105 protein-coding genes and 1 pseudogene (2 of these 106 only partly in view) are annotated in these 115,343 nt (G+C 29.8%); 100 read left to right on the forward strand and 6 right to left on the reverse strand.

Annotated elements, in window-relative coordinates; translation table 11 throughout:
• The 16 genes from DR024_RS10325 to DR024_RS10395 all read left to right on the forward strand — a co-directional run.
• Positions 1–1,293: the 3' portion of a beta-glucoside-specific PTS transporter subunit IIABC gene (locus tag DR024_RS10325; RefSeq protein WP_027098036.1), read on the forward strand. It extends 606 nt beyond the left edge of the window; the window shows 1,293 of its 1,899 coding nt (coding positions 607–1,899); its start codon lies beyond the left edge, outside the window; its stop codon occupies positions 1,291–1,293.
• A 60-nt stretch (positions 1,294–1,353) separates the two neighbouring features.
• Entirely contained in the window at positions 1,354–2,769 is a 1,416-nt protein-coding gene (locus tag DR024_RS10330; RefSeq protein ID WP_027098035.1) for a 6-phospho-beta-glucosidase, read from the forward strand.
• 402 nt (positions 2,770–3,171) lie between these two features.
• Positions 3,172–3,603, forward strand: a complete 432-nt coding sequence (locus tag DR024_RS10335) for a hypothetical protein (protein ID WP_027098034.1) — start codon at positions 3,172–3,174, stop codon at positions 3,601–3,603.
• Between the two features lie 397 nt (positions 3,604–4,000).
• A complete protein-coding gene (locus DR024_RS10340; RefSeq protein ID WP_027098033.1) occupies positions 4,001–5,161 on the forward strand; it encodes a hypothetical protein in 1,161 nt (386 codons plus the stop codon).
• A gap of 154 nt (positions 5,162–5,315) precedes the next feature.
• Positions 5,316–5,759, forward strand: coding sequence for a MarR family winged helix-turn-helix transcriptional regulator (locus tag DR024_RS10345; protein ID WP_027098032.1), 444 nt, complete (start codon positions 5,316–5,318; stop codon positions 5,757–5,759).
• A gap of 198 nt (positions 5,760–5,957) precedes the next feature.
• Complete coding sequence (locus DR024_RS10350) at positions 5,958–6,734, forward strand: pirin family protein (RefSeq protein WP_278335681.1); 777 nt, start codon at positions 5,958–5,960, stop codon at positions 6,732–6,734.
• 43 nt (positions 6,735–6,777) lie between these two features.
• Positions 6,778–7,374, forward strand: coding sequence for an FMN-dependent NADH-azoreductase (locus tag DR024_RS10355; RefSeq protein ID WP_055183741.1), 597 nt, complete (start codon positions 6,778–6,780; stop codon positions 7,372–7,374).
• A 589-nt stretch (positions 7,375–7,963) separates the two neighbouring features.
• Complete coding sequence (locus DR024_RS17740) at positions 7,964–8,131, forward strand: hypothetical protein (RefSeq protein ID WP_155849293.1); 168 nt, start codon at positions 7,964–7,966, stop codon at positions 8,129–8,131.
• Positions 8,132–8,246: 115 nt separating this feature from the next.
• Positions 8,247–8,567 carry a (2Fe-2S)-binding protein gene (locus DR024_RS10360; protein ID WP_055183742.1) on the forward strand — a complete coding sequence of 107 codons (321 nt, stop codon included), beginning with the start codon at positions 8,247–8,249 and terminating at the stop codon, positions 8,565–8,567.
• Between the two features lie 292 nt (positions 8,568–8,859).
• On the forward strand, positions 8,860–9,774 hold the full coding sequence (locus DR024_RS10365) for a hypothetical protein (RefSeq protein WP_055183743.1): 915 nt from the start codon (positions 8,860–8,862) through the stop codon (positions 9,772–9,774).
• A 130-nt stretch (positions 9,775–9,904) separates the two neighbouring features.
• The gene (locus tag DR024_RS10370; RefSeq protein ID WP_055183744.1) at positions 9,905–10,483 is read left to right on the forward strand and encodes a helix-turn-helix transcriptional regulator; all 579 of its coding nucleotides are present in this window, start codon (positions 9,905–9,907) and stop codon (positions 10,481–10,483) included.
• Between the two features lie 244 nt (positions 10,484–10,727).
• Positions 10,728–10,934, forward strand: coding sequence for a helix-turn-helix transcriptional regulator (locus tag DR024_RS10375; RefSeq protein WP_027098027.1), 207 nt, complete (start codon positions 10,728–10,730; stop codon positions 10,932–10,934).
• Position 10,935: 1 nt separating this feature from the next.
• Complete coding sequence (locus DR024_RS10380; protein ID WP_055183745.1) at positions 10,936–11,382, forward strand: hypothetical protein; 447 nt, start codon at positions 10,936–10,938, stop codon at positions 11,380–11,382.
• A gap of 15 nt (positions 11,383–11,397) precedes the next feature.
• Positions 11,398–11,604: a hypothetical protein gene (locus tag DR024_RS10385; RefSeq protein ID WP_055183746.1), complete on the forward strand. Its 207-nt coding sequence runs from the start codon at positions 11,398–11,400 to the stop codon at positions 11,602–11,604.
• Between the two features lie 150 nt (positions 11,605–11,754).
• A complete protein-coding gene (locus DR024_RS10390) occupies positions 11,755–12,162 on the forward strand; it encodes an arsenate reductase ArsC (protein WP_055183747.1) in 408 nt (135 codons plus the stop codon).
• Between the two features lie 320 nt (positions 12,163–12,482).
• Positions 12,483–13,010 carry a GNAT family N-acetyltransferase gene (locus DR024_RS10395; RefSeq protein ID WP_055183748.1) on the forward strand — a complete coding sequence of 176 codons (528 nt, stop codon included), beginning with the start codon at positions 12,483–12,485 and terminating at the stop codon, positions 13,008–13,010.
• Here DR024_RS10395 and DR024_RS10400 read toward each other — a convergent pair.
• On the reverse strand, positions 13,007–13,324 hold the full coding sequence (locus tag DR024_RS10400; protein WP_055183749.1) for a hypothetical protein: 318 nt from the start codon (positions 13,322–13,324) through the stop codon (positions 13,007–13,009). The two genes, DR024_RS10395 and DR024_RS10400, sit on opposite strands and share 4 nt — an antisense overlap.
• Before the next feature lie 634 nt (positions 13,325–13,958).
• Here DR024_RS10400 and DR024_RS10405 point away from each other — a divergent pair.
• The 6 genes from DR024_RS10405 (at position 13,959) to DR024_RS10430 (ending at position 20,227) form a co-directional block, all read left to right on the forward strand.
• Positions 13,959–14,849 carry an ROK family protein gene (locus DR024_RS10405; RefSeq protein WP_055183750.1) on the forward strand — a complete coding sequence of 297 codons (891 nt, stop codon included), beginning with the start codon at positions 13,959–13,961 and terminating at the stop codon, positions 14,847–14,849.
• 136 nt (positions 14,850–14,985) lie between these two features.
• Complete coding sequence (locus DR024_RS10410; protein ID WP_111918692.1) at positions 14,986–16,287, forward strand: PTS sugar transporter subunit IIC; 1,302 nt, start codon at positions 14,986–14,988, stop codon at positions 16,285–16,287.
• A gap of 1 nt (position 16,288) precedes the next feature.
• Positions 16,289–17,023: an alpha/beta hydrolase gene (locus DR024_RS10415; protein WP_111918694.1), complete on the forward strand. Its 735-nt coding sequence runs from the start codon at positions 16,289–16,291 to the stop codon at positions 17,021–17,023.
• 12 nt (positions 17,024–17,035) lie between these two features.
• Positions 17,036–18,502: a glycoside hydrolase family 1 protein gene (locus DR024_RS10420; RefSeq protein WP_111918696.1), complete on the forward strand. Its 1,467-nt coding sequence runs from the start codon at positions 17,036–17,038 to the stop codon at positions 18,500–18,502.
• 29 nt (positions 18,503–18,531) lie between these two features.
• Complete coding sequence (locus tag DR024_RS10425; RefSeq protein WP_099329842.1) at positions 18,532–19,380, forward strand: AraC family transcriptional regulator; 849 nt, start codon at positions 18,532–18,534, stop codon at positions 19,378–19,380.
• Between the two features lie 91 nt (positions 19,381–19,471).
• Positions 19,472–20,227, forward strand: a complete 756-nt coding sequence (locus tag DR024_RS10430) for a ChbG/HpnK family deacetylase (protein WP_111918698.1) — start codon at positions 19,472–19,474, stop codon at positions 20,225–20,227.
• Positions 20,228–20,342: 115 nt separating this feature from the next.
• On the opposite strand, the gene DR024_RS10435 is transcribed toward DR024_RS10430, so the two are convergent.
• Complete coding sequence (locus DR024_RS10435) at positions 20,343–20,990, reverse strand: sigma-70 family RNA polymerase sigma factor (RefSeq protein ID WP_111918700.1); 648 nt, start codon at positions 20,988–20,990, stop codon at positions 20,343–20,345.
• Between the two features lie 114 nt (positions 20,991–21,104).
• Between DR024_RS10435 and DR024_RS10440 the strand changes: the two genes are divergently transcribed.
• The 27 genes and pseudogenes from DR024_RS10440 to DR024_RS10580 all read left to right on the forward strand — a co-directional run bounded on the left by DR024_RS10440 (position 21,105) and on the right by DR024_RS10580 (position 59,526).
• Positions 21,105–21,632, forward strand: coding sequence for a dihydrofolate reductase family protein (locus tag DR024_RS10440; RefSeq protein WP_111918702.1), 528 nt, complete (start codon positions 21,105–21,107; stop codon positions 21,630–21,632).
• 189 nt (positions 21,633–21,821) lie between these two features.
• Positions 21,822–23,039, forward strand: a complete 1,218-nt coding sequence (locus tag DR024_RS10445; RefSeq protein ID WP_049180091.1) for an AfsR/SARP family transcriptional regulator — start codon at positions 21,822–21,824, stop codon at positions 23,037–23,039.
• Between the two features lie 306 nt (positions 23,040–23,345).
• Positions 23,346–26,024 (forward strand): collagen-binding domain-containing protein, encoded by a 2,679-nt coding sequence (locus DR024_RS10450; RefSeq protein WP_172458938.1) that lies wholly within the window; start codon positions 23,346–23,348, stop codon positions 26,022–26,024.
• 22 nt (positions 26,025–26,046) lie between these two features.
• Positions 26,047–27,582 carry a SpaH/EbpB family LPXTG-anchored major pilin gene (locus DR024_RS10455; protein ID WP_111918706.1) on the forward strand — a complete coding sequence of 512 codons (1,536 nt, stop codon included), beginning with the start codon at positions 26,047–26,049 and terminating at the stop codon, positions 27,580–27,582.
• Positions 27,583–27,659: 77 nt separating this feature from the next.
• A complete protein-coding gene (locus DR024_RS10460; protein WP_049179766.1) occupies positions 27,660–28,511 on the forward strand; it encodes a class C sortase in 852 nt (283 codons plus the stop codon).
• Positions 28,512–28,515: 4 nt separating this feature from the next.
• On the forward strand, positions 28,516–29,442 hold the full coding sequence (locus DR024_RS10465; protein WP_111918708.1) for a Cna B-type domain-containing protein: 927 nt from the start codon (positions 28,516–28,518) through the stop codon (positions 29,440–29,442).
• A 646-nt stretch (positions 29,443–30,088) separates the two neighbouring features.
• Positions 30,089–30,874: a DeoR/GlpR family DNA-binding transcription regulator gene (locus DR024_RS10470; protein WP_049179770.1), complete on the forward strand. Its 786-nt coding sequence runs from the start codon at positions 30,089–30,091 to the stop codon at positions 30,872–30,874.
• 281 nt (positions 30,875–31,155) lie between these two features.
• Positions 31,156–32,364, forward strand: coding sequence for an S-methyl-5-thioribose kinase (gene mtnK / locus DR024_RS10475; RefSeq protein WP_111918710.1), 1,209 nt, complete (start codon positions 31,156–31,158; stop codon positions 32,362–32,364).
• A gap of 16 nt (positions 32,365–32,380) precedes the next feature.
• Positions 32,381–33,436: an S-methyl-5-thioribose-1-phosphate isomerase gene (gene mtnA / locus DR024_RS10480; protein ID WP_111918712.1), complete on the forward strand. Its 1,056-nt coding sequence runs from the start codon at positions 32,381–32,383 to the stop codon at positions 33,434–33,436.
• Positions 33,437–33,535: 99 nt separating this feature from the next.
• Positions 33,536–34,894, forward strand: coding sequence for a PTS galactitol transporter subunit IIC (locus DR024_RS10485; RefSeq protein ID WP_111918714.1), 1,359 nt, complete (start codon positions 33,536–33,538; stop codon positions 34,892–34,894).
• A gap of 63 nt (positions 34,895–34,957) precedes the next feature.
• On the forward strand, positions 34,958–35,635 hold the full coding sequence (locus DR024_RS10490; protein ID WP_049179779.1) for a class II aldolase/adducin family protein: 678 nt from the start codon (positions 34,958–34,960) through the stop codon (positions 35,633–35,635).
• An 85-nt stretch (positions 35,636–35,720) separates the two neighbouring features.
• Positions 35,721–35,973, forward strand: a pseudogene (locus DR024_RS10495) (aldo/keto reductase); the annotation flags it as partial.
• 951 nt (positions 35,974–36,924) lie between these two features.
• Positions 36,925–38,091 carry an HNH endonuclease domain-containing protein gene (locus tag DR024_RS10510; RefSeq protein WP_111918720.1) on the forward strand — a complete coding sequence of 389 codons (1,167 nt, stop codon included), beginning with the start codon at positions 36,925–36,927 and terminating at the stop codon, positions 38,089–38,091.
• A 17-nt stretch (positions 38,092–38,108) separates the two neighbouring features.
• Positions 38,109–39,257 (forward strand): PD-(D/E)XK nuclease family protein, encoded by a 1,149-nt coding sequence (locus DR024_RS10515; RefSeq protein WP_111918722.1) that lies wholly within the window; start codon positions 38,109–38,111, stop codon positions 39,255–39,257.
• Positions 39,258–39,309: 52 nt separating this feature from the next.
• Positions 39,310–39,618, forward strand: a complete 309-nt coding sequence (locus tag DR024_RS10520; RefSeq protein WP_111918724.1) for a nucleoside triphosphate pyrophosphohydrolase — start codon at positions 39,310–39,312, stop codon at positions 39,616–39,618.
• A 25-nt stretch (positions 39,619–39,643) separates the two neighbouring features.
• On the forward strand, positions 39,644–40,618 hold the full coding sequence (locus tag DR024_RS10525) for an AlbA family DNA-binding domain-containing protein (protein WP_111918726.1): 975 nt from the start codon (positions 39,644–39,646) through the stop codon (positions 40,616–40,618).
• A gap of 196 nt (positions 40,619–40,814) precedes the next feature.
• Complete coding sequence (locus tag DR024_RS10530; protein WP_111918728.1) at positions 40,815–44,072, forward strand: helicase-related protein; 3,258 nt, start codon at positions 40,815–40,817, stop codon at positions 44,070–44,072.
• Between the two features lie 12 nt (positions 44,073–44,084).
• Positions 44,085–44,843 (forward strand): DUF4391 domain-containing protein, encoded by a 759-nt coding sequence (locus DR024_RS10535; protein WP_111918730.1) that lies wholly within the window; start codon positions 44,085–44,087, stop codon positions 44,841–44,843.
• Between the two features lie 11 nt (positions 44,844–44,854).
• Positions 44,855–46,801 carry a site-specific DNA-methyltransferase gene (locus DR024_RS10540; RefSeq protein ID WP_111918732.1) on the forward strand — a complete coding sequence of 649 codons (1,947 nt, stop codon included), beginning with the start codon at positions 44,855–44,857 and terminating at the stop codon, positions 46,799–46,801.
• 11 nt (positions 46,802–46,812) lie between these two features.
• Complete coding sequence (locus DR024_RS10545) at positions 46,813–49,797, forward strand: type III restriction-modification system endonuclease (protein ID WP_111918734.1); 2,985 nt, start codon at positions 46,813–46,815, stop codon at positions 49,795–49,797.
• Between the two features lie 15 nt (positions 49,798–49,812).
• Positions 49,813–50,034 carry a YdbC family protein gene (locus DR024_RS10550; protein WP_111918736.1) on the forward strand — a complete coding sequence of 74 codons (222 nt, stop codon included), beginning with the start codon at positions 49,813–49,815 and terminating at the stop codon, positions 50,032–50,034.
• 35 nt (positions 50,035–50,069) lie between these two features.
• Positions 50,070–50,804, forward strand: coding sequence for a hypothetical protein (locus tag DR024_RS10555; RefSeq protein WP_111918738.1), 735 nt, complete (start codon positions 50,070–50,072; stop codon positions 50,802–50,804).
• Positions 50,805–51,077: 273 nt separating this feature from the next.
• On the forward strand, positions 51,078–54,239 hold the full coding sequence (locus DR024_RS10560) for a DUF3427 domain-containing protein (protein WP_111918740.1): 3,162 nt from the start codon (positions 51,078–51,080) through the stop codon (positions 54,237–54,239).
• 61 nt (positions 54,240–54,300) lie between these two features.
• The gene (locus DR024_RS10565) at positions 54,301–55,317 is read left to right on the forward strand and encodes a DUF2971 domain-containing protein (RefSeq protein ID WP_111918742.1); all 1,017 of its coding nucleotides are present in this window, start codon (positions 54,301–54,303) and stop codon (positions 55,315–55,317) included.
• 570 nt (positions 55,318–55,887) lie between these two features.
• Positions 55,888–56,733, forward strand: coding sequence for a hypothetical protein (locus tag DR024_RS10570; protein WP_111918744.1), 846 nt, complete (start codon positions 55,888–55,890; stop codon positions 56,731–56,733).
• A gap of 3 nt (positions 56,734–56,736) precedes the next feature.
• On the forward strand, positions 56,737–58,239 hold the full coding sequence (locus DR024_RS10575; RefSeq protein ID WP_111918746.1) for a hypothetical protein: 1,503 nt from the start codon (positions 56,737–56,739) through the stop codon (positions 58,237–58,239).
• A 168-nt stretch (positions 58,240–58,407) separates the two neighbouring features.
• Positions 58,408–59,526, forward strand: coding sequence for an NERD domain-containing protein (locus tag DR024_RS10580; protein WP_111918748.1), 1,119 nt, complete (start codon positions 58,408–58,410; stop codon positions 59,524–59,526).
• 312 nt (positions 59,527–59,838) lie between these two features.
• Here the strand turns inward: DR024_RS10580 and asrC are convergent, their stop codons facing one another.
• The 3 genes from asrC to asrA are packed head-to-tail and all read right to left on the reverse strand — an operon-like array spanning position 59,839 to position 62,728.
• Entirely contained in the window at positions 59,839–60,888 is a 1,050-nt protein-coding gene (gene asrC / locus DR024_RS10585) for a sulfite reductase subunit C (protein WP_111918750.1), read from the reverse strand.
• A gap of 12 nt (positions 60,889–60,900) precedes the next feature.
• Complete coding sequence (gene asrB / locus DR024_RS10590) at positions 60,901–61,695, reverse strand: anaerobic sulfite reductase subunit AsrB (protein ID WP_111918752.1); 795 nt, start codon at positions 61,693–61,695, stop codon at positions 60,901–60,903.
• Position 61,696: 1 nt separating this feature from the next.
• Positions 61,697–62,728, reverse strand: a complete 1,032-nt coding sequence (gene asrA, locus DR024_RS10595; RefSeq protein ID WP_111918754.1) for an anaerobic sulfite reductase subunit AsrA — start codon at positions 62,726–62,728, stop codon at positions 61,697–61,699.
• Between the two features lie 225 nt (positions 62,729–62,953).
• Here asrA and DR024_RS10600 point away from each other — a divergent pair, with 225 nt between their 5' ends.
• The 22 genes from DR024_RS10600 (at position 62,954) to DR024_RS10710 (ending at position 86,712) form a co-directional block, all read left to right on the forward strand.
• Positions 62,954–65,671 (forward strand): AAA domain-containing protein, encoded by a 2,718-nt coding sequence (locus tag DR024_RS10600; protein ID WP_111918756.1) that lies wholly within the window; start codon positions 62,954–62,956, stop codon positions 65,669–65,671.
• Between the two features lie 17 nt (positions 65,672–65,688).
• On the forward strand, positions 65,689–66,402 hold the full coding sequence (locus DR024_RS10605; RefSeq protein ID WP_055254298.1) for a DUF5131 family protein: 714 nt from the start codon (positions 65,689–65,691) through the stop codon (positions 66,400–66,402).
• Between the two features lie 198 nt (positions 66,403–66,600).
• Complete coding sequence (locus tag DR024_RS10610; protein ID WP_055254296.1) at positions 66,601–67,056, forward strand: LytTR family DNA-binding domain-containing protein; 456 nt, start codon at positions 66,601–66,603, stop codon at positions 67,054–67,056.
• A 1-nt stretch (position 67,057) separates the two neighbouring features.
• Entirely contained in the window at positions 67,058–67,747 is a 690-nt protein-coding gene (locus tag DR024_RS10615) for a LiaF transmembrane domain-containing protein (RefSeq protein ID WP_027097988.1), read from the forward strand.
• A 231-nt stretch (positions 67,748–67,978) separates the two neighbouring features.
• Entirely contained in the window at positions 67,979–68,389 is a 411-nt protein-coding gene (locus DR024_RS10620; protein WP_111918758.1) for a universal stress protein, read from the forward strand.
• Positions 68,390–68,642: 253 nt separating this feature from the next.
• Positions 68,643–69,971, forward strand: a complete 1,329-nt coding sequence (locus DR024_RS10625) for a family 4 glycosyl hydrolase (RefSeq protein WP_111918760.1) — start codon at positions 68,643–68,645, stop codon at positions 69,969–69,971.
• A gap of 25 nt (positions 69,972–69,996) precedes the next feature.
• Positions 69,997–71,556 (forward strand): PTS transporter subunit EIIC, encoded by a 1,560-nt coding sequence (locus DR024_RS10630; RefSeq protein ID WP_027097985.1) that lies wholly within the window; start codon positions 69,997–69,999, stop codon positions 71,554–71,556.
• Positions 71,557–71,647: 91 nt separating this feature from the next.
• Positions 71,648–72,454, forward strand: coding sequence for a MurR/RpiR family transcriptional regulator (locus tag DR024_RS10635; RefSeq protein WP_055254294.1), 807 nt, complete (start codon positions 71,648–71,650; stop codon positions 72,452–72,454).
• A gap of 357 nt (positions 72,455–72,811) precedes the next feature.
• Positions 72,812–73,276 (forward strand): hypothetical protein, encoded by a 465-nt coding sequence (locus DR024_RS10645; protein WP_055183776.1) that lies wholly within the window; start codon positions 72,812–72,814, stop codon positions 73,274–73,276.
• A 487-nt stretch (positions 73,277–73,763) separates the two neighbouring features.
• The gene (locus DR024_RS10650) at positions 73,764–74,834 is read left to right on the forward strand and encodes an ABC transporter ATP-binding protein (RefSeq protein WP_027097982.1); all 1,071 of its coding nucleotides are present in this window, start codon (positions 73,764–73,766) and stop codon (positions 74,832–74,834) included.
• A 1-nt stretch (position 74,835) separates the two neighbouring features.
• Positions 74,836–75,717 (forward strand): carbohydrate ABC transporter permease, encoded by an 882-nt coding sequence (locus DR024_RS10655; protein WP_027097981.1) that lies wholly within the window; start codon positions 74,836–74,838, stop codon positions 75,715–75,717.
• A gap of 8 nt (positions 75,718–75,725) precedes the next feature.
• Positions 75,726–76,544, forward strand: a complete 819-nt coding sequence (locus tag DR024_RS10660) for a carbohydrate ABC transporter permease (protein ID WP_027097980.1) — start codon at positions 75,726–75,728, stop codon at positions 76,542–76,544.
• Complete coding sequence (locus DR024_RS10665; RefSeq protein ID WP_065254667.1) at positions 76,528–77,823, forward strand: MBL fold metallo-hydrolase; 1,296 nt, start codon at positions 76,528–76,530, stop codon at positions 77,821–77,823. The genes DR024_RS10660 and DR024_RS10665 overlap by 17 nt, the downstream gene beginning before the upstream one ends.
• 18 nt (positions 77,824–77,841) lie before the next feature.
• Positions 77,842–79,107, forward strand: a complete 1,266-nt coding sequence (locus DR024_RS10670; protein WP_027097978.1) for an ABC transporter substrate-binding protein — start codon at positions 77,842–77,844, stop codon at positions 79,105–79,107.
• Positions 79,108–79,163: 56 nt separating this feature from the next.
• Complete coding sequence (locus DR024_RS10675) at positions 79,164–80,675, forward strand: bifunctional metallophosphatase/5'-nucleotidase (protein ID WP_055183778.1); 1,512 nt, start codon at positions 79,164–79,166, stop codon at positions 80,673–80,675.
• Positions 80,676–80,809: 134 nt separating this feature from the next.
• Positions 80,810–81,007 carry a sulfur carrier protein ThiS gene (gene thiS, locus DR024_RS10680; protein ID WP_027097976.1) on the forward strand — a complete coding sequence of 66 codons (198 nt, stop codon included), beginning with the start codon at positions 80,810–80,812 and terminating at the stop codon, positions 81,005–81,007.
• A 2-nt stretch (positions 81,008–81,009) separates the two neighbouring features.
• Positions 81,010–81,819, forward strand: coding sequence for a thiamine biosynthesis protein ThiF (thiF, locus tag DR024_RS10685; RefSeq protein WP_111918762.1), 810 nt, complete (start codon positions 81,010–81,012; stop codon positions 81,817–81,819).
• Positions 81,820–81,824: 5 nt separating this feature from the next.
• Positions 81,825–82,601 carry a thiazole synthase gene (locus tag DR024_RS10690; protein ID WP_099314210.1) on the forward strand — a complete coding sequence of 259 codons (777 nt, stop codon included), beginning with the start codon at positions 81,825–81,827 and terminating at the stop codon, positions 82,599–82,601.
• Between the two features lie 12 nt (positions 82,602–82,613).
• Entirely contained in the window at positions 82,614–83,765 is a 1,152-nt protein-coding gene (gene thiH, locus DR024_RS10695; protein WP_065254664.1) for a 2-iminoacetate synthase ThiH, read from the forward strand.
• Complete coding sequence (locus DR024_RS10700; protein WP_172458939.1) at positions 83,758–84,348, forward strand: thiamine phosphate synthase; 591 nt, start codon at positions 83,758–83,760, stop codon at positions 84,346–84,348. The genes thiH and DR024_RS10700 overlap by 8 nt, the downstream gene beginning before the upstream one ends.
• Before the next feature lie 192 nt (positions 84,349–84,540).
• Positions 84,541–85,782 carry a glycoside hydrolase family 3 protein gene (locus DR024_RS10705; protein ID WP_055183783.1) on the forward strand — a complete coding sequence of 414 codons (1,242 nt, stop codon included), beginning with the start codon at positions 84,541–84,543 and terminating at the stop codon, positions 85,780–85,782.
• Between the two features lie 120 nt (positions 85,783–85,902).
• Positions 85,903–86,712, forward strand: a complete 810-nt coding sequence (locus tag DR024_RS10710) for a PGN_0703 family putative restriction endonuclease (RefSeq protein WP_055183784.1) — start codon at positions 85,903–85,905, stop codon at positions 86,710–86,712.
• A 117-nt stretch (positions 86,713–86,829) separates the two neighbouring features.
• On the opposite strand, the gene DR024_RS17560 is transcribed toward DR024_RS10710, so the two are convergent.
• Positions 86,830–87,135, reverse strand: a complete 306-nt coding sequence (locus tag DR024_RS17560) for a hypothetical protein (protein ID WP_146742886.1) — start codon at positions 87,133–87,135, stop codon at positions 86,830–86,832.
• Positions 87,136–88,121: 986 nt separating this feature from the next.
• Here DR024_RS17560 and DR024_RS10720 point away from each other — a divergent pair.
• From DR024_RS10720 to DR024_RS10855, 29 genes are all read left to right on the forward strand, one after another.
• Positions 88,122–88,880, forward strand: a complete 759-nt coding sequence (locus tag DR024_RS10720) for a MurR/RpiR family transcriptional regulator (RefSeq protein WP_111918766.1) — start codon at positions 88,122–88,124, stop codon at positions 88,878–88,880.
• 136 nt (positions 88,881–89,016) lie between these two features.
• Positions 89,017–90,924 (forward strand): PTS 2-O-a-mannosyl-D-glycerate transporter subunit IIABC, encoded by a 1,908-nt coding sequence (gene mngA, locus DR024_RS10725; RefSeq protein ID WP_111918768.1) that lies wholly within the window; start codon positions 89,017–89,019, stop codon positions 90,922–90,924.
• A gap of 80 nt (positions 90,925–91,004) precedes the next feature.
• Complete coding sequence (gene mngB, locus DR024_RS10730) at positions 91,005–93,608, forward strand: mannosylglycerate hydrolase (RefSeq protein WP_111918770.1); 2,604 nt, start codon at positions 91,005–91,007, stop codon at positions 93,606–93,608.
• A gap of 65 nt (positions 93,609–93,673) precedes the next feature.
• On the forward strand, positions 93,674–94,810 hold the full coding sequence (locus DR024_RS10735) for a glycerate kinase (protein WP_111918772.1): 1,137 nt from the start codon (positions 93,674–93,676) through the stop codon (positions 94,808–94,810).
• Between the two features lie 256 nt (positions 94,811–95,066).
• Positions 95,067–96,206, forward strand: coding sequence for a 1-propanol dehydrogenase PduQ (locus DR024_RS10740; protein ID WP_065254654.1), 1,140 nt, complete (start codon positions 95,067–95,069; stop codon positions 96,204–96,206).
• A gap of 111 nt (positions 96,207–96,317) precedes the next feature.
• Entirely contained in the window at positions 96,318–97,142 is an 825-nt protein-coding gene (locus DR024_RS10745; protein ID WP_027097963.1) for a MerR family transcriptional regulator, read from the forward strand.
• Between the two features lie 592 nt (positions 97,143–97,734).
• Positions 97,735–98,862 (forward strand): membrane protein, encoded by a 1,128-nt coding sequence (locus DR024_RS10750; protein WP_049179076.1) that lies wholly within the window; start codon positions 97,735–97,737, stop codon positions 98,860–98,862.
• A complete protein-coding gene (locus tag DR024_RS10755; RefSeq protein ID WP_027097961.1) occupies positions 98,849–99,115 on the forward strand; it encodes a hypothetical protein in 267 nt (88 codons plus the stop codon). The genes DR024_RS10750 and DR024_RS10755 overlap by 14 nt, the downstream gene beginning before the upstream one ends.
• A 271-nt stretch (positions 99,116–99,386) precedes the next feature.
• Positions 99,387–99,683 (forward strand): BMC domain-containing protein, encoded by a 297-nt coding sequence (locus tag DR024_RS10760; RefSeq protein WP_027097960.1) that lies wholly within the window; start codon positions 99,387–99,389, stop codon positions 99,681–99,683.
• A 21-nt stretch (positions 99,684–99,704) separates the two neighbouring features.
• On the forward strand, positions 99,705–100,019 hold the full coding sequence (locus DR024_RS10765) for a BMC domain-containing protein (RefSeq protein ID WP_027097959.1): 315 nt from the start codon (positions 99,705–99,707) through the stop codon (positions 100,017–100,019).
• Positions 100,020–100,050: 31 nt separating this feature from the next.
• Entirely contained in the window at positions 100,051–101,538 is a 1,488-nt protein-coding gene (locus DR024_RS10770; RefSeq protein ID WP_051195931.1) for an aldehyde dehydrogenase family protein, read from the forward strand.
• Between the two features lie 36 nt (positions 101,539–101,574).
• Entirely contained in the window at positions 101,575–104,115 is a 2,541-nt protein-coding gene (gene cutC / locus DR024_RS10775) for a choline trimethylamine-lyase (protein ID WP_027097958.1), read from the forward strand.
• Between the two features lie 86 nt (positions 104,116–104,201).
• Complete coding sequence (gene cutD / locus DR024_RS10780) at positions 104,202–105,155, forward strand: choline TMA-lyase-activating enzyme (protein ID WP_111918774.1); 954 nt, start codon at positions 104,202–104,204, stop codon at positions 105,153–105,155.
• Positions 105,156–105,193: 38 nt separating this feature from the next.
• Positions 105,194–105,547 carry a BMC domain-containing protein gene (locus DR024_RS10785; RefSeq protein ID WP_027097956.1) on the forward strand — a complete coding sequence of 118 codons (354 nt, stop codon included), beginning with the start codon at positions 105,194–105,196 and terminating at the stop codon, positions 105,545–105,547.
• Positions 105,544–105,990 (forward strand): EutP/PduV family microcompartment system protein, encoded by a 447-nt coding sequence (locus DR024_RS10790; protein WP_027097955.1) that lies wholly within the window; start codon positions 105,544–105,546, stop codon positions 105,988–105,990. Before DR024_RS10785 ends, DR024_RS10790 begins: the two co-directional genes overlap by 4 nt.
• A 7-nt stretch (positions 105,991–105,997) precedes the next feature.
• Complete coding sequence (locus DR024_RS10795; protein ID WP_027097954.1) at positions 105,998–106,672, forward strand: ATP--cob(I)alamin adenosyltransferase; 675 nt, start codon at positions 105,998–106,000, stop codon at positions 106,670–106,672.
• The gene (eutJ, locus tag DR024_RS10800) at positions 106,654–107,499 is read left to right on the forward strand and encodes an ethanolamine utilization protein EutJ (protein ID WP_111918776.1); all 846 of its coding nucleotides are present in this window, start codon (positions 106,654–106,656) and stop codon (positions 107,497–107,499) included. The genes DR024_RS10795 and eutJ overlap by 19 nt, the downstream gene beginning before the upstream one ends.
• A 15-nt stretch (positions 107,500–107,514) precedes the next feature.
• Positions 107,515–107,817: a BMC domain-containing protein gene (locus DR024_RS10805; RefSeq protein WP_027097952.1), complete on the forward strand. Its 303-nt coding sequence runs from the start codon at positions 107,515–107,517 to the stop codon at positions 107,815–107,817.
• On the forward strand, positions 107,814–108,077 hold the full coding sequence (locus DR024_RS10810) for a EutN/CcmL family microcompartment protein (protein ID WP_027097951.1): 264 nt from the start codon (positions 107,814–107,816) through the stop codon (positions 108,075–108,077). Before DR024_RS10805 ends, DR024_RS10810 begins: the two co-directional genes overlap by 4 nt.
• Positions 108,078–108,109: 32 nt before the next feature.
• Positions 108,110–108,769 (forward strand): cupin domain-containing protein, encoded by a 660-nt coding sequence (locus tag DR024_RS10815; RefSeq protein WP_055183788.1) that lies wholly within the window; start codon positions 108,110–108,112, stop codon positions 108,767–108,769.
• Between the two features lie 24 nt (positions 108,770–108,793).
• A complete protein-coding gene (locus DR024_RS10820) occupies positions 108,794–109,435 on the forward strand; it encodes a BMC domain-containing protein (RefSeq protein WP_027097949.1) in 642 nt (213 codons plus the stop codon).
• 30 nt (positions 109,436–109,465) lie between these two features.
• Entirely contained in the window at positions 109,466–111,052 is a 1,587-nt protein-coding gene (locus tag DR024_RS10825) for an acetaldehyde dehydrogenase (acetylating) (protein ID WP_027097948.1), read from the forward strand.
• Positions 111,053–111,706 (forward strand): phosphate propanoyltransferase, encoded by a 654-nt coding sequence (locus tag DR024_RS10830; RefSeq protein WP_027097947.1) that lies wholly within the window; start codon positions 111,053–111,055, stop codon positions 111,704–111,706. It abuts the gene before it with no gap.
• A 60-nt stretch (positions 111,707–111,766) separates the two neighbouring features.
• Positions 111,767–112,054 carry an ethanolamine utilization microcompartment protein EutM gene (gene eutM / locus DR024_RS10835; protein ID WP_027097946.1) on the forward strand — a complete coding sequence of 96 codons (288 nt, stop codon included), beginning with the start codon at positions 111,767–111,769 and terminating at the stop codon, positions 112,052–112,054.
• Between the two features lie 525 nt (positions 112,055–112,579).
• Positions 112,580–113,710: a DUF116 domain-containing protein gene (locus DR024_RS10840; protein WP_111918778.1), complete on the forward strand. Its 1,131-nt coding sequence runs from the start codon at positions 112,580–112,582 to the stop codon at positions 113,708–113,710.
• A 45-nt stretch (positions 113,711–113,755) separates the two neighbouring features.
• Positions 113,756–113,896 (forward strand): hypothetical protein, encoded by a 141-nt coding sequence (locus tag DR024_RS17745; RefSeq protein ID WP_155849292.1) that lies wholly within the window; start codon positions 113,756–113,758, stop codon positions 113,894–113,896.
• A 142-nt stretch (positions 113,897–114,038) separates the two neighbouring features.
• A complete protein-coding gene (locus DR024_RS10845; RefSeq protein WP_027097944.1) occupies positions 114,039–114,419 on the forward strand; it encodes a desulfoferrodoxin family protein in 381 nt (126 codons plus the stop codon).
• A gap of 21 nt (positions 114,420–114,440) precedes the next feature.
• Positions 114,441–114,980, forward strand: a complete 540-nt coding sequence (gene rbr / locus DR024_RS10850) for a rubrerythrin (RefSeq protein ID WP_027097943.1) — start codon at positions 114,441–114,443, stop codon at positions 114,978–114,980.
• Between the two features lie 287 nt (positions 114,981–115,267).
• A protein-coding gene (locus DR024_RS10855; RefSeq protein ID WP_111918780.1) for a DUF2207 family protein crosses the window boundary here: on the forward strand, positions 115,268–115,343 show its 5' portion. The gene runs 2,312 nt beyond the window's last position; 76 of the gene's 2,388 nt are visible here — the first part of the coding sequence; its start codon is at positions 115,268–115,270; its stop codon lies beyond the right edge, outside the window.

Here is a 115,343-nt window from a genome sequence, read left to right on the forward strand (position 1 = left end):
CAAGGTACAGTAATTGAATCACCAGTTGCTATTACATTCTTAGGAATTCCAGTTATTATGATGAACTATACATCAAGTGTTATTCCAGTAATTGTAGCTACTTATTTTGGTGGTAAAATAGAAAAATTATTTAAGAAGATAATTCCAGATGTGGTTAAAGCATTCTTAGTACCTTTATTCACTTTAGTAACAATAGTTCCTTTAACTTTCTTAGTTATAGGACCAATAACAACATGGGCAAGCCAATTATTAGGAGCAGCAACATTAGGACTATATAATGTGTCGCCAATTATAGCAGGAATAGCTATAGGGGGATTATGGCAAGTATTAGTTATATTTGGTTTACATTGGGGAATTATCCCAATTGGCATATTAAATCTTACTACTTTAGGAGCAGACCCAATTTTAGCACTATCTTTTGCAGCATCATTTGCACAAACAGCAGTTATAATGGCAATGTTCTTAAAAACAAAAGATAAAAAACTTAAGGTATTAACAATTCCATCAATAATTTCAGGATTCTTTGGAGTTACTGAACCAGCAATATATGGTGTTACTTTACCAAGGGTTAAAATGTTTGTAATTAGTTGTATAGGTGGAGCAGTTGGGGGAGCTATAATAGGAGCTACTGCAGTTAAAGGCTATATAATGGGGGGACTTGGAGTATTTGGATTCTTTAACTTTATAAATCCACAGAACGGAAGCACAAGTGGAGTAATCAGTAGTATTATAGCAGTTGCTATAGCTATGGTAGTAAGCTTTGTTTTAGCATTCATTATGTATAAGGATGAAGAGAAGGAAACAGATAAAAAAGGAAATGAGCCATTATTATCAAAAGAGGCTATAGGAAGTCCAATAACAGGTGAAGTTATTAAGTTAACAGAGGTTAAAGATGATGCTTTTGCACAAGGAGCATTAGGAAAGGGTGTTGCTATAATTCCAACGGAAGGAAAAGTAGTTTCACCAGTAGATGGAGTTGTTACAACTTTCTTTCCAACTGGCCATGCTTTAGGAGTTACTTCTAATGGGGGAGCAGAAATATTAATTCATATAGGAATGGATACAGTTCAACTTGAAGGTAAATATTTTAAGCCTATGGTTAAACAAGGAGCAGAAGTTAAGAAAGGACAGCCTTTATTAGAATTTGATTTAGATGCAATAAAAGCAGAAGGTTTTGATATTGTAACACCAGTTATTATTACAAATGTAGATAACTATTTAGATATAGTTGAAACTAATTCAAAGGATATAGCTTTTGGAGAAGAGTTAATAAACGTGATTATTAGAAGTTAATAGGTAAGAATTAAGATTTGTTCTTGTCTCTTACTTAATTAATGAAAGTGAGGAATATTTATGTTTAATGAAGGTTTTTTATGGGGAGGAGCTATTGCTGCTAACCAATGTGAGGGAGCATATAAGGAAGATGGAAAGGGATTATCTTTAGTTGATATTATTCCTGCAGGGAAGGATAGATTTGAAGCTATGTTTAATCCTAAAAAGGCATTAGAAACTGATTATGGATTTTATCCAAGTCACTTTTCAATAGATTTTTATCATACTTATAAAGAAGATATAAAACTTTTAGCTGAAATGGGATTTAAGAGTTTTAGAATGTCAATATCTTGGCCAAGAATATTTCCACAAGGAGATGAAAAAGAGCCAAATGAAAAAGGATTAAAGTTTTATGATGATGTATTTGATGAATTGTTAAAGTATGGTATTGAGCCAATTGTTACAATATCTCATTTTGATACTCCTTTATACTTAGCTACTAATTATGGTGGCTGGAGAAATAGAAAGTGTATAGATTTCTTTGTAAACTATGCAACAGTTCTATTTAAAAGATATAAAGGAAAGGTTAAATATTGGATTACTTTTAATGAAATTAATATGATTCAACACATACCATTTTTGGGTGGCGGATTGATTATTGAAGAAGGAGAGAATAAGGAAGAAATTATATATCAAGCTTCTCATAATCTTTTTGTTGCAAGTAGTTTAGCTACTAAGATTGGACATGAAGTTGATTCAGAAAATAAGATAGGATGTATGATTGCATCAGGTAGCGTTTACCCTTATTCTTGTAATCCAGATGATGTTTTAAAGGCTAATGATGATAATAGACATACTTATTTCTACGGAGATGTTCATGTTAGAGGAAAATACCCTCATTATATTAAATCTTACTTCAAGAAGAACAATATAAATATAGTAATGGAAGAGGGAGATGAAGAAATATTAGCTAAATACCCAGTAGATTATTATGCATTTTCATATTATTCTTCAAGATGTACAAGTGCAGATCCAGAAGTTTTAGGAAATTGCAAGGCGAATATATTTGATTCCCTAAAGAATCCATATTTAAAGGCTAGTGAGTGGGGATGGCAAATAGATGCAAAGGGATTACGTATTACAATGCGTGAACTTTATGATAGATATGAGATTCCACTAATGATAGTAGAAAATGGGTTAGGTGCAGTAGATAAAGTAGAAGATGATGGCTGTATAAATGATGATTACAGAATAGACTACTTAAGAGAGCATATTAAGGAAATGAAAATTGCAGTAGAGGAAGGTATTGAGCTATTAGGATATACTCCATGGGGATGTATTGATTTAGTAAGTGCAAGTACTGGAGAAATGAAGAAAAGATATGGATTTATCTATGTTGATAAAGATAATGAAGGAAACGGAACATTAAAGCGTAGTAAGAAAAAGTCCTTTAATTGGTATAAGGAAGTAATTAAGAGTAATGGAGAGAAGCTTTAAAGAGCATTCAAACAAGACTGTAAATAATGAAAATACTATACAAATTCATTTACAAAAGAATATTACCTATTAAAAGGTAGTGTTGCACAAATAATACATGAATATAAGCAGGTAGCTAAATTATGATTTAGCTACCTATTATAATGCCTTCTTTTAAAAGCATTTGAAGGATACGCTATGCAACAAAAACTAATGGCCAATCCCATTAGTATTATACCTGGGGCATCGTTGTTATGTATAGCCAGATTAAAAATGGATATTGAAAAAAAGAATTTACTAAATTTTAAATTATGAAAACTAACCTGTATAGAAAGTAGTTAATAATTCCGATAATAATATATAATTATTAGTAAAATAAAATATTGTTAAATCTAATAAAATGTGCAAAGGAGGAATTTTATTATGGGTATACAACACTCTGAAGTAAATTATGATAATTTAATAAATAATTTAGGGAACTGCTGTTTAACAGAAGAAAGGTGTGGAACTTGCAAGCAAAGTAATTGTTTAATAGGTTATTCGAAAAAATGTGTTATAAGCTGTTTAAAAAGTAGTGTTACATATGTTATAGATGGACAAGCTAATATTCCAACTATAGATGGAAAAGTATATGATAAACATAATTTAATAGATGCAACTGCAGATGTATTAAAACAATGTAAGAACTGCAATAAGGATCACTTTGATAATTGCTTAATAAATGTTTTAAGAAATTGCTATGAAGTATTGTTATTTGGAGAAAAACAAGATTATAAAGGAAGTAATCTTTTATATTTAAATGATATAAAAAGCTTAGATGAAGAAATTGCAGAAGAATTATTAAAAAGATTATAGAAAAGGTGTGGATTAGTTAATTTTATATATTTAGAATTATTTAGCTAAGAAACATCATTACATGAAAGATTAAATCTTAAATGGATAATATAGAGGGTCATTATAACAATTGTTATAGTGACTTTTTTCTTTAAAGGAAATTGAATGTGTAAATAAAGAGTTGTATTGTGGCTTGTGTTGAAATTATGATAAAATAGAAAAATATTTAATTGTAGTAATCTAATCTTATCTTTTAAAAATAGAAGAGAAACTTTATATTTAAAATTACTATGGCTATAATAATACCAGTAGTTATATATTAATAGGTTTATTTACAATAAATGAATATACAGCAAGTACTATAATTTTAATAGCTTTTAAAGTAATAGTATAACTAAATTATTAGAAGGAGATAAGAATGAATAGGAAGTTTGGGAAATTCGCTAAGATAATTGTAGTATTTATAGCTGTAGTTATTATTAGTGCAATAATATTTAATAAGTTAATTAATACAAAGTATGAGTCATTAAATGATATGGATAGAAAAATATTAAATCAACTTTCAGAAGTTTATAAAATATATAATAATAATTCAAAGGAGATATGGAAAGAAGATTATAATGTAAATGATATCCCCATTGTGTTGACACCTGCAAAGAAAGAAAATGGTATGTTTCATTTATATTCATATGTAATAGGAGTAGATAAATTTAAAAGTTCAATATTTTCTAAAGAGATTGAAGTGCCAGAAGAAATGAACTTACCTCCAATATACAAGGTATCATTTCTTTCTCCAACGTTACTTAAACAATGGTTACCTATAAATTTTATATTTTCAGATATAGATGATGAACATGTGGCATTCTTTAAGTATAATCCAGTAAACACTGAATCTGAAGACACTGAGGAAGCTTTTAAATATTTTTTCATGCATGAAGTTTTTCATGAATATAGGCAAGTTCCAATTTGGAAAGATATTAATAGTTTAATTTCAAGTATATATACAGCAGAAAGAAATAAAGAACAATATCAACTTTTAATAACTGAGTTAGCAATTTTAGATAAAGCAGAAAAAGCAGGTACAAAAGATGAATTAAGAAATATTTTAAATAATTTTGTTACTATAAGAGATTTTAGATATGATAAGTTTACTTATATGGAACAAGAGAAAAAGGTTGAAACTTTAGAAGGAACAGCACAGTACATAGAATATAAATACTCAAGCTTGGTACAAGATAAGGTTAAGCCACCTATTACAGTTAATGGAAATAAGTATAACTTTTTAGATGTATTTAATGAGAAAACATTAAATGCCTTTGTGAACTTAAATGGTTTTATAGATAAAGATTTATATTATTATACAGGAGCTATACAAGAAACATATTTAGATAAATTGGAAGTTGATTGGAAAAATAGGGTTGAAAATAATGAGTTAATATATGATATTTTAAAAGAGGAAGTTAAAAAGAATTGGGTTAATAGTGAAAAAAGTGTAGATGATATAAAAAATGAATATGGATATAATAATTTTGAAGGTGAAGCAGAAATAATAGTAAATATATTAAAGGAAAATAGTTAATAAGTTTTGATAAAAACTCTTACTTAAATTTAAAGTAGGAGTTTTTATGTTGTAGAGAAATAAAAGAGGAATTTTAACAAAAAGGTATTATGTTTGACAATATCACTAATTAGTGATATATTGAATCCATAAAAGATACAAAGGGATGAAAGTAATGAAAGAAATTAAAGATATAATTAATGAGAATAAATTAGCATTATCTACATTAATCACATTTACAAGAGCAGAACATACTATCCATAAAAAGGAGTTAGAAACTATAAAAGAAAGTGGATTAACTACTGCTCAGTTTGGAGTATTAGAAGCATTATATAATAAAGGTGATTTAAGAATATGTGAGATTATAGAAAAAATATTGACCACATCTGGGAATATAACTGTTGTTATAAAAAATTTAGAGAAGGATGGATTAGTGAAAAAGAACTTAGATCCTAAGGATAAAAGATCTACTATAATATCAATAACAGATAGTGGGAAAAAAATTATTGAAGATATTTTACCAAAACATATTGAAAATATTAATGAAATTTTTAGTGTTTTAACTAAAGAAGAGCAAATTACTTTAAAAAACATATTAAAAAAGTTTAAAAATATCTAAAAACAAAAAAATTTATCTATATATCACTAATTAGTGATATCTTAAGATTAATATAATGAAATTTCAAATAAAATAGATAGGAGCTAAAAAATTATGAATAAGTTTAGAACAATAGAGAATATATTTAGAGGACCAGAACCTCATATGGTAGGGGATGGATTTAGAGTATAACAATATTTACCAGTAGGAGTAGGGGATATAAAACGCTTATCTCCATTTATATTATTAGATTATCATGCCCCACATTATTATGAACCGTCATCAATTAGGAGAGGTGTTGGAGCACATCCTCATCGTGGCTTTGAAACTGTAACAATTTCTTATGAGGGAAGTGTTGAACATCATGATAATAAGGGGAATCATGGAATTATAGGCCCTGGTGATGTTCAATGGATGACTGCTGCATCAGGAATTTTGCATAAAGAATACCATGAAAAAGAATTTAGTGAAAGTGGTGGAATATTGCATATGATTCAACTTTGGGTTAATCTTCCTAAGAGTGAGAAAATGTCAGAGCCTAAATATCAAACTTTATTAAAAGAGAACATGGGAGCTTTTAAGCTTGATAATAATCAAGGAAAAGTGAGCATTATTGCTGGAGAGTTTAATGGAATAAAAGGGCCAGCAAGCACTTTTACTAATATAAATATTTATAATATAAATCTAAAGAATTATGGAAAAACTATATTAAAAGAACCTGGTAATTTTAATACGGGAATATTAGTATTAAAGGGCGAAGTTAAAATAAATGAAAATCATACATGTAAAGAAACAGATTTTATTATATTTGACAACATTGATGGTGACATTTCAGTCCAATCAGTTACTGAAGAATCTTTATTTGTTGTACTAAGTGGGGAACCTATAGATGAACCAATTGTTTCACATGGTCCATTTGTAATGAATACAGTGGATGAAATATATCAAGCATATGAAGATTTTAGAAATAATAAATTTGGAGTAGAAAACTTTTAAAATAAATATAAATCAAAAATAAAGTTAAAAAGGAGTAGAAAAAATGAGTAAAGTACTATATATTAAGGCAAACATTAAAAATGAAGGAGAGTCAAGGACTTTTAAAGTATCTGATAGCTTTGTAGAAGAATATATGAAAAATAATCCACAAGATGAGGTGATTGTCTTAGATTTATATAAGGAGAAAATAGATTTTCTAAGACCTGAGGATTTGGGAGTAGTATTTGGACCTAAAAATGAGGACAGCAAGAAGCATCCAGTATTAAAATATGCATATCAATTTGCAGAGGCAGATAAATATATAATTGCAGCACCTATGTGGAATTTAAGTATGCCAGCAATATTAAAAGCTTATATTGATTATGTAAGTGTTACAGGAATAACATTTAAATATACAGAAAAAGGTCCAGTAGGACTTTTAAATGATAAAAAAGCTGTGCATATAGTATCTAGAGGTGGAGAATATGGGGATGCTCCATATGAAATGGGAGATAGATATTTAAGAACTATACTTGGATTCTTTGGTATCCACGATATAGAAACTATAGCAATAGAAAATTTAGATGTTGCAGGTGTAGATGTTCAAGGTAAAATTGAAGAAGGAATAGAAAAATCCAAGTTAATTGCACAAAAATTTTAAAGATATATTAAAAGAAAGATAAAATGGAACAAAAGCTTTTAAAGTGGACCATAAGTCAAGGACACAATAAAAAAGTTAAGAAGCTAATAAAAGATGATTTCTAAATTATTTAGGAGTCATCTTTTTTAAGTTTCATTATGCAAATTGTTTTTATGTTTTGATATTAATTTATCAATTGTAGTTGCTATGATATCAAGAGTTCTTGAATTTGAGATATGAGGCGATACGGATTAGCATTTCTTATAGGACATTTAATATCATATTTTCTCATAATAGGTTGTAAGCTCTAATCCATCTAGCTGCTGCTTGTTCGTAGCGTCTAACACCAATAATATTCAAGTCAAATTCTGCTTCCTTAAAAATAATCCTAGGAAGCTTGCCTTTGAGATATTCTTCATCAAATATACAAAAGGATTTTATAAAAGTATTGAAGAAACTGTGATATTAAGTTAATATATACATAAAATTACAGTTTAAAAATAAAATTGTACAGGGAAAGATTAGGTGAAACCAATATTGGTTACTTTGCAATGGCAATAATTTTTAGTGTTATGATTAATTGATAAAAGATGGTATTAGGGGTGGTTTAGTGAATAATAATATATCAAAAATTTGGTTCTTTGCAGCAACTTGTTTTATTATAATTGGAATAGTACGTAAACATGCTACGTATATAGTATTAGGTTGTGCATATATTTGTTTTGGTTTTTCTAAACAAAATGAGAAAATAAATAGTAAGGATGATAAAAACAAATAACTACAAATACAGAATGTATTATAGATTAGAAAATATATTGAAAAGAAATAAAATTTACCTTATAATGATAAAAAACTTATTAGATAACTATAAAGAAATATACTGGAGGATAAAGATGGCTGGAAATAAAATAGTATGTCATTGTAAGAACGTAAGCTATATAGATATTAGAAAGGCAATGATTGCAGGTGCACGTACTGTAGAAGAAATAAAAGAGATGACAGGAGCAGGTACTGCTTGTGGTGGTTGCGTTAAAGAAATAGAAAAGATTTTAGCATCTGTTTGTGGATGTAAAGGAACTTCATTAGAATCAGTAGTAGAAGCAGTGAAAAATGGTGCTGATACAGTTGAAAAGGTTGGAGAAGTTACAGGGGCAGGTACTCAATGTGGAAGATGTAAGGCCTTAGTACAAAACATAATTGAATTAAAAAGATAGAATAATCTGTATATATAACTAGAATACCCATAAATAATATTATTTATGGGTATTCATTTTTATTCTTTAGGAAATTATATCTATTATTAAATTGTGGATAACTTCAACTATTTAGCGATATATTAGTTTATTTCTTCCTAAAGAATAAAAAATTGTATAAGGTAATAAAAGTGATGTAGTAGGAATAACAAGACCATTTATAATAGTTAGTATTAAAGAATATGGTATAATTGAAAGTATAAAACTAACAGTTAGGTAGGTATTTAACTACTAATTTAATTGGGGGAAAGCCATGGATTATTATACAGCTTCAAAAAAGTTTATATTAAAGAATTCAAGACCGCTTGATATGGCCAGATGGAACTATTTATTTGAAAATGGAAGTAAGGAAGAGGTCATTACTGCTTTAAAGGCATACCAAAATGATGATGGTGGATTTGCCAATGAACTGGAACCTGATTGTTGGAATATTAATTCAATACCCTTGCAAACATGGGTAGCAACTCAAATAATTAAAGAAATTAATTTAGATGATAAAAACCATCCAATAATAAAAGGAATTTTAGATTATTTATCTTCTAAGGATGAATTTGATGGACATAGGTGGCATGGCTTAAATACAGTAGTAACAAATGACAATTATCCTCATGCACCTTGGTGGTCTTATAGACAAAAACAAGAATCAACATATAATCCTACGGCGAGTCTAATAGGTTTTATATTGAAATATGCAGAAAAAGATACTGATATATATAAATCAGCATGTGAGTTATCAAAAGAAGCTTATGATTATTTTAAAGATAATTTTCCTTTAGAATCTATGCATGAAAGTGCTTGCTTTGTAGAGTTATACGATTATATTAAAGAGTGCTCTATTTTAAACTTATTGGATATGAAAGAATTTAAAAGATTATTACAAAAACAAATTAAGCAAGTTATAACTTACGATACTAAAATATGGAACACTGATTATATATGTAAACCATCATTGTTCATAAATAGTAAATCAAGTGATTTTTATTTAGAAAACAAGGAGATATGTGATTTTGAATACCAATTTATTTTAAAGACTCAAAATGAGGATGGTTCTTGGGGAGTTACATGGGAGTGGAATGATTATCCTGAAGAATGGGCTATAAGTAAAAACTGGTGGAAGTCAGATATTATTATAAAAAATATTAAGTACATTAGAGAATTTAAATTATAAATTATGCTATATAAATGAGTGTTTTTAGGATGTCAAATACTTTTGACATGAGTAAAATAGCCACTATCAAAGACTTTTGATAGTAGAAATTCATTTCAGGTTATAGACTGATAGTGCAGGAGGACATTTTATGAAGATTGGAAAACAAATAAGAAAATATAGAACAGAGATGGAGCTTTCACAGGATGAACTAGCTGAAAAGATTTTTGTATGTCGTCAAACTATTTCAAATTGGGAAAACAATAAGAACTACCCTGATGTGAAAAGCTTATTATTGCTAAGCTCTCTTTTTAGTGTATCTCTTGACATATTAGTTAAAGGAGACCTTGAAGAAATGAAGGAAAAAATTAAATCAGAAGACATTAAGGAATTTAACCATCTAAGTAGCATCTTTGCTGTGTTATTATTAGCAACTATTTTATTACCTGTTCCACTTGTACACTTTTTTGGGAAGATTGGAATGGGAATTTGGGGAGTAATTGCAATAGTTGCATTTTGCTATTCCTTGAAGGTTGAAAAATACAAAAAGAAGTTTGATATCCAAACATATAAAGAAATTCTTGCTTTTATGGATGGAAAGAATATGGACGAGCCTCAAAAAAATCAAGAGTATGGAAAACGACCATATCAGAAAATTTTCTTAGCAGTAGGCGCTGGGACATTGGCAGTTGTAGTAGCCGTAATTATGGCTATTATTATAAAACTTTAAAATATATAAGCTCTAATTAATATACCCTATTATTCAAAAGAGAATATGGGGTATTTTTTTATTCCTTACCTTAAGTAAGAAGGGAATAGATATTTATTTTTCTGTGACTTGGAGCTTGCGACGGAACAAGCAAAATAAATATCCACCCCACCTATAAATTAAAATGCAAAGTACACTATACAACTATGGTAAAATTTGCTATAATCATATTGCAAAGCTTACTTTGCAATATGGAGGTGTTACTTTGAAAACAAGAATTGCTGAATTGCGAAAGAAACATAAAATTTCGCAAGAAGAACTTGCTTTAGCTGTGGGAGTTACAAGGCAAACTATAACCTCTTTAGAGGTTGAAAAGTATACTGCATCCTTGGTTTTAGCTTATAAGATTGCCAAATACTTTGGCACTACCATAGAGGATATATTTGATTTTTCAGAGGTGGAGGAAATATAAAATGGATAAGTTTAAAAAAGACTTGCAAACAAGAATAAGAATGCTAGTTTGTTACAACAGTATACTAATAATAATGGTGTCTTTTGGCCTTTTTCACCCTACTGCTGGACAAAGTGAATTTACATTAGGATTTATGTCTGGCGTTAATGTGGGGCTATATGTAGCTGTTCAAGCCTTACTAATTTATTTAGTGTTTAAATATCAAGGAGCCCTTAGAAAAGAAGATAAATTGAGGGAACTATATATTTATGAAAATGATGAACGTTGTAAATATATACGTGCTCAAATAGGTGGAGTTGGTATAAATATCATTTTAGGGGGCTTGGCAATAGGAACGATCATATCAGGATTTTATAATGAAATAGTATTTTTTGTTTTACTTTCAACTTTGATGTTCAGTGCATTAGTGAAAGGAATATTGAAGGTGTACTTTAATAGAAAGGTATAAGGAGATGTGTGTCCTATGAAAAGAAAATTACTGGCTTTATCATCACCAGTGGGAATAATAATATTTTTAATCTATGCTATTGGTAAGCGTTTTATTGGTGAGTATCCAGACATTGTAGCTTATCCTATGATGGTTGTTAGTGTTGTTCTAATGATGATTGGAATAGCTTATAATGGGTATTGTTTTGGAAAGAAAAAAAGTCCATATGACTTTAAATCCTAATTAAAAAATGGGAAGGATAAGCTCCAAGGAGGGGCTTATCCTTTTTGTTAACACTAACAATATATATGCTATAATAGATTAATAAAAAGTTATAGGAGTACTGATGGGGAAATATTCACAAAATAAACTAGAGAAAAGAGGGGAGAAAACATGAAGAAAAAAGTAGCATTTATATGTGTCCACAATTCTTGTAGATCACAAATGGCAGAGGCCTTAGGTAAAAAGTTTGCAGGAGATGTGTTTTACTCATATTCAGCAGGTACAGAAAAGAAGCCTCAGATTAATGAAGATGCAGTTAGAATAATTAAAGATTTATATGATATAGATATGAATGAAACTCAAAAATCTAAATTATTATCAGATATACCAAGCGTAGATATAGTTATAAAGATGGGCTGTAATGTTGTATGTCCTTATTTACCTGCAAATCATATTGAAGATTGGGGATTGGAAGATCCAACTGGCAAATCAGATGAAGAGTTTATTAAGGTAGCAAGAGTAATTGAAGAAAAGGTTAAGAACCTTGCACTTAGAATTCAAAATGGAGAAGTTAAATAAAAAAGGTGTGGCGGATATTTATTTCCCTTCTTACTTAAGGTAAGGAAATTATAAAATTACTATCCTTTATTTTATATTTTTTAATATGAAAATGTAATAATACCTTTGATTTATAGCTAATTGAAATTTTATAATTTACTAGACAGTAAAAAAAGAAAAGATAAGTACCAGGGGGGAACTTATCTTTCTCACAAACAACCAATAATGATTCGGCACAAATCACTATTTAATGTAATTATAATCTATGAAGGTTACCAAAAAAAGGTACAAAATTTAATAAAAAGGTGTTATTATTTAAAAAAATAAATTAGAGGTGAACTATGAAGTTTATTAGATTATTATCTAAAGATGATGAAATGTTTAGTGAGGCTATGAATTTATATGGAAAAAGCTTTCCTTCTCATGAACAAAGAGAAATTGAATCTCAAAAAGAAATATTAAAGGATGAGGAATATCATTTTGATTTAATTTATGATAATGATAGCTTTGTAGGTATTATTCTTTATTGGGAAACATTAAATTACATATATATTGAGCATTTTTGCATAGAGCCTAATATGCGTAATAAAAAGTATGGGGAAAATGCACTTGAATTACTTAAGGAAAAGAAAAAGACAGTAATCTTAGAAATTGACCCACCTATAGATGAGATATCTATTAGAAGAAAGTCATTTTATACAAGGGTTGGATATAAAGAAAACAAATTCAATCATATCCATCCCCCATATAGCAAATTAAATAAAGGTCATTCACTATCAGTTATGTCATATCCTAATCTTTTGACTGAAATTGAATATGATAATTTTAATTCCTATTTAAAGGATAGAGTTATGAACATTGCTTATTAAGAAGATATAAATACATCACCTTTACCTACTATTACGATTCTATAATCTGGCTTCAAAGGTAGTAGATTATATTTATCAGAATTCTGGGAAAGATGAATTGATTGTAACAAATTTTGGTTTTCATCAAAAACCTGAATAAAAGAAGTATTCACTTTTGAAACATTTTGAACTATATATTTATTATCAGATGAAAAGTTAAAGTCAGTTGCTTTATAAACACCTTCTTCAAATATGTTTACAGCGGATACTAACTGAGGAGAGACACAAAATAACAGGGATAAAGAAATTAAGGATATACTTATAAATTTTTTCATAAAAACAAAACCACCTTTCGGTATTATTTTATCTAAGTATATATTTAAATATACAAAGAAGAAGATGAGTAAAGCTAATGGAAAAATAAATTCTAAAAGCTCTAGTAATGCATCTTCATTTAGAGTTTCAATTCTTTATATAGGAGCATGTTCAATGCTGCATTTACTCTCCAATTAGTCTATAAACATTTATATATTGTTTTAAATATATAAAGAAATAAACATATATTCATATAAAGATATAAACATATATTTATATAAATACATAAATATATGTTTATATAAATATGAACTTAAAGTTTTGCCTCACAAGGAATTTATAAAATGAATTTCAAAATAAATTCTCATAAGGACAATTCTAAGTCTGTAGAAATATCACCAGAGAGGAAGCCCTCATGTTCATCCCTTTGAATAGATTTCCTAATTATATAAAAGAACTAAAAAATAAATATCCACCAACTTTTTTGTGAAATAATCCTTTATGTTCTATTTTTATTTTTCATAAATTTAGTTTCATCTAGATATTTATGAAATGTCAAATATTTAAATTTAATAGTGTTTATATTAATTATTCAATATGGAAACATAATTTTTCTTGATAACATAAAGGTATTATAAAAAAGGAGGAAGATATATGGATAATACTGTATTGACTATGGATATAGGAGGAAGTTCTATTAAGTATGGAATATGTAATTTACAAGGAGAATTCTTAAATAAGGGTTCAGTTAAAACACCATTAAGGTCATTAGAGGATTTAGTTAAGGTTATTAAAGAGATTCACAAAAACTATGAAGATGTTATTGGAATTGCTATATCAATGCCTGGAGTTATTGATGTTATAAAAGGAATTGCAATTACTGGTGGAGCTTTAACCTATATTGATAACACACCACTAGCTGAAATAATAAGCAAAGAGATTAAGAAGAAGGTTGTTATAGCCAATGATGGTAAGTGTGCAGCGTTAGCAGAATTAGGATTTGGAAATTTGAAAGGTATTAAAAATGGAGTTGCAATGATTCTAGGAACAGGAGTAGGAGGGGGGATAGTAATAAATGGAGAACTTTTAAATGGAAGTAATTTCTCAGCAGGAGAATTTTCTTATGTAAATACAAATATAGAACAAGTTTCTAATATAGATTATTCAATGGCTTGTCAACTTGGAATTAGAGGAGTTTCAAAAGCAGTTGAGGAAACTTCTAATTTAAAGGATTTAAGTGGAATTGATATATTTAAGTTAATAAAAGAAGGTAATAAAGATGTAGAGAGGGGATTCAAAAATTACTGCCGTAAATTAGCAAGCAATATTTATAATATAATGTATATATTGGATCCAGAGCGATTTGTAATTGGGGGAGGTATATCAGCAGAGCCTTTGCTATTTACTTATTTACAAGAAGCGTTAGATGATTTGTATAATGAATTCTCTATAAAGTTAAGAAAGCCTGAGATTATGCCTTGCAAGCATAGAAATGATGCTAATTTAATAGGTGCTTTATATAATTTTCTTAATATTAAGATATAGACATAGAAATATTAAAAATTAATTACCCTCTCATGTAAAGGTTTGCTATGATGAAATTGTAAATTAATTCAGTAATAATTATTCTAAATAGTGAGTAGCGCGCATCATGATTTAGACATACAACAGGAGGAATAATATGAAATTTTTTAATAGTTTTCAAAATGGACTTGAGAAAATAGTTGGTCCCTTTGCGGAAAAGGTTGCAAATAATAAGTTTATTAAAGCTTTAACAGAAGGCTTTATGTGTACTATGCCTATTACTTTAGGGGTTGCTGTAATTGCAGTTTTAGGGAATTTACCAATAGAACCATGGACTAATTTCTTAAACAACTCTGGATTGTATAGTGTTGCACAAGAGGTTATAGCATTAACCTTATCCCTTCTAGCAGTATATGTTGTTGCTGCTATTGCTTATTGTTATACAAAGAATGAAGGGGAGAATGGAATAGTAGGAGCAGTAATTGCTTTAGCTTCATTTTTATTATTGATGCCAGTACAAAGTGTTATGTTACCTGATAGTGCAATGCCTTCTTCAATGTTGTTAACAAGTCAAATGGGTAGTGATGGTATTTTCGTGGCTATTATTGTAGGTTTATTTATTCCATGGCTATACTGTTTTCTTATGAAGAAAAATTTAAAACTAAAATTACCTAATTCTGTACCACCAATGGTTGCTCAATCTTTATCACCAACATTTGTTTCAATGATAATATTTACATTAATGTTTGCAATTAAGTATGCTTGTGCTCAATCTTCTTTTGGAGATATTTTCTCTTTAATAACTACAGTAATTGGACAACCAATTGCTAAGTTTGGAGCATCACCTATATCTTTAATTTTAGTATTTACGCTAATGAACTTAATTTGGTTCTTTGGAATTCACCCAAATACAATTTTAAGTTGTTATATGCCAATATTAATGATGGTAAGTGTAGCAAATACAGAAGCATTTACTAATGGACAACCTTTACCATTTTTATTATTTGCTATTTTAGGAGGATGTATACAAATAGGTGGAGCAGGTAATACATTAGGTTTATGTATTGCAACTATATTTGCAAAATCTGAAAAATATAAAACTATGAGAAAGCTAGTAATTCCAGCAAATATATTTAATATAAATGAACCAATTATATTTGGTTTTCCAATAATGTTAAATCCATTATATTTTATGCCTATGGTATTGAGTCCTATAGCATCTGGATTAGCAGTTATAGGATTATATAAGATACTTCCAATTACAATTAATCCTGCAATATCTATGCCTTGGGTAACACCAGGATTTGTAACAACGTTTTTCCAAGGAGGAGTAAGCTTATTATTACTATGGCTTATATCATTATTTATCCACTTTATCTTATACCTACCATTCTTCTTGATAGATGATAAGAATGCATATGAACAAGAGAAAAAGCAAGAAATGGAAGTGAACAATTAAAATGGCGAAAATTAAATGTAATGTTATATCTTACACATTAATGAGAACAGTTGAAATAGAAGTAATTCTTCCAACAGTAACAATTCCAGAAAGTTTAATGAAGGCTGGGGATATTCACCATGAATATCCCGCAAAATTCCCTGTAGTATATTTATTACATGGATTTGGAAATAACCAAAGTCAATGGACAGGATATACTAATGTAGAGCTTTATGCAGAAGAAAGACAAATAGCAATAGTAATGATATCTGGAGAAAATAAAAATTACATTGATATGGGAAAGGATTTGTTTGAAAAATTCATAGAGGATGAGTTACCAGAATTTATATGCAATACTTTTCCAATATCTAATAAGAAGGAAGATAGCTTTATAGCAGGATTATCTATGGGAGGCTTTGGTGCATTATATCATGGAATATTAAACTCAAATAAATATAATGCAATAGGAGCATTTTCTCCTGCAGTTAGAATGCAGAATAATCCAATAAATATATTTGAAGTATTAGAAAAGGCTAAAGAAGCACCTAAAATGTTCATTGCTTGTGGAGAAGAGGACTTTGTTTATGAAGATGTTAAGGACTTTGTAAATAAAATTAAAGAAAAAGGGTTTGATCTTACATGGATAAGTGCAGATGGATATGAACATGAATGGAGATTTTGGAATATATGCATAGAAAAGTTCTTAGATTGGATTGAAAGAACTGATTATTATAGTAATAAAATAAGAAAAATCTAAGGAGGAATAGAAATGGGTTTTCCTAAAGAATTTTTATGGGGTGGAGCAACAGCTGCAAATCAATATGAAGGCGGGTATTTAGATGGAGGTAAAGGATTAGCTTGTGCTGATACTATTACTGATGGGGATATGAAGACACCTAGAAAGATAATGATTGAACTAGAAAATGGGGAAAGAAAGTTTATTAATAGGTTTGAGGATGTACCAGCTAATGCTAAAGCAGTAATAGATGAAAACACTTATTACCCAAGTCATGTAGCAACAGATTTTTATCATCATTATAAAGAGGATATTAATTTACTTGGTGAAATGGGGGTTAATTCTTTTAGAATGTCTATAAACTGGTCAAGAATATTTCCAAATGGGGATGATGAAACACCAAATGAAGAGGGATTATTATTTTATGATAAGGTATTTGATGAATGTCATAAAAATGGAATTGAGCCAATAGTTACAATAAATCATTTTGATCTACCTCTTAATTTAGCTATTAAATATGAAGGATGGTTAGATAGGAGGACTATAGGCTTTTTCACAAAATATTGCGACACAATATTTAACAGATATAAGGATAAGGTTAAGTATTGGATGACATTTAATGAAATAAACTTCCTAAGGGATTATTCAACTTTAGGTATAACAGAAGCTTCAAGGTATGATAAGCAACAACAAGCAATTTATCACCTTTTACTTGGAAGTGCTAAGGCTGTAACTATAGGGCATAGTATAAATCCAGATTTTAAAATAGGATTAATGATTGCTAATATATTATTTTACCCTGAAACTTGTAATCCTAATGACTCTATGAAGGAATTATTAATGGGAAGAGACTTTAAGGACTTTTACTATGATGTTCAATGTCGTGGTTATTATCCATCATATAAGCTTAAAGAAATGGAGAGAAATAACTTTACTCTTTTAAAAGAAGAGGGGGATGATGAACTTTTAAGAGATGGAGTAGTTGATTATATTGGTTTTAGTTATTACAACTCAACAGTTATAACAACTAGAGAGGATTCAGATAAAAGTAGAGGAAATCAATTTGCTGCTGCAACTAATCCTTATTTAGAAGAATCGGAATGGGGATGGCCAATAGATCCAGTAGGGTTAAGAATTGTATTAAATAGATTATATGATAAATACCAATTACCTTTAATGATTGTTGAAAATGGACTAGGTGCCTTTGACAAGATTGAGGAAGATGGTTCAATAAATGATGATTATAGAATTGATTATTTAAGAAAACATATAGTTGAGATGAAGAAGGCCATAGAATATGATGGTGTTGATTTATTAGGCTATACTCCATGGGGATGTATAGATCTTGTTTCAGCAGGAACAGGAGAAATGAAAAAAAGATATGGATTTGTTTATGTAGATTTGGATGATAAGGGACAAGGAACTTTTAAAAGATATAAAAAGAAGTCTTTTGAATGGTATAAGAAGGTTATTTCTTCAAATGGTGAAGATTTAAATTAATATATGATAGAATATATTTGGGTGATTTTATGAAATTTAGTATAGATAGTGAATATGAAAATTTAGTTCCAAATGATATTAGAGTAACTGATGTAAATAGATATTGTCTTCTAACAGAATCCTATGGAGTTAATGAGAGTACAAATACTATAGATGCTCATTGGCATGAATGGTTAGAAGTAATATATATATTAGAAGGAGAAATGACCATTGAATATGAAGGCGGTTTATTTAATGTAAAGAAGGGAGAGGTATGTGTAATTGGCTCTCAGGCTTTACACAAAATCGTAGGAGCAAAAGGAGTATATAGATTTCAATGCTTGCATATAAATAATGGATTTATTATTAAAAATATAAATAGTGTAGTATTTTCAAATAAGATTTTTAAGATAAATGAAAAAGAAGTATTTTTAAAGTATTTTAATAATATAGTATCTCTTATAAATGAAAAGAATGCAGTAGCTATTATGAAATATAAGGCTAACCTTTTACTATTACTTTCTCATTGTATTGAAGAGAAAAAGTTAGATAAAAATGAAAATGGCAATTCACCATATAGTGATTCTTTTACAAGAATTTTATTTTATATTAATATACACTTTAAGGAACAATTATCATTAAATGATTTATCTAGAGAATATAATTATACACCACAATATATATCTTCATTGTTTAAGAAATATTTAAATGTAACTTTTCATACCTATTTAACTAAGGTAAGATTAGATAGAGCTAAATTTATGTTATTTAGTTCTAATAATAAAATAATAGATATTGCGTATGAATGTGGTTTTCCTAGTGAACAATCTTTTATTGCGCAGTTTAAAAAAGTTTATGGTTTAACACCAGCTAGTTATAGAAAGAAAGACGGTTCTTAATTTTTTAAGAGCCGTTTTTATATTAGTGAATAACGCTTAGGAAAAATACTAAAAATCAGATATTATAATTAAAGTAGATAAGAGGGGAAATATGAAGATAATTATAAGAGCAGATGACTTAGGAATTAGTGAAGGAGTAAATTATGGAATTTTAAAGTCTATAAAAGATGGAATAGTTACTTCAACTGGAATAATGCCAAATATGAAATATGCAGAACATGGTTATAATTTAGTAAAAGATACAGGTGTTTGCATAGGACAGCATACTAATATCTCTTTAGGTAGACCACTTATGGAGCCAGACTTAATTCCATCATTAGTAAATGAAAGAGGGTACTTTTATTCTAGTAAAGAAATAAATGAAAGAACAGTTGACAGTATTAGCATTTCAGAATGTGAATTAGAGATAGAAGCACAATTAAATAGATTTATAGAAATAACAGGTAAAAAACCAGATTATTTCGAAGGACATGCTGTATTCTCCCAGAATTATTTTAAGGCATTAGAAAATGTGTCAAAAAGACATGGATTATTTTATGATATTCCAGGATTTAATAAAGAATGGGAAAAGGAATATGGAATTACTTCATTAGGCTTTGTAAAATTAAATGAAGAAGGCTTATATGATGCATATAAGTATTTTGAAGATAATCTTGAGACAATGAAGAAGGAAGAGTGTACAATTGCAATTTTTCATCCAGGATACTTAGACCAATTTATATTAGATAATTCATCATACACTAAAATAAGACCAATGGAATGTGAGTTTTTATGTAGCCAATGGGTAAAGGAGTTCTTATATGAAAATAACATTAAATTAGTGGATTTTAGAAATTATAGGGACTAGATATGCAATTTATATAAAAATAAGAGGCTTGTTTGCGCAAGCCTCTTATCTATTTTAATATATATGAAAGTTTAAAATTTGAAATAAAAAATAAGACATGGAATAGTTCCAGGTTTTAAACATTATAAGTATTATTTATAAATTCATTAAAAGGAATTTTCATTTTATCTAATGCTGATTTCTTTTTCTTTACAGCAGTAGAGTAGTTAAGATTTTTAAATGCAGCATATTCTCTAACTGTATGTTCCTCAAAGACAACAAGATTAACTAATTCAAGTTCATCTTTGTTTAGCTCCTTAAAAACATGTTTAATAAGCTGAGCATCTATAATGTCTGACTCCTTTTTCTCATAAGCACACTCCTCAGGTTTAAGAAGAGATTCTAAGTCTGTAGAAATATCACCAGAGAGCAATCCCTCGTGGTCATCCCTTTGAGTAGATTTCCTAAGTATATATTTAAAGTTATTTTTTATAGCATTAATAGAATAAGCAACAAATCTATGTTTGCTTGTATCATATTTAGCTATGCAGTTAAAAAGGATTCTATAGGATTCACTAATAAGATCCTCCCTTTCATATCCAGGAGCAAATACCTTTTTAGTAAGCCCATATATTATTGGTTTGAATTCTTCAACAAGAATTTCTTGTGCTTCAATATCTTTTTCCTTTGCAAGCTTCACTAAAGTTTCAATATACTTATAATCCATAAACATCACCTCTTTTATTATATATGCAATTGTTGCATATATCACATTTTTGGGCATTTTTAACCTCTAGGAAAGTATAAAATTTTAAATTGCTATAAATTAAAGGCATTAATATCTATATATTTTATATCAAGGAGATGATATAGTTAAAATGAAAGTGAGGGTTAATATATGAATGGAAAAATAATATTAAATTTAGCAATTAGTTTAGATGGATACATAGCAGATGAAGATGGTGGATTTGATTGGATAGTTGGAGATGGTAGCCCTACATTAAATACAGAAAACAAAATTGACTTTCCTAAGTTTCTAGAAGGTATTGATGTTGTAGTTATGGGTAGAAATTGTTATGATCAAAATTTTCATAAAGACTATAAGGATAAAGATGTATATATAGCAACCTCAGATGATATGGATGATTATGAAAATTATCATTTTATAAAAGGGGATATCTGCAAACAAATAAGTGAGTTAAAGGCAGAAGGAAAGAATATATTTTTATTTGGCGGAGGCAAAATGATTGATCCCTTTATTAAAGATGATATTGTAGATGAATATATTATAGGAATAATACCTACTATTTTAGGAGAAGGAAGAAAGCTATTCCTTGGAAATGGCATTAAAATAGATCTGAAACTTCAGGAGTATTCAGTTGAGGATGGGATTGTAGTAATGAGGTATTCAAAGAGAAATAATTAAGTGATAACAAAGATTTTAGATTAGGAAGTTAGAAAACTAACTTCCTTTTTACTTTGTATGAAATAATTTGTAAAATAATTTGGGATTTAATAGGGTATTTGGGAGGAATATGAAGGTTAATATAGAATTTTAATAATATGAATAAGGTATAAAAAGGCAAGTATTAGCTTATGGGGAGAGTAGGCCATTATGAAAAAGAAAGAGCGTAAATTATATCTTAAACTGAATGTAAGAATGTTTGGGGAGTTTCGAATATCAAATGAAGATGGCATGTTAAATACAGAGAGTATTCGTTCAGAGATGCTGACAAGATTACTCACTTATATGTTATGTCATAGAAACAAAAGATTAACAGCTCAGGAACTTATAGACGTGCTATGGTCAGAAAATGAAAGTGAAAATCCAATTGGAGCCTTAAAAAATTTAATGTATAGACTTAGAAATTGCTTAAAAAAAGTATGGGGTGATTATGAGTTTATATTAACAGGAAAGGGTACATATAAGTGGAACCCAGAAATTGTTTTGAATGTTGATACAGAAAAATTTGAATATTGTTGTAAGAATATGATTAATGCTGAAAGTGTGGAAGAACAACTGTGGATGGGAAAAAAAGCAATTGAATTATACCAGGGGGTATTTCTTCCTAAATTGTCAGAGGAATATTGGGTAATATCCATGTCTACATACTATCATTCTATGTATTTGGATATAGTGAAAAAACTAGTAAGACTTATGGAAAAAGAAAAGAGATATTCAGAAGTAGAAGAGGTATGTCAAAAAGCTTTTAAGACAGAGCCATTAGATGAAGAAATTCATTGTTTTATGCTGAGAGCATTGATTGCAAATAATAAACAGAAACTGGCTTTAGAACACTATAAACAGACGGAAAGATATTTATATGATGTAATAGGAGTACGGCCGTCAAAAGAAATGCAGGAGATTTATGAAAAACTGCAACAAATACAGCATGACCATGAGAGTAATATAGATGTTATTCAAGAAGAATTGAAAGAACAAAAACTTCCCTCTGGAGCTTTTTTGTGTGAATATGGAGTGTTTAGGAAAATATATATATTGGAATCACGTAGTGGTAAAAGGATGGGGATTTCTGTTCATTTGGTATTGATTAGTTTACAGCCTAATTTTCAAATATCAAAAGAAGATGGGAGCTATCTTAATGTTATAAGAGAAGAGATGGAGGTTTTGAAAACAACTCTGCTTAATTGTATGAGGTCTAGTGATGTTATTTGCAAATATAGTGTGAATCAGTTTTTAGTAATGCTTCCAGCTTGTAAATATGAAGATGCAAAGATGGTTATTGAACGGTTAAAGGATCAGTTTTACAAAATGGAAAAAACAGATAAAGTGATATTACAATATAGTATTTGTGAAATTGATGATATATAAACTAATAATATTATTATTTAGAACTGGAAATATGCCAGTTCTTTTTTTGATGTATAAAAAATATAAAATCAAGGATAGTAATTTTATAATTTCCTTACCTTTAGTAAGAAGGGAATAGATATTTATTTTTCTGTGACTTGGAGCTTGCGACGGAACAAGCAAAATAAATATCCACGCCACCTTTTTTGTGACCGTTATGTGACTTTTAGTTAATATATTATAACTATAAAAGTTAAAAATGTAATTGTTTGTTATAATCTGATGAATAATGAGTAAATTAAAAAAATGATTGGAGGAAGAAGAGCCATGAAAAGTAATAAGATGAAGAGAATATTAGTAGCCATACTTTGCATGGTAGTGGTGTTATCCAGTAATATTTCGGTGTTAGTAGAAGGAAAAAGTATTTCAACAGTTGAAATAAGTGCTGGTGAAAATGGGGATAACAACCCTCACAATCAGTTAGGCAATGATTTGAAAGAAACAACAAACAAAGTAGTAGAAAAAGCTTATAACTATGATGGAGAAGAACCAGATTTATCATTAGGTGTTTATCCAGAGCGTTATAAAATTTGGAGAGATGAGACTGACAGAGAACACTCAAATGAGGGGGAGCAAAATAGATATACCTTTGGTGATTTTGGAGAAAGCTACGATATATTTAATATCTTAGCTAGGTACAATGCTTTTACCTTTGATTCATATGAAGGTACACACATTGTTGGACCAGTTGCAGCTGAGGGGAATGTTAAGGTTTCTATAGGTGGCACTACAACAAATGTAGAGTATCCACATACAGTTCCTTCTTATATTGGCGGAAATGCTGAGAATAGTAATACAATCATTACAACTTCTAACATGCCAATATTCATTAATGGAAATATAGAAGCAAACAAGAGATATTGGACAATGCAAGAATCTAACACTTCACTTTATTACAATTATTATTATACAAATGATAATTACAAATACATTGATATGGAAGTGGCAAAAGAAAAAATTATTCAGCAAATGCAAGACTTAAAAGATTTTCAAGGAATTGATGTAACAGGGCATTATATGAAGAAAATTACAATCACTGATAAAGATATAGAAGAAATGAAAAACTTACCTCCAGGTGAAATTATTGAAAAAGAAGGATATACCTTAGAAAATTGTGGATCAGGAAGTTATAATTACGGAATTCGATTGAAACTTGGATATAACTTTGAAATTTCTTCAGTTAAAGATATTGATTATATTATTTATGATTATGAAAGCTTACATGAAGTAGGTAATATGACAACATTTATAAATATCTTAGATTCTGGAGAATTTAATATGCCAGCTATATTTAAATCAGTTTCTGATAAATTAGGAGATAAATTAGCTATTATTGGATCTGGAAATATAAAAGATGCTTATCAATTTGCTTCTATTGAGGTTGAAGAGGCCTTTAATATTGTTGGGTTTTTCCCTAATGCAACTAAAATTACAGTAGGGGGAAGTATGAACAAATATGTTGGACATCTAGTAGCACCAAAAGCTTATGTTGAAATAAATAGTGGTGACTATAATGGTACTATGATTGCCAATAGTATTAAATCAAGTGCAGAAGGACATATGTGGCCATTTAATGTTAGGTCTTTATTTGAATTTAGAAAAACAGTAAATGGATCAATACCAAATGAGAATGAAGTGTTTAAATTTAAAATAGAAAATATTTCAAAGCCTGAAACTGCAGAGAATATTCCAATTCAGTATGCTGAAAATAGTCCAAATGGTTTAGTTACATTTGATCTTTCAGGTTTAACAAAGCGAGGGGAGTATATTTTCAAGATTTCAGAAGAATATACCAACACTCAGTACATTAAAAATGATAATGTGTATTATGCTAAATTTAATGTTTTACCATCAACAAGTACAGCAGGTGGTGTTAATATGTCAGCAAAGCTTGAAGGTTTTTATGAAGATGAGAAATGTACAATAAAGCATGATATGAATGGTAGTAATGTATTGTATAACAACTTTAGAGATCTTAAGGTTCAAAAGAAGTGGACTGACACAGAAGGAAATGAGTTGGACAAGCAATATTGGAAGCCAGTATCAGTTGAAATTCATAGAAAAGCAGTTAAAGATGAAGCTTTTCAGCCAACTGAAGGTACTGTTGTAGATAATGTGGACATTAATGAACTAAAAAATAATACATTGGTAGAAAAAGTTACATTAAGTGAGGATAATGACTGGAAGCAAACCTTAATAGGAAATCAATATTTCTCATCAAAAATCCTAGAAGAAGATGGAAAGATAGTAAAATATGATTTTAGCTATTATGCAAAAGAGGTAGATGTACCAAGTAATGCTACTGTAAGCTATGAAAATAATGATGGAATTATTATTGGATGCATTATAGTTAAAAATCAAGTGGATTCAGTAGATTTGACTATACAGAAAAAGAGTAGCACAGGTAATAATGATTATCTATCTGGTGCAGAATTTAAACTCTATAAATCAAGTGATTTAAATGCACCATTAAAATTTACATTAAATAATGGTTATTATGTATTTAATGTAAATGGAGATAAGGAAACATTATTAACAGATGGTTCAGAAACAGGTAAAGACATTGTTGGATTGTTAAAATTAAAAGATTTACCTTTTGGTGATTATGTTATACAAGAAACAAAACATCCTGAGGGGTTTGTAATTAATAGTCAATTTATCTTTATTCATGTTGATAGTAAGGGAAGCTATTATCAATTAATGGGTGATGAAAAAGTTCCTAATGAGACCATGGAGAAAGTAAACATTAATCATACATCCACTGATTTTAGTATTAAATTAGAATTTGCCGTTGAAAATACACCAAACATTGAGGTTCCAGAAACAGGTGGTACACCTAATGATATATATAAGAAGATTGGGTTATTGCTTACTTGTTTGGGAGCTATAATGCTTACAGTATATGAGGTAAAGTTCAATAAAAATAGAAAAAAGATAGGGTTCTAAGTAAGAAAGGGAGGAAAATAAAATGAAATTATTAAAAAAGGTAAGTGTACTAGTAGTAGCTGTGGCTATGATGTTAAACATAGTTTCACCAACATTAACATTTGCAGGTACAGTTGAACAGGGCTCTTTACAGATTAATAGAGAAGGAGCTACTTATAATCTATACAAAGTTTTAGCTTCTGAAACAGAAGTAATAGGAGATAAAGAGATTCCTATTTTTTCAGTAAATTCTAGCTTTACAAGTTTCTTTAATGGAGATAGTGAATATACCTTTGAAAGTGATAAGGGTATTTTAAAAAATGGAGTATTAGTTGTATCTTCTGACAAATTGCTTGGAACTGATAGCACAGAGGATTATAAACAGAGTCCAGAAATGCAAGATCTTACAAAAGCACTTGCTAACTTTATTTTAACAAATAATGTATCTCCTACAGTGTTAAAAGGTAATGTTAAATCAGTATTAAATCAGGGATATTACTTGGTGTTAGAAGATCATACAACAATTACTTCTAATGGAAATTCAGGTCGTGTGCCTTCACAGGCAATGCTAATTAATATCACTAAAGGTGAAGATGTAAGTATCTTCCCTAAGGACTCTGAATTTACAATTGATAAGGTAGTTGAAGAAGGAAATGATAATGTAGCACAAATTGGTACTGAAAAGAACTATAAAATAACATCTACTATACCTACTTATCCATCTAATTATACAAATATCATTTATACCATAACTGATAAAATGTCAAAAGGTTTAACATTAAATGAAGCTTCAATTAATGTTATGATTGGAAATGAGATTGTTATAGAAAATGGTGTTCTTAAAGAACAATTTAAGTCGTATTTTAAGAGTTTTGATATTATAAAGAATTCAGATGGTACTACTACAACTATATTTGATTTTAATTATGAGGCATTAAAAGCAGCTGCATTAGTTGGACAACCTGTTACAATTACTTATACAGCTAAAATTAATGAAAATGCTTTAGTTCATGATCCAAATACTAATGAAGCTGAGTTGGAATACTCTACATCTCCAGATGGAAACACCACAGGTGGTATTATTACAGATGAAACAGAAACTTATACTTATGGCCTTGATTTACTTAAGCTAGATGGTAGTAATAAAACAACTACATTAGCTGGTGCTAAATTTGAAATAAGAGATAATGCAGGTAATGTAGTTGGAACTGTAACAACTGGTGAAGATGGTAAGGCATCATTTGTAGGTTTATCAGAAGGTACTTACACAATTACTGAGATAGAAGCACCTAACAGTGAATATGCCTTATTAGATGGGGAAATTACTATTAAAATTACTGCTGACCCAAACAACAAAGCAAATTGTACAGTAGAGCTTAAAGATGGTAAGGTTGAAATAATTGATAATGTAACAGTAGAAAATGGAACAATTTCATTTGATGTATATAACTACAAAGGTATTAACTTACCAGAAACTGGTGGAATGGGTACAACAATCTTTATGGTTGGAGGAGCTTCACTAATTCTATTGGCAGGTGTAATGTTAATAGTTTACTCAAAGAAAAGTAAAAAAGCATAGAATAAAATTGTAAATATGTATAAGAGCCGATGAGGAATCATCGGCTTATATGGTAGTTTTTATGGGAGTGTGCTAGTATGAAAAGACGTTTAATCATGGGATTTATTATTTTGATTATGGTTCTTGGGATAGGCTTAATGGCTTATCCGAGCTTGGCCAATTTTATTAACAATCAATTTTCTATATCTACAATAGGTGATTATAACACCAAGGTAGAAAAATATAATAAAGAGGAAATTGATAAAATAATGAAAAATGCTTATGATTATAACAATTCATTACCTGGTGCATTCCCTGCAGACCCCTTTAGTGGAAAAAATATTTCTAGAAAATCCATGAGTGATTTCAAAGATTTCTTCATGGTACAAGAAGGGGCAATGATTGGATATATTGAGATTCCTAGTGTGGATATTTACCTTCCAATTTACTATGGAACAAGTGATGCAGTGTTAAAGAAAGGTGTTGGATTGATTAAAAATTCATCCTTGCCTGTTGCAGGTGAAAGCTCACATGCTTTGCTTTCTGCTCACACTGGATTACCTTCCCAAGAATTGTTTACTGGAATAGAAGAGCTAAAAGATGGAGATGTTTTCTTTATTCATACTATGGATCAGGTTTTTGCCTATAGAATAAATCAAAGGAAGGTAGTTTTGCCAGAAGAAACTAGTGATTTAATGATTGAAGAGGGAAAAACATATATAACATTGATAACATGTACGCCATATGGCATTAATACTCATAGATTACTTGTCCGTGGAGAATATGATCCTAATTTTGATTTTTCATCTGAGGAATATACATTTACATCTCAAAAACATAAAAATGACTGGTTATGGATGATCCTTGTCAGTGGATTTGTTGTTGTTGGCATTGCTGGATTCATCATCTTAAAGAAGAAGAAAAAAGAAAGCAAAAAGGAGGAAAACTAATAAAATGAAGAAACAAAATAGTATATATATAAAGTTAATAGTTGCTGCATTCATGTTCCTTACTATATTTGTATTGCCAGTTCAAGCTGCCAAGAATGGTTCAATTACAATTATTGATAAGACTTATGAAGGAAAGCTATTAGAAAATATTAATGTTCAGCTTTATAAAGTTGCAGATTTTACTGATAATTCAAGAAGGAAAATTGTCATGAAAGATGCATTTAAAGATTTTGAATTAGACATTGATAAATTAGTTTCCTCTGATGCTTTAGAAGAGAGTGCTCGTCTTTGTGAGAGCTTTGTTAGAGAGCATTCTATTAAGCCTTTAGCTACCACTATAACAGATGAGAATGGAAAAGCTGTATTTTCAAATATAAGTGATGGTATTTATTTAGTTATGCAAAGCCAAGTGAATTCTGATGAATATACAGTAACTTCTGTACCATTTTATGTGCAGGTTCCCTTTGTAGATAAAGATGGAAATGTAAATTATCAAGTTACAACATATCCTAAAAATGAAGTTTTATATCCTGAGGAAATGGATGAACTATCTGTTGTGAAGATATGGAAAGATAATAATAACAAAGACAAAATGCGTCCAGATTATATTGAAGTGGGCTTATATGGAGACGGAGAGTTAAAGGAAACAGTTGAGTTAAGTAATCTTAATAACTGGTCATATACTTGGAATGATTTATCAAAGGATGTAGTTTGGAATGTAGAGGAGATTAAGGTTCCAGATAATTATCGTATGACAAGTGAAAGAAATGGAAATCACATTACAATTACTAATGAGTTGGATAGTGATGGTGATAGTTATGAAATTGCAGATACAGGGGATAAAATGAGGATAGGATTTTATGTTATGTTATTTGCATTTTCTGGGGTGTTACTTCTGATTTACGTAAAGTGTTGTAGAAAAAGGGATTAAAAATAAGGGGTAAATAAATATATTTTAGATTAGGAAGTTAGGAAACTAACTTCCTTTTTTAAGGTCTAGGGAATTATAAAATTTCTGGAAAATCATAAGATATTTAGGAGGAATATGTAACTGTATGTAGAGTTTTAAAGATATGAATGAAATGTTAACAAACAACTTTTAAGAGACAGAAGAGTGGGAGATGAGATTTATGATTGAGGCTATGGAACAGCAGATGGTTAATTAAGATACTGGAAGTGAGTAGATGAAAAACAAAAGTTTTACTGCAGTATGCATAATAGAAATCAATTAAAGGAGCCCCATTATATCTATAATTTAAGTATTTAACATATTCTTATTTTGTAGTTGGAGCATCTTTTGATGAAGTATTGATATAAGATGCTGTGTTATCATCACCACAGCCAACAAGATCTAACATTAATACAGATAATGCGATTAGCAGAATTGATTTTAGTTTTTTCTCATTTGCTTTGCCTCTTTAATAAAATTTATATTTATAGTTTGCTTAGAATAAAGTTTTATATTCTAATTTGAATCTTATTTGTAATATACAATAGACTTTTTATGTGAATTCGTGATAAACTATAGATATTATTTCACAGCAAGTTGTGAATTTTAAAAGAAAGGGAGAAATATGATGGGGCATAATGAAAGAAGAGAATGGATAAAGAAAAAGATAGAAATAGATAAAAAGATAGAGATAGCAGCTCTTAGTAAAGAGCTTAATGTTTCTGAAATGACCATAAGAAGAGATGTTGAGTATTTAGAAAAGGAAGGTATACTTACAAAGGTTTCAAAAGGGGCTATATTAAATTCTGTAAGAAATAAGGATGATATAGATGACACTTTGAATTCTAGAAATCTTCAAAATGTAGAGGAAAAGAAGGTTATAGCAAGGTATGTAAGTGGACTTATAGAAGATGGGGATGTAATATTTATGGATGCTTCTACAACAGTATATGAATTATGTCCATATATAATAGATAAAAAATTGACCATTATAACAAATTCTATAAGAGTAGCACAGCATTTCAACATGTCTAAAAATATAACACTAATACTTGCTGGAGGAATTTTAAGATATGCTACACTTTCATTAATAGGTGCTGATGTAGAGCAGCTTATTTCAAAATATAATACAAATAAGATTTTTATATCAGCCAAGGCTTTATGTCATGATAATGGACTTACAGACATAAATATGTTTGAAATAGATACTAAAAAAGCAGCCATGAAAAATACTCATGAAGTAATAGTCCTTTTAGACCATACGAAAATCAATAAGACATCTCTTACAAAGGTATGTGATATTAAAGATATCTCTAAGATTATTATAGATGAAGAAAGCAATCTTTCAGATGAGCAGAGAAAAGATTTGAAGTTAATTAAAGAAGAAAATATAGAAATTATATTTGCGAAATAGAGAATCTATTAAAAGTAGTTGATACTTTTAATAGATTTTTTTCACATGTTTGTGTAAAAAAATAACATAAAAGTAAAAATGAAGAAAGATAGAGCGTTTTATTAAAAACACGAGGAATATAGGGATAAATTTCTTTAAAACATAAATGAAAATGTTTGCAAAAATAACGTGTGGATTATATTATATAAACAAGGGTGTTGATAAAAAACATTTTTGTGTTAATAAAAAACATATGTGTTGTTAATTAACACAATAGAAGATTGTAAATTGGAGGGGTTTTTATGAATGGATACAAAGAAATGACAAATGAAACAATTGCTGAGTACATTAAGAAATTAAAAATATTTCCAGAAGGTCATAAACTTTCAAGTAAGGAAATAGGAGATGGAAATTTAAATTACGTTTTTAGAGTTAAGGATGAAACAGATGATAAAACAGTAATTGTTAAACAAGCTTTACCTTATTTAAGAGTGGCAGGAGATGGATGGAAATTAACTCTAGATAGAAATAGAATTGAAGCAGAAGCTATGAAATGTCAAAATCAAGTGCACCCTAACTCAGTTCCTAAGGTTTATCATCATGATGATGTTTTTGCATTAACAGTTATGGAAGACCTAGGAGATATGAGTGTTCTTAGAAAAGGTCTAATGGAGATGAAGAAATATCCGAATTTCCCAAAACAAATAGGAAAATTTATGGCTAGAAACTTATTCTTAACATCTGACTTTGGAATGGGACCAATGGAAAAAAAGGCTAATGCATCTAAGTTTATAAGTCCAGAACTTTGCGATATAACAGAAAGATTGGTTTTAACAAATCCATACATGGATGCTGAAGATAATGATATAAATGAATATATAAAAGATTTTGTAGAAAAAGAAATTTGGTTATCAAATGATATTAAGCTTGAAACAGCAAAACTTAAGACAATATTTATGACTAAAGGTGAATCTCTTCTTCATGGAGATCTTCATACAGGATCTATTTTTATAGATGATACTAAATCAATTGTATTTGATACAGAGTTTGCTTTCTATGGACCTTACGGATATGATGTAGGATTATTATTTGCTAATATAGTTTTGAATTATATTTCATGGGAAGGAAGAAAAGATAAGACTCAAGAGGAAATAAGAGAATATAGAAAATACTTATTACAGCTTTGCCAGGAAATATGGGATGAATTCTATAAGAATTTAGATTACCTATGGAATAATGAATCTAAAGATGTAATAACAAAGGCTGAAGGATACGAAGCATATTATGTAAGAGAGCTTTTACATGAAACTGTAGGTTTCTGTTGCTGTGAAGTTATGAGAAGAATAATAGGTATGGCCCATGTTCCAGATTTAGATGCTATAGAGGACCTTAAAGATAGAGCAAAGGCTCAAATCTTTGGATTAAAGCTTTCTAAGAAGCTTATCGTAGAAAGAAACAATATGAGTTCATTTAAAGAATTTGTAGAAATAATAGATGGTGAAACAAAATAGTTAAGGGGTTGAGAGTATGTCAGAAGAATTATTAGCAATACAGTGGAATGAAGAAAAGGACGAGCTTATTTTATTAGATCAGACAAAGCTACCTAATGAAATTGAATATATAAACTATAGTACAGTTGAAGGTGTATATGATTCTATAAAAACTATGATAGTAAGAGGGGCTCCTGCTATAGGGGTAACTGCTGGTTATGGAATGTACTTTGCAGTAAAGAATGCGCCTGAAACATCATTTGAAGAGTTCTATGCTCAAATAAAGAAGGATGGGGAATATTTAAATTCTAGCAGACCAACAGCTGTAAATCTTTCATGGGCAGTTAAGAGAATGCTTAAAAAAGCTGAAGAAGTTAAAAATCTTTCTATTAAGGAAATAAAAAAAGTTTTAAGAGATGAAGCAAAATTAATCCATGAGCAAGATATTGAAATATGCAAAACTATAGGGGAAAATCTTCTTACATTATTAAAAGATGAAATGGGAATATTGACTCACTGTAATGCTGGTCAGCTTGCAACTTCAAAATATGGTACTGCAACAGCACCGATGTATCTTGCAAAAGAAAAGGGCTGGCACTTAAAAATATATTCTGATGAAACAAGACCTAGACTTCAAGGATCAACACTTACAGCATTAGAATTATATATGGCTGGTATAGATGTTACTACTATTACTGACAACATGGCTGCAATGGTTATGTCACAGGGTAAGATAAGTGCAGTAATAGTTGGTTGTGATAGAATTGCAGCAAATGGAGATACAGCCAACAAGATAGGAACTTTTGGAGTTTCAATTTTGGCAAAATATTTTAACATACCAATGTATATAGCAGCTCCAACTCCAAGTATAGATCTTAACACTTTAACAGGAGAGGGTATTCCTATAGAGGAAAGAAATCCAGAAGAAGTTACTTGCAGATTTGGAGTGTGGACAGCACCAAAGGGAGTAAAAGTGTACAATCCATCTTTTGATGTAACACCACATGAAAATATAACAGCAATAGTCACAGAAAAGGGAATAGTATATCCACCTTTCAAAGAAAATTTAGAGAAGCTACTAAAAGAAGACTAAACTATACAAATTAGGAAGATGCATTTGGGAATCCTGCGTCTTCCTAAAAAATAGAGTACAGCTTTAGAATAAAACTAGATTTAAAAGGAGAGAAAAAATATGGGGGACATAATACAATATATTTTAGACCTAGGTGCTGCTGTGTTTTTGCCATTAATTATGATAATAATAGGCTTAGCAGTAAAGATGAAACCTAAAAAAGCAATAATATGTGGCTTGACATTGGGAATTGCTTTTACAGCAATAAATGTTGTGCTTACTTTTATGTTTGACACAATAAGTCCTGCAGCTAGTGCATTTGTAACTAACACAGGAATTAATCTTAAAACCGTAGATGTGGGCTGGTCTCCAGTTGCATCAGTATCATGGGCTTGGCCATATGCACTTATGGTTTTCCCAATTCAAATAGGAATAAACCTTCTTATGCTAGCATTTGGATGGACAAATTGTCTAAATGTAGATATGTGGAATGTATGGGGAAAGATATTTACAGCAATTCTTGTTGTATCCTTAACTGGTAGTGTGCCATTAGCACTTATTGCAGCTGCAATACAAGTTATATTTGAGCTTAAGAATGCCGATGTTGTAGAAAAATCAGTTTCTGATTTATCAAAGATACCTAATGTTACTTGTGCCCACGTAATGAATTTACAATGTGTAATACTAGCGCCTATAAATAAATTATTAGATCATATACCAGGCATTAATAATATAAATCTTGATGCAAATAAGTTAAAAGAGAAGATTGGTGTCTTTGGAGAAAATAGTGTAATGGGATTCCTTGTGGGAGTATTTATAGCAGCACTTGGAAAATGCAGCTTAAAAGTAATACTTCAAACAGGAGTAGGAACAGCAGCAGCTTTGGTTCTATTTCCAATAGCAGCAAACTTTTTTATAGATGCGCTTGGACCAATAGCGGAAGCAGCAGGTAATTTCATGAAGAGCAAATACAAAGGAAGAGATTTTTACGTTGGAGTTGACTGGTCAGTACTTGGTGGAAGAACAGAATTATGGGTTGTATCAATACTTTTAGTACCAGTAGAACTGCTATTTGCTATACTTCTTGCAAAAGTAGGGGTAAACAGCGTGCTTCCATTGGCCGCAATTATTAATGTAGCGGCTACAGTTCCAGCATTAATTGTTACAAAAGGAAATATACTTAGAATGTTTATAATGGGAGTAGTGACAACGCCTATATACTTAATGGTTTCATCACAATTTGCGCCTATGATAACTAAGCTGGCTATTGCACAAAATACATTAGATGTTCCTGCTGGACAGCTATTAACATATTACGGTGCAGAAGGACCAGAGTTTAGATGGGCTTTAATTCAAGCTTTTTCTGGTAACAATAAGTTATTAGCAATATTGCCTTTCGTTGCTTTTGTAGCTCTTTTCTTATGGTACAAGAGTTATATGAAGAAAAAAGATGCAGAGATGATTTGCGGAAAACATTAAAGGATGGCGTTAAAATAGAAGAGAATGCATAAAGATATAATAAGCAGCAAAGGGAGAAAAAATATGTTAGAGGGATTAAAAGTTAAACTCACTGAAATTGCGAAAAGAGCAGATGCTGATGGATTATGCAAGCATAAATCAGGAAATTTCAGTATAAGAGATGAAGCTACAGGATATATATTAGTTACACCATCAGGAGTATCTAGAGAAGAACTTACAGCAAACCATATCTGTGTTGTAGATATGGATATGAATTTGATAGAAGTTAATAAGGACGTCCGTCCTACTAGTGAACTTCTTATGCACATAGAAGCATACAGATGCAGACCTGATGTAAAAGCTATAGTACACACACATTCAAAATTTGCTACAGCTTTCTCAGTGCTTAATAAGGAGATACCACCTATAGTTTATGAGATAGTGAATATTGTTGGAGGAGAAGGTATAATAAGAGTTGCACCATACGAAAGACCGGGAACAGAGGCTCTGGCAAAGAGCATAGTAAAACCTATTGAAATTGCAGATGCATGTTTAATGGCTAATCACGGAGTTTTAGCTGTGTCTAAAGAAGATATAGAAGATGCTTTTTTAAAGGCTGCTTATGTGGAAGAGGTTGCAGAAGTTTATTATAGAGCTCTTCTTATAAATGGAGGAAAAGAACCAAACACAATACCACAAAGTGAACTTGGAAAATGGTCATATCCAGAGCAGATAAAATTAAATAACAAAACTAAAAAGTAGTTTCAAAAAGGTATTTCTCAATTAAAATGGGGGAGTACCTTTTTTATATGTTGTTATAAAAATTTTTAGGGAAGATATTACTGGTTTTTCTAAGGAACATATAGTTTCCTCTGTAGAAGAGAGTTTGAAGAAGCTAAAAAACTGACTATGTAGATGTACTTTTATTACATCGTCCAGATACATTGATGGAACCAGAAGAGGTAGCTGAGGCTTTTTCAAAACTTCATAAGGAGGGAAAGGTTAAACATTTTGATGTAAGCAATCATAATCCTATGCAGATAGAGCTTTTAAATAAGTATTTAGACAATAAGCTTGTAATAAACCAGCTTCAATTCAATTAATCCATTTGTATTTTCATTAGTTCCTCTTTGCCACGATCTACCGTAAGAGTTTTAAGGAATCTTGAATCAAATTCATTTAGAGCTATCTTTCCTATTATGCATTACTCTAATTTTAGTTAATGGTGTCTTCCTTTCAATAAAAGTTGAAAGACAAGCTTTAGACTTATCTCTACTAGAAACAACAGTATCTAATTCTCAATGACCTACGGTTATTCTTTTTTAACCTCTTTAGGGCATTGTTTAATTGTCTTTCCTATATTAAACTTACCTCGTGTTTATTTAGGCTTTAAGGATTTTCCTTTCCTGCGTAGCAGCTCAGCGGAGCATTTATTTAATACGTCATTATATAGCCAATTATAGATATTGATAAATGCAATTTTTTTATCAGGTCTATCAATTATAATACGACTAGAAATTTGATCTGGAGACCAATGCTTATTTAACTTATATTGAATATAATTTACTAATGAATCATCAGTTTTCTTCCCATATGGTTTGAACTTCATTCATCTAACTTCATAATTATCTTAGGCAATATTAGCATTATATTTACCATTGATTATATTTTTCTGAATTTCCATTGAAATGGTAGATTTGTTTCTATTAAGCTCCTTAGCTAATTTAGATACATTCCATCCTCTACTATGCAGCAACGTTCATTTATAGTAATATGTTTATAGCTCATTCAGTCACGTTCTTTAAAGTGGTTTTCTATCAATTATTACTTTAACATGAACGTGCCCGAATGGGCTATTTTTTATACTTAATTAGTGTTGCGCTTGATATTGTAATTTATCGTAAATAAATATATTTTAGGGGTAGGAAGTTAGGAAGCTGACTTCCTTTTTTATATAAAATATTTGGAAAATGATAAGAAATTTAGGAGGAATATGGGGCTGTATATAGAATTTTAATAATATGAATAAAGTGTTAAAGGTTAAGTGAGATATGGATAAAGAATTTATTAGGAATATAGCAGAAAAAGAGATAGCCATAGGGGTAGATGTTCCCTATAGCAGAGAAGTAGATTACATAACTTTTTCTAGAGTTTTAAAGGATAATATAATGGTTGCCAGTTATAAAATGTATTGGTTACTAGCAATATTAGATGAAGTTCAAGAAGGAAATATTGAAATAGAATTTAGAAAATTAATAACTAGAATGATTGCCTATGCATGGTATCCTATATCAAAATTCAGATTATACTTTGGAGCATGGGATAACCTAGGAAAGGTTGTTAATTATATTTCAGATACCTATAATTTAAAATCAAACATTAATAAAAGTGAATTAATAGATTTTATTTATAATTCCGATGATAAAAAATTAAACAAAATGATAAAAAACTTAACATATAATGTTCCACACAAGTTTTTGTCACCATTTTATGATGGTATAGCTAAGGAGCCTCCTTTAAAGACTGTAATGATACTTTCTAAGGAGCATAAGAGATGGATATATGAAATCTATAGAAATAGTGATGAAGAAAACTGTATCAGAATTAGAGAAGGTTGGGATGATTATTTAAAGTATAACTACAAGATGATTCAAGGATGGGTTTATTATAAGTTGGTTTGTTTCTTGCAGAAAAGGAATCCTAATGTTCCTGGAATTGCAATGAAGCTTGAAGCACCAGTTAATAGGAAGCTTACCACTCAAACAAAGATTTGGACTAGCATTATTGAAAGAAAAAATATCATTGATTCATATACAGGACTACCATTTACAAAGGAAAACTATAAAGAGCATGGTAACTTAAGCATGGACCACTTTATACCTTGGAGCTTTGTACTTCATGATCAAATGTGGAATTTGGTGCCTACCTTTAAGAATATAAATAGTCAAAAAAGTGATAATTTATTTAATTATGAAGATTATATAGAAGGTTTAGCTAAATTGCAGTATGATGCTTTTTGCTTTGTGGTAGATGAGAAAAGGGAGAATGAAATTGAGGAATATAGGGGCATTTTAAGAGTTCCAGATGCAGTAGCTTTTAAAGCTGAAGGAAGCTATGAAGAGTTCTTTAAAAGGTATAAAGAGGGGACATGCCCTATTTATAATATTGCTGCTAACCAAGGATTTAAGGTGGTTACTGGAATTTATATAAAGAGATAAGTAGGAGAGAAAGTAAAATGAGTGAATCAATATTTACAAAGTTAAAATCATATACACCAAGATTTGGAAGAGATGCAAAGGAAGATTATCTAACAGAGTTATTCTCATATATGCTAGATAATATAGAAGGATTAAAAGAAGAATATGTTAATTTTCTATACTCTAAATTAGAAGGATATGATAACAATGGAGTTAATAATAGGATAGAAGAAATAAGCATAGAAACACAAGTTTCAATAAGAAATGGAAGAATTGATTTATTGATACAAAGTGGTACAGAAGAATTTATATGTGAACATAAGGTATATAGTGGACTAAGTGAGAGACAGATTGATAAATATTCAGATGGAATAGAGGAATATGATTGTACTAAAAAGTATTATACGGTACTAATTACTGTATCAGCAATGCAACATAGTCAAAAAACAGACATAGCTTTGGTTTGGGGAGACATATATGAGTTTCTAATTTCTTTTAAAGAGAATAATAATTTAGAAGTTATAGATGATTTTTTAATAACTCAACTTATTTCGTATCTAAAAGAGCAAGGTTTAGGGAGGTATGAAGGTATAAGTTATGATGAAATAATTTCAAACTTTAGGGCAATAGATTTGAGAGAAGGATTACAAGAAATTTTTGCATCTTTATCTAATATAGGTTGGGGGAAGGAAGTACCAAAGCTAAATGAATTTAAGCAAAAGTTAGAACCTGCCAGTAATAAATTTAGGTGGGGAAGAGTTGGAATTGACTTTTTTCAAGAATGGAAGCCAGGAATATTTGCAGGAGTATTATTAGATACAAGAGATCATAGAATAGAGGCAACGGATAAAAACTTGGGGCCGGATTTTGTTATTATTGTTGAAGCTAGTTTACATAAAAAAGATAGTGAATTTTTAAAGGTTAGAAATAGTATATTGAAATCACCAGAATTAAACGAATTAAGGGAAAATTTAAAGATAAATAGTCAAGGTTTTCAGGTAATAGATCAGCCAAAGAATAAATGGAGAGTTTTGGTGCTTAAAAAGCCCCTTATTAATATTTTAAAAGGAAAATATAAACGTGAAGATCAAGAGAAAGCTTTAAAGGATGAGATTGTGAAAGGTCTTCAATTATTATGTCAAGATGATTTGCTAAATACAAGTTTTTATAATAAGTGGTTTGACTAGAGTCATTTTATATGAATAGATTTTGACACTGTTATTTTGATGAGGTGAGGTAGTGAAGAAGTATAACAAGCTAGTAAGAGATAAGATTCCTGAAATTATAAGAGCTGATGGCAAGGAATGTGAGGTTAAAATAGCTGAAGGTAAGGAGAAGTATGAGTTCCTTGAGAAGAAACTTATGGAAGAGGTTAATGAATTTTTAGAAGATAAGAATTTAGAGGAACTTGCGGATGTTATGGAGGTTCTTTTTGGACTTGCTAATGAACTTGGGTGTAGTGAAGAGGATTTGATTAGGAAAAGGGAAGAGAAGAAGGGGGAACGTGGTGGATTTAAAGATGGGGTTGTTTTAAAAGGTGTAAGGTAGTTTAAAGGAAGACTGGTGAATTGATATGGAAGAGGTTATTAAATTAATAGAAGATGGAATAGAAAATGATCATGTTGATTTTAAAGCAAAAGATTATAACAAAAATAACAAGGTTGATTTTATTAAAGATATCAATGCAATGGCAAATTCAAATTATGATGGAGATAAGTACATTATTGTGGGAATTAAAGATCATAAAGAAAAAGAACGTGAAATTATTGGAATAGAGCTAAATAAAGAGTCGGCTGAATTTGAGCAATTAATTCACGAGAATATAGAGCCAACAATAAAGGTTGAATATAGAACTTTTATATACGATGATAAATTAATTGGGTATTACAAAATTTTAAAAGAAAATAAAGATAAGCCGTATATGGTGAAAAAGAGCTATAGTAATAGCGGGAAAACAATAAAAGCAGGAGAATGTTATGTTAGGAAAAATTCTATTAATACAATAGCCTTAAGATATGACTTTGACATGTTTTATAAATCGAGAAATGAAGTGAAATTAAGTATTAGAGGAAAATTTATTTGTATAAATACAATTGAGAGTAATTATGAGCTTGCTCCACCAGTTTTTGCTCCATTAGAAATAGAGATATTTAATAAGTCGGTATATAAAGTGATTTTTAAAGGCGGTTACTTAAAAGTTAAAAACAGTTCTAATGAAGAATTATGTTTAGTTGGTGTAGTTGGATACGATAAAAAGTATCAAGGAGCTGATTTTAAATTAGAATTAAATGCTAGAGATAGGTATTATGGTGACATATTATTAGGATTTGGCTCAAATGATTGTGTAGCTTTAGGTTTAGATGGATACGGTGAAAGTACAGAAAAATATAAATTTGAATTAATGCTTTTTGATACAGAAGGAAATGAATATATAGCGTATAGTAATGAGTGTTTTATTATAGCTAAAGGAAATATTCTCCATAAGGTAAGACTCTTAAGTGGATATAAAGAAGAGGGATTTATAGATAGAATATTAAAAAGAAAGTGATTTCAGTAAAAATAGTGTATTTATTTTACTATGGCTTTAAAGTTAAAAAATTCTTAAGCAAGGTACTTTCTATATTATGATATAAGAGAATCTATTTAAAGTAAGATTAGTTGAGAATATTGATACAGCTTTGCAAATAATAAGCTAAAAAATAAAAATTAAATATAAGTATGTTTAATTGATTATATAAGAGAGGGTGAGCGTTATTAAAACTTTAGATAATAAGATAAACAAGATAGGAGATGAACTAAAGGATAATATAGAAAAAGGAAGTAAGATATCGATAATTGCGTCATATTTTTCTATATATGCTTTTAAAGAGTTAAAGAAAGAACTAAATAAAATAGATGAACTAAGATTTATTTTTACAGAGCCAATGTTTAAAGAAGAAAATATTGATGAAAGAAGAAGCTATTCATTAAAGCAAATTAGTAGTGAAGAACTATTTCCGGGAAATAAATATGAGTTGAGATTGAGAAATGAACTTACACAAGCTAGTATAGCTAAGGAGTGTGCGGAGTGGATTAAGGAAAAGGTTCAATTTAAAGCTTCTAAGTTTCAAGGAGTTGTTGGCAGTAAGTTTATACATATAAAAAATAGTAGAAAAGAAGATTTACTTATTAACAATACAAATGATTTTTCAGCTAGTGGCTTAGGTTATACAAAGTCAGATCAAATGATATTTGCAAATTCCATAAATGATAAAACCATGACAAGCCAAATGCTTCAAATGTTTGATATGTTCTGGTCAAATGAAGCGATGCTAGAAGATATCAAAAGCAGAGTTCTTGATAGTATAGAGAAAATATATAAAGAAAATACACCTGAGTATTTGTATTTTGTGACTTTATATAATATATTTAGAGATTATTTAAATGAGCTAACAGAGGATAATATAGTTAAATCTAAAACTGGTTTTAAAGATACAGTAATATGGAATAAACTATATAAGTTCCAAAAAGATGGTGTATTAGGTGCTATAGATAAAATAGAAAAATATAATGGGTGTATTATTGCAGATAGTGTTGGGCTTGGTAAAACTTTTTCAGCTTTAGCAGTTATTAAGTATTATGAATTAAGAAATGATAGAGTATTGCTGCTTTGCCCTAAAAAATTAAGAGATAATTGGCTTGTTTATACGCAAAATGATAAGAGAAATATATTAGTTGATGATAGATTTAATTATGATGTTTTAAATCATACCGATTTAAATAGAGATAGTGGAATGTCTGGTGATATTGATTTATCAACTATTAATTGGAGTAATTATGACTTAGTTGTAATTGATGAATCACATAACTTTAGGAATAATTCAGCAAGAAATAACACAGAAACAAGATATTCTAGATTGATGCAAGAAGTTATAAAAAAGGGAGTAAAAACAAAAGTTTTAATGCTTTCAGCAACTCCTGTTAATAATAGAATGAATGATATAAAAAATCAAATTGCATTTATGACAGAGGGAAGAGATAATGCATTTGAAGAAGCAGGTATAAGAAGTATAGAGCTTACTTTAAGAAAGGCTCAGACTATTTTCAATAGATGGAGCAATTCTGAAGAAGAAGATAGAACTTTAGATAATTTCTTAGAGCAAATGAATGCAGATTATTTTAAACTTCTAGATCTTGTTACAATAGCACGTTCAAGAAAACATATAGAAAAATATTACAATGTAAAAGAAATAGGTAAGTTCCCTGAAAGAATGGAACCATTAAACATTAAATCAGATATAGATTTAGCTGGAGAGTTTCCAAAACTTGAGGAAATAAATAAAGAAATAATGAGACTTAAATTAGCTGCGTATTCACCATTGTCATATGTATTACCAAGTAAAAAAGCTGAATACAGTAAAAAGTATGATATAGAGGTTAAAGGAGGAGTGTCTGTTTTTAAACAGACTGATAGAGAAAACAGTATAATTCATTTAATGAGAGCTAGCATATTGAAGAGAATGGAAAGCTCTATTCATTCATTTGGATTAACAATAGCTAAAGTGTTAAAACAAGTAGATTCATTAATAGAAAAAATAGAAAAAGATAATGAAAATTATGATCCAACTATTAATATTAATGATATAAATATAGAGGATAATGATTTAGATAATTTATTGATAGGAAATAAAGTTAAAGTTCTTATACAAGATGTAGACAAAATTAAATGGAAGCAAGATTTAGAATATGATAGAGAAAAGTTACAACACTTACTATTTGAAGCAGCTAAAGTTACTAAAAGAAATGATGATGCAAAGCTTAGTGACTTAAAAAAAGTATTAGATGATAAAATTTCTAATCCTATAAATGAAGGAAATAGGAAGGTTATAATATTTACAGCTTTTGCAGATACTGCAGAATATTTATATGAACAGATAATGCCATGGGTAAGAGAAAAATATGGTTTATATACAGCTCTTGTTGTAGGAGCTGGAGCTAATAAAACTAATCTTAAAGGAATAAAAACAGATTTAAATGGAATATTAACTAATTTTTCACCTAAATCGAAAGAGCGAAATAAAATTAATCTTGACTTTAGTGAAGAGTTAGATATTTTAATAGCTACGGACTGCATATCAGAGGGGCAAAATCTTCAGGATTGTGATTTCTTAATTAATTATGATATTCATTGGAATCCAGTTAGAATAATTCAAAGGTTTGGAAGAATAGATAGAATCGGCTCTACAAATAAGAAAATTAGATTGGTAAACTTTTGGCCTAATATGGAGCTAGATGAATATATAAATCTTGAGGCTAGAGTAAGTGGTAGAATGGTACTTTTAGATATATCAGCAACAGGTGAAGAAAATATAATAAGTACAGATGAAAAGAAAAAGATGAATGATTTGGAATATAGAAAGAAACAACTTAAGAAGCTTCAAGAAGAAGTTGTAGATTTAGAAGATATATCAGGAGGAATTTCAATAACTGATTTAACTATGAATGATTTTAAGATGGATTTGATGGAGTATTTAAATGATCATAGAGAAAAATTAGAAAAAGCACCTAAAGGTATGTATGCTATAGTTGATATTCCGGAATCATTAGAAGGGCAGGTTAAGCCAGGAGTTATATTTTGCTTAAAGCAAGTTAACAGTAAAGAAAAAGTTAAAGAGTTTAATAATTCTCTTCATCCTAATTATTTAGTATATGTAAAAAATGATGGAGATGTTATGTACAATCATATGCATAATAAAAAGATATTAGATTTTTATAAAAAGTTATGTAGTGGTAAGGATAATGTATTAGATGAGTTAGTGAATATTTTTAATAATGAAACTAATAATGGTACAGAAATGACTAAATATACAATGCTTTTAGAAAATGGAATAAGTGATGTTATAGGTAAAAAAGAAGAGCAAGGTATGATGAGTTTATTTAGTTCAGGAGGTACTAATTTAATGGGTACAAGCCTAAAAGCAATGGAGGATTTTGAATTAGTATCATTTTTAATAATAAAATAGGGGGAACAGGTATTGGAGAATATAAATGAGTTTTTTGGATTACCTAGAAGTTGCTTAATAGCTAATAGAATGCCTAAAAAGGCTTTCACAGATAATCCAGAGTTTGAATTAAAAAAAGAAGAAAAAGCTATATTAAAAGAAGATATAGATAGTATTTATTTTGAGTATAGCTTAAAATCTATAGTTTTAAATATACCAAAGTATGAAGATGATAATGTAAGATATGAAGAAATAGAAATATTTAAGGTACAGATAAATAATAAAAATAAGTATAGTAAGGTATGTGAGTTACTACAAAAATATATTCAATATCCAATGATTATTATAGTAGAGCATAATAATTGTATAAGAATTAATGCTGCAATAAAGAAGATTAATAAAGTTGATAATAGTAAGTTAATAATAGATGAAATGATATATACAGATTGGATTAATAAAAATGAGTTATCAGAGAAAGAGATGTCATTTCTTAAAAGTTTATCTATTAGTAATTTCAATACTAATAATTTATTCTGTGTGTATGAAGGATATATAAGTTGTATAAAGAATTTTATAGCTGCAAAATTTAAGAATGAATTTAAAATTAAATCTATTAGTAAAGTTTTAAATGATATTGAGGTATTAGAAAAAATAAGCAATTTAGAAAATGAAGTTATAAATTTAAGAAATAATATAAAAAAAGAAACTAATATAGGCGTAAAAGTAGAATTAAATGTTAAAATAAAGAGGATTGAAAAAGAAATTGAAAGTTTAAAATATACTTTAAGTTAGGAGACATAATTATGGAGAGAATGAGTGGAGAAACTTTGAATATAGTTGGAGATAATATTAGAAAGTTAAAAGAAATACTTCCAGAAGTATTTAATGAAGATAAGGTAGATTTTGAAAAGCTAGAAGCTGTTCTTGGAGAATATAAAGATAATGGAACAGAAAGATATAACTTCTCATGGCCAGGAAAATCAAAAGCTATAAGAATATCACAAACACCTTCTACAGGAACATTAAGACCCTGTAAGAAAGAAAGTAAAGATTGGGATACAACACAAAACCTTTATATTGAAGGAGATAACTTAGAAGTTCTTAAACTTTTACAGAAATCATATTATGGAAAGGTTAAGATGATATATATTGATCCACCTTATAATACAGGAAATGATTTCGTATATAAAGATGATTTTAAAGATAATATAGAGAATTATCTTGAGATTACAGGACAAAAGGACGCAGAAGGTAACAAGACTACAACTAATACAGAAGCAAATGGAAGATATCATTCTAATTGGTTAAATATGATGTATCCTAGACTTAAGTTGGCTAGAAATTTATTGAAAGATGATGGTGTTATTTTAATAAGTATAGATGATAAAGAATTATTTAATTTGGAGAAAAGTTGTAATGAGGTTTTTGGAGAAAATAATTATATTGCTTGTTTCCCACGAGTAACAAAAAAAGCAGGGAAATCTACAGAAGCTATTGCTAGAAACAATGACTATATATTAATTTATTCTAAAAGTAATGCTCCCAGAATAAATCTTCCTAAGCATACTGATTCAGGATTTAAATTAAAAGATGAATATTATAATGAAAGAGGATTTTATAAATTAAATCAAACATTAGATTATGATAGCTTACAGTATAGTGAAAGTTTAGATTATCCAATTACAATAGATGGAGAAACTATATATCCAGGAGGATCATATGAAAAATATTTAGAGAGAAAAAGTGGAAAACATGCAAGAGCTGATTGGGCATGGAGATGGAGTAAAAGTTTATTTGATTTTGGATTGGCCAATGGTTTTATTGTAGTAAAAAAGTATGAGAATTATTCTAGAATTTATACTAAAACATATCAAAATGTAACAATAGAGAAGATAAATAATGAATTTAAAATAATTCATAAAGAAAGAACTAGGTCTATCTCTACATTAGAGTTTATTGAAAATGAATTTTCAAATGATAATTCAAAGAAAAATTTATTATCAATTTTTAGTTCAAGTGTCTTTGATTATTCAAAGCCTTTGGAGTTATTAGGAAAATTAGCAATCTATTTCTCTGATAATAATGATATTATCTTAGACTTTTTTTCGGGATCATCTACAACAGCACATGCTGTAATGAAACAGAATGTAGAAGATAGGAAAAATAGAAAGTTTATAATGGTTCAATTGCCAGAAATGTGTGATGAAAAATCAGAAGCTTATAAATCTGGGTATAAAAATATTTGTGATATAGGGAAAGAGCGTATTAGAAGAGCTGGAGATAAAATTAAAGAAGAAAATAAAGATAAAGAAGGAGTCGAAAATTTAGATATAGGGTTTAAAGTATTCAAATTAGATTCTTCAAATATTAATAGATGGGATTCATCTTATGATCAGGATCTAGAACATAATTTATTGTCTAGTATTGATAATATTAAAGAAGGTAGAAGTGAAGAGGACATTCTTTATGAAGTACTTCTTAAATATGGTATAGATTTAAATGTACCAATTAAAGAACATGATATTAATGGTAAGAAAGTATTTGATATAGGTTTTGGTGCTATAATTACTTGTTTAGATGATAATTTAACTTTAGATATAGTTGAAGGAATAGGAAGGTTGAAGGAAGAGTTAGATCCAGATACTTGTAGAGTAGTGTTTATGGATAATGGATTTAGTAGTGATTCGGTAAAAACTAATGCAGTTCAAATATTAAAGAAATTTAATATAGAAGATGTTAAGAGTATATAGGAGGCAGCCTTATGAAAATACAATTTAGTGATAGTTTAGAGTATCAAAAGGAAGCCATTGATTCTATAGTTAATGTTTTTGAAGGCCAGGATGTAGCACAAGACAATTTTACTGTATCTATACATGAACGTAATGTAGGTTTTTTTGAAAATGAACTTGGAATAGGAAATAGGCTTGACATTACTACAGAAGAGATACAAGAGAATATAAATAAAATTCAGATGGAAAATGCTTTACCTAAGACTAATTTTACAGATAGACCTATAAATTTATCAGTTGAAATGGAAACCGGTACTGGTAAGACTTATGTTTATTTAAGAACTATATTTGAGCTTAATAAAAAATATGGCTTTACTAAATTTATAATAGTTGTACCTTCACTTGCTATTAAAGAAGGTGTGTATAAGTCACTACAGATTACAGAAGAACATTTTAAGAGATTATATGAAAATACTATATATAATTATTTTATATATGATTCTCAAAAGTTAGATCAAGTAAGAAGCTATGCTACAAGTTCAAATATTGAAATAATGGTTATTAATATAGACGCTTTCAGAAAGAGCTTTGTTGATCCTACAAAAGAATCTACAGCTAATATAATTCATAGAGCTAATGACAAGTTAAACGGGCATAAACCTATTGAATTTATACAACAAACTAATCCAATAGTAATAATAGATGAACCCCAAAGTGTTGATAGTACTCCTAAATCTAAGGAAGCCATTGCTTCGCTTAATCCATTAGCAGTACTTAGATATTCTGCAACACATAAGGAAAAATTAAATTTAGTTTATAAACTAGATTCAGTAGATGCTTATGAAAAAGAACTCGTAAAACAAATTGAAGTTATCTCAGTAATGCCTAAGGATAGTAATAATAATCCATATGTAAAGCTAGTTAATGCAAATAGTACTAAATCTGGAATTTCAGCTAAAGTTGAAATAGATGTTTTAGATAAAGGAAAAGTAAAAAGAGTAACTAAACCAGTAAAAAAAGGAACGAATTTAGCACAGTTAACAGGAAGAGAGTTATATGAAGGATTTATTATTGATGAAATAAATTGTGAAAAAGGTAAAGAATATATTACTTTTACTAGCAATGATGTATTAATTGAAAAAGGTGAAACTTATGGTGATATAGATCATGATGAGTTAAAAAGAGTTCAAATAAGAAAAACTATAGAAGAACATTTAAATAAAGAATTAAAGCTTACTAAAGAAGGGATAAAAGTATTAAGTTTATTTTTCATAGATAGAGTATCTAATTATAGGGATTATGATGGAGATGGTAATCCTATAAAAGGTAAGTATGCTATTATGTTTGAAGAAGAATATAGAAAGCTTATAAAAAAGCATAAGTATAATACATTATTCATGGATGTAGATATTGATACTATAGCTGAAGAAGTTCATAATGGATATTTCGCTACTGATAAGAAGAAGGATACTAAGGGAAATAATATATATAAAGAAACTAAAGGAAATACTCAAGCAGATGAAGATGCTTATTCTTTAATAATGCAAGACAAAGAAAAGCTATTAAGTTTTGATACTAAACTAAGATTTATATTCTCACATTCAGCTTTAAGAGAAGGTTGGGATAACCCAAATGTATTTCAAATTTGTACACTAAATGAAACAAAGTCTGAAATTAAAAAAAGACAAGAAATAGGAAGAGGATTAAGACTTGCAGTTAATCAAAAGGGTGAGAGAGTATATGGGCATGATATAAACACTTTAACAGTTATGGTAAATGAGTCTTATGAAGATTTTGTAACTAATCTACAAAAAGAAATGGAAGATGAAGAAGGAATTAAATTTGGAATAATAGATAGGTTTATATTCTCCAACATAGTTTATGAGATAACAGACGGAGTTAAAGCTCAAGTTGGAGCAACTGACTCGGAAAAAATATGGAATTACTTAAAAGAAGAAAAGTTAATAGATGCAAAGGGAAATATACAAGAAAAGTTAAAATTAGAAGTAAAGAATAATACATTAAAATTACCTGAAGAGTATAGTAAGTTCGAGCAAATGGTGGTGAAAAAGCTTACAAGGTTCGCAGGAAATCTTACTAATGTTAAAGACGGTACTAAGAAGCAAGAAATTCATTTAAATAAAGAAGTATTTTTAGGACCTGATTTTACTGATTTATGGAATAGAATAAAATATAAAACAACATATCAAGTTGACTTTGACAGTGAAGAACTTATAGTAGAATGCGTTAAAGCAATACAAGAAGATTTAAAAGTAGGAAGCAGTAAAATTGAAGTTATAAAGGCTCAAACAAAGATAGCTGAAGAAGGTGTATCAGCTAAAGAAAAAGATAGAAATTTAGTGGCTGTAAGAGAAAAAGTAGACTTACCAGATATACTCACTTATTTACAGAATGAAACTAATTTAACTAGAAAGACAATAGCTAATATTTTAGTAAAAAGTGGCCGTTTAGAAAGTTTTAAAATAAATCCTAGTAAGTTTATGCAAGAAGTAGCTATTATAATCAAAAGAACCTTAAGTACTTTCATTGTAGATGGGATAAAGTATGAAAAAATAGGTGATGAAGAATATGCAGTGCAAGAAATATTTAAAAATGAGGAGCTTTATGGATATTTAACAGAAGATATAATACCAAGTAAAAGATCTATTTATAATTATATAAAATATGATTCAAATGTAGAAAAGAGCTTTGCTGAGAAGTTAGAAGAAAATGAAAGCGTAAAAGTTTATGCAAAGCTTCCTAATGACTTTAAAATTGATACTCCAATAGGTAAGTATAATCCAGACTGGGCAATACTCATCGAGAAAGATGGAGAAGAAAAACTTTACTTTGTAGTTGAAACAAAGGGAACAGATCAAATTGCATTATTGAAAGATGCAGAAAAAGCAAAGATAAGATGTGCTAAAAAGCACTTTAAAGCATTAAATACTGACATTACAGCAGTACAAGCAAGTTCTTTTGAAGGATTTGTTGAAGATAATGTATATAAATGGTAAAGGAGAGTGAACTTTATGGCAGATATTAAGTATGAAATAGAGAAGGAATTAGGATCTATATCTGAATCACCTAAGGGATGGAAAAAAGAACTTAATTTAATAAGTTGGAATGGTAAAGAAGCTAAATATGACTTAAGAGATTGGGCTCCACAACATGAGAAAATGGGAAAAGGAATAACATTGAGCCTAGATGAATTAAAGTCTCTTAAAGAATTATTAAATAGTATTGAACTTTAAATATAGTAGAAAATATATTTGGGGGCAATATTTGAATGATAAATAATAAAGATAATATAGAAAACTTTTTTAAAATAGTTTGTGAATTAAAGGAATCAATTGATACTATTAAAAATAATGGAGAGTATTTAAGGAATCATCGTTTAACATTAAATATATCTTTGTTAGATTTTTTGTCAAAATCATATAAACCAAAAGAAAGAAGTAACCGTATTAGATTTTGTAGCCTTATTAAGGATATGACTAGCTTAGATTATTTAGATAAAGTTAGTATTCCTCAGCTATATTATTACTTGCAAAAAGATAGCAGCGTAGAATTAAATAAAATTAGAAAATTTGTAGAAATTAAATATAAAGAGATTCCACGTTCCATACCTGTTGATATTAATATGGATATAGAAATAGATACAATTAAGGAAATGTGGCCAAGAAGATACGAATACAATGGTGAAAGAGTATTCTTAGAAATGTTTCAACATATAAATTTACTTTGGAAGGAAAGGAATAACCTTATTCACGAGATGAGGAGAAGAACTTTAGGTGGAAGTTTCTTTGAAGAAAGAGAACGTCCTTATTATGTGCATTTTATGGGTGCATGTGGTGAAAATGGATTTGATAGCGATGAATACTTTGAACTTTGTTATCCAGAAAGAATATATGAGATAATTTTAGATGAGTGTATTATTAATTTAAAAGAATACTTTGTTCAAAGAAATATAGATCCATTTTTATCTTTTAATTCAGACCAATTAATTGCTGTTCAATTGTAATAAATATAATAAAATAAATAGTTTAATGGATTTATAATAACATTTTGATAATGAAATTGTTATTATGAACTAAAGTTAAAAAGGATTAAATAACACAAATATACAAAGAAGCCTGATGTTGTCAGGCTTCTTTAACATTATATAAAATCAAATAAGATTAAATAAAACTAGGTGGATGAGTAATTATTATATGGAAAACAAGTCAATTAAAAAGGAAAAAAGACTGGTTTATAGAATTCTATATCTAAGAAAATCATATAAAAGGTGGAGAAAATGAAACAAGGGTTATATGAGCAAATAATAAACACTAAAATATTAGAAGAATTAGATAGAATAAACAAAGAAAATTTCATAATAGATAAAGAAAACATTGATAAAGAAGAAGCAAAGGTACTTTTATCTCAATATATAGAATCAGTAATACGAAGATCACTAAACTATATTAGAGATAAAGAGAAAGAAAAAGACTATAAGTTATTAAGACAAATTGAAGCTTGTAATAAAATAATCAATATTCTTAGTGAAATATCCGATGAAGAGGATATAAAAAAATATAAAATAGATGAAAATGGAGAAATGCTAACAGCTCTCTATTCAAGAATAAATAATAAAAGGGCACTTACAAAAGAAAAGGCTATAAGACCTGCAACACCTCTTTCTCAAAGCTCTCTATTCACAGGGGCATCATTAGAACCTAATATGTTAAGTGAATTAAATAAAGAGATATTATCCTGTGATAGCATTGATTTACTTGTTTCCTTTGTTAAATGGAGTGGTATCAGATGTCTTATGGATAGTTTAGAAGAGGCTACTCAAGGTGGCAAAAAACTTAGAATCATAACTACTTCATATATGGGAGCTACTGATTTTAAGGCTATTAATGAGTTAAGCAAATTGCCTAATACAGAGATAAAAATATCTTATGATACAGAAAGAACTAGACTTCATGCAAAAGCTTATATGTTTAAAAGAGATACAGGCTTTACTACTGCATACATAGGATCATCTAATCTTTCAAATGCTGCCTTAACTTCAGGGTTAGAGTGGAATATAAAAATTACTGAACAAGATTCCTTTGATATTGTTAGAAAGTTTGAGGCTACCTTTGAAAGTTATTGGAATGATGCAGAGTTTATTTCTTATAAGGGTAGTGATGAAGAGAAAATTAGGTTAAAGAGGTCCCTAAGAAATGAATTAAAAACTGAAGAAAATAAATTTAATTTTACCTTTGATATAAGACCATATTCCTATCAAAAAGAAATTCTAGATAAGCTAAAGGTAGAAAGAGAATTATTTAATAAAAATAGAAATTTAGTAATTGCAGCAACTGGTGTTGGTAAAACTGTTATTTCTGCATTTGATTATAAAAACTATTGCATTGATAATAAGGGGAAAGCTAATAGGCTTTTATTTGTAGTACATAGAGAAGAAATATTAAAACAAGCTAGGGATACTTTTAGGGCTATACTTAAAAACAATAACTTTGGGGATTTAATGGTAGGGGGAAGAACTCCAGATAGCCTAGAGTATTTGTTTGTATCTATACAAAGCTTAAATAGAAAAAGTCTTTATGATGTAACTTCTGATGATTACTATGATTTTATTATAGTTGATGAATTTCATCATGCAGCTGCTCCATCATATCAAAGGTTATTAAGTTATTATAAACCTAAAATATTATTAGGTTTAACTGCAACTCCAGAAAGAAATGATGGAGAGGACATATTTAAATATTTTGATGATAGGATTAGTGCTGAAATAAGATTGCCAGAGGCTATAGATAGAAAGCTACTTTCACCTTTTCAATATTTTGCTGTAACAGATGATGTGGATTTATCTAAATTAAAGTGGAAAAGAAAAGGATATGATATTAGGAAATTAGATAAAGTATATACAGGTAATGATTTAAGAGTAAGCCAAATTGTTACTAGCTTAAACAAATATGTTACAGATATAGATAAGGTAATAGGTTTAGGGTTCTGTGTAAGTAAGGAACATGCAAAGTTTATGGCTAATAGCTTTAATAATATTGGTATTCCTTCTTTAGCCTTAACTGATGAGACTAAAAAGGAAGATAGAAACTTAGCAAAGGAAAGACTAGTAAGCGGAGAGATTAAATTCATCTTTGTAGTTGATCTATATAATGAGGGGGTAGATATTCCAGAAATAAATACAATCCTATTTTTAAGACCAACAGAAAGCTTAACTGTATTTTTACAACAGTTAGGTAGAGGATTAAGATTAAGCGAAGGTAAGGAGTGTCTAACAGTTTTAGACTTCGTTGGACAAGCTCATAAAAATTATAACTTTGAAGAAAAGTTTAGAACTCTTATTGGAAAATCGAATCATTCAGTAAAGGAATATATAGAAAATGGGTTTATAACCCTACCAAAAGGGTGTTATATACAGTTAGAGAAGCAAGCAAAAGAGTATATTCTAAGAAATATTAAGTCAGGAGTTAATAATAAAGCAAAATTAATCTATAAACTTAAAGTATTTAAAGAGGAAACCTTAACTGAGCTTACTTTAGAAAACTTCTTAAAGTATAATAATTTATCTTTAATAGACTTCTATGGTAAGCAAGGAGATAGAAGTTTTTCAAGGATGTTAGTTCTTGCAGGGGTAAGAGATGATTTTTATGATGAAAATGAAATAGATATAACTAAGAAACTTAAGAACTTATTTCATATAAATTCAAGGAGATTAATTGAGTTTATATTTAAGGTGATTAATAATGAAATACCTCTGAATTCATTAAATGAAGAAGACAAATTAATTCTTAACATGATGTATTATACATTCTATAATAATGCGCCAGATAAAGAAGGCTTAGCTTCATTAGAAGATGGAATATTAAAGTTACTTAGAAATAAAACAATGATGGAAGAGGTTTGTGAAATACTAAAATATAATTATAGCAATTTGAACTTTGTTGATAAAAATGTAAACTTAGATTTTATATGTCCTTTAGATTTACATTGTGAATATTCAAGAGATCAGATTATGGCGGCATTTGATTATTTTAATGGTGAAAACAAACCATCCTTTAGAGAAGGAACAAAGTATTTTAAAGATAAACCATTAGATGTATTCTTTGTGACTTTAAATAAGAGTGAAAAAGATTTTTCTCCTTCTACTTTATATGAGGATTATGCTATTAATGAAAAGCTATTTCATTGGCAAAGTCAAAGTACAACCTCTGTAGAAAGTCCTACAGGGCAAAGATATATAAATCATAAGAAGTTTAATAGTAAGGTAGTATTATTTGTTAGGGAATACTCTAATAGAGATGGAATTACTAGCCCATTTACTTATTTGGGATTATGTGAATATAGAAGTCACAGTGGTAGTAAACCAATAAGTTTTATTTGGGAGTTAGAAGAAGAGATTCCTTCATGGTTAATTAATAAAGCAAATAAAAGTATTATTTTGTAATATTTGCAGTTAAAGTATGTTTGAAAAAAGTGGAATTAACGAATGGGAGTAAAATGGGGTTATGTGGAAAAAACTATTTGCTATGCAATTGAAAAATAATGTACCTTTGGACAAGATATCAAAGTATAAGAATAATTATTTACCAAGTAAATTATTTAAATATAGAAGTATAGAAGAATATACAATTGAGGCATTTAAGAATGATTATGCATATTTTAGTAATCCAAAAAGATTTAATGATCCATATGATTGTTTAATAAATATAAATTATAAGGATAATTATAATCTACAAGTTGAAAAAATAGAGCCTCAAAAGAATATTTTAAAGAAATTAATGCTTGAAGCTAGTAATGATGATGCAGAGAATTATAAAATAATAGAAGATATATTGAAACAAATTCCGGAAAAAACAGAAAATGATTTAGAGTTAAAAAGTATGTTTTTTAATTACATTAAAAATAATGATTTTGACAATGATGAATTAGGAATAGAGTATTCTAATTTAAATATTACTGCTACTTCTGTAGAAGGCTATATAGATGAAATTATAAATACTATGCTTAATGACAAGGATAGAATTCAAAAACATGTAGTTAATTCATTCAGAAATGAAATATTAGATAATATATTAAAAGTATATTGTTTGAGTGAAAAAAACAATTCAATTCTTATGTGGAGTCATTATGCTAACAATCATGAAGGTTTTTGTATAGGATATGATATGAAAGAACTTGGTTTAAAAGTTCAGGAGTTGACAATGCCTGTTATTTATTCAAATAAGTTAGTTAAAGAAATAAATGTTGATAATATTTGTAATAATGATTTTTTATATTCTTTGCTTAGCAAATGTGAAGAATGGGAATATGAACAAGAGTGGAGAATTATAGATATTAATAATTTTTTATTAAATAAAATGGATAATTATTTAAAGATGAAACCATCAGAATTATATTTAGGAGCTAAGATAAATTCAAAGGATAAAGCGACTTTAAAGGAAATAGCTGAAAAGAAACAATTAGATGTATATCAAATGGTTATGAGCAAGGATGAATATGTTTTAAAAGCAGTTAAATTATAGGTGAAGAAGTCTTAAACTAAAGAAAAAGAACCATCATATTATAAAAAGTAAATAAGCGATATAATGTGTATATAAACGAAAGATAGCTAGATATCTTTCGTTATTTTTTTGCATATAGGAAGAATTATGGGAATAGGTTGGAGATTTGCACTAAATGACGATGGACAGATTAGTGAAATTAATGATTAAGCATAAAGACTTTTAGAGGTAATCTATTTAAATCCTTAGCTCGCGAGATATGTCAGAATTAATTTGATGAAGTAAGGGATATTATCAAGCCTGTTAGGGTTGAATTTAAGGAATTTGAAATTCTTAATAAAGAAATATCTGAGAAGGAAACACTTAAAAAGGTATTTGGTAGTCATATAAGTTTTTAGAAGGAAATGAATGATAAAAAGAGATATAAGTTTTTTTATAGGGCATATTGTAGATTTTCTATAGTAATTTAGATAAGGAAGGAGGAGTATAAAAGCATAATGTGGTGTTTTGATATTATAAAATGGGATAATTGATAAAAAAAGAATATTATTGTAAAATATAACTTGGTAGATACTAGAACGGGGGGATAATATGTTTAATTCTAATTATAAGAAACAAGCATTAGAAAATTTAGAGAATGAGGGTAAACGTTATGAAAAGTTTTTTATGCAAACTGTAAAAAAAGCTGAAGATTTACATAAAGTGAAAGTGTTTTCAGTTGGTTTAATAGGGAGAGTAGAAAATTTTGTAAATTCCATTACTAATAGTCCTAAGGAGTATAGTAAAAAAATAAGTAGTGCAAACTTAAATAAAGTAAAATTTGATCAAGAACATAATAGGTTAGAAGCTGAAAGTTTAAGGGTAAATAAGGTTTCAGGAGGTGCTGCAGGAGCAGGAGTAATTGCAGGAGCAGGTGTTGCTGCATTTGCTCCATCAGCTGCAATGGCAATAGCTACTACTTTTGGAACAGCATCTACAGGAACGGCTATTTCTGCACTTTCTGGAGCAGCTGCTAGTAATGCAGCATTAGCTTGGCTAGGTGGAGGAGCCTTAGTTGCAGGTGGAGGTGGTATGACCGCAGGAAATGCTCTATTAGCTTTAGCTGGTCCAGTTGGTTGGGCTATAGGTGGAAGTGCATTAGTAGGCAGTGGTTTATTTGCAAGTCATAAAAACAAAAAAATTGCTGAAGATGCAGAAAGAGAATTAGGAAATATATTAGAGGCTAAAGAAGAGCTACTTATATTAGATAAAAAAGTTGATACTCAAAAACAAAGTATTGATAAGTTGAAAAATGGAGTGAGTAGTTTACTAATTAGATCAAAAGCTTTTAAGAAAAGTGATTTTAATTTATTTACCGAAGAAGAAAAGTATCAATTAGGTGAATTAGTTAATTCAGTTTTAGCGTTATCAGAGTTAATTAACGAGAAAGTAAGTTAGTATATGAGAAGTGAAAATATTCAAAGCCAAACAATAGGTGCAATTACAGAACATGTGAATAATTTAAGAACAGGAGAGATGATTTCAAATTTAGCTCAAATAGCCGAAGAGAGAGTAAAGAATTTAAATTTCCAAGATGTATGCTTTAATAATGCATTAAATAAAGTTGAGGAAATTAGAAAAAATGTAGCTACACCATCTAAAATATTAGGTAGTGACTTAACTAAGCATGGCGAAATAGCTGAAATGGTTGAAGTAGGAATAACTAATGCACGAAATGCTTTGAAGGGGTTGGAGGATTCTGCTACATTTGAAAATGTTGGTAGAACAGCTCCGGAAGATTATTTAATGAATGGAATGAAGGTACAGTCAAAATTTATTAATGGGACTAATAATACCTTGAAACATATATTAGAGCATATGGATAAGTATGAGTATTTTGGACGTGATTCTAGCTCTTTTTATCATATTCCTAGAGATCAATATGAAGTAATCATGAAAGTTGTTAATGGAGAAGAAGTTAGTGGATTAAGTGAAAGATCTATAAAAGCCATATTAGAAAAGGTTAACCAAATTGAAAAAAGTTCTGGAAAACCTTTTTCCGAAATAATTAAGCCAGCTATTTCAAAATATAGTGAAGTACAAACAAATAAGGTTAATGAAACTCTAGATAGACATACAGAAGAATTAACTAATGATAATGATGAAATGAAGAAAAATATAAAACAAGAAAGTAAAAAGAAAGCAGATGTTGCAAAAGAACAGGGACAACCTTCATTTGGGGAAGCCACTAAAGTTGCAGGAATAGCAGCGGTAGTTAGTGGAGGCATGACGTTAGCTATTAATGTATATAAAAAAAGAAAAGAAGGTAAAAGTTTTTCGGATTATTCATTAGAGGACTGGAAAGAGATTGGAGTAGATGTAGGTAGTAAATCAATAAAAGGCGGAGTTACTGGATATGCTGTATATGGATTAACAAATTATACTACAATGTCAGCTCCAATGGCAGGAGCATTGGTATCAGCAACATTTGGGGTAAGTTCTTTATTATCTGATTATAGAAATGAAAGAATAGGTTTTGAAGACTTTGTTGAGCAAAGTGAAGCTTTATGTTTTGAAACTAGTTTGGTTGCTTTGGGTGGAGCAATAGGGCAATCGGTAATACCTATTCCAGTGGTAGGAGCTGTTATAGGCAGTATTACTGCAAACATATTAGTTGAATTAGGTAAAAACACATTAAATGAAAAAGAGCAACAAAAGATTAATGAGTATAAAAAGAGATATTTTTATGCAGTAAAAGAGTTAGATTATAGATTACAGATAGAATTTGAAAAGATAGTGTTTAAGTTCAATAAGCTAGGGGATATAATGGAATTTGCTTTTAATTTTGATATAAACTCAGAGTTACGCTTTTATAAAAGTATAGAGCTAGCAACGGAGTGTAATGTTAAAGAGGCAAAAATTCTTAAATCAATGAATGATATAGAGAGTTATTTTACAAATTAATTTGGTTTCAGGTAAAAATTAAAGAACGTAGATGACTAATAAATTATTTTGTATAATATGTATATCAAAAAAGTAGTCTAATTTGTAGAATTAGTAAAAGTATAGTATGATATTTATAAGCGAAAGATGGAAATGTCTTTCGCTATTTTTTGTTTATGGGGGGATAATATGTCTTTTTTAAAGAATTTATTAGATATTAGAGAAATAAAAGGTCCAGAGTTTTATAAAGATTTTGAAAGTGAAAATAAGCAATTATATGATCTTGAAGAGCTATTTTCTAGAGTAAAAAGCGAAAAAAGAAAGAAAATACAAAGAGACATAATAAATCTAAAGATAGGTCTAGAAGGGGAAAGAGCAGTAAGCTATGAGCTAAAGAATTCTTTTATTCCAATGATTTGTTTACATGATATAAGAATTGAAAATGCTGGTTATGTTGCTCAAATGGACTATATCTTGATTACAGAATATTTTATTATGGTACTTGAAACAAAGAAACTTAATGGAGATATTGTAATAAATGAAGCTGGAGAGTTTATAAGAAGATTTAAAACTAAAGAAGGAAAGGTCTTCAAGCAAGAGGGAATGTATAGTCCAATTGCTCAGAATGAAAGACATATAAGAATACTAGAAAATTTCTTAAAGGGTAATGGAATTATTAAAAGAGTGCCAATTTATTCTACAGTAATAATAGCAAATCCTAAAGCTATCATTAATAGAAGTAAAGCACCTTATGCTATAAAAAATGGAATTTATAAATATGATCAAATAACAACTATGTTAAAGAAAAAGATAAGTAAATGCCAAAAGGATGGCAAGATGTTTGAAAGCCACATGGTTAAAATAGCTGAATTCTTATTAGAGAATAATAAGGAGATAACTTTTGATTATAATGCTAAGTATGGATTAACAGAAGATGATTTTAAAGAATCTATAATTGAAGAGGCTTCTGAAGAAGCTTTGGTAGCTGAAGAAGTCACTGCTAGTGAAGCAGTTGAAAATGAACAAGTAGCAGCAACTGAGGTTATGGAAGAAGAGAAAGCTGAAGAGCAGGTAGTAGATAATGCAAGTGATTTATATGAAGAGATAAGAAAGTATAGATATAATAAAGCAAAGGAAGAGGGGAATAAGCCATATTTTCTTTTCAATAATAATACCTTAGATTTATTGGTTAAGGAAAGACCAAGAACAAAAGAAGAACTTCTAAAGATTCAAGGCTTTGGACATGTTAAGGTAGACAAGTATGGTGATGACCTTTTAAACATAATAAATAAATATGTAAATATATAAATAGAGATGAAAATCCTTTTAGAGTTATTCTAAAGGGATTTTTATTTTTAAATAAAACATATACATTTTCAAAATTTATTTCATAAAAATCCATTCAAACCCGCATTTTTACTATAACTTCTTAACTTCTTATCTTCTTAAGAAGTTAAGAACATAAGAAGTTAAGAAGTTAAGTTTTTTCTTTATCTTTAGTATGAGTGGGATGAATATTTGTTTTGATGTGACTTGGAGCTTTGTAATGGTATGGATAAAAAAAGTGACTTCTTCCCTAAACAGGGGGAGCCACTTTTTTAAAAGTCAACATTTTTTAGATTAATCTTGTACTTCTCTATTTGATTCTATAGTTTTATGTTTTCCAATTGGTTTAACGTTTATATTAGATCTGTATTCTGTTTCTGCCCAGTATATATTTTCAGCAACTAAAGCTTCAGGGTTTAGTTCAACTCCATCTAAAATTATTTCTTTAAATCTATGATATCCAGCTCTATCTATTAAGTGGCCTCCATGTAAGTATTCAGGTTTATAATCCAATGCCCAAGCAGAAAACTTTTGCCAGTTTGCAAACATTCCTAATACTACATCTTCAGTAACAAAGTTTAAGAAAGTTTTACCCATTCTAGGAGTTTGTTTTCCTGTTCTTCCACCTATAACAACTCTATAGAATTTTTGAGGACTTCTTGTCCATGCACTTGCAGGGCAAGCTAGAACACATTCACCACAACCAACACAGCAGCATGGGTCTTTATCTACAAGTCCATTTTTATTTAAACTTAAAACTCTAGTTGCATGATGCTCACATGCTTTTACACAAGCACCACAACCAATACATCTTTCAGGATGATATATCATTCTAGATTGACCAATAACACCAAAGTCTTGGAAATGAGCCTTAGCACAATCATTTGGACAACCTGATACTGAAACTTTAATATGGTAATGAGAAGGGAAGACTAGGCTTTCTATTTTATTTGCTAAATCCTTAGTGTTAGCATTTGCTTTTATACAATGAGAATTACCTATACATGCCATAACATTTCTAGCACCTATTGTAGGATATCCATTTTCATCAACTGTCATATTACAGTTACATTCATCAACTTCAACTTCTTTTAAATAATTAGAAATATACTCATTAACAGAAGGGATGTTTTCATATTTAATTCCTGGGATACTGAAGGTTTGTCTCATTCCCATATGAAAAGTACCATTTCCATAAGTTTCTGCAATATATTGAATATCACTTAAATATTTAGCATTAACAAGACCTCCTGGTACACGCATTTGAAGCATAAACTCTCCAGGAATCTTTGATTGACGAAAACAATTTAATCTAACCTTTTTAATATCTATATCATGATTCATAAAAGTATCCTCCTAATCTAATAATGATTTAGCCTTAGTATAGTTAAATACAGGGCCTTCTAAGCATACATAAGTTTCATCAATTCTACAGTGGCCACATTTACCAACAGCACAAGACATTTTTCTTTCAAATGATACCCAGATTTTTTCTTCAGGAACACCAAGTTTTAGCATTTCAAGAGCTGTAAAGTGCATCATTACTGGTGGCCCAACTATAACAACTTCATAGCTATCTTTAAAAGAGTCTAAAGGAAGTTTTGATAAATGTTTAGTTACAAGACCTTGTTCCCAACCATCTTTTTCACCCTTATCTAGTGTATATATTGTATTAAATTTCTCTCTCCATTTATCTAATTCAGGTTTGAACAATATAGAATCTATATCTTTAAAGCCAAAGATTAAATTTAATGATTTAACATAATCTTCTTCAATATAAAATTTATTAATCATACTTCTTACAGGGGCAACTCCTGTACCACCAGCAATTATAATTAAATTTTTATTTTTAAACTTTTCAACTGGCCAGCCTTTACCATATGCTCCTCTTAAGAAGATTTTATCTCCTGATTGTAATTTGAAAAGCTCATCAGTTACCTTTCCAACAGATCTTATTGTAAAGTCCATATAACCTAGTCCGAATCCACTTACGGAAATAGGAGCTTCACCAATTTTAGGAAGGGATAGCTGTAGGAATTGTCCATGTTCAGGAACTATATCAGTTGCAACTCTAAAAGTGTATTCATGGTTAGTTTCATGAGTAACACTAATAATTTCATATGATTTAGGTGTTAATATATTGTTTTCCATATTATTTTTCCTCCATAATTTCATTAACTGCATTATTTACTTTGTTTATTGTAGCTGTAATTGAAATATGTTCAGGGCATCTATCAGTACATCTGCCACAACCAACACACATATGCTCATCTCCAAATTGAGCTTTATAATCATGAATTTTATGAAGAACTTTATATCTCATTTTATCTGCCTTAGTTGTTCTAAAGTTATGTCCTCCAGCCATTTCATCAAAACCATCTATGTGACAAGATGCTTGTACTCTTCTTCTTTCACCAATTTTACCTAAAGAATCATATACAATATCACGTGTAGTATAGCAAGAACATGTGCTACATGCTATTGTACAACTTCCACAACCAAGGCATCTTTTATTGTATTCATTCCACATTGGATGATTTTTAAGTTTTATTAATATTTCTTTATCATTAATTTCAGGGATTGTTACTTTTGCTTCATTTTCTTCAATAAATTTTAGTTCAAATTCTTCTTCTGTTTTAGCATTGAAAAATTTACTGAATTCCTTGTCTTTAACATCAAACAGTAAAGAAGATTCATTAAATCTTACAGCTAAAGAGTAATCATCAGTCTTATTACTGTTCATTGATACGCAGAAGCAAGTGTCAAATCCATCAACACATTCAATACAAATAAATTTAACTCTTTCTCTTATCCTTTTATAGAAGGTATCTTCAAAGTTACCATTGTGAAGATAAATCATATCTTGTCTTCTTTGTGCATTAATATCACAAGGTCTAGCAAAAATTAGTATCTTTTTGTTATGACCTATAGAACTTTCTCTAAATTCATCTTCTGTAAAGTAATAAAGGGTTTGAGTAATAGGAGTTATTACTTCCTTTACTGGATAGTGTGATTTTTCCTTAAACTCAATTTCTTCTACAGTAGAAACTTCATCATACTTTATAATGTCTGTATCTGAGTATCTACCTTGTTTTTTAAATCTCTTTGGTGCATAAATCTTGTATTCTTTCTTTAAGTCTTCAAATAAAGCATTTACTTCTTGGAATGATAGATTATATCCCATATGATACCTCCTAAAATAGTTTATTTTTTAACAATGTCTACAATTTGATTATATAGCTACATATGAAAAAAATATAATATCAAAAAAATATGGTAATCATAAGTAAAACCTATAATAAAAATATTTCATTTGGATAGACTCTAATTCCATCAATAATACTGTATAGTAGAATATAAATTAAAATGGTAAAATATACATATAAAGTCTATATTAAGGAGAAATGCTGTGGATATAAACAAAAACTTAATAATGGTCAAAAATAAAAATGGAGAATTTGAAGATAAAACTCAAAAGATACAATGGATAAATGATTATAAGGATACGTGGGAGCGTAAAATTACATATACAAACGAAAAATCATATACCTACAACTACAACAATGTCCAATGGTTTAAAGATCCTACAGAAATAGATTGCAAATCTAATGTAGTATTCCACAAAGGAGAACCAAGAAATGGAGCATTAAAAATCCTAGATTTTAATGAATATATAAAACTCTTTTTTAAAAATGATTACACTGAAACCTATGAAAAAAGATACATAAGGATAGAAAAGTCATCTCTAGACAGTGCAAAATCTAAAAGTTGTTTCAAGTATTTAAAGCATCTATCATCCCTAATAAAAATAGAGGAAACAAATTTCCTAGAAAAACAATATGAAAAGATGGATTTTATAAGTCCTAATAGTGTTTTATCAAAATATCTTCATGGTGAAAATCCAAAAGAAAGAAAAAAATATGATAGTTTTATATATCCCTTTGGCTTTAATATAAGCCAAAAAGAGGGCACAGAAAAGGCTCTAAATAGTGAAATTAGTATAATTGAGGGGCCTCCTGGTACAGGTAAAACTCAAACAATTTTAAATATTATATCCAATGCAATAATTAATAATAAAACTGTAGGGGTTGTATCAAACAATAACTCTGCAACCTCAAATGTTATAGAAAAGCTTAATAAATATGGTGTTGGCTTTATAGCTGCCTTTCTTGGAAATACAGAAAATAAAGAGAAATTTATAGATGGCCAAGATGGGGCTTATCCTTCTATGGAGGGGTGGTTCTTTAATTTTAGTGATGAAAAGGAACTTAAGAACAAGCTACTTCAGGTAGAAAAGGATTTAAACCAAATGCTAAATAGAAAAAATGAATTGGCAAAGCTAAAGGAAGAACTAGATGGAATAAAAGTGGAGAAGGAGCATTATTTAAGCTCTACTGAAAAGCCTAATATACTTCCTTATAGGAGCTTGTATAGAAAAACTCCAGATAGAATACTTACTTTATGGAATAATATCCAGTATCACATAGAGAATAAGGGGGATTTTACTACCTTAGATAAGGTTAAGTATTTAATTAAGTTTGGTATATATTCCTTTAAGTTTTATGATAACCCTAGTGAAGAGGTGGTTTTATTATTACAGAACTTATATTATGAGATGAAAATTGAAGAGCGTGAGAAAAGAATTACTGAAATAAGCAAGTCCCTAAAAAGATATAAGTTTGAAGATAAGATGAAGGAGTATACTGACCTTTCTATGAAGTTATTTAAATCTAGTTTGTATAAAAGAAAGGGAAACAAAAGTGCAAGAAGTAAGTTTTCTAAGGATGATTTATGGAAAAACTTTGGGGATGTGGTTAAGGAGTATCCTGTAATTTTAAGCACCACTCATTCCTTAAGAAATTCCATAGGGGAGAACTATTTATTTGATTATGTAATTATAGATGAATCCTCTCAAGTGGATATTGTTTCAGGAGCTTTAGCCTTATCTTGTGGGAAGAATGTTGTAATTGTTGGAGATGAGAAGCAATTGCCTAATGTGGTATCTGATGATTTGAAGGTTAAAACAAATGAGGTGTTTTATAGCTATGATTTAGATGAAGCTTATAATTATAGTGAAAAGAGCCTTCTTACTTCTATAAAAACCTTGTATCCAGAGGTTCCTTATACTCTTTTAAAGGAGCATTACAGGTGCAATCCAAAGATAATAGGCTTTTGTAATGAGAAGTTTTATAACGGAGAGCTTATTCCTTTAACTGAAAATAATATAGATAATCCTCTAATGGTTTATAAAACCGTGGAGGGAAATCATGCTAGAGGTAAGTTTAATCAAAGAGAGCTTGATGTTATCTTTGATGAGGTAATTCCTAAGGAAAACCTACAAAATTTAAATGAATCCATAGGGATAATATCTCCCTATAGACTTCAAGCTGATGAGATTAGAAAGTATATTGGTGATTTAGATATTGAAGCAGACACTGTTCATAAGTTTCAAGGTAGAGAAAAGGACAACATTATAATATCTACAGTTTCTAATGAGATGAATGACTTTATTTCAAATGCTAATTTAATTAATGTTGCAGTTTCTAGAGCTGTTAATAGGTTAATTCTTGTGGTTTCTGGAAATAAGGAGTTTATTGAAACTGAGAGCAATATTGGAGATTTAATTAGATATATTAGCTACAACAATGTGGAGTGTATAAAGGAAAGCAAGGTTAACTCTATTTTTGATTATTTATATAAATCCTATAATGATAGAAGGTTAGAGTTATTAAAAAACACAAATAAGTCAAGGTATGATTCTGAAAATCTTATGGTAAATTTATTAGATGGTATTTTGGAGGATGAGAAATATTTAAGCATAGGTTATGATATGCATTATCCTTTGAGAAACTTAATAAGGGATACTTCCTTACTTAATGATAGAGAGAAAAGCTATGTAGAAAATATTAATACTCATGTGGATTTTATATTGTTTAATAAGCTTGATAAATCACCTATTTTAGTTATTGAGGTTGATGGCTTTAAGTATCATGATGAAAATGAAGTTCAGCTAGAACGTGATAATATTAAGAATTCTGTTTTGGAAAAGTATGAGATTCCTTATTTAAGGTTGAAGACTAATGGTAGTGATGAAGAAAAGAGGATAAGAGAAGCATTAATATCTTAGGATAAGAGGTGAATAATATGGCTATGTGGAATCCTTGGCGTGGATGTAAAAAGTGCAGTGATGGATGCAAGTTTTGTTATATTCATAAGGGAGATTATAAAAGAAAAGTAGATACTAGTAAAATAGTTAAAACAAAAGATTTTTATAAGCCTATAGAGAAATTAAAAAATGGAACTTATAAGATTAAGTCAGGAATAGTATATCTATGTTTTTCATCAGACTTCTTTATTGAAGAAGGTGATCCTTGGAGAGATGAGTGCTGGAATATGATAAAAGAAAGAAGTGATTTAACTTTCTTATTTCTAACTAAAAGAATAGATAGATTTAAGGATTGTATTCCTGATGATTGGAATGAAGGGTATGATAATGTAGTAGTTTGTTGTACTGTTGAAAACCAGAAGAATGTAGATTATAAGCTTTCAATTTTTAGGGATTTCCCTGCAAAGCACAAATGTATTACTGCCCAGCCACTACTGGAAGAAATACATATTGAAAAATATTTAAAAGATATTGAACTTGTTGTAGTTGGAGGAGAGTCTGATTATAATTCAAGACCATTAGATTATGATTGGGTTCTTAATATTAGAAATCAATGTATGGACGCAAATGTGAACTTTGAATTTAGACAGTGTGGCACACACTTTATTAAGGATAAAAAATTATATAAGCTGCAGGTAAAGGATTTATGTAAACAAGCCAAATTAGCTAATATAGATTATAAAGCAACTTAGAAATATAAACTACTTCTAAAATTAGAGGTAGTTTTTTATTATTTCCTTACCTTTAGTGCGAAGGGAATAAATATCTATCATACTTTTTGTGTTTAGAGTAAAAAAATTACCACTTACTTTTGAAAAATTACCACTTGTTTTACTTTTGTTTACAAAAAGATACCATAAGTTATAATTTATATTGTGGAGTGTGAGGAGATGAAAATAAGGATTGAAGTTGATGAGAATATTCAAGATGATGAAGTTATCATAAGATGTGCTAATTTAAATGAAGATATACAAAATCTTCAAAGTGCAATTAAAGATGCTTTATCTAAAAAGAATAGAATAATATTCTACAAAGATAATACACAGTTTTATATATCTTTAGATGAAATATTGTTTTTTGAAACAGAAGAAACAAGTATTAGTGCACACACATTAAATAATGTTTATGAGGTTAAATATAAGCTTTATGAGCTAGAGGGAATATTGCCTAATAATTTTATGAGGGTTTCCAAATCAACAATACTAAATGTAAATTATATTTATTCCATAACTAGAAATCTTACATCCTCAAGTCTTGTTGAATTTAAGAACACACATAAAAAGGTTTATGTTTCAAGATATTATTATAAACCATTAAAAATTAAGTTATTAGAAATGAGGAGATAAAATGAAAAAGGAAAGAGTTTTTTGGGGTCTATTTCTTGTAATAGCTGGAATAGTCTTAGTTGTTAGTAAGCTTGGATATTTTGCAGGCGTTAATTTGTTTAGTTTAGTTGCTACAGTATTTTTAGTTGCAATTATTATAAAAAGTGTATTTAAGATGAATTTTGCAGGCATTCTATTTCCATTAGCATTTATAGGAATACTTTTTGATGATCAGCTTGGAATTACTGCAATTACTCCATGGACAGTATTAATTGCTGCAACATTAGGAAGTATAGGGCTATCAATTATATTCCCTAAGAAAAAGAAATGGTATGGTAGAAACTATGATTATGATTGTAATGTTATTGATGTAGAAGATGATAGTCATATTAAGTTGGAAACTTTATTTTCTGGCAGTACTAAATATGTAAATTCTGACTCATTAGAACAAGTAGATCTAAAATGTAATTTTGGTGGTAGTACAGTATATTTTGATAATGCAAAGCTAAATGGTGGAAAAGCCATTGTAAGGTTAGATGTTAACTTTGCTGGTGTAGAATTATATGTGCCTAAAACATGGACTGTTGTTAGCAATGCAAATGTATCTTTAGGTGGAATAGATGAAAAGAATAAAGGAATAGGTAATGGAGAAAATATATTAACTTTAGTTGGAAATGTTAGTTTCTCTGGTATAGAAATAATTTATATTTAAAGGTAATAAAGCTACTTCTAAGAAATTAGGGGTAGCTTTTTTAATTTCCTTACCTTTAGTACGCGTGGGGGGGATATTTGTTTCCATGTGACTTGGAGCGTAGAGACGGAACAAACAAAATAAATATCCACTCCACCTTTTTTATGCAAAGTTCAAATTCTAAAAGGAATTTTATATAGCAATATAGAATTATATATTTAAACAGATAATATTTTGAAGGGAGAGATATTTATGGAAATGAAGAGAGTTTTAATACCTGTTGATGGAACTGAAAGGAGTATGCATTCTCTAGATTTTATTAAAGGTATATTTCCTAAGGATTCAGTTCACATTACCCTAATGAATGTTAAAGAGTTAGTTTTTATTAATGGTATGGCAGTAGCTGAAGAGCTTAAGGATGCTCAGGAAATTGGACAACAAATACTTGATAAAGCAGCTGGAAGAATGCAGGGATATTCCATATCAACATACTTTACCTTTGGATATGCAGGAGATGAAATATTAAAGAAAGCAAAAGAAGATAAAACAAATGTAATAATAATGACTAAGTCAACTAAGAGTGCATTAATAAGAATGATAGGATCAACAACATCACATGTAGTAAAAGGAGCTAAATGTGTAGTGATGATAGTCCCAGAATAAAAAGAGGTTGTTCACGCAACCTCTTTTTTAATTTCCTTATCTTTAGTATGAGTGGGTGGTTATTTGTTTTGATGTGACTTTGGAGCATAGCGACGGAACAAGCAAAATAAATACATACTCTACTTTTTATAGTTATTATAACTTCAATTTAGATAATAAAAAATTTCATAAAATGAAATTTTTAAATCTTTTTTCTGTAAGGTGATATATTATAGACATCCAAAGAAAACATTTACAGAAAAGAGGTATGTATATGAAGAAAAATGCAGTAGTTATAGTAGGTGCAGGAAGCACACACACACCAGGAATAATTCAAAGTTTATTACAAAAGAAGGATGAATTTCCTTTAAGAAAATTAGCTTTATTTGATATCGATGAAAAGAGATTAAATTTAGTATATGATATCATGAAGCAATTCATTAATGAAACTTATCCAGGTCTTGAGGTTGTAGTTACAACAGACGAAGAAGAAGCTTATACAGATATAGATTTTGTATTTGCTCAAATTCGTCAAGGTGGATTAAAGTTAAGAAGTTCAGATGAAAAGATTCCATTAAAATATGGAGTAGTTGGGCAAGAGACTTGTGGTCCTGGAGGATCAATTTCTTATGGAATGCGTTCAATTCCAGCTATAATTCATATCATAAAAATGGCAAAAAAGTATTCTCCAAATTGTTGGATTTTGAATTATTCAAACCCAGCAGCAGTTGTTGCAGAGGCTACAAGAAGAGAGTTCAATAATGAAAGAATACTAAATATATGTGATATGCCAACAGCAATTCTGTTATCTTACTCTAAGATGTTAGGCTTAGATAGCTGGCAATCACTAGATCCATGTTATTTTGGATTAAATCACTTTGGGTGGTTCACAGCTTTATATGATAAAGAAGGAAAGGATCGTTTACCAGAATTAAGAGAAATGATATTAACTTCTGGTATGACAGCTTGCAGTGATAAGCATCATAAAGATAAGGATTGGCAAAAAACATGGAAGCAATATGCAGAGATAGTTAAGGATTATCCTGACTTCTTACCAAACAGCTATCTTCAATACTATTTATATTCATCAGAAATGGTAGCCAAAATGGATATAAATCGTACAAGAGCAGATATGGTTATAGAAGGACGTGAACAAGAAATGTTTGCAGAACACAAGAAATATTTAGAGTCACCAGAAAGCTACAAGAGTCCATTACAAGAGTTTACAGTATTTGGCGATTTTATAGTTGATGCAGCTTCATCTATTGCATACAATAAGGGAGAACGTTTCTTAGTAATTGTAGAAAATAATGGAGCTATCCCTAATATGCCAGCAGATGCAATGGTAGAAGTACCAGCATATATACGTTCATGGGGGCCAGAGCCAGTGTCAATTCCTGCAATACCAACCTTCCATAAAGGAATGATGGAAAATCAATTAGCTTCAGAAAAATTAGCTGTAGATGCTTATTTTGAAAATTCTTATGATAAAGCATTACAAGCTATAGCTATAAACAAAACAGTACCATCTACAACAGTTGCAAGAAAAATTTTAGATGACTTAATTGAGGCAAACGGTGATTATTGGCCAACATTAAAATAAAGAACGAAAGATAAGGGGGATTTTCATGGATAAGAAAAAAATATTTAGCTCATTTCAAAAACTAGGTAAAGTTCTAATGGCACCTGTTTTACTTTTACCTATTTCAGGTATTCTTGTTGGTGTTGGTAGTGCATTTACAAATGCTAGCTTAGTTGAAGTTGCACCTTTTTTAGGGAATAGTTTCTTTTCTCTTATATTCCAATTAATGAAGGATGCAGGTAACGTTGTAAATAATAATATTTCAATTATTTTTGCTATATGTATTGCGTATGGATATGCTAAGTCTGAAAAAGCTACAGCAGCATTATCAGGTTTCTTAGGATATATGACAATGAATACAATAATGGGAAGTTTTTTAATTGCTAGAGGTGTTATAGATACAAGCAATTTAATAACTGGGCAAAAAGCAATTTTAGGTGTAACTACTTTAGATACTGGTGTATTTGGTGGTATTATAATTGGTCTTATAGTAAGTTATCTTCATAATAAGTATTATAAGATACAATTACCTCCAGTATTAGGTATCTTTAATGGAACACGTTTTATACCTGCAATTACAATTATAGTTTCTAGTTTTGTAGGTATTGGGTTATCGTTTATATTTCCTCCTATACAAAATGCTTTAGAGCTATCTTCTGAATTTATTAATTCAACAGGTGTGTTTGGAGCATTTGTATACGGATTTGCAGAGCGTATGTTATTGCCTTTTGGGTTACATCACTTTATATATCTTCCATTCTTCTTTACATCTCTTGGTGGTGTAATGGAAATTGGAGGTCAAACAGTAGAGGGAGCTGTAAATATATATAATGCAATATTAAATACCCCTGGTGCTATGTTTGATATTAATATAAGTAGATATGTAATGAATGGTAAAGTATTATTTGCTATGTTTGGTTTAACAGGTGCGGCACTTGCAATATATAAGACTGCAAAGAAGGAAAATAGAAAGAAAGTAGCATCTCTTATGATAGCAGCAGTTATACCTTGTGCACTTATGGGAATTACTGAACCACTAGAGTATAGTTTCCTTTTCGTAGCACCTATGCTATTTGGAGTTCATGCTTTATTGTCAGGAATAGCTTATGTATTAACATATATAGTTCAATTTAATGTAGCAGGACCATCAGCCTTTGGAGGACCATTATTATCATGGATATTCAATGGAATATTAAATGCGGATAAGGGATCTAACTGGTATTGGTTACCTATACTTGGAATAGTCTATTTTGCAGTTTACTATTATGTATTCAAATTTGTAATTATTAAATTCAATTTAAAAACCCCTGGAAGAGAAGTTGTAGATGTAGAAGAAAATGCAGTAAGTGAAAGTAATACAGGAGATTTAATTCCTAGAATAGTAGAAGCTGTTGGTGGCAAAGATAATATTTTAAAAGTAGAAGCATGTTTTACTAGATTACGCTTAACACTAAAAGACACCTCGGTAATAGAAAAAGATGAGTATTTCAAAAACGAATTATCTGCTAATGGAATAGTTAAGGTTGCTCAAGGTGTACAAATTATTTATGGTAATAAAGCTTCTGTTTATAAAACTGAAATGAGAGAATATTTAGGTATTGAATAATTACATAAAGATATAGGGTAGTTTATGCTATCCTATATTTTTGTATTATAATATATATTTAATAGTTATAGATAGATAAATGGAGGAAGGTATGTATTCATTTTTTTCTAACTTAAAAAGATGTGTAGAAGAAATAACAGAGTATTCTTCTACAGATAGCTATATAGCACAGTACATTTTACATAACCATGAAATAATACCTAACATGACTATATTTGATATTGCAAAAGCATGTAACACCTCACCTTCTACAATAACAAGGTTTTGCAAAAGGGTTAATAATTCAAGCTTTAAGGAGTTAAAAGAGGATGTTATTGTTTATAATGAGTTTCTTCAGGATGAGATAAGCAATAGAAGTGTTAAAAGTGGTAAAGAAAATAGGAATAGTAATTCTATATTGAATGGGTATTTTAAGGCACTTAATAAGTCATTTGTAGAAACAAAAGAACTTATTGATGAAAAGAAGCTGATTAAAGCTGTTCACTGGATTGAAGAAGCTAAGGGGATTTATGTCTTTGGCAGCTCTTTTTCTAATATTGTTGCTAAAAATTTCAGCGAAAAATTTACAAGGTTAAATAAGACTGCTTATTCGTTTCCAACTTTAAAAAGCCAGATACTTGCAATAGAAAGTATGAGTGAGGATGATATTGCAGTAATTATATCATTTTCTGGAACAACACGACATATTAAGCAAATAAATAAACTTTTAAAAGAAAAGAATATAAAGATAATTTGGATTACATCACAAAATGAAATTAAGAATTCTTTTAGAGAAATTAGATTATTAGTAAGTACTTTAAAAATGGAGGAGTTTCAAACATCAATTATTCAAGATCATGCACTAAATAGCATTGTAGATATATTATATATTTATTGTGTATACCTATATACTAGTTGATACAACTTGGCGTTTTCTAGCTTTTTTATAAAGTGTGGTAAAATATAAGAATAATAGAAAAGGGTTTGTATAAGGGTGGAAATAGTTACATATGAACATAAAGCACATTATTATGAAACAGATCAAATGGGAATAGTTCATCATAGCAATTATATTAGATTTTTGCAGTTTCTTTTTTTTTGTGTGGGGTTTGTATGAAAAATAGTTAAGATTATTTCATATATATTAATGAGGGGGTAATATGTATGAAATTGTATAAGGTAATAGTAAAAGAGATTCATCCTGATGTATGTAAAGAGAATGGTACTGAAGAGGTAATGGCAGAACTAACAAGCATTTATAATAAGATGGTATATTATGAATAATAAGAGTGTGATTGTATTTAGTTCTGATATAAGAGGTATAAACTATAAGATGCCTGAAAGAGCAAAGGATTTAGATAAAACTACTGTTAAGAAGATTACTAATGCAATAAATTATGGTAAAACAGATAGTAGAGGACTTATTTGGATAAATTGTTCAACTATTCATACTGTATTAAGAGTAAGAAGAAAGGTAGATGCAAGACATTTATTAGAAACAATTGATTCAAAATATAAAACAACCTATGAAGGGGCAGAATATGTATTGTGGTCAAGCCTTATATCTATAGTTGAAAGAAGAAGGGAAGAAAATCCTAAAAACAGATATTTATCATTAGTTATGGAGATATTAAACGAAATAAATGAAAGTGATGATATACAGTTGTTGAGGTTAAGACCCAAAAATTTAATTGAGAAAAGGGTTAAACAAGTGGGAGATAGATGTGAAAAGTTCTGTTAGAAAGTAATGAGAATATAAAAAATATGAATAAAATATGAATATATTATTTTTTTGAAGAAACTAATATTAAGTTTGATTTTAGTTTCTTTTTATTTTTGAATTAAAAAAAATTAACTTCATATACTAAAGGTTATAAAAAAGTATAAAAGTTGGGAGAGGTGATTGATTAGTGTATACTAATTAATCAATATGTGGTATACAGACAAGTATTATTTGGTAAATAACATCTATATGTGCTACTTAAAATTATTAAAGAATTATAAATTTATTAAAAGAAGTGGGCATTTGTCGGAAAAAGTGTATTAATGTTATTAATTAGTTAAATAATAATTATAAAATGTTAAAATAACAGATATAATCTTGTAAAAGTATGATGAATTTAGTATATTATGAGTAGAACTGTTACAAATCGGTAACAAGTTTTTATGATATTTTACAAGCATACTAGGAAGACTTAAAGAAAACTAAAAATTACTAGAGGTGAAACATGATACAGATTGAAAATCTAAAAAAAGTTTATAACAACGGTTATGAAGCTTTAAAAAGCATTAATCTCGAAATTAACGACGGTGAACTTATTTGTTTATTAGGACCAAGTGGTTGTGGGAAAACTACAATCCTTAATTTATTAGCTGGATTATTAGATCCAACAGATGGAGATATCAAGTTTGACAAGGAATCAGTTATTGATAAGCATCCTAAGGATAGAAATATAGGCTTAGTATTCCAAAACTATGCATTATATCCACATATGACTGTCTTAGAAAATGTTATGTTCCCTCTTACAGTTGGAAATAAAAAGATGCCTAAAAAAGAGGCTGAGGAAATAGCAAGAAAATATATGAAGGTAACAAGTATAGAAGAGCTTGCTAATAAAAAACCAGGGGAAATGTCTGGTGGACAACAACAAAGAGTTGCAATTACAAGAGCACTAGTTCAAAATCCTAAGATTCTTTTACTAGATGAACCATTAAGTAATTTAGATGCAAGATTAAGATTAAAGATTAGAGAAGAAATTAGAAGACTTGTAAAGGAAATTGGTATAACAACTGTATTCGTTACACATGACCAAGAAGAAGCTTTATCAATAAGTGACAGAATAGTGTTAATGAATGAAGGTATAGTACAACAATTTGATGTTCCTCAAAATCTTTACCTAGAACCATCAAATCTTTTTGTTGCAAAGTTTATGGGTAACCCAATTATAAACATCTTCGAAATGGAGAAGGAAGGGAATGCCCTTAAAGCAAAAGATTTTACAATTGATTTAAGTTTACTAAATAAAGATAGATTCAAGGGTGAATTAAATGAAAGTAAGTACTTTGTAGGGATTAGACCAGAGTACTTTGAATTAAGTGAAAATCCATTATTTAAGGCTAAGGTTGAATCAATAGAATTAATAGGAAAAGATTGTATAGTAAATTTCAATGCTAATGGTATACATGCTAAGTCAATTACTGATATTACTCGTAATGTATCAGAAGGAGACGAGTTAGGATTTGAAATTGACTACAATAGTATATACATATTCCAAGAGAATGGAGTTAGAGTGTATTAAAATGAGAAAGTTAAAGTATAGAGCGGAGAATTCACCACAGGCATGGTTTTTCTTACTTCCTGCCTTAATAATAATAGGAGTATTTAGCGTATTCCCATTAATTAGAACATTTATAATGGCCTTTCAAAAAGGTACATTAAATAGCTTAGAGTTTAATGGATTTAAGAACTTTGAAGTAGTATTATCAGATCCAAAATTCCATACAGCAATAGGTAATACATCTCTTTATGCCTTTGTTGTTGTACCTGTTGGATTAATTATTTCAATGTTTATTGCAGTTACAATATATGAAAAGATTAAGCGTAAAGATGTGTTTGAAACAATTTTCTTTATACCTTACTTAACAAGTATTATAGCAGTTGGTATTGTATTTAGATTTTTATTAAATGGAGAGTATGGATTTGTTAACTATATATTAGGATTATTTAATGTAGGACCATTTAATTTCTTAGATGATCCATCTATGAGTATGATTACGTTAATTATATTTGGTATATGGTCAGGACTTGCATTTAATATAATAATACTTCTTTCAGGTTTAAGAAATATTGATGATAGTTATTACAAGGTTGCAGATATGTTTGGAGCAACTAAGAGACAACAATTTTTCAGAATAACTTTACCTCAAATGATACCAATTATTACATTCTTATTAATGGTTAACTTCATTAATGCATTTAAGGTATATGCACAGGTATTCTCTATATTCAACGGAAAAGCAGGTATAGCAGATAGTGCAACTACAGCAGTATTCTATATCTTTAATAAGTTCTATGTAGAAAATAGATATGGTCAAGGTATGGCAGCAGCAGTTATCTTATTTATACTAATTCTATTGTTTACATTAATTCAAAATCGTATATTAAAAAGAATATCTAAGTAGGTGAAGAGATGAAAAAGTTTAATTCAGTTTTGTCAAAAACATTCATTCTTATAATGGCATTAATTACGTTATTTCCTTTTGTATATATGATTCTAGCAAGTTTCATGACATATCAAGAGGCAACAAGTATACCGCCAACATTGATTCCTGAAAAGTTCAACTGGAGCAATTTTTCAGAAGCAATGAAGCAAGCACCATTTGTTAGATATTTCTTTAATACAATTTTAGTTTCAGGAATATCAACAATAGGTACAGTTTTAACTTCAGTTTTAGCAGCTTTTGCTTTAGTAAAGTTAGAATTTAGATTTAAGAATCTTTTAGTTTTAGTTATGGCAGCATTATTAATGGTTCCATATGAAGTTACAGTATTTACAAATTATCAAACAATTGCACAATTTGGATTATTAAATACATACACAGCTTTAATAGTTCCATCACTTGCAAGTGTCTTTTATATATTCTATCTAAAAGAGTATTTAACTAGTATTCCAATATCTTATTATAAGGCAGCAAAGGTAGATGGATGTGGAGATTTAGAGTTCATAAGAAGAATTTTAGTTCCATTAGGTAAGCCAGCTTTATTCACAATGGGAATATTAAGCTTCATTAATGGGTGGAATTCATTCCTATGGCCAATACTAGTTACAAATAGTAAGGAAATGAGATTATTAAGTAACGGATTAAGTGCATTTGCTACTGAAAGTGGTACAAATGTTCAATTACAAATGGCTGCTTCAACTATAGCTATAGTTCCAATACTAATTTTATATTTAGTATTTAGAAAGCAGATAATTAGAGGAGTTGTTAAGAGTGGCGTTAAAGGATAAGAAAACTAAGATTACTTTCCACAATGGTATTTTAACTATAGGTGGAACAATTATAGAAATTGCATATGAAGATAGTCATATCTTCTTTGACTTTGGTAGTGAATATAACCCAAAGGCACCAGTGCAACCAACAGACTTACAAGGATTATTAGATGAAGGATTAGTTCCTTATTTAAACAATATGTATGACCCAAGAATTCCTTTAAAGGGATATGAATCAAAGGAAGATAGTTTTAAGAATACAGCGGTATTCCTATCACATGTTCACTTAGACCATTCAAAGATAGTTAACTATTTAAATCCTTCAATTCCTTTATATACATTAGAAGGAACAAAGTCTTTATTAAACACTTTAAATATTAAGGATGATTTCTTATTCCCACTTCATGTTAAAGAAGGAAAGAATACAAGAGACATAATTGGTGTTAAGGAAAATGAAGTAATAAAAGTTGGAGAAATTGAAGTAAAGGTAATGCCTGTTGACCATGATGCTTATGGAGCTTGTGGCTTACTTATAAAAACTCCTGATTTAGTTATATCTTACACTGGTGATATTAGATTACATGGATATAGAGAAAATGATACATTAAACTTCTGTAAGGAAAGCGAAGGCTGTGATGTTCTTTTAATTGAAGGTGTTTCAGTATCATTCCAAGAGTTTGATGAAGATGTAAGTGATAAAGAAATATCTAATGAACCAGAATTATTAGATAAGATTAATGAAATTGTTAAGAACAATCCAGATAAACAAATAACTTTTAATTATTATATTTCTAATATTGAAAGAATTAAAAAGATAATAGAAACTAATCCAAGAAAGGTTGTTTTAGATGCTTATTATTCTTATGTAGTTAAAGAAGCAACAGGATATCAATCATATTACTATCAATTAGATGATAAAGATTATGGATTAGATGCAGTTTATAAAATTGATTTTGAGACCCTTTTAAATGACCAAGGTGATTTCTTCTGGCAATTAGATACTCTTGCCTTAGAACATATAGATAAACTTAAGGAAGGTGGAATTTATATTCACTCGAATGCTGTTCCATTAGGTGATTTTGATCCAGCTTATGAAAAGTTCATAGACAATCTTGAATCACACAAAATTGAATTTGTCAGAACTTCTTGTAGTGGTCATGCTCATCCAAATGACTTGATTAAGATAATTAACTTAATTAAGCCTAAGCTTTTAGTGCCTATACATTCATATCGTCCAGAGAAACTTTATAATGAAAATGGCGATAGACTATTACCAGAGAAAAAACAAACAATATAACTATGCGGAGGGAAGAGCATGAAATTTAAAAGATTATTAGCTTTAGGTCTAGTATTTATGTCTGCTGCTATGGTTGGATGTGGATCAAAAGGAAATGACACATCAAGCGCAGATATCGTAACTGAAATTAAAGAGCCAGTAGAAATTACTTTCTGGCATGCCATGAATGGAGATTTAGAAAAATCTCTTACAAGCTTAACTGAAAAGTTTATGGCAGAAAATCCAAACATAAAGGTAACTTTACAAAACCAATCAAGCTATAAGGATTTACAACAAAAGATAACAGCAACAGTTGCAAGTCCTAAGGATTTACCAACAATGACTCAAGCATATCCTGACTGGATGTTCAATCCAATAAAGGATAACTTAGTTACAGATTTAACTCCATATATTGAAAATGAAACTTTAAAGTTTGATAACTATGAAGATATATTACCAAGTTTCAGAGAAGCAGCTAAAATAGATGGAAAGATCTATGGAATGCCTTTCAACAAGTCTACAGAAGTTTTATGGTACAACAAGACTTTACTTGATGAACTAGGATTAAAGGCTCCAACTACTTATGACGAATTAGTTCAAGTTGCTAAGACTATAAAAGAAAAGAAGGGTATAGCTGGTGCTGGATTTGATTCATTAAACACTTACTATACAACTTTCTTAAAGACTGAAGGAAAAACTTTCGATTCAAGCTTTGATGTAACAAGTGAAGCATCAGCTAAGGCTCTTAACTACTACTTAGAAGGAGTTAAGGAAGGTTACTTCAGAATTGCAGGAACAGACAACTATTTATCAGGACCATTTGGTAATGGAACTGTAGCTATGTACGTTGGTTCAAATGCTGGTGAAAACTTTGTTAAACAAGGTGTTGGTGATAAGTTTGAAGTAGCAGCTGCTCCATACCCAACAAGTGCTTCATTACAACAAGGAACAGATTTATATGTGTTCTCAAGTGCTACAGCTGAACAAAAGACTGCAGCATACATGTTCTTAAAGTTCTTAACAACTAAAGAAAACCAAATTACTTGGGCTTCTGAAACTGGATACATGCCAGTAAGACAAAGTGCTATTGATTCAGAAGAGTACAAAAAGTCAGGAAGCTTAATAGCTCCAATACTTTCAGATGCAACTAAGAATCTTTACACTAATCCAGTTGTTTCAGGTGCAGATGCTGCATACCGTGAAGCAGGTACAGTAATGGAAACTGTATTAGCTAATCCAAGCAATGCAGATGTAACTAAGACATTAGAAGGATTTAAGACTACTTTAAAATCAATCTGGGAATAGAATAATTTAGGGCTGTATCAATAGAGATACAGCCCTTTTGTAAATAGGAGGTTTTTATGAAGATTGCTATATATCAAACAAGCGATTTACATGGATTTGTTTATCCAACTAATTATGTAACAGAAAAGCAATTAGGAATACTTAAAATAGGAAGCTATATATTAAAGGATAAGAAAAATTATGATGCTTCATTAACTATAGATTGCGGAGATTTAGTTCAAGGTTCTTCTCTAACTCATTATTTATCAAAGAAGAATCCTGAGGTGAATCCTATAGTTCAATGTTTAGAAAAAATAGGTTATGATGCCTATGTACTTGGTAATCATGAATTTAACTATGGATTAGATTATTTAACTAAAGCTTATACTCCTATTTCAGAAAAAGTTATTAATGCTAATATTGAAGGGTTAGCATTTAAGTCAAAACCATATAAAATATTTGATTTTAATGGATTTAAAATAGGATGTATAGGTCTTACAACCTCATTTATACCAAACTGGGAGCAAGAAAAAAACATTAAGGGAATTAAATTTTTAAATCCTGTTGAGGTATATGGAAAATATGAAAAAGAGCTAAAAGAAAAATCAGATTATATTATTGTTTGTTATCATGGCGGATTTGAAAAAAGTTTAGATGAGAATATGACTCCTACTGAGAAGTTAAATAAAGAAAATCAAGGAAGTGAGTTATTAGAAACTTATGACTCTATAAATATGATTTTAAGTGGACATCAACATAGATCCTTCGCTACTAAAATCAAAGGGGTAGTTTGTACTCAACCTTTAAATAATGGTCAAAACTTTACTAAGATAATTTTTGATACAGAAACAAAAGAAGCTACTTTTGAATTAGTGGATGTTAGTAAGTTAACTGATGATATTAATCCAGATTTAGAAAGTCTTTTTACAGAGGTAGAAGGAGAACTTCAAGAGTACTTAGATAAGGAAATTGGAGAGTTTGATAAGGACATTTTAATGGATGATATATTTGAAGGAAGATTAAAAGGGCATCCTTTTATAAACTTCTTACATCAAGTACAGTTAGAAGAATCAGGTGCTGATTTCTCTGTTTTATCACTATTTGATACTGCCATTGGATTTAAAAAAAATGTTTCCATTAGAGATGTACTAATTAACTATCCTTACCCTAACACAATGATGGTTCTTAAGGTAAGAGGAGATAAGTTTAAGGAAGCAATGGAAAAGAGCGCTACTTACTTTGTTGTTAATGATGGTAAGGTAGAAATAAATGAAGAGTTCTTAGTTCCAAAGGTGCAAAATTATAACTATGATACTTTTGGGGGAATAACTTATGAAATAGATTTATCAAGGGATTTCTATGATAGAGTTGTTTCTATAAAGAAAGATGGTAAAGAAATAGAGTTAGATAAATATTATACAGTGGTTATGAATAACTATCGTGCAACTAATACTTCAATTTACCCATCTTATGAAGGTGCAGAAGTAGTAAAGGAAATTACAAAAGAGATGAGTGAACTTATAATAGATTACTTTGAAAAGCATCATACTGTAAAAGCAATAGAGGAAAGTAACTACATAATCAAATAATGGATATATTTACATAGAATGCAAAGTGTGTTATTATATTAACAGAGTGATCAAGGTATCACGAAGGGGGACACCACCAAGGGTGTCATTCCTTCGTGATACCTTTTTTTAGTTTAAAAAAAAGGAGGGATAAGATGATTAAGGTAAATGGTGAACTTATTAATGGATATGAAGGTAAGACCTTAAGTGAATTCCTATGTAATGAGGGATATGAAATTACTAGAATTGCTGTTGAATTAAATGGACAAATAGCAAGAAAAAAAGATTATCAAAGTATTATTTTAAAAGAAAATGATACCTTAGAAGTTGTAACCTTTGTAGGAGGGGGCTAAAGATGAAAATAGTATTAAATGGACAAGCTATAGATACTAATTGTAAAACTCTTTATGAACTAAAAAGAGAGTACTATGGAACCAAGAATAATATAGTAACAATAATTGAAGGTTTTGCTACAAATGATGATGTAGAATTACATGAAAATAGTGAAGTAACATTTATTGAAAAGGGAAAGCTTCCTTCAAAAGAAGTTTTTGAGCATATGCTTTGTGCAAGGCATACTCCAAAGGTTCATGAAAAAGTAAAGATAGCTAGGGTAGCAGTTGCAGGACTTGGTGGTTTAGGGTCTAATATAGCAATAAGTTTAGCTAGAACTGGAGTTGGAACCTTACATTTAATTGATTTTGATATAGTTGAACCCAGCAATTTAAATAGGCAGCAGTATAAAATATCGCATTTGGGAATGTTTAAAACAGAGGCTTTAAAGAAGGAAATATCAGAAATAAATCCTTTTGTGGAAGTAATAGTAGATAGTGTTAAGGTAACAGAAGAAAACTTAGAAAGTCTTTTTAAAGATGATGATATAGTATGTGAGGCCTTTGATAATCCAGAAGGAAAAGCTTTGTTAGTCAATGGTGTTTTACAATATTTCCCAGGAAAAAAGGTTGTTGCATCCTCTGGTATGGCTGGATTTGAAAGTAGTAACACAATAAAAACAAGAAAAATAACCAATGATTTTTATCTTTGTGGAGATGGAGAAACATCAGCAAGGATTGGTAGAGGCTTAATGGCACCACGCGTAAGTATATGTGCTGGCCATCAGGCTAATATGATTTTAAGATTAATTTTAGAGGAAAAGGATGTGTAGGTTAAATGGAAAATAGAGATGATAAATTAATTATAGGTGGACATGAGTTTAATTCAAGATTTATTTTAGGTTCAGGAAAATACTCTCTTGATTTAATTAAAGCAGCTGTTGAAAATGCTGGAGCAGAAATAATAACTCTTGCCTTAAGACGTGTTAATGATGGTGGAAAAGATAATATTTTAGATTACATTCCTAAGGGAGTAACTTTATTACCTAATACATCTGGTGCAAGAAATGCTGAAGAAGCAGTAAGAATAGCAAGGCTTGCAAGGGAGCTAGGTTGTGGAAATTTTGTAAAGATTGAAGTTATAAGAGATAGTAGATACCTGCTTCCAGATAATTATGAAACAATAAAGGCTACAGAGATCTTAGCTAAAGAAGGCTTTGTAGTTATGCCTTACATGTATCCAGATTTAAATGTAGCAAGGGATTTAGTGAATGCTGGAGCTTCAGCAATAATGCCACTTGCAGCACCAATTGGGTCAAACAAGGGATTATGTACAAAGGAATTTATTAAAATTTTAGTAGAAGAAATAGATTTACCTATAATAGTTGATGCAGGAATAGGTTCACCTTCTCAAGCTTGTGAGGCTATGGAATTAGGGGTAGATGCAATTATGGCTAATACTGCAATAGCAACTTCAGGCAATATACCATTAATGGCACAAAGTTTTAAGAAAGCAATTGAAGCAGGACGTGAAGCATATATAGCTGGTCTTGGGCGTGTTTTACATAAGGGTGCTTCTGCTTCATCTCCATTAACAGGATTTTTAGAAAAGTAGGAGGGGATTAACATGATAGAAAGAACAAATCATATGGAATATACCCCTGGAATGGAAATAATAGAACATGATATTTTTGATAAAGTAATATCTGAAATGAATTCCTATGACTATAATTCATATACTGAAGAGGATGTAAAAAGAGCTTTAAATAAGGATAGCATTAATTTAGATGATTTTAAGGCATTACTATCTCCAGCTGCCTTTCCATTTTTAGAGGAAATGGCAAGAAAAGCACAAATAGAAACAAAAAAGCACTTTGGAAATTCAATATATATGTTTACTCCTCTTTATATATCTAATTATTGTGAGAATTACTGTATTTACTGTGGCTTCAACTGTTACAATAAAATTCATCGTGCTAAATTAAATGCAGAAGAAATAGAAAATGAAATGAAAATAATTGCAGATACAGGACTTGAAGAAATCCTAATTTTAACTGGTGAAAGTCCAAGAATGTCTGATGTTAAATATATAGGAGAGGCTTGTAAAATAGCACGTAAGTACTTTAAGGTAATAGGGCTAGAGGTTTATCCAATGAACTCTGAGGATTATGCTTATCTTCATGAATGTGGTGCAGATTTTGTTACTGTATTCCAAGAAACTTATAATTCTGATAAATATGAAACCTTACATTTAGAAGGTCATAAGAGAATTTTCCCTTATAGATTCAATGCGCAAGAACGTGCAATAATGGGTGGAATAAGGGGAGTTGGTTTTGCAGCACTTTTAGGGCTAGATGATTTTAGAAAGGATGCCTTTGCAACAGGAATGCATGCATATATGCTTCAAAGAAAGTATCCTCATGCTGAAATTGCTTTTTCATGTCCAAGGTTACGTCCAATAATTAATAACCATAAAATTAACCCTAAGGATGTACATGAGCCTCAATTATTACAAATAATAACTGCCTATAGATTGCTTATTCCTTCAGCAAATATAACAATTTCAAGTAGGGAGTGTGCAAGGTTTAGAGATAATATTATAGATATTGCAGCAACTAAGATTTCTGCTGGAGTTGATGTTGGAATTGGAGGCCACACAGGAGAAAATAAGGGTGATGAACAATTTGAAATATCAGATGGACGTACTGTAGATGAGGTTTATAATGCAATAGTTGAAAAAGGTCTACAGCCTGTAATGAGTGATTATTTATATGTTTAAGATAATTGCTGTTACCAATAGGAAGTTATGCCATATTGATTTTTTAGAACAAATTGAAACTTTGGCAAAATCAGAGGTGGATTCAATTATTTTAAGGGAAAAGGACCTTAGTGAAGATGAGTATTATGTTTTAGCTAAGAATGTACTTAGAATATGTGAAAAGTACAATAAGGAGTGTGTTCTTCATAATTTTGTAGGCGTAGCTAAAAGGTTAAATCATAACAAGATTCATCTATCCCTTCCAATGTTAGAAAAACACCATAATGAAGTTAAGAACTTTGAAAAGGTAGGAGTATCTATTCATTCACTAGAGGAAGGGGAAAGAGCAGTAACCCTTGGAGCAACTTATATTACAGCAGGTCATATATTTCAAACAGACTGCAAAAAGGACTTAGAACCAATGGGACTAGCCTTTTTAGAGAATATCTGTAGAGGCGTTGATGTACCTGTTTATGCCATAGGTGGAATTTCAAAATATAATATAAATTTAGTTAAGGAAACATGTGCTAATGGTGCTTGCTTAATGTCATTCTTTATGCAAAGTAATGATTTTATATCAGATATTAGCGTTTTAAAAATATAAAATAGTAAGAAACAAGGTTAGGTATATAACCTTGTTTTTTTATTTATCTCTTTAATTGTAACTAAATAGTTATATTTAAAGTTATTAATGTGATTATATTGAGATAATTAAAATCTATAATTAAAAGTGGAGGAGGGGAATAATAAAAAATGATAATAAAAACTAATTAAATAAAGATTAGGGGGAAGATTTATGAGAAAATTATTAATTTCAGCAGCTCTTACTCTTACAATGATTGGTGGAGTTACAGCTAGTTCCGCTACTATTTTAACAGGGAAAAATGAAAGTATTAACAAAAAAGTAGAAGATAAAATAAGTACAATGACATTAGAAGAGAAAGTAGGACAAATGATGTTCTACGGAGTTAATGGGACGAATGTAGATGATAAAGTAGTAAATTTATTTGAAGATCAACATGCAGGAGGCATTATTTTATATGGTCATAGAAACTTTTGGGGAAGTAGTTTAGATAATAATGTTAAGTATGTAAATTCAATTAAAAAAGCTAACAGACAAAATAGTGATATACCTTTATTTATTGGGTTTGATGAAGAAGGAGGAAGTATGTCACAATTGCCTCAGGAGTTAATGAGAACACCTTCTAAAGGAGAGTTAGGAAATACAAATGATTCAAGTTTAGCAACTGGAATAGGAGCTGGTACTGCTAAAAAATTAAAGCTATTAGGAATAAATACGGATTTTGGTACTGTTTTAGATATTAATACTAATAAAAATAATCCAATTATAGGGGTAAGATCTTATGGCTCAACAAAGGAAAAGGTAACAGAGTTTGGTATTAATGAACTAAAAGCAATACAAAATGAAGGGGTAATCCCAACAGTAAAACATTTTCCGGGACATGGAGATACGGAGGTGGATTCTCATTTAGGTCTACCATCATTGAATCATGATTTAAATAGATTAAAAAGTACAGAACTTGTTCCTTTTCAAACAGCCATAAATAATGGAGTAGACATGGTAATGACAGCACATATTATGCTTCCACAAATTGATAAAGAGTACCCAGCAACTATGTCTAAAAAGATACTAACAGACTTGTTACGTGATGAAATGGGTTATAAAGGAGTTATTATTACTGATGATCTTGAAATGCAAGCTATAAGTAAGAACTGGGATTTAGGAGAAGCTGCAATAAAATCAGTTGAGGCAGGTGCAGATATTTTATTAGTTTGCCATACAATAGAAAATCAACAAAAAGTATATAATGCTGTAGTTCAAGGAGTTAATGATGGAAAGATTGATGAAAATAGGATAGATGAAAGTGTTAGAAGAATTTTAAGATTAAAATATCAATATAAACTTTCTGACAAGGCAAATAATCCTACTCAAGATGATATAAATAATGTAAATGGCTTCATATATGAAAGCATACAAAAGTATAATTCTAAAGTAGTTGAAGCAATGTATAAATAGATAAAAAAATCCATGGCTAAATAGTCATGGATTTTAAATTTAAACAGTGATGATTTCGTTTACAAAAAGTGTTATGATATAAGTAGGCAATGAATTATGCTTTAAGAAAGAGGGGATGTTATGAGATATCAAGATTATAAAGAAAAAGTATTAAATCACTTAGAAGAGTACAAGTTAAACTCCTTAGGTTGTGTAAAAAATGGGCTTTATCAAAATAAGGAATATGGACACATATTACCAAGTGGATTTAGACCATTAAATTTTCTTTTAGGAGTTAATCAACCTAAGGATATACATTATCACATGCATTCACACCACTTAAATTCATCTCAAATTATGTGTATAAACTTTTTTGAGCCAATAATGAAAGATAATTTACTAATTGATATTTTAAAAGATACTTTAAAGATTAATATTCCAGATCACACAAAGATAATATTTTCAAAATTTGAATATGGAGCTCCAAAAGGAAAGGATGGGACAACCTTTGATTTCTTTATAGAGCTTATAACTGGAGAAAAAATATATTTTGAAGTTAAGTATACTGAGCAAGGCTTTGGAAAAATTAGCAAAAGTAAAGAAACTAATAAGCTACCTGAAAAATATGAACACAAATTTACTGATGTTTATATGAAGCAGTTAGGGGAAAGCATGCATTTAAAAGAATTAGTTAATGATAAGGACAAGTTCTATTCTAATTATCAGTTATATAGAAATGTTTCATATATAAAAGGGGATAAAGATTATGTGGTTTTCTTATATCCATATGATAATGACAATTTAGCCCAAGAAATGAATGAGGTGAAGGATTTAAAAAATGTCTATTCATTAGATTGGAAGGAGCTTTCAACAAAAGCATTAGATCATACTAAAAACACTCACAAGTATAGAGTATATAAAGAGTTTTATGATAAATATATGGATATATAAAGGGACTAACACATATAAAACAACAACATGAAATATGTTGTTGTTTAAAGGTCATAAAGCTAATAAAAGGTTGAAGTTTTCTTCAACCTTTTATTTTTAGAAAATAAACATAGAATTTTAGTTTAAGTTTAGTGTTAAATTATTAATTAAATCTTGACCAGATTTAATTTGAATTGTATTTTTATCTAACCACTGAATATCCTTATCTATATTAATTTTATATGACGACACAAAATAAGCTTTTGGTATAGGCTTTTTAAAAAAATGAAAATGTTTTTCAAAAAAGCTATACTGAAATTTACCATTAAATGATGAAGTTTCTGTTACAATTAGTGAATAATTTAACTTATCATTTTGTACAATGTAATTATATGTAGGATTATTCAGAGCTACAGAACAAAGAATCGTTAATATTATTAACATAACACCCACTTTGGTAAAGGTTTTATTATTTATTAGTTTTAAGAATATTAGGAATATAGTTGAATTAATAAATAAGTAATAAAAAGAGTTTATAAAGTAATATTGATATTTATAAGCAATAAGTTCACAAATTAAAATTATAAATAATATTATATATGCAATTTTCTTTTTCAAATAATTATTCCCCTTTCGTTGAATAAGTTGTTTTTTACAATATATATATTATATTACATTTTATCTCTGTTTGTGTATCATATATTGCAATTCTAATAGGTTACAATCTAGAGTTACGACGACATTTTAAAATAAAAAAATTATAAGGACAAAGATAATAATTTTATAATTTTCTTACCTTAAGTAGGAAGGGAAATGTATATTTATTTTGGTGTGACTTGGAGCTTGTGACGTAACAAGAAAAATAAATATCTATTCAATTACGTCAAGTAGTTTAATTCTTCTTTAGAATTTATCCATATTTCAGTGTAACCACACTTACAGCAAATATAAATAATAAGGATTTAATAATTTAGGCATAATACACTTTTGCATTTGAACTGGGGGAGCCTTTACTACTTTAATTTCATCTGAATTACATTTTAAACATTTCATTTAAGAGAACCTCCACTCTTCTTTTTAAATATCTACCACACCTTATAAATTTATTATAAATGAGTTATGGATTATAATTCCATATAATTGTTTTGTTTAAATATAAAAATATATAAAGAAACAAATATATAAATATATAAATATATAAATATATAAATATGCAGTAAATAAGCTGGCTTAGACAGTTCTCTTTAAGAGGACTTCAAAAAGAAAATATAAGCAAAATATTCTTCTCATATATTATAATTCAGAGTTACAATGATATTTTGAAATAAAAAAATATAAGGACAGAGATAAATATCTATGAACCTTGCGAAAGCTAAGTAAAAATGCTATTCTCAAAGTAGTGAACAAGAGAAAAAAGTAGGAGTGGGAACATGAACTTTGAGGAGAGAGTTTTATTAAATGAGTTGAGATTAACGGATACAGATGACCAAGTGGTGGATTATATACGAGAAGATTATAGTAGATTTGTAAATCAATCTGTCCAGAAAGTAGCTGAAGATTTATTTACTGTACCTAATACTATAGTAAGATTATCTAAGAAGCTAGGTTATAAAGGCTTTTCAGATTTAAAGTTTTCATTACGTGCAGAACTTGAAGGAAAGACTGGTGAATTAAAAGGAGATAACTTTAAAAATCTAGAATTAATTCCTGATACAATTAAAAAAACTTTAGACATTTTAGATAATAAAATAATTGATAAATTAGTAAGCCAAATAAAAGAAGCTAAAAATGTATACTTCGTAGGAATAGGGGATTCAATATATTTTTGTGAGATGTTTGCAAAGAATATAAGATGCATTGGAATAAAAGCTGAGTATTTTAACCATAGACACGATATGATGTATGCTGCAGAAAATTGTGATGATAAGGATTTGTTTATTGCTATAAGTGTAAGTGGTGAAAGCAAGCAGATATTAGATGTGTGCAAAATTGCAAAAGAAAGAAATGCAAGCATAGTTAGCATGACTCACTTTAATAAGAATTCACTTATGGATATTGCTGATATAAATATTTTCTTCTGGGCACCTAGGGTAGAGATACATAAATATAATGCTCCAGATAGAATAGGAATAATGCTTATTATAAGAATCATTAATGAAGCCTTATGGAAAGATTATAATTGTGTATAAATACACAATGTGTAAAATAAAAAGAAATATTTGTGTAAAAATAAGAAGAATTAAATCTTCTTATTTTTTTTTGATAATATATACTTGTAAACGTTAAGCAAATCGGATTTGTTGAATATGAATAGGAGGAATAGAAATGAATTTAAGAAGTCTAACAAATGAGAAACTTATTTCAATTGGTCTAGATTTAAACAAGAAAGAAGATGTTATTAAACACCTAGTTGGAAAATTATATGAAGAGGGAAAGATTACATCTAAAGAAGAATTTTTTAAGGATGTATTAGAAAGAGAAAAACTTTCTCCTACAGGTTTTGAAGGTGGACTAGCTGTTCCCCATGGAAAATCTAGTTCTGTAAAAGAAGCATCATTTGCAGTAGCAATTCTAAATAAACCTATGAAAGAATGGGAAAGCATAGATGAGAATAATGAAGTTGAAATAGTATTCTTATTAGCTATACCAACTGAAGAGGCAGGTTCAACTCATATTCAACTATTAGCAGAACTTGCTACAAGAATAGCAAATCCATCTTATAAAGATTTGCTTAAGAATTCAAAGAGCAAGAAAGAACTTTACAATAATTTAGATAAAGAAATTATAAAAGAAGATATAGATATAAGTAAGTTTGAAAAATCAATCGTTGCTGTAACAGCTTGTCCTGCAGGGATAGCTCATACATATATGGCTGCAGAAGCTTTAGTTAATGCAGGTAAAGAAATGGGAGTAGCTGTTTATGTTGAAAAACAAGGAGCTAACGGTATAGAAGATAAACATACAAAAGAACAATTAAAGAATGCAGATGCTGCTATATTTGCAGTAGATGTAGCTGTAAAAAATGAAGAAAGATATTCACATTTACCTACAGTAAGAGCTAAGGTTGCTACTCCTTTAAAGGATGCAAAGGGACTTATAGAAAAAGCACTTAAGGCAGCAGAAAATAAAGGAAAAGGAGAATATGTAGAAACTTCTGATGATGAAGAAAAAGTTTCATTTAGAGAAGAGGCTAAGAAGTCAATTCTTACAGGTATATCTCATATAATTCCTTTAATAGTTGCAGGAGGTATGATTCTAGCTTTTGCAGTATTAGTATCTCAAGGTTTTGGATTACAAGAATTATATGAAACAGATGGTTCATGGATTTGGATGTATCGTAAGCTAGGTGGTAACTTACTTGGAACAATAATGGTTCCTGTATTATCTGCATACATGTCATACTCAATTGCTGATAAGCCAGGTTTAGCACCAGGTTTTGCAGCTGGTATAGCAGCTAATATGATAAATGGTGGATTCTTAGGTGGTATGCTTGGAGGTTTCCTAGCAGGTTATACAATTAAATTATTTAAGAAGTATATACCAGCAAAAGGTACATTAGCAGGATTCGTTAGTTTCTGGGTATACCCTGTATTTGGTACATTATTAGTTTCAACACTTATGTTCTTTGTAGTTGGTAAACCTGTAGCAGCATTAAACCAAGGACTAATTGATTGGTTAGGTTCTATGAGTGGAACAAATGCAGCACTTTTAGGTGCAGTACTTGGTATCATGGTATCATTTGACCTTGGTGGTCCTGTTAATAAAGCAGCTTATACTTTCTGTGTAGGTGCAATGACTGATGGAATTATAATGCCATATGCAGCTTTCGCATCAGTAAAAATGGTTTCAGCATTTGGTGTAACATTTGCTACTTTATTAGCTAAGAAGTATTTCAATAAAGAAGAACAAGAAATAGGTAAGTCAACTTGGATTTTAGGACTAGCAGGTATTACAGAAGGTGCTATTCCATTTATGATAGAAGACCCATTAAGAGTAATTCCTTCATTATGTGCAGGTTCAGCAGTAACTGGTGCTTTAGTAGCAATGTTTAACATAGGACTTGATGTTCCAGGAGCAGGTATATTCTCAATATTCATGCTTAAAGATGGTTCAACTATGTTAATGAATATAACTGTATGGCTTGGAGCAGCAATACTTGGAGCAATTATATCAGCAATATTATTAGTAATAACAAGAAAAATGAAACTTAAAAAGCAAGGACTTTTAAAATAATATTTTGCGAGAGGAATTTCCTCTCGCAAAGCTATATCATGGAAAAATATAAAGTTAAATCGAAGTAAGAGGTGTAATAGATGAGTAAAAAAGTTCATGTTGTGCCCCATATGCATTGGGATAGAGAATGGTATTTTACAACGGAAGAATCAAGAATTCTTTTAGTTAATAATATGGAAGAAATAATGGATATGTTAGAAAACAATCCTAACTACCATAATTATGTATTGGATGGACAAACAGCTATATTAGAAGATTATTTTGCGGCAAAGCCAGAAAATAAGGAAAGAGTAAAGAAATTAGTTAAAGAAGGCAGATTAATAATAGGGCCTTGGTATACTCAAACAGATGAAATGGTTGTAGGTGGAGAATCTATAACTAGAAATTTACTATATGGATTAAAGGATTGTGAAGAATTTGGTGATGCTATGATGATAGGATATCTTCCAGACTCTTTTGGACAATCTGCTCAAATGCCACAAATATTAAATGGATTTGGAATAAATCGTTCTATATTCTGGAGAGGTGTCTCTGAAAGAATGGGAACAGATAAAACTGAATTTTACTGGGAAGGTGAAGGGGATTCTAAGGTATTAACTCAATTATTCCCATTAGGATATGCAATAGGAAAGTATTTGCCAAGTAATATGGATGATCTTAAGAAGAGAATGGATAAGTATTTCCCTGTACTTGATAAGGGAGCTACAACAGAAAATATCATACTTCCAAATGGTCATGATCAAATGCCTGTACAAAAGAATATATTTGAGATATTAGAAAAGTTAAAGGAATTATATCCAGAAAGAGATTTCTTCTTAAGCAGATATGAAAAGGTATTTGAAGAACTAGAAAAAGAAAAGAATTTACCAACATTAAGAGGGGAATTCTTAGATGGAAAGTATATGAGAGTTCATAGAAGTATCTTCTCAACAAGAATGGATATTAAGGCTACTAATACAAGGATAGAAAATAAAATAACTAATATATTAGAACCTTTAGCTTCACTTGCTTATTCATTAGGTTTTGAATATCATTCAGGGTTAATTGAGCTTATTTGGAAAGAGATAATGAAAAACCATGCTCATGACTCTATAGGATGTTGTTGTTCTGATAAGGTTCATAAAGAGATAATGAATAGATTTTTCTTAGCTGAAGAAAAGGTAGATAGATTAATAGATTTCTATATGAGAGTTATAGTTGATGCTATGAGCAAAGAGATAGCATTAGATAAATTAACAGCATTTAACCTTCTTCCATATGAAAGAGAAGCTGTAGTTAAAGGTGAAATCATTACAAAGATGAAAAACTTCAACCTTGTTAGTGATGATGGAGAAGAATATGATTTCCAAGTTATAAATAAAGAAGTAGTTGATGCAGGGTTAATTGATAGACAAATTGTTCACTATGGAAACTATGATCCTTTTGTAAGATATACTATTGAATTAAAGGATGTTATTCCTTCAATGGGATATAAGACTTACTTAATTAAAGGAGCAGAAGGAGTTATAAACTCTGAAGAAGGCAAGAAAACAGATAAGATTGAAAATAAGTATTTTAATATAACCGTAAATGAAAACGGGTCATTAAACATACTACATAAAGATACAAACACATTATATGAAAATGTACTTTTAATAGAAGATGGTGCAGATGACGGAGATGAATATGATTTCTCACCATTAGAGGATGATTTTATTGTTAAGAGTGATTTAATTAAGTGTAACTATAATATAAGCACTTATGAAAATAGTAGTGAGATAGCTATTAACTATACTTTATATGTACCAAAGGATTTAGATAGCAGAAAGAAAAAGAAAATTGATGGTTCTATGGATATATCAATAATTGTTAAGGTTGATAATTGTAGCCCATATTTAAATGTTAAGATTGATATAGATAATAGAGCAAAAGATCATAGAGTAAGAGCATACATTCCAACTGGAATAAAATCTAATTTCTCATTCTCTGATAATCAATTTGGTGTTATAAAAAGAGATGTATATGATAGTGCTATGGATGTATGGGAAGAGGAAAACTGGGATGAAAGACCAGATTCTATTTATCCAATGCTTTCATTTGTAACTTTAAAGAATGAAGAAAGAGGAATGGCTGTCTTAACTAATAGTACTAGAGAGTATGAAATAATTGGAGAAGATTATGATACAATAGCTATAACTTTATTTAGAGGGGTAGGCTTCCTTGGTAAAGAAGAAATGTATAGAAGACCTGGAAGACCATCAGGAATAAAATTAGAAACTCCTGACTCACAAATGCTTGGAAAAGTAAGCTTAGACTTTGGAATATATCCATATGTATCTAGGGAAGATAAGGTATCAAGAGTTGCAAAAGAGTACTTAACTCCAGTGTATACTTACAATAAAATGCCTCACAATGCTATGAAACTAAATTCTGTAGACTTTGAAGTTCCATATAATTATTCTCTATTAAAAGAAGAGAATGATAATGTGACTTTAAGTGTATTAAAGAAGGCTGAAAATAAAAAGGGGTTAGTTCTTAGATATTTCAATGGAACAGCTTCAGAAAAGAAGGTTCATTTTAGCATTAAAGGAAGCAAGTTTAAGAAGGTTAATCTTAAGGAAGATATACTAGAGGATATAGAAGATTTTAGCAAAGTAAATTGTAGTAAAAATAAAGTAGATAATATATACTTTGAATTAGTATAAAAGGTTAGTAACTCTCTTAGCTAAGGTTAAGAGAGTTACAATAATTTTATTTAGAGGTGAATGATATGAAATTTATTTTAGCACCAGATTCATTTAAGGAGAGTATGACAGCTAAGGAAGCTTGTATATCTATGGAAAATGGAATAAGAAAAGTTTTTAAAGATGCTACCTGTATACATGTTCCTATGGCAGATGGTGGTGAAGGTACAGTAGATGCTTTAATAGAATCTACCAATGGAAATTTGCATGAAGTAGAAGTAACAGCTCCACTAGGAAATAAGGTGAAAGCAAAGTTTGGAATATTAGGTGATGGAAAGACTGCTGTAATAGAAATGGCAGAAGCTAGTGGAATTCACTTAGTTAAATTAGAGGATAGAAATCCACTCCTTACTACTACCTTTGGAACTGGTGAACTTATAAAATATGCTTTAGATATGAATATAGAAAGAATAATTATAGGCTTAGGTGGCAGTGCAACTAATGATGGTGGAGTTGGTATGCTTCAGGCATTAGGGGCAAGTTTTAAGGACAGTGATGGAAAAGAGATAGCATTTGGTGGTGGCGTCTTAAAAGATTTATGTACAATAGATTTAAGTGGTTTTGATAAAAGAATTTATGATGTAAAAATAGAAGTAGCTTGTGATGTAAAGAATCCATTAACAGGAGAGAATGGTGCAAGCTTTGTATTTGGGGCTCAAAAGGGTGGAAATAAAGAAACATTAGAGGAGTTAGATAGTAACTTAAAACATTATGCAGAAGTAGTAAAAAGAGATATGGGAAAAGAAATTGATAAGGTTGAAGGTGCAGGTGCAGCAGGAGGACTTGGTGCAGCTTTAATAGGTTTTTGTAATGGAAAACTAGAATCAGGAATAGATTTAGTAATTAAGCATTCTAATTTGGAAGATAAAGTAAGAAAAGCAGATTTTGTATTTACAGGGGAAGGAAGTATAGATTTTCAAACTAAGTTTGGAAAAACCCCTATAGGAGTAGCTAAAATAGCTAAAAAGTATAACATTCCTGTAATAGCTTTTGGGGGAAGAATTGGGGAAGGAATAGATGAATTATATTCATTAGGAATAGATTCTGTAATAGGAATAACCCCAGGGGTAATTTCTTTAGATGAAGCATTAAGCAAAGGGAAAGATAATCTAGAGATATCAGCTGAAAATGTAGTTAGAATATTAGAAACTAGAAAAGTATAATATAATTTATGATAAATTAAAAGAAAAATACATTTTTTCTTTTATGATTAGTTGAATTTTATTATATATAATGCTAATAAGTACAGAGAAAAAGGGAATATTTTGTCAATATTAGTTAAGTAAGAATCTTGAATATAATATATATTATGATATAATTAGGAAAGTAAAGAAATATAACTTGTCACAAATCTAATCTTAAATAATAGAATAACTAAATTATTTATTTTATTTAACTTTTCAATAAGGAGAAAATAAAATGAATGAATTTGGTATTCGTACAAGAGTTTATTTTGGTAAGGGATCATTAAATAAGCTCAATGATATTAAAAATAAGAAAGTTTTAATTGTATGCGATAAGTTTATGGAAACTTCAGGGATGGTTGAAAAGGTTTCAAAAGAACTATCTAATTGTGAAGTATTCATATTCAGTGATGTTGTTCCAGACCCAGCAGTAGAAATTATTGCATCAGGAATTCAAGCTCTTAAAGCATGCAATGCAGAAGTAATTATTGCATTAGGTGGCGGTTCAGCTATTGATGCAGCAAAATCAATAAAAGAGTATTATAATAATTTAAATGACGGTATACAAAAAATAGAAGAATTTTACGCAATTCCAACAACTAGTGGGACAGGTTCGGAAGTTACAGAGTATGCTGTAATTACTAATAAACAAGAGGGGATAAAATATGCTTTAACAAGTGAGTCATTGTTGCCTAATGTGGCTATATTAGACCCGGAACTTGTTAAATCAGTTCCTAAAAGTATAACTGCAGATACAGGAATGGATGTAATTACTCATGCCATTGAAGCTTATGTAGCTAATGGAGCTACTGATTTTTCAGATGCTTTAGCTGAAAAAGCATTAACTCTTGCTGTTAGATTTTTACCATTAGCATATGAAGATGGTAATAATTTATTAGCTAGAGAAAAACTTCATAATGCTTCTTGTCTAGCAGGGATTGCTTTTAATGCAGCAGGTCTTGGTATTACACATAGTTTAGCTCATGCTATAGGGGGTAAATTGCATATCCCACATGGAAGAAGCAATGCTATAATATTGCCTCATATAATAAAATTTAATGCAAATTTAAATGGTGGTTTATACAATAAGGATTATAGTTTAGCAGCTAAGAAGTATCAGAGATTAGCAAAGCTTTTGAAACTTCATGCACCTAATGTCCATATTGGAGTTAATAATTTAATTAGGAAGATTGAAGAACTTCAAAAGAATCTTATGATTCCAACTACACTTACTAAGCAAGGAGTAGATATTGGGCTATTAGAAGAATCTATGGAAGAGATTTTAAAGGCTGCGTTAAAGGATGTATGCACAGAAGCAAATCCTAGGGCTGTTACTAGAGAAGATTTATCTAATATAATAGATAAACTAAAGTAAATTAAACCACCAGATGGTGGTTTTTTTCTTTGGGGAAAGATATAAAAAATAAATATAATAGATCATTTTTATAAATAAATTGGGGAGAATATAAAAGTTGGAGGCTTATTTATGGAAAATGATATGTACTCTATAGGTAAAGTTGAAGAAATGTGTAAGATTACGAAAAAAGCTTTGCGATATTATGATAAAATAGGGATTTTATCACCAGATAAGATATCAGATGATAGTGGATATAGATACTATAGTAAAAGAAATCTCTTGTTGGTGCCTTTAATAAAATATTATAAACAAAGTGGTTTTAAACTTGATGAGATGAGGGAATATCTTGGAGGGGCATCTTACTTTAAAATTGAAAATGGTTTCAGAAAAAAGATAGATGAATTAATATCATTACAAAGTGAACTTGAATTAAAGTTAAGATCAGTAAATGATTGGTACAAGCTTATTCTAGAGGCTGAGGGGATAATGGAATGTAATGCTTGTCAAGTTGGAGTGAAATATATAGAAAAGAAAGAAATGATTTTCTTAGATCAAGACTTTAAATATGATTATATGGATTCAATAATAAATATTGAATTTACTAATTATATAGAAAGCAAGAAGAATGCAATAACAGGACCAGTTATAATATCATATCCATCTTTTAAGGATAAGATGAATGGTAATTGTAAAAAGATGAGGATAATGCAAGAAACAATTTTAAAGTGTGATGATGGGATAAAAGTGGAATATGGTGGCGGTACAGTTGTATCTTGTTATCATATAGGTCCACATGAAACTATAAATGAAACTTACAAAAAGATGAGTGAATGGATTAAAAAGCATGGTTATACATGTGAGGATGAATGTTATGAAAGATATGTAACTGATTATTGGACAACGCAAGTACCAGAAAAATTTGTGACAGAAGTAATTTTTAAAATAAAAAAATAAATAATAAAGAAATTATGAAAGTGTATACTGAAAAATCAAGTTATTTTTTAGTATACACTTTTTCATATTTTAAAAGATAATTGAGAAAAAAGGACTTATAAAAATAATGTTAAATTAATATCAAATTTCTATTGACCTTCCTCCTAAGGGGAAGGCATATAATTCGAATTAGGATATAGTTGTCCACAAAGAAATAAATAAGTTGTTATTCTAAATTATTTAAGCAGAGATGTGACAAGTTTGTTGCTTTAATATCCTTGAGTTAAACGTTTAAACAGTTTATTAAAAGCTGGCTTAAATTTTTATTATATTTTAGTAGAACACTTGGGGAATGTTGTAAACGATATATAATATAAGTTTTAGTTTTGTTAAGGGAATTTAGAATATTTCTTTGGATGGCTAGCTCAGGTTTATATTAAAGTTGTGTTGAGAATTACGCTCAAACAGAAATTGAATAAAAGGATGATAGGAGGGATATCAAGCAGCAATCTTCTAAGATTTATATTTGGATAGATAAGTATAGCTGGCGATTTACTGATCTAAAAACATATTCACTAATACAATTAATTTAATAAAAGAAGGGAGATTTATCATGAATGTAGTTTCAACAGATAAAGTCAATATAAAAGAAGTTAGCATAAAAGCAACGGAAGCTAAAAAGAAATTAGCTAGTAACTTTTTTAAAAAAGGTATCACGTTAGCTTTGTTTTCGGGGGTAACTTACGGCCTTTATACAGCTTTCTTAACAATGGCCATGAGAAAAGGTGTATGGGAAGATTGGACAGGGGCAAATACAGCAGGATTATCTACTTTTGTAGTTATATATTTAGTTGCAGCTTTAGGAAATGCTATTAATGATACTTGTAGTGCCGTATGGGCAATATTAAATTCAATAGCTAAAGGAAAGTTTAAAGATTTTGTAAGGTGTCTAAAGTCAAAGCCAGGTAAGATTATGATATTAGCAGCATTAATTGGTGGTCCAATAGCTGGGACAGCTTATGTTGTATCAATCCAATTGGCTGGTTCAATCGTAGTTCCGATATCTGCACTATGTCCAGCTATAGCTGCTATTTTAGGTAGAGTTCTTTATAAGCAAGAATTAAATAAGCGTATGAGCGTTGGAATTTTAATTTGTGTATTTGCAAGTTTTTTAATAGGAAGTACAGGCTTTGGAGGGGAAACTTCTCCAACATTGGTATTAGGTTTATTAGTTGCAGTAATAGCTGCATTAGGATGGGGATTTGAAGGATGTGTTGCTGGGTATGGAACAGCAATGATTGATCCAGAAATAGGAATATGTATACGTCAAGTAACATCAGGAATAGCAAACTTATTTATTATAGTTCCAGTATTAGGTGTAATGGCTGGAGGAGTTGATATTTCAATTGACTTAGCTTTTCAAGCATTTACAAGTGGACCAGCTATGATTTGGTTTGTATTTAGCGGATTATTAACATTCATTACTTTTATGACTTGGTATGCTGGTAATAGTATGTGTGGTGCAGGACTTGGTACTGCATGTAATGGGACATACTCTTTCTTTGGACCTTTATTCTGCTTCTTATTATTAGGAGTATTTGCAGGAATGGAAGGTTGGGCATTACCAGCTGTAGCATGGATTGGAGCTATCATAATGATGGTTGGAATTTTAACAATAGCCATGAATCCATTAGATATTTTTAGAAGAAAAAAAGGGAGTGAAATTGATGAAACCGCTTAATTATGCAATATTAAAACATTTTACTAAAGTAAAAGAGGCTTGTGCAGAAGATATTATTGAAGCTTTAAAAGGAGAATATGGAAGCTTTAAAGCTTTAAACAAGAAAGATGTAACTACAGCTTTAATGACAGCGGAGGCAAATGGGCTTATAGAAGAAACTAGATATATGCTTGATTCTAATGAAGAACTAAGAGTTTATTATCATGCTCATGAAGAAGGGGCAGCTACAATTAATAAATATATAAAAGATTAAAACATTTACCTTAGGGTAATTTTCCAAGATATATTATATGGATTAATAGCGAGATAAAACATATAAATTTTTCATTGAATGGTAGCTATTAACTTAGATTATGTTTATTCCCTAAAAAATAAATTTATAAAAAAACATATTGACTTTCCCCTTATGGGAAAGGACTATAATCACTTTAGGGAATAGAACATAATTAAAAATAAAACAGATTATTAATATAAAAAATCTTAGGGTATGTATAGATATGCTCAGCTTGGAAGGAGGAAATTTCATGAGATATTATGGAGATGAAGCATTAGGTCTTATAGAAACCATAGGATTAGTACCAGCACTTGAAGCAGCAGATAAAATGTTAAAAGCTTCAGATGTTGAGCTGATTTCATATGAAAATATTGGTTCAACCCTTGTTACCATAATAGTAAAAGGGGATGTAGCTGCCGTAAGATCAGCTGTTGAAGCAGGTGCTGAAGCTGCTGCTGCTATTGGTAAATTAACAGCAAAGAATGTTATGCCTAGACCTATTAGAGAAGTAGGAGATATTGTTTCAGTACATGATATAGATAGTTAATATAGAAAGGAAATGATGTATATGGCGAGATATGAAGCTATAGGATTAATTGAGACTTTCGGCTTAGTTTTCGCATTGGAAGCAGCAGATGCTATGTGCAAAGCGGCTGATGTTGAGCTTGTAGGTTATGAAAACGTTGCCTCTGGATATATTTCGGTATTAGTACGTGGAGATGTTGGTGCTTGTAAGACAGCAGTTGATGCTGGAGTTAAAGTTGTTAAAGAAATGGAAGATGGGAATCTTTATAGCTCAGTAGTTATTGCAAGACCACATCAAGATCTTGAAAAGATTATTGAACGTTATGCAATAAAGAATCTTATACCAGAGCAAAATTAAAGAAAGTTTTTAAATAGAAGGAGAGAGAAAAATGAATATTATTGACAATGATCTACTCTCTATGCAGGAAGCAAGGATACTTGTTGAAAATGCTCGTGAAGCACAAAAGAAACTTGCAACATTTCCTCAAAGTAAGCTTGATGAAATAGTTGAGCGTATGACTGAGGAAATTGAAAAACACATAATTGAGCTTTCGAAAATGTCACATGAAGAAACTGAATATGGTAAATGGGAAGATAAAAGAATAAAAAATACCTTTATATGTTCCTATTTAAGGGAAAGATTAAGGAATATGAATTGTGTAGGCATTATTAAGCGAGATGAAGAGCAGAAGACTATGGATGTTGGAGTTCCAATAGGAGTAATTGTAGCCTTTTGTCCTGCAACAAGTCCAGTGTCTACAACAATTTATAATGCACTTATTGCTATAAAATCAGGAAATGCTATAATTTTTTCTCCTCACCCTAGAGGTAAAAAAACTATTAGTAAGACTATTGATATATTAATTAGGGCAGCAGAGGGATATGGATTGCCAGAAGGAGCTATTTCCTATCTTCATACTGTTACTAGAAGTGGATCTGTGGAGTTAATGAACCATAGAGATACTTCACTAATTATGAATACAGGTGTACCTGGAATGTTGGATTTAGCATATGAGTCTGGAAAACCATTAATATATGGAGGCACAGGAAATGGACCAGCATTCATAGAGCGTACAGCAGATATTAAGCAAGCAGTAAAAGACATAATTGATAGTAAAACTTTTGATAATGGAGTGCTTTCAGCAGCTGAACAATCTATTGTTGTAGATAGTTGTATTGCATCAGAAGTTAAAAGTGAACTTCAAAAGAATGGTGGATATTTTATGAGTGAGGATGAGTCTGAAAAGCTTGGTTCACTTTTGTATAAAGCAGATGGAAGTTTAGATGTAGATTATATAGGTAAATCACCACAATTCTTAGCAAAAAGGGCAGGATTTAATATTTCTGATGAGATTAAGATTCTAATTTCACAGCAAAAGTATGTTTCAGCAAATAATCCATATTCTAAAGAAAAACTTTGCCCAGTTATATCTATGTATATAGAAGATGATTGGATGAATGCATGTGAAAAATGTATTGAATTATTGCTAAGCGAAAGACAAGGACATACTTTAGTTATTCACTCTAATGATGAAGAAGTAATTCGTCAATTTGCTTTAAAGAAACCTGTTGGTAGGATACTTGTAAATACACCAGGAGTATTTGGAAGTATGGGAGTAACTACAAATTTATTCCCTTCTATGACACTAGGAAGTGGTTCAGCAGGAAAGGGTATGACATCTGATAATGTTTCACCTATGAATCTTATATATATTCGAAAAGTAGGTTATGGCGTTAGAAGAATGAAAGAAATAATAACTTCTATTACTAATGTAGAGGAACCTCAAGGTAGCAATGATAGATTAAATAATAATGAAAATGATAATGAAGAGCTATTAAAGATGCTACTGAAGAAGATTCTTAAAGAATTAAAATAGCTAATAAAAATAATTAATAGAATGTGAGGTAGTAAATTGGATATTCGTGAGTTTTCAAATAAATTAATGGAAGCAACTCAAAATATGTCTCCTTCAGAACGTGAAGCTTTGATAGAGATGTTTGAGAGTGTTTCTAATGAGATAACAAAGGACGAGGATACTAAGTCTAATGTAGTATGTGAAAATAATGGACAAATTCCAGATGGAATAACAACACGTTTGATGAAGTTAAAGGAAAATTATTTAAAGCAAGTTCCTAAAATCACTATTCATCGTGCTAAGGCAATTACAAAGATTGCAAAAGAAAATCCAGGAGCCCCTAAAGCAATTTTACGTGGTAAGAGCTTTAAATATTGTTGTGAAACTGCACCGTTAGTTATTCAAGATAATGAACTTATAGTTGGTGCTCCAAATGGTGCTCCACGTGCTGGTGCATTCTCTCCGGATATAGCTTGGAGATGGATGGTAGATGAGTTAGATACTATAGCAACTCGTCCACAAGACCCATTCTATATATCAGAAGAAGATAAAAAATATATGAGAGAAGAGATATTCCCATTCTGGAAAGGAAAATCAGTTGATGAATATTGTGAAGATCAATATCGTGAAGCAGGTGTATGGGAATTATCAGGTGAGTCTTTTGTTTCAGATTGTTCATACCATGCAATAAATGGTGGTGGAGATTCTAACCCTGGATATGATGTTATCTTGATGAAAAAAGGTATGTTAGATATCAAGAGAGAGGCAGAAGAGAAATTAGCAAAATTAAATTATGAAAAGCCAGAAGATATAGATAAAATATATTTCTATAAATCAATAATAGATACTGCAGAAGGAGTTATGATTTATGCAAAACGTATGTCAGACTATGCTGCAGAATTAGCTGAAAAGGAAACAAATCCTAAACGTAAAGCTGAATTATTAAAGATTTCAGAAGTAAATGCTAAAGTTCCAGCTCATAAGCCAACTACATTCTGGGAAGCTATACAAGCAGTTTGGACAATAGAATCTCTATTAGTTGTAGAAGAAAATCAAACTGGTATGTCTATTGGACGTGTTGACCAATATATGTATCCATTCTATAAGGCTGATATTGAATCAGGTAGAATGACTGATTTTGAAGCTTTTGAACTTGCTGGATGTATGCTTATAAAGATGTCAGAAATGATGTGGATTACAAGTGAAGGTGGTTCTAAATTCTTTGCAGGATATCAACCATTTGTAAATATGTGTGTTGGTGGTGTAACTAGAGAAGGTAGGGATGCTACAAACGAATTAACTTACTTATTAATGGATGCTGTTAGACATGTAAAAATATATCAACCTTCATTAGCATGTCGTATTCATAAAGGGTCACCACAAAAATTCTTAAAGAAGATAGTACAAGTTATCCGTGCAGGAATGGGATTCCCAGCATGTCACTTTGATGATGTTCATATTAAGATGATGCTAGCAAAGGGGGTTTCTCTTGAAGATGCTAGAGATTACTGCTTAATGGGATGCGTAGAACCACAAAAATCAGGAAGATTATATCAATGGACTTCTACAGCATACACACAATGGCCAATATGTATAGAACTTGTTCTTAATCAAGGTGTTCCTTTATGGTATGGAAAACAAGTTTGTCCAAATCTTGGTGATATAGATAGCTTTAAAACTTATGAGGAATTTGAAGCCGCAGTAAAAGAACAAATAAAATATATTACTAAATGGACAAGTGTAGCAACAGTAATTTCACAACGTGTTCATAGAGAACTTGCTCCAAAGCCACTTATGTCAATTATGTATGAAGGATGTATGGAAAATGGTAGAGGAGTAGAAGCTGGTGGAGCAATGTATAACTTTGGACCAGGAGTTGTTTGGAGTGGACTTGCAACATATACAGATTCTATGGCAGCAATTAAGAAATTAGTATTTGAAGAAAAGAAATATACATTAAGAGAATTAAATGAAGCTTTAAAGGCAGACTTTGTTGGTTATGAAAAACTAAGAAAAGACTGTTTAGAAGCACCTAAGTATGGTAATGACGATGATTATGCGGACTATATAGCTGCAGAACTTATCAACTTTACAGAAATGGAACATCGCAAATATAAGACTTTATATTCAGTATTAAGTCATGGAACATTATCAATTTCTAATAATACTCCATTTGGACAATTAACAGGAGCGTCAGCAAATGGACGTAGAGCTTGGATGCCATTATCTGATGGAATAAGTCCAAGCCAAGGTTCTGACTATAAGGGACCTACAGCAATAATAAAATCTGTATCAAAAATGAGTTGCGAAAACATGAATATAGGTATGGTTCATAACTTCAAGCTTATATCAGGATTACTTGAAACTAAGGAAGGTGAAGAGGGAATTATTACACTACTACGTAGTGCATGTGCTCTTCAACTTGGAGAAGTTCAATTTAATTACTTAGATAATAAGACATTAATAGAAGCTCAAAAACATCCTGATCAATATAGAGATTTAATTGTTCGTGTAGCTGGATATAGTGCATATTTTGTAGAACTTTGCAAAGATGTTCAAGATGAAATTATAAGTAGAACAGTCTTAACACATTTCTAATAATTAAAATTTAATCTGGTAAGTGGCTATATAGAGGATTAATTTATATAGTCACAACCAGAAAAAATAATAGTGGAGAAATAAGAATGAGTAATGAAAATCTAGGAGTCTTGGAAAGAAAAGCAACTATATTTAATATACAGAAATACAACATGTATGACGGACCAGGAGTAAGAACTTTAATCTTCTTTCAAGGATGTCCACTTAGGTGTAAATGGTGTGCAAACCCTGAGGGGATGATTAGAAAACATAGAGTATTGTTTAAAAGCAATTTGTGCATTAATTGCGGAGCCTGTGTTTCTGCCTGTCCAGTAGGTATACACACAATTTCAAATGAAACCTTAAAGCACGAAGTAAATAGAAATATTGACTGTATTGGTTGTGGAAAGTGTAAGGAAGAATGTGTAAAGTCAGCTATTTCTATAATAGGAGAAGAAAAAACTATATCTGAACTTCTAGAAATAATTGAAGAAGATAGAACTTTCTATGAAGTTTCTGGTGGTGGAGTAACACTTGGTGGTGGAGAAGTTTTAATGCAACCTGAGGCTGCAGGTAGCTTACTTATGGCATGTAAAAATGAAGGTATTAATACAGCAATAGAAACATGTGGATATGCAAAGCTAGAATCAGTCCTTAAAGTTGCAGAGTTTACTGACCTGTTCTTGTTTGATATTAAGCATATAAATTCTGACAAACATTTATATTGGACAGGTATTAGAAATGAACAAATCTTAGAAAATTTGAAGGAACTTCTTCGCAGAAAGTATAATGTGCAAATTCGTATGCCATTACTTAAGGGAGTTAATGATTGTCAGGAAGATATAGAAAATGTTATGAAGTTTTTACTTCCATATAAAGACTATAAAAATTTTAAAGGCATTGATTTATTACCTTATCACAAGATGGGGGTTAATAAATATAATCAACTTGGAGTTCCATATCCAATTGAAGGTGATCCAAGCTTAAGTAATGAGGATTTAGATAAGATTGAAAGTTGGATTAAGAATTATGATTTGCCTGTTAAAGTGGTTCGTCACTAAATGATTTTCAAATAAATAAAAAGGTGGAAAGTAAGGTTATGGAGGATTTTCTTAATAAGAATATACAGCGTGTTATACAAGAGTCAGTACCAGGTAAGCAAATAACAATAGCTCATATTATTGCCTCACCTATGCCAGATATATATGAAAGATTAGGAATTGATGATAAGGGAGCTATTGGAATACTAACTCTTTCTCCTTTTGAAACAGCAATAATAGCTGCTGATATAGCAACTAAAGTTGCAGATGTTGAAATTGGATTTCTTGATCGTTTCACTGGATCAGTAGTTATAAATGGTGATGTTCAAAGTGTTGAAACAGCACTTAGTGCAGTAAATGATGCTTTAAAAAATATGCTGGGCTTTACAGTTGCTCCAATAACACGAACATGAGAAAAAAACGAATAATGATTATTGGTCCTTCAAAAAGTGGCAAAACAACTTTGGCTAATGAGCTTAATGGTTATACTGGTCCATTAAGAAGAACATCAGATATTATTTATGGGAAAAATACTATAGATGTACCAAGTGCATATATAGAAAATTCATGGATGTATAAACATGTTATTGCAGTATCTCAAGATGCTTCAAAAATTCTTATTTTAGTTGATCAATCAAATAGTGTAGATGTGTATTCTCCAGGATGGGCAAAGTTATTTAATTGTCCAGTGATTGGAGTGATTACTAAGAGTGATATGAATCCAGAAAATAGGAATATATGCTTGCATCAGCTTAAGAGAATAGGAGTAAATGAACCTTATTTTGATATTAGTTTTATAAAAAGAACAGGAATTGATGTTTTAAAAAAATATTTATTTGAAAAGTGTGAGGAGTAATGAGGAGATGATGAAATTTATTACTGAAGAGTATTTAAGGGATGTTTATAAGGAAGCTCCCTTTGATACATATAAATTAGCTGAAGGACAACGCCTTACACCTGGAGCAAGACAATATCTATCTGATAAAGGAATAAAGATGGAAGATGATGTCGTTCAAGAAAAGAAAAAGGTTACTCAAGTCAATGACTCAAAAGAAGGTGAGATATCTCAAAAAAGAAAAAGAGAAAAGCTATGCAATAGATTAAAGTCTATTGAAGCTTTATTCTTTGATACTAGTAGAGAGCTATTGACTTTAGATATTATTTTAGCACAGAAAATCATTAGTTTAGGAAGAAAGGTTACAAACATTAGAAAAGTTGTTGAAGGTAACTCTACTTTAGAAACAATTGAAGTTAAAGAATGTAGTGGAATATCCAAAGAAAATTTCTTTGATAATATAGAAGACTGTTTTGAAATTACTGAGTTTCATATACAACTTGAAAAAGGTAAGGAAATATTAAAACTTCATTTATTAAGATGTGCTTTGAGAGAAGTAAGTTTAGAAATTAGTGAAAGTTATGAGCATGATGAAAGTCAGACAGGAAATGAAATTATAAAGAATGTTAATTCAATTATAAATAGTATATCCCAGATGATTTGTATAACAGTAGGAGGAGAGAGATGTCAGAGAAAAGTATAGCTTTTGAATATTGTGATAATCTCGTTGAAGAGTTTGAACATGTAATAGAGTCACCTAAAGTAGGGGAAACTTCTACGTATTATACAGGTGTTGATTTAGGTACAGCTTGCATAGTTTTAGCAGTTTTAGATGAAAATTATAAACCAGTAGCTGGTGCATATAGATATGCGGATGTTGTTCGTGATGGCATGGTAGTAGATTATTTAGGAGCAGTAAGAATTGTTAGAGAGTTGAAAAAAGAAATAGAAGAAAAAATTAATGCAGAATTAATTTATGCAGCTGCTGCTATTCCACCAGGAACAGATGCTTTAGATTCTGGAGCTATAAAAAATGTTGTTCAAGCTGCTGGATTTGAATTAACAAACCTTCTTGATGAACCTACTGCAGCTAATGAAGTTTTAAAAATACAAAATGGAGCGGTTGTAGATATAGGGGGAGGAACAACAGGAATATCTATTCTGAAGGATGGGAAAGTTGTTCATGTAGTTGATGAACCTACAGGAGGTACACATTTTTCATTAGTTATTTCAGGTGCTTATGGAATGCCTTTTGCTAAAGCAGATGAGTTTAAGAGAGACAATAATAATCATAAAGAACTTTTACCAGTTTTAAAGCCAGTTATTGAAAAAGTAGCATCAATAATTAATCAACATGTAAAAGGATATGATGTTGATGGAATATCTCTTGTAGGAGGAACATGTTGCTTGACAGGAATTGAGGATGTTATACAAAAACAAATTGGTATATATACACATAAGCCTAAGAATCCTATGTTTGTGACCCCACTTGGAATAGCATTAAGCTGTACTCAAGAAATTATTGAATAAGGAGAGTGTGAAGAAGTGGATTTCAGAATTATTAAATCACCTTCTGAGAGCACAAAAAATATTCTTAGAAGAAGAATGGGGACAGGTTGTAAAACTGATTTAGATAATATTGGTGCAATAGGATTAGTACAAGGAAAACTTATAGATATGATTTATGCATCAGATATTGCAGATAAAGCAGTTGATGTTACAGTTGAGGATATTAAAGGAAATTGCCCTCAACATATGATACTACTTGCTATATTTGGAGATATATCATCAGTAGAATCTGCCATTAACGAAATAAAGCTCAAGTTGAAAGAGGGAAAGATAATATGATTACAGCTAAACTAATAGACAATGTATGGGCTACTAGAAAGGCCGAATCATTAAATGGATTAAAATTTATGCTTGCTGAGGTAATAGGTGGTACAGAAGCAGGTAGAAGGTTAATAGTAGTGGATATAATTAGTGCAGGTATTGGTGACAGAGTTATTGTAAGCACTGGTTCCGCAGCACGTAGAATGCTTGGTGATGATAATATTCCGGTAGATGCAGTAGTTGTGGGCATCATTGATGATGACTGTGATTTTATATAAATTTCAGTTATACATTGAAAGGAAGTGAGTAAATGAAAAAGTTAATATGTGTAAAAGAGATGGAAGAGTTCATAAAAACAGGAAAAACAAAATTTTATGTTACCAGTGATATGATTATAACTCCATCTGCAAAAGACCTGGCAAAAAATAAGAGCATAGAATTAACAACAGAAAGCCAAGGGTGTGAATTAAAATCAAATATTAATTTAAATTTATCAGATAGTGATTTAGATTCTGAAGCCATGTTAAAGTTGTTTAAAGCTATGATGAATAAAGGCCTTTTACAAGAAGTTCTTAAATGTTTAAAGGGAGAGAATCTTCCATATGAATCAGAATGCGATGTCAATGGTCTTAAAATAGTTAGAGGTAACACAGTAAAGTTGGATGTGTTTGATACAGGGAATCCAGATGCAAATGCTCATTATCAAGAATTAGTAAGTAAAGAAGAATCAAAAATGAGTGCTGGTTTTTTAGTAATTGAAAAATCAAGATTTGATTGGGAACTAACTTATGAAGAGATTGATTATGTAATTGAAGGGACATTAACTGTTGAACTAAATGGTAAAACATATACTGCCCATGCGGGAGATGTGTTATTTGTACCTTCAGGATCTAAAGTAGTTTGGGGTTCACCTGACAAAGCAAAAATATTCTATGCAACATATCCTGCAAACTGGGCTGATCTTTTATAGTGGCATTAAAAGGAGGACTAATCTATGCAGGCATTAGGTTTACTAGAAACAAAGGGATTAATTGCAGCTGTTGAGGGTGCCGATATTATGGTAAAGGCAGCAGATGTAAGTATCCTTGAAAAATCATATGTAGGTGGTGGATTAGTTACAATTACCATAACAGGAGATGTTGGAGCTGTAAAAGCTTCCATAGAGGCTGGTATTGCTGCTGTAAAGAAATTAGGTAGTGAATTCTTAATTTCAAATCATGTAATTCCTAGACCTCATAATGAATTAGGTATGATAATTGAAACTAAAACAATACAAGAGAGAGAAGAAACAAAAGAAGATAGTACTACTGATACAGATATTATTAAGAATGATACTCCTTTAGAAGATAATACAGAAAGTATCACAACTGTTATATCAGAAGAAAGCGAATTAGTAGACGATGAAAATTTAATTATAGTTAATGATATTAGTAAATTTCATAAAGAAGATGTAGATAAGCTTGTGCAAGAAAATGGGTTAGAAGAAACCATTGCTACTTTAGGAAAACTTAAGGTTACGAAGCTAAGAAACTTAGCACGTGAGTATAACAAGTTTGAAATAGTAGGAAGACAAATTTCTAAAGCAAACAAAAACGTCTTGATTGAGAAGTTTAAATTATACTATGAAAAGAAATAACATTTGAGTCTGAAATAAGGAGGAAGAAAAATGCAAAATTTTGATAAGGATTTATGTTCTATACAAGAAGCAAGAGATTTAGCTAGACTTGGGAAAGCAGCTACTGACATTATTGCAGATTATACAGAAGAACAAATTAATAAAATAATATGTAATATGGTTAGGGTAGCTGAGGAAAATGCGGCATGCTTAGCACAGATGGCTGTTGAAGAGACTGGTTTTGGTAAAGTTGAAGACAAGACATTTAAGAATCATTTAGCATCTGGAGTTTTATACGATTCAATTAAAGATATGAAGACTATAGGTGTAATAAATGAAGATAACGTCAATAAAATAATTGAAGTTGCTGAACCAGTTGGACTAGTAATGGGAATTGTTCCTTCAACTAATCCAACATCAACAACAATATTTAAATCAATAATAGCTATAAAATCACGTAATGCTATAGTATTTTCACCACATCCATCAGCTGCAAAATGTACTATAAAGGCAGCTCAATTAATGCATGATGCTGCAGTAGAGGCAGGTGCACCAAAGAATATTGTTGGGTGCATAACTAAGCCATCTCTAGGAGCAACTAATGAATTAATGAAGAGTAAGGAAGTGTCATTAATTATAGCAACAGGTGGTCCTGCAATGGTTAAGGCAGCATATAGTGCTGGTAAACCAGCTTTAGGAGTAGGTGCAGGTAATTCACCTGCTTATATAGAAAGAACTGCAAATGTTCAACAAGCTGTAAGAAACATTATGGCAAGTAAGACTTTTGATAATGGTACAATATGTGCTTCAGAACAATCTATAATTTGTGAAGAATGTAATCATGACTTAGTTGTAGAAGAGTTTAAAAAGCAAGGTGCTTACTTCATGACAGATGAAGAAACTGAAAAAGTTTGTAGACTACTGTTCAAAAATGGACATGCAATGAATGCTAAATTTGTTGGTAGATCCCCACAAGTAATAGCTAATGCAGCTGGAATAAGTATTCCACAAGGAACAAAAGTACTTATTGGTGAACAAAAGGGTGTTGGAGAAGGATATCCTCTATCATTTGAAAAATTAACAACAGTTCTTGGGTTCTATACAGTTAAAGATGATCAAGAAGCATGTGAATTAAGCATTAAGTTGCTTCAAAACGGAATTGGTCATACTATGAGTCTTCATACTGAAGATAGAAATATAGTGATGAAGTTTGCTAGAAAACCAGCATCACGTATTTTGGTTAACACTGGAGGTACACAAGGTGGAACAGGTGCAAGTACAGGACTTATGCCATCATTTACATTAGGATGTGGAACATGGGGGGGAAGCTCAGTTTCTGAGAATGTAACTCCAAGACACTTAATTAATGTTAAGAGAGTAGCTTATGGATTAAAGGATTGTGCAACATTAGCATCAACAGATCCAACATTTAATTGTATAAAGACTGAAGAAAATTGCCATTCAGTGAACAATCAAAGTTTAAATATGAGTCCAGCAGAAATTTTTGCTGCAGCGCAAAGACTATCTAATAATGAATGCAATACAGAAAAATGTAAAGCTGCAAATGATACTGAGAATAATGAAGAAATAAGAAATTTAGTTAATCAAATCGTTGCCGCTATGAAAGGGGCAAAATAGATGGATAAATACGAGGCTGTATTAAAGCTTTTAGTTGAAGCTATACAGAATAACCAAGGAAAAGAAGTAATAGAGCCTAAGGCATTTGAGATACCTGTTGGAGTATCTAATAGACATGCTCACTTATCTCAAGAAGACTTAGATATGTTATTTGGTAAAGGATATAAGTTAACTAAAATTAAAGATTTATCTCAACCAGGTCAATATGCTTGCAAAGAAACTATTACTATTTGTGGCCCTAAAGGAGCTATAGAGAAAGTTAGGATTCTTGGACCAATAAGGAGCAAAACACAAGTAGAAGTTTTAGCAGGAGATTGTGTTAAGTTAGGAACAGCTGCTTATCCAAGATTATCTGGAGACCTAGCAAATACTCCTGGAGTAACCTTAGTAGGACCAAAGGGAGCAACACAAATTAAAGAGGGATTAATAGTAGCTCAAAGACATATACACATGACTCCATGCGATGCAAGAGAACTAGGAGTTCATGATGGCGAAATTGTATCAATAAAGTTCGACACAATAAGAGGTGGAATTTTCAATAATGTAGCAATAAGAGCCAATGATGCTTCAAAGCTTGAGTGTCACTTGGATATTGAAGAAGTAAATGCTATGGGAATTAATTCTAAATCAAAGGTTGAAATTGTTAAACATTAGTAGATTATAATAAAAAAATTATAATAAATAAATTTATTAATATTTTAGGAGGATTTAAAAATGAAATATGATGCATTAGGAATGATTGAAACAAAAGGATTAGTAGGATCAATAGAAGCAGCAGATGCAATGGTTAAGGCTGCAAACGTATATTTAATAGGAAAAGAATATGTTGGTGGAGGATTAGTAACTGTAATGGTTAGAGGAGATGTTGGAGCTGTTAAGGCTGCTACAGATGCAGGTGCAGCTGCAGCACAACGTGTTGGAGAATTAATTTCAGTACATGTAATTCCAAGACCACATGTGGAAGTAGAAGTAATATTACCTGCTTCAAAAGAAGCAAAATAATATTATTGTAAGATAAGAGCCATGCTAGTAAACTAGTGTGGCTTTTTTATATTTAGAATTAAAGGGATTTATTTTTAATTATAGAATTAATTAGAAATAAGGGGTGATTATTAGTATGGGAGAGAAGAGAAATTTAAAAAATGGTAGATTAATTTTATTGGAGATTTAAAATTTGGTTTTCTCCTCACGAGGAAACAAGGTTTATCATAAGATGTAGAAGAATAAGCGCATATTATGCTATCTACTTAATATCATTATTTTTTATTGAATGTTTATTTGGTATAGAAACAAGTCTAACAGGTGTTTGTTCAGGGATAGCAACTGTTGAAACTGAATATCAATTTACTAGATTTACAGTATATGCTACTGGTTTTAATAATAAACGTGAAATAAAGTTTTTTGTTAAAGCAAATTATTTATCTATAACAGAGGGGGAGGTTATCACTGTAGTTCATGGGGTGTTTTCAAAAAGAGTAATATATGTTAAAGGACATAGTTTAAATATTATATAAAGGAAGGTGTATCATGAGTTCCATAACATATTCATTGAAAGGGGGACAAGCTGCTTCAAATAACTATTACGAAAAAGCTGAAAGGTTAAGCAAGAAAGTAATTTTAGATGTTTTTCAAAATGGAAAGGAATATCTACAAGACTTTATGGAGTATATAGTGAAAAACAAAGTAGAAGCTTTAAGGACTAAAGAGGAATATGCAGTAGAATTATTATTTATTGGTGTAATTCTTATGGAGTATAGTGAATATGCCTATGGTTTCAATCCTAAGTGGAGTGGAATTTTTAAATGGTTAAATTCCTTAAGGGATAAAGAAAGAATAAAAGAAAAAGTAGATATTATAAAAGGTAGAGCAATACTTAAGAATTTATTAAAAAAGAAAAAAATTAAAGAATTAGATTTAGATTTATTTAAGAAGATCCTATCTTGGTTGGAATGTACAGGTGATTTTAAAGAAGAAGTCTTTAGGCTTAACATATGGATGGATTTTTTATGTGAAAAAGATTCTAATTATGTAGGAAAAGTTTTAATGTTTGCTTTAAAGGAAGGGGAATATCTTCTAAAGGAAGGTCAGTATTATTTAGGAGAGTATATATCAGGTGTAAAGAGTTATTTAAGTACATATGAATTAATACATAGAAACAAAGAGGATATAATTTATTGTGGCAAGGGAGAAATACAGTACATTTTTAATATGGTTTGTGCTGAAATATTAAATAAGGTATATAAAGAAAAATTTTTAAGATGTGAAGAAAAAATTGTCTTTGCACCAGCTTGCATGAAACAAACTTTAAAGCCATGCCCTAGTTCAAAAGAAAAACTTGGAGATGTATGTAAAAGATGCTCAAAAGAATGCAATATAAATAAGTTAACAACCTTAGGAAAAAGTTTAGATTTTAAGGTATATGTTATATCACATGAAACAAATTTATTAAATGCAAAAAGAGAAAAAAATGATAAGATAGGAATAATAGGAATAGCTTGTGTGCTAAATTTAATCTCTGGAGGATGGAAGGCATTAAGGTTAGGATTTATTCCTCAGTGTGTTATCTTAGAGGAGTGTGGCTGTAATAATCACTGGCTTAAAGAAAGCAAAATGACAGCTATAAATGAAAAAAGATTAAGTTATATACTTAAAGGATAAATGAATAAATAAATGGACATCCTATCTTTAGGGAGGGATTAAATTATGAATGATAAGAATGTGTATAACAAAGAAATTCAAGATGTGGTTAAGACGGAACTTAGAATGGATGAGGTACATGAAAACTTAAAGCCAACAGATCCAGATAAGGTTCAAAAAGATGCAATTAAAATAGGAACTATCTAGTCAAAAATACCTATGGAGGAATTCTATAGGTATTTTTTTATGTCTTGAATAATATAATTAACAGTATATTAATAAAATATTCAGAATTTTGTGTTAAAATTAGTAATATAAAGTAGAAATAGAGAAAAAAGGAGGAAAGATTATGGAAACAAAATTTTTAATTTGCAAACATTGTGGTAATATCGTTGAAGTAATAAGAGAATCAGGAGTATCTATAGTTTGTTGTGGTGAAAAGATGAGTGAGTTAAAGGCTAACACAACAGATGGTGCAGTAGAAAAACATGTTCCTGTTGTCAATATTGATGGTAATAAAGTAGAGGTAGTTGTAGGAAGCACTTTACATCCAATGGTGGAAGCTCATTATATACAATGGATATATCTAAAAACTGATAAGGGTGTTCAAAAGAAATATTTATCACCAAGTGATGAACCAAAAGCAGAGTTTGTTATAGGTGATGATGAAAAAGTAATTGAAGCATATGAATACTGTAATTTACATGGTCTTTGGAAAAAAGAAATTTAAATAATTAACGAGGTGATTTTAATGAAGGATTTAAAAGGTACAAAAACAGAAGCTAATTTAATGGAAGCCTTTGCAGGCGAATCAATGGCAACTAATAAGTATATGTATTATGCATCTAAAGCTAAGAAAGATGGTTATGTTCAAATAGCATCTATTTTTGAAGAAACTGCAAAAAATGAAAAGGAACATGCAAAGCTTTGGTTTAAGTTATTACATGATGGAATTGGACAAACTACTACTAATTTAAGTGATGCAGCTGATGGAGAAAACTACGAATGGACAGACATGTATGATAAATTTGCTAAAGAAGCAAGAGAAGAAGGCTTTGAACATATAGCTAAGCTTTTTGAAGGCGTTGCTGCAATTGAAAAGGAACATGAAGAAAGATATAGAAAGCTTTTAGCTAATATAGAAGGAGATTTAGTATTCTCTAAGGATGAAGATGTAATTTGGCAATGCTCAAATTGTGGACATATCTGTATTGGGAAGAAGGCTCCAGATGTATGCCCAGTATGTGCTCATCCACAATCATATTTCCAAGTAAAAGCAGAAAATTATTAATATAAATAATTAATGGAGGGGAGTTGCAAAGCAATTCCTCTTTTTTTGATGTCTAGGAAAGTATAAAATTTCAATTGACTATAACTCAAAGGTATTATTATAATTTCATATTAAAAAAATATAAAATCAAGGATAGTAATTTTATAATTTCCTTACCGTTAGTACGCGTGGGGTGGATATTTGTTTCCATGTGACTTGGAGCTTGCGACGGAACAAGGGAAATAAATATCCACTCCACCTTTTTTGTGGTAAAATATAGTCAAAAATAATAAAAAGTGGGGATTGATATGAAAAAGCTAAAAGGGGTAATAATATCAGTTTTAATTAGTATTTTTATCATTAACATTGTAGAAGTAAGGCCCA

Origin of the sequence: Clostridium paraputrificum, assembly GCF_900447045.1 — a bacterium.
Taxonomy (GTDB): Bacteria; Bacillota; Clostridia; order Clostridiales; family Clostridiaceae; genus Clostridium; species Clostridium paraputrificum.

Excerpts from the sequence above, each read along its gene's own strand:
- DR024_RS10330 (WP_027098035.1), top strand. The coding sequence starts at position 1,354 with ATGTTTAATGAAGGTTTTTTATGGGGAGGAGCTATTGCTGCTAACCAA.
- DR024_RS10335 (WP_027098034.1), top strand. The coding sequence starts at position 3,172 with ATGGGTATACAACACTCTGAAGTAAATTATGATAATTTAATAAATAAT.
- DR024_RS10340 (WP_027098033.1), top strand. The coding sequence starts at position 4,001 with ATGAATAGGAAGTTTGGGAAATTCGCTAAGATAATTGTAGTATTTATA.
- DR024_RS10345 (WP_027098032.1), top strand. The coding sequence starts at position 5,316 with ATGAAAGAAATTAAAGATATAATTAATGAGAATAAATTAGCATTATCT.
- DR024_RS10355 (WP_055183741.1), top strand. The coding sequence starts at position 6,778 with ATGAGTAAAGTACTATATATTAAGGCAAACATTAAAAATGAAGGAGAG.
- DR024_RS10360 (WP_055183742.1), top strand. The coding sequence starts at position 8,247 with ATGGCTGGAAATAAAATAGTATGTCATTGTAAGAACGTAAGCTATATA.
- DR024_RS10365 (WP_055183743.1), top strand. The coding sequence starts at position 8,860 with ATGGATTATTATACAGCTTCAAAAAAGTTTATATTAAAGAATTCAAGA.
- DR024_RS10370 (WP_055183744.1), top strand. The coding sequence starts at position 9,905 with ATGAAGATTGGAAAACAAATAAGAAAATATAGAACAGAGATGGAGCTT.
- DR024_RS10380 (WP_055183745.1), top strand. The coding sequence starts at position 10,936 with ATGGATAAGTTTAAAAAAGACTTGCAAACAAGAATAAGAATGCTAGTT.
- DR024_RS10385 (WP_055183746.1), top strand. The coding sequence starts at position 11,398 with ATGAAAAGAAAATTACTGGCTTTATCATCACCAGTGGGAATAATAATA.
- DR024_RS10390 (WP_055183747.1), top strand. The coding sequence starts at position 11,755 with ATGAAGAAAAAAGTAGCATTTATATGTGTCCACAATTCTTGTAGATCA.
- DR024_RS10395 (WP_055183748.1), top strand. The coding sequence starts at position 12,483 with ATGAAGTTTATTAGATTATTATCTAAAGATGATGAAATGTTTAGTGAG.
- DR024_RS10400 (WP_055183749.1), bottom strand. The coding sequence starts at position 13,324 with ATGAAAAAATTTATAAGTATATCCTTAATTTCTTTATCCCTGTTATTT.
- DR024_RS10405 (WP_055183750.1), top strand. The coding sequence starts at position 13,959 with ATGGATAATACTGTATTGACTATGGATATAGGAGGAAGTTCTATTAAG.
- DR024_RS10410 (WP_111918692.1), top strand. The coding sequence starts at position 14,986 with ATGAAATTTTTTAATAGTTTTCAAAATGGACTTGAGAAAATAGTTGGT.
- DR024_RS10415 (WP_111918694.1), top strand. The coding sequence starts at position 16,289 with ATGGCGAAAATTAAATGTAATGTTATATCTTACACATTAATGAGAACA.
- DR024_RS10420 (WP_111918696.1), top strand. The coding sequence starts at position 17,036 with ATGGGTTTTCCTAAAGAATTTTTATGGGGTGGAGCAACAGCTGCAAAT.
- DR024_RS10425 (WP_099329842.1), top strand. The coding sequence starts at position 18,532 with ATGAAATTTAGTATAGATAGTGAATATGAAAATTTAGTTCCAAATGAT.
- DR024_RS10430 (WP_111918698.1), top strand. The coding sequence starts at position 19,472 with ATGAAGATAATTATAAGAGCAGATGACTTAGGAATTAGTGAAGGAGTA.
- DR024_RS10435 (WP_111918700.1), bottom strand. The coding sequence starts at position 20,990 with ATGCCCAAAAATGTGATATATGCAACAATTGCATATATAATAAAAGAG.
- DR024_RS10440 (WP_111918702.1), top strand. The coding sequence starts at position 21,105 with ATGAATGGAAAAATAATATTAAATTTAGCAATTAGTTTAGATGGATAC.
- DR024_RS10445 (WP_049180091.1), top strand. The coding sequence starts at position 21,822 with ATGAAAAAGAAAGAGCGTAAATTATATCTTAAACTGAATGTAAGAATG.
- DR024_RS10450 (WP_172458938.1), top strand. The coding sequence starts at position 23,346 with ATGAAAAGTAATAAGATGAAGAGAATATTAGTAGCCATACTTTGCATG.
- DR024_RS10455 (WP_111918706.1), top strand. The coding sequence starts at position 26,047 with ATGAAATTATTAAAAAAGGTAAGTGTACTAGTAGTAGCTGTGGCTATG.
- DR024_RS10460 (WP_049179766.1), top strand. The coding sequence starts at position 27,660 with ATGAAAAGACGTTTAATCATGGGATTTATTATTTTGATTATGGTTCTT.
- DR024_RS10465 (WP_111918708.1), top strand. The coding sequence starts at position 28,516 with ATGAAGAAACAAAATAGTATATATATAAAGTTAATAGTTGCTGCATTC.
- DR024_RS10470 (WP_049179770.1), top strand. The coding sequence starts at position 30,089 with ATGGGGCATAATGAAAGAAGAGAATGGATAAAGAAAAAGATAGAAATA.
- mtnK (WP_111918710.1), top strand. The coding sequence starts at position 31,156 with ATGAATGGATACAAAGAAATGACAAATGAAACAATTGCTGAGTACATT.
- mtnA (WP_111918712.1), top strand. The coding sequence starts at position 32,381 with ATGTCAGAAGAATTATTAGCAATACAGTGGAATGAAGAAAAGGACGAG.
- DR024_RS10485 (WP_111918714.1), top strand. The coding sequence starts at position 33,536 with ATGGGGGACATAATACAATATATTTTAGACCTAGGTGCTGCTGTGTTT.
- DR024_RS10490 (WP_049179779.1), top strand. The coding sequence starts at position 34,958 with ATGTTAGAGGGATTAAAAGTTAAACTCACTGAAATTGCGAAAAGAGCA.
- DR024_RS10510 (WP_111918720.1), top strand. The coding sequence starts at position 36,925 with ATGGATAAAGAATTTATTAGGAATATAGCAGAAAAAGAGATAGCCATA.
- DR024_RS10515 (WP_111918722.1), top strand. The coding sequence starts at position 38,109 with ATGAGTGAATCAATATTTACAAAGTTAAAATCATATACACCAAGATTT.
- DR024_RS10525 (WP_111918726.1), top strand. The coding sequence starts at position 39,644 with ATGGAAGAGGTTATTAAATTAATAGAAGATGGAATAGAAAATGATCAT.
- DR024_RS10540 (WP_111918732.1), top strand. The coding sequence starts at position 44,855 with ATGGAGAGAATGAGTGGAGAAACTTTGAATATAGTTGGAGATAATATT.
- DR024_RS10545 (WP_111918734.1), top strand. The coding sequence starts at position 46,813 with ATGAAAATACAATTTAGTGATAGTTTAGAGTATCAAAAGGAAGCCATT.
- DR024_RS10550 (WP_111918736.1), top strand. The coding sequence starts at position 49,813 with ATGGCAGATATTAAGTATGAAATAGAGAAGGAATTAGGATCTATATCT.
- DR024_RS10555 (WP_111918738.1), top strand. The coding sequence starts at position 50,070 with ATGATAAATAATAAAGATAATATAGAAAACTTTTTTAAAATAGTTTGT.
- DR024_RS10560 (WP_111918740.1), top strand. The coding sequence starts at position 51,078 with ATGAAACAAGGGTTATATGAGCAAATAATAAACACTAAAATATTAGAA.
- DR024_RS10565 (WP_111918742.1), top strand. The coding sequence starts at position 54,301 with ATGTGGAAAAAACTATTTGCTATGCAATTGAAAAATAATGTACCTTTG.
- DR024_RS10570 (WP_111918744.1), top strand. The coding sequence starts at position 55,888 with ATGTTTAATTCTAATTATAAGAAACAAGCATTAGAAAATTTAGAGAAT.
- DR024_RS10575 (WP_111918746.1), top strand. The coding sequence starts at position 56,737 with ATGAGAAGTGAAAATATTCAAAGCCAAACAATAGGTGCAATTACAGAA.
- DR024_RS10580 (WP_111918748.1), top strand. The coding sequence starts at position 58,408 with ATGTCTTTTTTAAAGAATTTATTAGATATTAGAGAAATAAAAGGTCCA.
- asrC (WP_111918750.1), bottom strand. The coding sequence starts at position 60,888 with ATGAATCATGATATAGATATTAAAAAGGTTAGATTAAATTGTTTTCGT.
- asrB (WP_111918752.1), bottom strand. The coding sequence starts at position 61,695 with ATGGAAAACAATATATTAACACCTAAATCATATGAAATTATTAGTGTT.
- asrA (WP_111918754.1), bottom strand. The coding sequence starts at position 62,728 with ATGGGATATAATCTATCATTCCAAGAAGTAAATGCTTTATTTGAAGAC.
- DR024_RS10605 (WP_055254298.1), top strand. The coding sequence starts at position 65,689 with ATGGCTATGTGGAATCCTTGGCGTGGATGTAAAAAGTGCAGTGATGGA.
- DR024_RS10610 (WP_055254296.1), top strand. The coding sequence starts at position 66,601 with ATGAAAATAAGGATTGAAGTTGATGAGAATATTCAAGATGATGAAGTT.
- DR024_RS10615 (WP_027097988.1), top strand. The coding sequence starts at position 67,058 with ATGAAAAAGGAAAGAGTTTTTTGGGGTCTATTTCTTGTAATAGCTGGA.
- DR024_RS10620 (WP_111918758.1), top strand. The coding sequence starts at position 67,979 with ATGGAAATGAAGAGAGTTTTAATACCTGTTGATGGAACTGAAAGGAGT.
- DR024_RS10625 (WP_111918760.1), top strand. The coding sequence starts at position 68,643 with ATGAAGAAAAATGCAGTAGTTATAGTAGGTGCAGGAAGCACACACACA.
- DR024_RS10630 (WP_027097985.1), top strand. The coding sequence starts at position 69,997 with ATGGATAAGAAAAAAATATTTAGCTCATTTCAAAAACTAGGTAAAGTT.
- DR024_RS10635 (WP_055254294.1), top strand. The coding sequence starts at position 71,648 with ATGTATTCATTTTTTTCTAACTTAAAAAGATGTGTAGAAGAAATAACA.
- DR024_RS10645 (WP_055183776.1), top strand. The coding sequence starts at position 72,812 with ATGAATAATAAGAGTGTGATTGTATTTAGTTCTGATATAAGAGGTATA.
- DR024_RS10650 (WP_027097982.1), top strand. The coding sequence starts at position 73,764 with ATGATACAGATTGAAAATCTAAAAAAAGTTTATAACAACGGTTATGAA.
- DR024_RS10655 (WP_027097981.1), top strand. The coding sequence starts at position 74,836 with ATGAGAAAGTTAAAGTATAGAGCGGAGAATTCACCACAGGCATGGTTT.
- DR024_RS10660 (WP_027097980.1), top strand. The coding sequence starts at position 75,726 with ATGAAAAAGTTTAATTCAGTTTTGTCAAAAACATTCATTCTTATAATG.
- DR024_RS10670 (WP_027097978.1), top strand. The coding sequence starts at position 77,842 with ATGAAATTTAAAAGATTATTAGCTTTAGGTCTAGTATTTATGTCTGCT.
- DR024_RS10675 (WP_055183778.1), top strand. The coding sequence starts at position 79,164 with ATGAAGATTGCTATATATCAAACAAGCGATTTACATGGATTTGTTTAT.
- thiS (WP_027097976.1), top strand. The coding sequence starts at position 80,810 with ATGATTAAGGTAAATGGTGAACTTATTAATGGATATGAAGGTAAGACC.
- thiF (WP_111918762.1), top strand. The coding sequence starts at position 81,010 with ATGAAAATAGTATTAAATGGACAAGCTATAGATACTAATTGTAAAACT.
- DR024_RS10690 (WP_099314210.1), top strand. The coding sequence starts at position 81,825 with ATGGAAAATAGAGATGATAAATTAATTATAGGTGGACATGAGTTTAAT.
- thiH (WP_065254664.1), top strand. The coding sequence starts at position 82,614 with ATGATAGAAAGAACAAATCATATGGAATATACCCCTGGAATGGAAATA.
- DR024_RS10700 (WP_172458939.1), top strand. The coding sequence starts at position 83,758 with ATGTTTAAGATAATTGCTGTTACCAATAGGAAGTTATGCCATATTGAT.
- DR024_RS10705 (WP_055183783.1), top strand. The coding sequence starts at position 84,541 with ATGAGAAAATTATTAATTTCAGCAGCTCTTACTCTTACAATGATTGGT.
- DR024_RS10710 (WP_055183784.1), top strand. The coding sequence starts at position 85,903 with ATGAGATATCAAGATTATAAAGAAAAAGTATTAAATCACTTAGAAGAG.
- DR024_RS17560 (WP_146742886.1), bottom strand. The coding sequence starts at position 87,135 with ATGTTAATAATATTAACGATTCTTTGTTCTGTAGCTCTGAATAATCCT.
- DR024_RS10720 (WP_111918766.1), top strand. The coding sequence starts at position 88,122 with ATGAACTTTGAGGAGAGAGTTTTATTAAATGAGTTGAGATTAACGGAT.
- mngA (WP_111918768.1), top strand. The coding sequence starts at position 89,017 with ATGAATTTAAGAAGTCTAACAAATGAGAAACTTATTTCAATTGGTCTA.
- mngB (WP_111918770.1), top strand. The coding sequence starts at position 91,005 with ATGAGTAAAAAAGTTCATGTTGTGCCCCATATGCATTGGGATAGAGAA.
- DR024_RS10735 (WP_111918772.1), top strand. The coding sequence starts at position 93,674 with ATGAAATTTATTTTAGCACCAGATTCATTTAAGGAGAGTATGACAGCT.
- DR024_RS10740 (WP_065254654.1), top strand. The coding sequence starts at position 95,067 with ATGAATGAATTTGGTATTCGTACAAGAGTTTATTTTGGTAAGGGATCA.
- DR024_RS10745 (WP_027097963.1), top strand. The coding sequence starts at position 96,318 with ATGGAAAATGATATGTACTCTATAGGTAAAGTTGAAGAAATGTGTAAG.
- DR024_RS10750 (WP_049179076.1), top strand. The coding sequence starts at position 97,735 with ATGAATGTAGTTTCAACAGATAAAGTCAATATAAAAGAAGTTAGCATA.
- DR024_RS10755 (WP_027097961.1), top strand. The coding sequence starts at position 98,849 with ATGAAACCGCTTAATTATGCAATATTAAAACATTTTACTAAAGTAAAA.
- DR024_RS10760 (WP_027097960.1), top strand. The coding sequence starts at position 99,387 with ATGAGATATTATGGAGATGAAGCATTAGGTCTTATAGAAACCATAGGA.
- DR024_RS10765 (WP_027097959.1), top strand. The coding sequence starts at position 99,705 with ATGGCGAGATATGAAGCTATAGGATTAATTGAGACTTTCGGCTTAGTT.
- DR024_RS10770 (WP_051195931.1), top strand. The coding sequence starts at position 100,051 with ATGAATATTATTGACAATGATCTACTCTCTATGCAGGAAGCAAGGATA.
- cutD (WP_111918774.1), top strand. The coding sequence starts at position 104,202 with ATGAGTAATGAAAATCTAGGAGTCTTGGAAAGAAAAGCAACTATATTT.
- DR024_RS10785 (WP_027097956.1), top strand. The coding sequence starts at position 105,194 with ATGGAGGATTTTCTTAATAAGAATATACAGCGTGTTATACAAGAGTCA.
- DR024_RS10790 (WP_027097955.1), top strand. The coding sequence starts at position 105,544 with ATGAGAAAAAAACGAATAATGATTATTGGTCCTTCAAAAAGTGGCAAA.
- DR024_RS10795 (WP_027097954.1), top strand. The coding sequence starts at position 105,998 with ATGATGAAATTTATTACTGAAGAGTATTTAAGGGATGTTTATAAGGAA.
- eutJ (WP_111918776.1), top strand. The coding sequence starts at position 106,654 with ATGTCAGAGAAAAGTATAGCTTTTGAATATTGTGATAATCTCGTTGAA.
- DR024_RS10810 (WP_027097951.1), top strand. The coding sequence starts at position 107,814 with ATGATTACAGCTAAACTAATAGACAATGTATGGGCTACTAGAAAGGCC.
- DR024_RS10815 (WP_055183788.1), top strand. The coding sequence starts at position 108,110 with ATGAAAAAGTTAATATGTGTAAAAGAGATGGAAGAGTTCATAAAAACA.
- DR024_RS10820 (WP_027097949.1), top strand. The coding sequence starts at position 108,794 with ATGCAGGCATTAGGTTTACTAGAAACAAAGGGATTAATTGCAGCTGTT.
- DR024_RS10825 (WP_027097948.1), top strand. The coding sequence starts at position 109,466 with ATGCAAAATTTTGATAAGGATTTATGTTCTATACAAGAAGCAAGAGAT.
- DR024_RS10830 (WP_027097947.1), top strand. The coding sequence starts at position 111,053 with ATGGATAAATACGAGGCTGTATTAAAGCTTTTAGTTGAAGCTATACAG.
- eutM (WP_027097946.1), top strand. The coding sequence starts at position 111,767 with ATGAAATATGATGCATTAGGAATGATTGAAACAAAAGGATTAGTAGGA.
- DR024_RS10840 (WP_111918778.1), top strand. The coding sequence starts at position 112,580 with ATGAGTTCCATAACATATTCATTGAAAGGGGGACAAGCTGCTTCAAAT.
- DR024_RS17745 (WP_155849292.1), top strand. The coding sequence starts at position 113,756 with ATGAATGATAAGAATGTGTATAACAAAGAAATTCAAGATGTGGTTAAG.
- DR024_RS10845 (WP_027097944.1), top strand. The coding sequence starts at position 114,039 with ATGGAAACAAAATTTTTAATTTGCAAACATTGTGGTAATATCGTTGAA.
- rbr (WP_027097943.1), top strand. The coding sequence starts at position 114,441 with ATGAAGGATTTAAAAGGTACAAAAACAGAAGCTAATTTAATGGAAGCC.